99 protein-coding genes, 1 tRNA gene and 1 rRNA gene (2 of these 101 only partly in view) are annotated in these 115,343 nt (G+C 59.1%); 45 read left to right on the top strand and 56 right to left on the bottom strand.

Features of this window, described 5'->3' with window-relative positions; translation table 11 throughout:
- From creB to creD, 3 genes are all read left to right on the top strand, one after another.
- Positions 1-469, top strand: the 3' portion of a protein-coding gene (gene creB / locus JFT91_RS03060; protein WP_201231523.1) for a two-component system response regulator CreB. 212 nt of this gene lie to the left of the window's left edge; the window shows 469 of its 681 coding nt (coding positions 213-681); the start codon falls outside the window, past its left edge; it ends in the stop codon at positions 467-469.
- Positions 469-1,887 (top strand): two-component system sensor histidine kinase CreC, encoded by a 1,419-nt coding sequence (gene creC / locus JFT91_RS03055; protein ID WP_201231522.1) that lies wholly within the window; start codon positions 469-471, stop codon positions 1,885-1,887. Before creB ends, creC begins: the two co-directional genes overlap by 1 nt.
- Before the next feature lie 174 nt (positions 1,888-2,061).
- On the top strand, positions 2,062-3,432 hold the full coding sequence (gene creD, locus JFT91_RS03050) for a cell envelope integrity protein CreD (RefSeq protein ID WP_201231521.1): 1,371 nt from the start codon (positions 2,062-2,064) through the stop codon (positions 3,430-3,432).
- Between the two features lie 208 nt (positions 3,433-3,640).
- Here the strand turns inward: creD and JFT91_RS03045 are convergent, their stop codons facing one another.
- The 8 genes from JFT91_RS03045 to JFT91_RS03010 all read right to left on the bottom strand — a co-directional run bounded on the left by JFT91_RS03045 (position 3,641) and on the right by JFT91_RS03010 (position 12,809).
- The gene (locus JFT91_RS03045) at positions 3,641-4,270 is read right to left on the bottom strand and encodes a glutathione S-transferase (protein WP_201198345.1); all 630 of its coding nucleotides are present in this window, start codon (positions 4,268-4,270) and stop codon (positions 3,641-3,643) included.
- A gap of 172 nt (positions 4,271-4,442) precedes the next feature.
- A complete protein-coding gene (locus JFT91_RS03040) occupies positions 4,443-4,622 on the bottom strand; it encodes a hypothetical protein (protein ID WP_201231520.1) in 180 nt (59 codons plus the stop codon).
- Complete coding sequence (locus JFT91_RS03035; RefSeq protein WP_201198342.1) at positions 4,619-5,749, bottom strand: PepSY-associated TM helix domain-containing protein; 1,131 nt, start codon at positions 5,747-5,749, stop codon at positions 4,619-4,621. Before JFT91_RS03035 ends, JFT91_RS03040 begins: the two co-directional genes overlap by 4 nt.
- A 74-nt stretch (positions 5,750-5,823) precedes the next feature.
- Entirely contained in the window at positions 5,824-8,262 is a 2,439-nt protein-coding gene (locus JFT91_RS03030) for a TonB-dependent siderophore receptor (RefSeq protein WP_201198340.1), read from the bottom strand.
- Between the two features lie 210 nt (positions 8,263-8,472).
- Positions 8,473-9,447, bottom strand: a complete 975-nt coding sequence (locus JFT91_RS03025) for a FecR domain-containing protein (RefSeq protein ID WP_201198338.1) — start codon at positions 9,445-9,447, stop codon at positions 8,473-8,475.
- Positions 9,444-9,920: an RNA polymerase sigma factor gene (locus tag JFT91_RS03020; RefSeq protein ID WP_207196808.1), complete on the bottom strand. Its 477-nt coding sequence runs from the start codon at positions 9,918-9,920 to the stop codon at positions 9,444-9,446. The genes JFT91_RS03025 and JFT91_RS03020 overlap by 4 nt, the downstream gene beginning before the upstream one ends.
- Positions 9,921-10,170: 250 nt before the next feature.
- A complete protein-coding gene (locus JFT91_RS03015; protein WP_201231519.1) occupies positions 10,171-10,878 on the bottom strand; it encodes a 3'-5' exonuclease in 708 nt (235 codons plus the stop codon).
- Positions 10,875-12,809 (bottom strand): DUF294 nucleotidyltransferase-like domain-containing protein, encoded by a 1,935-nt coding sequence (locus JFT91_RS03010; RefSeq protein ID WP_347340616.1) that lies wholly within the window; start codon positions 12,807-12,809, stop codon positions 10,875-10,877. Before JFT91_RS03010 ends, JFT91_RS03015 begins: the two co-directional genes overlap by 4 nt.
- Before the next feature lie 260 nt (positions 12,810-13,069).
- On the opposite strand from JFT91_RS03010, the gene JFT91_RS03005 reads away from it, so the two are divergent.
- Positions 13,070-13,516, top strand: coding sequence for a response regulator (locus tag JFT91_RS03005; protein WP_201231517.1), 447 nt, complete (start codon positions 13,070-13,072; stop codon positions 13,514-13,516).
- 151 nt (positions 13,517-13,667) lie between these two features.
- Here JFT91_RS03005 and JFT91_RS03000 read toward each other — a convergent pair whose 3' ends face one another.
- Entirely contained in the window at positions 13,668-15,845 is a 2,178-nt protein-coding gene (locus tag JFT91_RS03000) for a malate synthase G (RefSeq protein ID WP_201231516.1), read from the bottom strand.
- A gap of 666 nt (positions 15,846-16,511) precedes the next feature.
- On the opposite strand from JFT91_RS03000, the gene JFT91_RS02995 reads away from it, so the two are divergent.
- Positions 16,512-17,030: a glycine cleavage system transcriptional repressor gene (locus JFT91_RS02995; protein ID WP_201228833.1), complete on the top strand. Its 519-nt coding sequence runs from the start codon at positions 16,512-16,514 to the stop codon at positions 17,028-17,030.
- Between the two features lie 223 nt (positions 17,031-17,253).
- Here the strand turns inward: JFT91_RS02995 and rarD are convergent, their stop codons facing one another.
- The 5 genes from rarD to JFT91_RS02970 all read right to left on the bottom strand — a co-directional run bounded on the left by rarD (position 17,254) and on the right by JFT91_RS02970 (position 23,147).
- Complete coding sequence (gene rarD, locus JFT91_RS02990) at positions 17,254-18,141, bottom strand: EamA family transporter RarD (protein WP_201231515.1); 888 nt, start codon at positions 18,139-18,141, stop codon at positions 17,254-17,256.
- 205 nt (positions 18,142-18,346) lie between these two features.
- A complete protein-coding gene (srkA, locus tag JFT91_RS02985; RefSeq protein ID WP_201228802.1) occupies positions 18,347-19,321 on the bottom strand; it encodes an SrkA family protein kinase in 975 nt (324 codons plus the stop codon).
- Positions 19,322-19,488: 167 nt separating this feature from the next.
- Positions 19,489-21,390: an alkaline phosphatase PhoX gene (locus JFT91_RS02980; RefSeq protein ID WP_201231514.1), complete on the bottom strand. Its 1,902-nt coding sequence runs from the start codon at positions 21,388-21,390 to the stop codon at positions 19,489-19,491.
- 70 nt (positions 21,391-21,460) lie between these two features.
- Complete coding sequence (modE, locus tag JFT91_RS02975; RefSeq protein WP_201231513.1) at positions 21,461-22,225, bottom strand: molybdenum-dependent transcriptional regulator ModE; 765 nt, start codon at positions 22,223-22,225, stop codon at positions 21,461-21,463.
- Between the two features lie 187 nt (positions 22,226-22,412).
- Positions 22,413-23,147 (bottom strand): ComFC family protein, encoded by a 735-nt coding sequence (locus tag JFT91_RS02970; protein WP_201231512.1) that lies wholly within the window; start codon positions 23,145-23,147, stop codon positions 22,413-22,415.
- A 91-nt stretch (positions 23,148-23,238) separates the two neighbouring features.
- Between JFT91_RS02970 and bioB the strand changes: the two genes are divergently transcribed.
- The 10 genes from bioB (at position 23,239) to JFT91_RS02920 (ending at position 35,828) form a co-directional block, all read left to right on the top strand.
- Entirely contained in the window at positions 23,239-24,294 is a 1,056-nt protein-coding gene (gene bioB, locus JFT91_RS02965; protein WP_201231511.1) for a biotin synthase BioB, read from the top strand.
- Between the two features lie 160 nt (positions 24,295-24,454).
- Positions 24,455-25,633 (top strand): 8-amino-7-oxononanoate synthase, encoded by a 1,179-nt coding sequence (gene bioF, locus JFT91_RS02960; protein ID WP_201231510.1) that lies wholly within the window; start codon positions 24,455-24,457, stop codon positions 25,631-25,633.
- Positions 25,626-26,357, top strand: a complete 732-nt coding sequence (locus JFT91_RS02955; RefSeq protein ID WP_201231509.1) for an alpha/beta fold hydrolase — start codon at positions 25,626-25,628, stop codon at positions 26,355-26,357. The genes bioF and JFT91_RS02955 overlap by 8 nt, the downstream gene beginning before the upstream one ends.
- On the top strand, positions 26,350-27,162 hold the full coding sequence (gene bioC / locus JFT91_RS02950; protein ID WP_201228786.1) for a malonyl-ACP O-methyltransferase BioC: 813 nt from the start codon (positions 26,350-26,352) through the stop codon (positions 27,160-27,162). Before JFT91_RS02955 ends, bioC begins: the two co-directional genes overlap by 8 nt.
- A complete protein-coding gene (gene bioD / locus JFT91_RS02945) occupies positions 27,159-27,839 on the top strand; it encodes a dethiobiotin synthase (protein ID WP_201228784.1) in 681 nt (226 codons plus the stop codon). The genes bioC and bioD overlap by 4 nt, the downstream gene beginning before the upstream one ends.
- A gap of 108 nt (positions 27,840-27,947) precedes the next feature.
- Positions 27,948-28,244: a pyrroloquinoline quinone biosynthesis protein PqqE gene (locus tag JFT91_RS02940; protein WP_201231508.1), complete on the top strand. Its 297-nt coding sequence runs from the start codon at positions 27,948-27,950 to the stop codon at positions 28,242-28,244.
- Positions 28,245-28,520: 276 nt separating this feature from the next.
- Positions 28,521-30,326 (top strand): phenylacyl-CoA dehydrogenase, encoded by a 1,806-nt coding sequence (locus JFT91_RS02935; RefSeq protein WP_201228780.1) that lies wholly within the window; start codon positions 28,521-28,523, stop codon positions 30,324-30,326.
- A gap of 288 nt (positions 30,327-30,614) precedes the next feature.
- A complete protein-coding gene (locus JFT91_RS02930; protein ID WP_201148864.1) occupies positions 30,615-31,904 on the top strand; it encodes a GGDEF domain-containing protein in 1,290 nt (429 codons plus the stop codon).
- Positions 31,905-31,994: 90 nt separating this feature from the next.
- A complete protein-coding gene (locus JFT91_RS02925; RefSeq protein WP_201231507.1) occupies positions 31,995-33,791 on the top strand; it encodes an acyl-CoA dehydrogenase C-terminal domain-containing protein in 1,797 nt (598 codons plus the stop codon).
- A 258-nt stretch (positions 33,792-34,049) separates the two neighbouring features.
- Positions 34,050-35,828 carry an acyl-CoA dehydrogenase C-terminal domain-containing protein gene (locus tag JFT91_RS02920; protein ID WP_201231506.1) on the top strand — a complete coding sequence of 593 codons (1,779 nt, stop codon included), beginning with the start codon at positions 34,050-34,052 and terminating at the stop codon, positions 35,826-35,828.
- A gap of 227 nt (positions 35,829-36,055) precedes the next feature.
- Here the strand turns inward: JFT91_RS02920 and JFT91_RS02915 are convergent, their stop codons facing one another.
- Positions 36,056-36,964 (bottom strand): LysR family transcriptional regulator, encoded by a 909-nt coding sequence (locus tag JFT91_RS02915; RefSeq protein ID WP_201228774.1) that lies wholly within the window; start codon positions 36,962-36,964, stop codon positions 36,056-36,058.
- Positions 36,965-37,133: 169 nt separating this feature from the next.
- Here JFT91_RS02915 and JFT91_RS02910 point away from each other — a divergent pair, with 169 nt between their 5' ends.
- The 4 genes from JFT91_RS02910 (at position 37,134) to JFT91_RS02895 (ending at position 39,597) form a co-directional block, all read left to right on the top strand.
- Complete coding sequence (locus tag JFT91_RS02910; RefSeq protein WP_201231505.1) at positions 37,134-38,417, top strand: aspartate aminotransferase family protein; 1,284 nt, start codon at positions 37,134-37,136, stop codon at positions 38,415-38,417.
- Between the two features lie 244 nt (positions 38,418-38,661).
- The gene (locus JFT91_RS02905) at positions 38,662-39,018 is read left to right on the top strand and encodes a type II toxin-antitoxin system RelE/ParE family toxin (protein WP_201231504.1); all 357 of its coding nucleotides are present in this window, start codon (positions 38,662-38,664) and stop codon (positions 39,016-39,018) included.
- A complete protein-coding gene (gene relB / locus JFT91_RS02900; protein ID WP_201231503.1) occupies positions 39,011-39,331 on the top strand; it encodes a type II toxin-antitoxin system RelB family anti-toxin transcriptional regulator in 321 nt (106 codons plus the stop codon). The genes JFT91_RS02905 and relB overlap by 8 nt, the downstream gene beginning before the upstream one ends.
- 107 nt (positions 39,332-39,438) lie before the next feature.
- Positions 39,439-39,597, top strand: coding sequence for a YqaE/Pmp3 family membrane protein (locus JFT91_RS02895; protein WP_003228885.1), 159 nt, complete (start codon positions 39,439-39,441; stop codon positions 39,595-39,597).
- A 151-nt stretch (positions 39,598-39,748) separates the two neighbouring features.
- On the opposite strand, the gene JFT91_RS02890 is transcribed toward JFT91_RS02895, so the two are convergent.
- From JFT91_RS02890 to rpsU, 18 genes are all read right to left on the bottom strand, one after another.
- Positions 39,749-41,560, bottom strand: a complete 1,812-nt coding sequence (locus JFT91_RS02890) for a S9 family peptidase (RefSeq protein ID WP_201231502.1) — start codon at positions 41,558-41,560, stop codon at positions 39,749-39,751.
- Complete coding sequence (pqqE, locus tag JFT91_RS02885; protein ID WP_518524860.1) at positions 41,526-42,665, bottom strand: pyrroloquinoline quinone biosynthesis protein PqqE; 1,140 nt, start codon at positions 42,663-42,665, stop codon at positions 41,526-41,528. Before pqqE ends, JFT91_RS02890 begins: the two co-directional genes overlap by 35 nt.
- Entirely contained in the window at positions 42,658-42,933 is a 276-nt protein-coding gene (gene pqqD / locus JFT91_RS02880; RefSeq protein WP_201228770.1) for a pyrroloquinoline quinone biosynthesis peptide chaperone PqqD, read from the bottom strand. The genes pqqE and pqqD overlap by 8 nt, the downstream gene beginning before the upstream one ends.
- Positions 42,930-43,682 (bottom strand): pyrroloquinoline-quinone synthase PqqC, encoded by a 753-nt coding sequence (gene pqqC, locus JFT91_RS02875; protein ID WP_201231501.1) that lies wholly within the window; start codon positions 43,680-43,682, stop codon positions 42,930-42,932. The genes pqqD and pqqC overlap by 4 nt, the downstream gene beginning before the upstream one ends.
- A gap of 139 nt (positions 43,683-43,821) precedes the next feature.
- Positions 43,822-44,733 carry a pyrroloquinoline quinone biosynthesis protein PqqB gene (pqqB, locus tag JFT91_RS02870; RefSeq protein WP_201231500.1) on the bottom strand — a complete coding sequence of 304 codons (912 nt, stop codon included), beginning with the start codon at positions 44,731-44,733 and terminating at the stop codon, positions 43,822-43,824.
- A gap of 81 nt (positions 44,734-44,814) precedes the next feature.
- Positions 44,815-44,889, bottom strand: a complete 75-nt coding sequence (pqqA, locus tag JFT91_RS02865) for a pyrroloquinoline quinone precursor peptide PqqA (protein WP_003422658.1) — start codon at positions 44,887-44,889, stop codon at positions 44,815-44,817.
- Between the two features lie 158 nt (positions 44,890-45,047).
- Positions 45,048-47,462: a pyrroloquinoline quinone biosynthesis protein PqqF gene (pqqF, locus tag JFT91_RS02860; protein ID WP_201231499.1), complete on the bottom strand. Its 2,415-nt coding sequence runs from the start codon at positions 47,460-47,462 to the stop codon at positions 45,048-45,050.
- Positions 47,463-47,500: 38 nt separating this feature from the next.
- The gene (locus tag JFT91_RS02855) at positions 47,501-48,295 is read right to left on the bottom strand and encodes a carbon-nitrogen hydrolase family protein (RefSeq protein WP_201228764.1); all 795 of its coding nucleotides are present in this window, start codon (positions 48,293-48,295) and stop codon (positions 47,501-47,503) included.
- Positions 48,296-48,307: 12 nt separating this feature from the next.
- Positions 48,308-49,990: a flavin monoamine oxidase family protein gene (locus tag JFT91_RS02850; protein WP_201228762.1), complete on the bottom strand. Its 1,683-nt coding sequence runs from the start codon at positions 49,988-49,990 to the stop codon at positions 48,308-48,310.
- Between the two features lie 223 nt (positions 49,991-50,213).
- A complete protein-coding gene (locus tag JFT91_RS02845) occupies positions 50,214-50,630 on the bottom strand; it encodes an Lrp/AsnC family transcriptional regulator (protein WP_207196766.1) in 417 nt (138 codons plus the stop codon).
- Positions 50,631-50,902: 272 nt separating this feature from the next.
- Positions 50,903-51,991, bottom strand: coding sequence for a DUF3396 domain-containing protein (locus tag JFT91_RS02840; protein ID WP_201231498.1), 1,089 nt, complete (start codon positions 51,989-51,991; stop codon positions 50,903-50,905).
- A gap of 168 nt (positions 51,992-52,159) precedes the next feature.
- Positions 52,160-52,705: a VRR-NUC domain-containing protein gene (locus JFT91_RS02835; RefSeq protein ID WP_242489206.1), complete on the bottom strand. Its 546-nt coding sequence runs from the start codon at positions 52,703-52,705 to the stop codon at positions 52,160-52,162.
- Positions 52,698-53,210 carry a PAAR domain-containing protein gene (locus tag JFT91_RS02830; protein WP_201231497.1) on the bottom strand — a complete coding sequence of 171 codons (513 nt, stop codon included), beginning with the start codon at positions 53,208-53,210 and terminating at the stop codon, positions 52,698-52,700. Before JFT91_RS02830 ends, JFT91_RS02835 begins: the two co-directional genes overlap by 8 nt.
- A 328-nt stretch (positions 53,211-53,538) precedes the next feature.
- Positions 53,539-53,615: transfer RNA gene (locus tag JFT91_RS02825), tRNA-Ile, on the bottom strand.
- Between the two features lie 15 nt (positions 53,616-53,630).
- Positions 53,631-57,377, bottom strand: coding sequence for a bifunctional diguanylate cyclase/phosphodiesterase (locus tag JFT91_RS02820; protein ID WP_201228758.1), 3,747 nt, complete (start codon positions 57,375-57,377; stop codon positions 53,631-53,633).
- Positions 57,378-57,503: 126 nt separating this feature from the next.
- Positions 57,504-59,348 carry an RNA polymerase sigma factor RpoD gene (gene rpoD / locus JFT91_RS02815; RefSeq protein WP_201228756.1) on the bottom strand — a complete coding sequence of 615 codons (1,845 nt, stop codon included), beginning with the start codon at positions 59,346-59,348 and terminating at the stop codon, positions 57,504-57,506.
- 67 nt (positions 59,349-59,415) lie between these two features.
- Positions 59,416-61,380, bottom strand: a complete 1,965-nt coding sequence (gene dnaG / locus JFT91_RS02810) for a DNA primase (protein WP_201148913.1) — start codon at positions 61,378-61,380, stop codon at positions 59,416-59,418.
- Between the two features lie 486 nt (positions 61,381-61,866).
- The gene (gene rpsU, locus JFT91_RS02805; protein WP_002551877.1) at positions 61,867-62,082 is read right to left on the bottom strand and encodes a 30S ribosomal protein S21; all 216 of its coding nucleotides are present in this window, start codon (positions 62,080-62,082) and stop codon (positions 61,867-61,869) included.
- Between the two features lie 199 nt (positions 62,083-62,281).
- Between rpsU and tsaD the strand changes: the two genes are divergently transcribed.
- Positions 62,282-63,307, top strand: a complete 1,026-nt coding sequence (gene tsaD, locus JFT91_RS02800) for a tRNA (adenosine(37)-N6)-threonylcarbamoyltransferase complex transferase subunit TsaD (RefSeq protein WP_201148912.1) — start codon at positions 62,282-62,284, stop codon at positions 63,305-63,307.
- Between the two features lie 23 nt (positions 63,308-63,330).
- Here tsaD and plsY read toward each other — a convergent pair whose 3' ends face one another.
- Positions 63,331-63,900: a glycerol-3-phosphate 1-O-acyltransferase PlsY gene (gene plsY / locus JFT91_RS02795; RefSeq protein ID WP_201228752.1), complete on the bottom strand. Its 570-nt coding sequence runs from the start codon at positions 63,898-63,900 to the stop codon at positions 63,331-63,333.
- A 74-nt stretch (positions 63,901-63,974) separates the two neighbouring features.
- On the opposite strand from plsY, the gene folB reads away from it, so the two are divergent.
- Both folB and folK read left to right on the top strand, forming a co-directional pair.
- Complete coding sequence (gene folB / locus JFT91_RS02790) at positions 63,975-64,331, top strand: dihydroneopterin aldolase (protein WP_064390789.1); 357 nt, start codon at positions 63,975-63,977, stop codon at positions 64,329-64,331.
- Complete coding sequence (folK, locus tag JFT91_RS02785; protein WP_201231496.1) at positions 64,322-64,837, top strand: 2-amino-4-hydroxy-6-hydroxymethyldihydropteridine diphosphokinase; 516 nt, start codon at positions 64,322-64,324, stop codon at positions 64,835-64,837. Before folB ends, folK begins: the two co-directional genes overlap by 10 nt.
- An 83-nt stretch (positions 64,838-64,920) precedes the next feature.
- Here the strand turns inward: folK and JFT91_RS02780 are convergent, their stop codons facing one another.
- From JFT91_RS02780 to JFT91_RS02730, 11 genes are all read right to left on the bottom strand, one after another.
- A complete protein-coding gene (locus tag JFT91_RS02780) occupies positions 64,921-66,144 on the bottom strand; it encodes a multifunctional CCA addition/repair protein (protein WP_201231495.1) in 1,224 nt (407 codons plus the stop codon).
- Positions 66,145-66,207: 63 nt separating this feature from the next.
- A complete protein-coding gene (locus JFT91_RS02775) occupies positions 66,208-67,770 on the bottom strand; it encodes a SpoVR family protein (RefSeq protein ID WP_201148890.1) in 1,563 nt (520 codons plus the stop codon).
- Complete coding sequence (locus JFT91_RS02770; RefSeq protein WP_008085192.1) at positions 67,767-69,038, bottom strand: YeaH/YhbH family protein; 1,272 nt, start codon at positions 69,036-69,038, stop codon at positions 67,767-67,769. The genes JFT91_RS02775 and JFT91_RS02770 overlap by 4 nt, the downstream gene beginning before the upstream one ends.
- Before the next feature lie 117 nt (positions 69,039-69,155).
- The gene (locus tag JFT91_RS02765; protein ID WP_007910115.1) at positions 69,156-71,078 is read right to left on the bottom strand and encodes a PrkA family serine protein kinase; all 1,923 of its coding nucleotides are present in this window, start codon (positions 71,076-71,078) and stop codon (positions 69,156-69,158) included.
- 297 nt (positions 71,079-71,375) lie between these two features.
- Positions 71,376-71,705: a thiosulfate sulfurtransferase GlpE gene (gene glpE / locus JFT91_RS02760; RefSeq protein ID WP_016983139.1), complete on the bottom strand. Its 330-nt coding sequence runs from the start codon at positions 71,703-71,705 to the stop codon at positions 71,376-71,378.
- Between the two features lie 32 nt (positions 71,706-71,737).
- Positions 71,738-72,619 (bottom strand): symmetrical bis(5'-nucleosyl)-tetraphosphatase, encoded by an 882-nt coding sequence (locus tag JFT91_RS02755; protein ID WP_201231494.1) that lies wholly within the window; start codon positions 72,617-72,619, stop codon positions 71,738-71,740.
- Complete coding sequence (gene apaG, locus JFT91_RS02750) at positions 72,619-72,999, bottom strand: Co2+/Mg2+ efflux facilitator ApaG/CorD (protein ID WP_008085199.1); 381 nt, start codon at positions 72,997-72,999, stop codon at positions 72,619-72,621. Before apaG ends, JFT91_RS02755 begins: the two co-directional genes overlap by 1 nt.
- A gap of 113 nt (positions 73,000-73,112) precedes the next feature.
- Positions 73,113-73,931 carry a 16S rRNA (adenine(1518)-N(6)/adenine(1519)-N(6))-dimethyltransferase RsmA gene (rsmA, locus tag JFT91_RS02745; RefSeq protein ID WP_201231493.1) on the bottom strand — a complete coding sequence of 273 codons (819 nt, stop codon included), beginning with the start codon at positions 73,929-73,931 and terminating at the stop codon, positions 73,113-73,115.
- Entirely contained in the window at positions 73,928-74,917 is a 990-nt protein-coding gene (gene pdxA / locus JFT91_RS02740; RefSeq protein WP_201231492.1) for a 4-hydroxythreonine-4-phosphate dehydrogenase PdxA, read from the bottom strand. Before pdxA ends, rsmA begins: the two co-directional genes overlap by 4 nt.
- Entirely contained in the window at positions 74,914-76,230 is a 1,317-nt protein-coding gene (gene surA / locus JFT91_RS02735; protein WP_201228740.1) for a peptidylprolyl isomerase SurA, read from the bottom strand. Before surA ends, pdxA begins: the two co-directional genes overlap by 4 nt.
- The gene (locus JFT91_RS02730; protein WP_201231491.1) at positions 76,211-79,024 is read right to left on the bottom strand and encodes an LPS-assembly protein LptD; all 2,814 of its coding nucleotides are present in this window, start codon (positions 79,022-79,024) and stop codon (positions 76,211-76,213) included. The genes surA and JFT91_RS02730 overlap by 20 nt, the downstream gene beginning before the upstream one ends.
- 130 nt (positions 79,025-79,154) lie before the next feature.
- Here JFT91_RS02730 and JFT91_RS02725 point away from each other — a divergent pair, with 130 nt between their 5' ends.
- The 3 genes from JFT91_RS02725 to JFT91_RS02715 are packed head-to-tail and all read left to right on the top strand — an operon-like array spanning position 79,155 to position 81,611.
- Entirely contained in the window at positions 79,155-80,174 is a 1,020-nt protein-coding gene (locus JFT91_RS02725) for an aminoglycoside phosphotransferase family protein (protein WP_201231490.1), read from the top strand.
- Complete coding sequence (gene murU, locus JFT91_RS02720; protein WP_201231489.1) at positions 80,171-80,842, top strand: N-acetylmuramate alpha-1-phosphate uridylyltransferase MurU; 672 nt, start codon at positions 80,171-80,173, stop codon at positions 80,840-80,842. Before JFT91_RS02725 ends, murU begins: the two co-directional genes overlap by 4 nt.
- Position 80,843: 1 nt before the next feature.
- Positions 80,844-81,611, top strand: a complete 768-nt coding sequence (locus tag JFT91_RS02715; RefSeq protein WP_201228732.1) for a TerB family tellurite resistance protein — start codon at positions 80,844-80,846, stop codon at positions 81,609-81,611.
- A 135-nt stretch (positions 81,612-81,746) separates the two neighbouring features.
- Here JFT91_RS02715 and JFT91_RS02710 read toward each other — a convergent pair whose 3' ends face one another.
- Positions 81,747-82,736, bottom strand: coding sequence for an alpha/beta hydrolase family protein (locus JFT91_RS02710; RefSeq protein WP_201231488.1), 990 nt, complete (start codon positions 82,734-82,736; stop codon positions 81,747-81,749).
- A 73-nt stretch (positions 82,737-82,809) separates the two neighbouring features.
- Here JFT91_RS02710 and JFT91_RS02705 point away from each other — a divergent pair, with 73 nt between their 5' ends.
- From JFT91_RS02705 to trpE, 10 genes are all read left to right on the top strand, one after another.
- Complete coding sequence (locus JFT91_RS02705) at positions 82,810-85,206, top strand: PAS domain-containing sensor histidine kinase (protein WP_201231487.1); 2,397 nt, start codon at positions 82,810-82,812, stop codon at positions 85,204-85,206.
- Between the two features lie 85 nt (positions 85,207-85,291).
- Complete coding sequence (locus JFT91_RS02700) at positions 85,292-85,921, top strand: response regulator (protein ID WP_008085218.1); 630 nt, start codon at positions 85,292-85,294, stop codon at positions 85,919-85,921.
- A 346-nt stretch (positions 85,922-86,267) separates the two neighbouring features.
- Positions 86,268-87,392 (top strand): ABC transporter ATP-binding protein, encoded by a 1,125-nt coding sequence (locus JFT91_RS02695; RefSeq protein WP_201148898.1) that lies wholly within the window; start codon positions 86,268-86,270, stop codon positions 87,390-87,392.
- Positions 87,393-87,440: 48 nt separating this feature from the next.
- Positions 87,441-88,484 carry an ABC transporter substrate-binding protein gene (locus tag JFT91_RS02690; RefSeq protein WP_008085222.1) on the top strand — a complete coding sequence of 348 codons (1,044 nt, stop codon included), beginning with the start codon at positions 87,441-87,443 and terminating at the stop codon, positions 88,482-88,484.
- 275 nt (positions 88,485-88,759) lie between these two features.
- The gene (locus JFT91_RS02685) at positions 88,760-90,007 is read left to right on the top strand and encodes an ABC transporter permease (RefSeq protein WP_103304397.1); all 1,248 of its coding nucleotides are present in this window, start codon (positions 88,760-88,762) and stop codon (positions 90,005-90,007) included.
- Between the two features lie 12 nt (positions 90,008-90,019).
- On the top strand, positions 90,020-90,844 hold the full coding sequence (locus JFT91_RS02680) for an ABC transporter permease (RefSeq protein WP_201231486.1): 825 nt from the start codon (positions 90,020-90,022) through the stop codon (positions 90,842-90,844).
- Between the two features lie 199 nt (positions 90,845-91,043).
- Positions 91,044-92,192, top strand: coding sequence for an iron-containing alcohol dehydrogenase (locus JFT91_RS02675; protein WP_201231485.1), 1,149 nt, complete (start codon positions 91,044-91,046; stop codon positions 92,190-92,192).
- A gap of 114 nt (positions 92,193-92,306) precedes the next feature.
- A complete protein-coding gene (gene rpe / locus JFT91_RS02670; RefSeq protein ID WP_201148902.1) occupies positions 92,307-92,981 on the top strand; it encodes a ribulose-phosphate 3-epimerase in 675 nt (224 codons plus the stop codon).
- Complete coding sequence (locus tag JFT91_RS02665; protein ID WP_201231484.1) at positions 92,978-93,796, top strand: phosphoglycolate phosphatase; 819 nt, start codon at positions 92,978-92,980, stop codon at positions 93,794-93,796. Before rpe ends, JFT91_RS02665 begins: the two co-directional genes overlap by 4 nt.
- A gap of 70 nt (positions 93,797-93,866) precedes the next feature.
- The gene (trpE, locus tag JFT91_RS02660; RefSeq protein WP_201231483.1) at positions 93,867-95,345 is read left to right on the top strand and encodes an anthranilate synthase component I; all 1,479 of its coding nucleotides are present in this window, start codon (positions 93,867-93,869) and stop codon (positions 95,343-95,345) included.
- 288 nt (positions 95,346-95,633) lie between these two features.
- On the opposite strand, the gene estP is transcribed toward trpE, so the two are convergent.
- Positions 95,634-97,544: an esterase EstP gene (estP, locus tag JFT91_RS02655; RefSeq protein ID WP_201231482.1), complete on the bottom strand. Its 1,911-nt coding sequence runs from the start codon at positions 97,542-97,544 to the stop codon at positions 95,634-95,636.
- Between the two features lie 408 nt (positions 97,545-97,952).
- Between estP and JFT91_RS02650 the strand changes: the two genes are divergently transcribed.
- The 4 genes from JFT91_RS02650 (at position 97,953) to JFT91_RS02635 (ending at position 101,276) form a co-directional block, all read left to right on the top strand.
- Positions 97,953-98,546 carry an aminodeoxychorismate/anthranilate synthase component II gene (locus JFT91_RS02650; protein WP_201148906.1) on the top strand — a complete coding sequence of 198 codons (594 nt, stop codon included), beginning with the start codon at positions 97,953-97,955 and terminating at the stop codon, positions 98,544-98,546.
- A gap of 9 nt (positions 98,547-98,555) precedes the next feature.
- Positions 98,556-99,605 (top strand): anthranilate phosphoribosyltransferase, encoded by a 1,050-nt coding sequence (trpD, locus tag JFT91_RS02645; protein WP_007918805.1) that lies wholly within the window; start codon positions 98,556-98,558, stop codon positions 99,603-99,605.
- On the top strand, positions 99,602-100,438 hold the full coding sequence (gene trpC, locus JFT91_RS02640) for an indole-3-glycerol phosphate synthase TrpC (RefSeq protein ID WP_201228714.1): 837 nt from the start codon (positions 99,602-99,604) through the stop codon (positions 100,436-100,438). Before trpD ends, trpC begins: the two co-directional genes overlap by 4 nt.
- Positions 100,439-100,574: 136 nt before the next feature.
- Positions 100,575-101,276 carry a lipoate--protein ligase family protein gene (locus JFT91_RS02635; RefSeq protein ID WP_201231481.1) on the top strand — a complete coding sequence of 234 codons (702 nt, stop codon included), beginning with the start codon at positions 100,575-100,577 and terminating at the stop codon, positions 101,274-101,276.
- A 9-nt stretch (positions 101,277-101,285) separates the two neighbouring features.
- On the opposite strand, the gene crp is transcribed toward JFT91_RS02635, so the two are convergent.
- Entirely contained in the window at positions 101,286-101,930 is a 645-nt protein-coding gene (gene crp, locus JFT91_RS02630; RefSeq protein ID WP_103304388.1) for a cAMP-activated global transcriptional regulator CRP, read from the bottom strand.
- Between the two features lie 237 nt (positions 101,931-102,167).
- Here crp and JFT91_RS02625 point away from each other — a divergent pair, with 237 nt between their 5' ends.
- Together JFT91_RS02625 and speD are read left to right on the top strand one after the other, a co-directional pair.
- Positions 102,168-102,590, top strand: a complete 423-nt coding sequence (locus JFT91_RS02625; protein ID WP_003228794.1) for an OsmC family protein — start codon at positions 102,168-102,170, stop codon at positions 102,588-102,590.
- Between the two features lie 237 nt (positions 102,591-102,827).
- A complete protein-coding gene (speD, locus tag JFT91_RS02620; RefSeq protein ID WP_016983471.1) occupies positions 102,828-103,622 on the top strand; it encodes an adenosylmethionine decarboxylase in 795 nt (264 codons plus the stop codon).
- A gap of 110 nt (positions 103,623-103,732) precedes the next feature.
- On the opposite strand, the gene coq7 is transcribed toward speD, so the two are convergent.
- The 6 genes from coq7 to hemJ all read right to left on the bottom strand — a co-directional run bounded on the left by coq7 (position 103,733) and on the right by hemJ (position 108,251).
- Positions 103,733-104,380 (bottom strand): 2-polyprenyl-3-methyl-6-methoxy-1,4-benzoquinone monooxygenase, encoded by a 648-nt coding sequence (gene coq7, locus JFT91_RS02615; protein WP_201228710.1) that lies wholly within the window; start codon positions 104,378-104,380, stop codon positions 103,733-103,735.
- 140 nt (positions 104,381-104,520) lie between these two features.
- Positions 104,521-104,859: a histidine triad nucleotide-binding protein gene (locus tag JFT91_RS02610; RefSeq protein WP_127647765.1), complete on the bottom strand. Its 339-nt coding sequence runs from the start codon at positions 104,857-104,859 to the stop codon at positions 104,521-104,523.
- A gap of 80 nt (positions 104,860-104,939) precedes the next feature.
- A complete protein-coding gene (locus JFT91_RS02605) occupies positions 104,940-105,728 on the bottom strand; it encodes an SDR family NAD(P)-dependent oxidoreductase (RefSeq protein ID WP_042561362.1) in 789 nt (262 codons plus the stop codon).
- Between the two features lie 61 nt (positions 105,729-105,789).
- On the bottom strand, positions 105,790-106,740 hold the full coding sequence (locus JFT91_RS02600; RefSeq protein WP_201231480.1) for a DUF805 domain-containing protein: 951 nt from the start codon (positions 106,738-106,740) through the stop codon (positions 105,790-105,792).
- Between the two features lie 80 nt (positions 106,741-106,820).
- Positions 106,821-107,789, bottom strand: a complete 969-nt coding sequence (locus tag JFT91_RS02595; protein ID WP_201228706.1) for an NAD(P)H-dependent flavin oxidoreductase — start codon at positions 107,787-107,789, stop codon at positions 106,821-106,823.
- 33 nt (positions 107,790-107,822) lie between these two features.
- Entirely contained in the window at positions 107,823-108,251 is a 429-nt protein-coding gene (gene hemJ, locus JFT91_RS02590; RefSeq protein ID WP_038363386.1) for a protoporphyrinogen oxidase HemJ, read from the bottom strand.
- Positions 108,252-108,386: 135 nt separating this feature from the next.
- On the opposite strand from hemJ, the gene argC reads away from it, so the two are divergent.
- Together argC and erpA are read left to right on the top strand one after the other, a co-directional pair.
- On the top strand, positions 108,387-109,421 hold the full coding sequence (argC, locus tag JFT91_RS02585) for an N-acetyl-gamma-glutamyl-phosphate reductase (RefSeq protein WP_095122659.1): 1,035 nt from the start codon (positions 108,387-108,389) through the stop codon (positions 109,419-109,421).
- 167 nt (positions 109,422-109,588) lie between these two features.
- Positions 109,589-109,939 carry an iron-sulfur cluster insertion protein ErpA gene (gene erpA, locus JFT91_RS02580; RefSeq protein ID WP_007918905.1) on the top strand — a complete coding sequence of 117 codons (351 nt, stop codon included), beginning with the start codon at positions 109,589-109,591 and terminating at the stop codon, positions 109,937-109,939.
- A 73-nt stretch (positions 109,940-110,012) separates the two neighbouring features.
- Here erpA and JFT91_RS02575 read toward each other — a convergent pair whose 3' ends face one another.
- Positions 110,013-111,104 carry an anhydro-N-acetylmuramic acid kinase gene (locus JFT91_RS02575; RefSeq protein WP_201231479.1) on the bottom strand — a complete coding sequence of 364 codons (1,092 nt, stop codon included), beginning with the start codon at positions 111,102-111,104 and terminating at the stop codon, positions 110,013-110,015.
- A gap of 3 nt (positions 111,105-111,107) precedes the next feature.
- Positions 111,108-112,526 (bottom strand): peptidoglycan DD-metalloendopeptidase family protein, encoded by a 1,419-nt coding sequence (locus JFT91_RS02570; RefSeq protein ID WP_201231478.1) that lies wholly within the window; start codon positions 112,524-112,526, stop codon positions 111,108-111,110.
- Between the two features lie 212 nt (positions 112,527-112,738).
- On the opposite strand from JFT91_RS02570, the gene tyrS reads away from it, so the two are divergent.
- Together tyrS and JFT91_RS02560 are read left to right on the top strand one after the other, a co-directional pair.
- Positions 112,739-113,944 carry a tyrosine--tRNA ligase gene (gene tyrS / locus JFT91_RS02565; protein ID WP_201228702.1) on the top strand — a complete coding sequence of 402 codons (1,206 nt, stop codon included), beginning with the start codon at positions 112,739-112,741 and terminating at the stop codon, positions 113,942-113,944.
- A gap of 490 nt (positions 113,945-114,434) precedes the next feature.
- Positions 114,435-115,343 (top strand): 16S ribosomal RNA (locus JFT91_RS02560); it runs 628 nt beyond the window's last position.

Genomic DNA, 115,343 nt, shown 5'->3' with positions numbered 1-115,343 from the left:
CGAAGTGCCGGTGCTGTTTCTCAGCGCCCGCGATGCCGAGATCGACCGCGTGGTGGGTCTGGAGATCGGCGCCGACGACTACGTGGTCAAACCGTTCAGCCCGCGGGAAGTGGCGGCGCGGGTGCGGGCAATCCTCAAACGCATGGCGCCACGGCCTGCGATCGAAGCCAGTTCGACGTTGTTCCGCATCGATGCCGAGCGTGTACAGATCAGTTATCGCGGCCAGGCCCTGAGCCTGACTCGTCACGAATTTCGTCTGTTGCAATGCCTGCTCGAACAACCTGAGCGAGTGTTCAGCCGCGAGCAATTGCTCGACGCGCTAGGTGTAGCCGCCGATGCCGGTTACGAGCGCAGCATCGACAGCCATATCAAAAGCGTACGGGCCAAATTGCGCCTGGTGCGCGCCGAAGCCGAGCCGATCCAGACCCATCGCGGCCTCGGATACAGCTACAGCCCGGGGCACAGCTGATGTCGCTGGGCCTGCGAATATTTCTGGTCTACGTGCTGTTTGTCGGCCTGACCGGTTATTTCGTGCTCAACACGGTGATGGAAGAAATCCGCCCCGGCGTGCGGCAGTCCACCGAAGAAACCCTCGTCGACACCGCAAACCTGATGGCGGAAATACTTCGTGACGATTTCAAGGCCGGCACCCTCAGCGAGAATCGCTGGCCCGAATTGCTCCGCGCCTATGGTGAGCGCCAGCCCAAAGCGACGATCTGGGGGCTGCCGAAAAATCAGGTCAACCACCGCATCTACGTCACCGACGCCAAGGGTATTGTCGTGCTGGATTCCAGCGGCGTCGCGGTCGGTCAGGATTATTCGCGCTGGAACGACGTCTACCTGACCCTGCGCGGTGAGTACGGCGCACGCTCGAGCCGCAGCGATCCGGATGACGCGAACTCGTCGGTCATGCACGTCGGCGCGCCGATCCGCGACAACGGCCAGATCATCGGCGTGGTCACCGTGGCCAAACCCAACAGCTCATTGCAGCCCTATGTCGATCGCACCGAACGGCGCCTGCTGTTTTACGGCGCCGGCCTGATCGGCCTCGGCCTGCTGTTCGGCGCATTGCTGTCGTGGTGGCTGAGCCGCGCACTGCACCGTTTGACCGGTTACGCCCAAGCCGTCAGCGAAGGCCGCCGAGTGGAAGTGCCGCACTATCGTGGTGGCGAACTGGAACAACTGGCTACGGCCGTCGAGCAGATGCGTACGCAGCTGGAAGGCAAAGCCTACGTCGAGCGCTATGTACACACACTGACCCATGAGCTGAAAAGTCCACTGGCCGCCATCCGTGGCGCGGCGGAGTTGCTGCAAGGTGACATGTCGCCGGTCCAACGTCTGCGCTTTGTCGGCAACATCGACAGCGAAAGCGCGCGGATGCAGCAGTTGATCGAACGGCTGCTGAATCTGGCGCAGGTCGAACAGCGACAGGGGCTGGAAGAGCGGGTCGCCGTGCCGCTGGCGGCGTTGGTCGACGAGCTGTTACAGGGGCAGGCGGCACGAATCGAAGGTAAGCACCTGCGGGTAGAACAGACGATTCCGGCGGATTTGCTGCTGATCGGCGAGCCTTTTCTGTTACGGCAGGCGCTGGGTAATTTGCTAGAGAATGCGCTGGATTTCACGCCGGTTCAGGGGCTGCTGGGTTTCAGCGCCGAACGGGTTGGCGAGCAGATCGAATTCAGCCTGTTCAATGAGACGGCAGCAATCCCCGATTACGCCTTGCCACGTTTGACTGAGCGCTTTTACTCATTGCCACGACCGGACAGTGGCCGCAAAAGCACGGGCTTGGGGCTTAACTTCGTTGAAGAAGTAGCCAAGTTGCATGGTGGTTCGATGCGAGTTCGCAATGTCGAAAGCGGTGTTGAAGTGATGTTGCGCCTGCCTTGAAACCGAGGCGCGGCCTTCGCGAGCAGGCTCGCTCCCACATTGGAATGCGTACACCTGTGGGAGAGAGCCTGCTCGCGAAGGGGTCAGTGAAGTCTCCACACAATCTCCACATTCCCCGCACATTCCCCTCATACAGCACCACCAGACTCTGCCCATCCAAACAGGGAGAGTCCCATGAACAAGAATCTGACGATAAAGCTCGGCGCCATCGCCGTGCTGATCCTGCTTTTGCTGATCCCGCTGCTCATGATCGACGGCGTCATCGACGACCGCCAGCAACTGCGTGACGGCGTGCTCGAAGACATCGCGCGCAGCTCCAGTTACAGCCAGCAATTGAGCGGGCCGGTGATGGTGGTGCCGTATCGCAAAGTGATCCACAACTGGAAAACCAACGACAAGACCAACCAGCGTTACGACGAACCACGTGAAGAACGCGGTCGGCTGTATTTCCTTCCAGAGCGTTTCGAACTCGATGGTCAGGTGCAAACCGAACTGCGCGCTCGCGGCATCTACGAGGCGCGGCTGTTCCATGCCGATAACCGCATCAACGGGCATTTTTCGTTGCCGGCGCAATTGGGCATCAAGGAGGACTTCACGGACTACCAGTTCGATGCAGCGTTTCTCGCGGTCGGCATCAGCGACATTCGCGGGATCGAAAATGCGTTGAAACTGGAGCTCGATGGCCAGCGTCTGGACTTCGTTCCCGGCACGCAAGTCGGTTGGTTGGGTGAAGGCGTGCGAGTGACGTTGCCGCTGCTCGACACCAGTAAAACCACAGAGCTGAGCTTCGGTTTTGATCTGCGCCTGCAAGGCACCGGTTCGCTGCAGGTGCTGCCGGTGGGCAAGACCAGCAGCGTCAGCCTTACCGCCAACTGGCCGCATCCTAGTTTCATCGGCAATTTCCTCCCAGCCAAACGCGAGATCAACGATCAGGGTTTCAGCGCTGACTGGCAGACAACGTTCTTCTCCACCAACCTGCAAGACGCCATGAGCCGCTGCGTGAGCAGCAACGACTGCGATGCGTTCAACAGTCGCAGCTTTGGCGTGAGCTTCATCGACCCGGTGGACCAGTATCTGAAGAGTGACCGGTCGATCAAATACGCGTTGCTGTTCATCGTGCTGACCTTCGCCGGTTTCTTCCTTTTCGAAGTGCTCAAGAGCCTGGCGGTGCACCCGGTGCAGTACGCGTTGGTCGGTGTCGCGTTGGCGTTCTTCTATCTGTTGTTGCTGTCGTTGTCGGAGCACATTGGTTTTGCCCTGGCGTATCTGCTGTCGGCCAGTGGCTGTGTGTTGTTGATCGGCTTTTATGTCTGCCATGTGCTGCGCAGTGTGCGTCACGGCTTGAGTTTTTCGGCGGGATTGGCCGCGTTGTATGGCCTGCTGTATGGACTGCTGAGCGCCGAGGATTACGCGCTGCTGATGGGCTCGTTGTTGCTGTTCGGCTTGCTCGGTGTGTTCATGGTGCTGACGCGCAAACTGGACTGGTACGGGATCGGGCAGAGGACGACCAAGCCGCTGGAGTTTGATATCGGGGGGGTGCAATGAGCGGGTTGTTGGGGTTGCGTGAGGATCAGTGCTGGAAGGATGAGTTGGTGACGCGGATTATCGGTTTTTTGCCTGTGGAACCGAGTTGGTGCATTCGCGAGCAGGCTCGCTCCCACAGGATTGATGTTGAAACAGAGTTCTCTGCCACACCCAAAATCAATGTGGGAGCGAGCCTGCTCGCGAAGAGGACGGAACAGGCGCCGCAGATTTAAGGCTTGGGCAGGGTCGCGATCATGGACGGTCGCTGGCTCACTTCAAAGAACCAGTTGGCCAGTTGCGGGTTGGCGTCGCGCCAGCCCAGATCCGGGAAGCGCAGGTCGAGATAGCCGAGCGCACAGGCCACGCTGATCGCGGCGACGTCGAAATGGCTGGTCAGCTCGGCGATGGCGTCAGTCTCCAGCACGGCCAAAGCGCGGCGAATCTTGTCGCGCTGAGCGTCGAGCCATTCGTCCCAGTGTTTCTCCGGCGCTCGCAAGACCAGTTCGTAACGCACCATCACCGAGGCGTCCATGATCCCGTCAGCCATCGAGGCCAGGGTCAGACGGCGCCAGCGGGCCGCACCTTCGCGGGGGATCAGCGGATTGCCGACATGCTGCTGGTCGAGGTATTCGAGAATGACGCGGCTGTCATGGATGACATTGCCATCGGCCAGGCGCAGTGCCGGGATCTTGCCCAGCGGGTTGTCGGCGTTGAGTTCAGCGCTGGGGCTGACCGGGCTGAGCACGCAGTCTTGCAACGCGACACGATCCTGCTGGCCGGTCTCGTGCAGCAACACCATCACTTTGCGTACGAACGGAGAAAGCGTGTTGTGGTACAGGGTCATGCTGGGGACGGACATTGGCAGGGTCTCGATCAGGATGGTGAGGGGGAGCATAGCGTGTTACTTGGCTTGCTCAAGCCCTGCACAGCCCCCTTGTAGGAGTGAGCCTGCTCGCGATCGCGGTAGCTCAGTCAACATTAATGTTGAGGCAAGTGCGCCATCGCGAGCAGGCTCACTCCTACAGGGATCTTCAGCTTCGCGGCAACAATCCCCTTATGGCGAGAATTGCCGGCACGCCCAGCCCGACCCAGCTCAGCGCATCCCAGATCCCGTCCCCCAGCAACGCTGCAAACAACCCCGCCGCACTGAGCAGCGCAATCACCAGCGGTGTGCTGAAGACCTTCCAGAAATTCGACTGACGCGGCTTCATGCAGAGGCCTCCGCCGCTTCCAGCACGGGCTTGGCCGCCTTGCGCCGTACCACCCACAGATACACGCCACTGCCGAGCACGATGATGGTCAGCACATCAAGCGTGGCCCAGAGAATCTTCATCGGCATGCCGCCGTAGTCCCCGAAGTGCAACGGCTGCGACATGCCCATGGCGTCCATGTACCACGGCCGTTCGGCAACGGCAGTGACCTTCAGGGTGGAGGCGTCGATCAATACCGGCGTCAGCAGATGCGAGGTCAGGTGCGTGCCGCCCTTCATGAACACCGAGTAATGGTGTTCGCTGGAAAATCGCGTGCCGGGGAAGGCGATGAAGTCCGGCTTCATGCCGGGTGCGACTTCGCCAGCGATGTCGAGTAAACGCGTGGCCGGGGCCAGGTGCGTCAGCGGCGGCGCATCGCGATAGGGCGCGATCAGGGTGTTCAAAGCGTCGTTGCGCCAGGCGGCAATCAGCAGGTCAGCGCAGGCACTGATCACCCCGGTGACGCCCACCACCAATGCCCAGGTCAACGTCACCACACCGATCAGGTTATGCAAATCGAGCCAGCGCAGCCTTGTCGATTTGTCCTGGCGCACGGTGCCGAACGTCAGCCGACGCATGAACGGCAAATACAGCACCGTCCCGGACACGATCGCCACGACAAACAGCAAACCCATGAACGCCAGTAGCAACTTGCCTGGCAAGCCGGCGAACATATCGACGTGCAGACGCAGGATGAACAGCATCAAACCGCCGTTGGCCGACGGGGTTTCCAGTGCCTCCCCGGTGCGCGCATCGAGCATGAACGTGTGTGAAGAGTTCGGCTCGGTGCCGGCGGTTTTCGCCATGATTGTCAGCACGGCATTTGGCTCATCGTCGTCGAAGCCGAAGTACTGCACGACTTCATCGGGACGATGTTTTTCCGCCGCCTCCACCAGTTGCGCCAGATTGAGCCGCGGCGTGTCGGCCGGCATCTCGCGCACCTCGGGTGCATCGCCGAGCAAGTGCTCGATCTCGTGATGGAAAATCAGTGGCAGACCAGTCAATGCCAGCATCAGCAAAAACACGGTGCAGACCAGGCTGGTCCAGGTGTGGATGAATGACCAGCGACGAATTGTTTTACTTTTCATTTCATGACCTTCATGAACGCCAAAGCCGTCCACGAGGGACGGCCTGGTGACAGAGCCCGTTTCAGCTCAGTCGCTTACCACTTGTAAGTGGCGCTGGCGACGACGCTGCGCTGGTCGCCGTAGTAGCAGTAGTAACCGTCGCAGGTGGAAATGTAGTCCTTGTCGAACAGGTTGGTCGCGTTGAGTGCCAGCGACGCGCCCTTGAGGCTGTTGTCCAGACGGCCGAGATCGTAATGCACCGCTGCGTCGAACACGGTGTAGGCGTCCGCCTTGCCCAGCCAGGTGTTGGCCTTGTCGCCGTAGGTGTTGCCGGTGTAACGCACGCCGCCGCCAATGCCGAAACCGTCAAGCACGCCGGTGTGCCAGGTGTAGTCGGTCCACAGCGAGGCTTGCTGGTTGGGCATCAGTTGCAGACGGTTGCCCTTGTCGATGCCTTTCTGCACTTCGGACTTGGCCAAGGTGTAAGCGGCGATGACTTTCAGGTTATCGGTGACGTCCGAGACCGCTTCCAGCTCCAGACCTTTGACTTTCACTTCACCCGCCTGGCTGGTGATGGTCACGTTGTTGACGATGCTGTTGACCGAGACGTTCTTCTGGGTCAGGTCATACACCGCAGCGCTGAGCAGGGTTTTGCTGCCCGGTGGCTGGTACTTGATGCCCAGCTCCCACTGTTTGCCTTCGGTTGGCTTGAGCGAACCGGTAGAGGTGGCATCGGCGCCGGTGGTCGGCTGGAAGGATTCGGCGTACGACAGGTACGGTACGAAACCGGAGTCGAAGACATAGCTGATCGCCGCGTTGCCGCTGAAGTTCTTGTCGCGCTGGGTGTTGGTGGCATCGCCCTTGTTGATGAACTGCGTGCTGGTGTGTACCCAGTCTTCACGGCCGCCGAGGGTCAGGCGCCATTGGTCGAGGGCCATTTGATCCTGCACGTACAGACCGGTCTGGTAGGTTTTCTGATCGTAATCGTAAAACGCGCTGGAGCGCGGTGGACGAACGATCGTCTGGCCGTAGATCGGGTTGTTCACATTGATGCTCGGCGCGGTGCCGAAGATCGAGGTGTAGTTGGTATTGCTTCGCTGGTGATCGAGACCCAGCAGCAAGGTGTGGCGGATATCACCCGTGGCGAAGTCGGCCTGGAAGTTGTTGTCTACGGCAAACTGGCTGATGTCCTCATCAACGTTGGTCGTGCCGCGACCGACATTGCCCTGATCGTCAACGGTGAAACCGGCGAACGACGGGTTGTAGCTGTTGACGGTGACCGTCTGGAAGGCCAGGTCGGACTTGGTGTAACGCAGGTTCTGCTTGAACTGCCACACATCATTCAGACGGTGTTCGAAGGCGTAGCCGAGCGCGTAGTAGGTACGGTCGTAGTAATCGTAGTCAGGATCGCCAAGGTTTTTGTGATGGGAAATCTTGCCGAACGGCATGTCGATCTTGGTGCCCTGAATCGGATAGAACTGGCTGGTGACACCGGTATCGTCACGGGTGAACTGCGTGAGCAAGGTCAGCCTGGTGTCGTCGTCGATGTTCCAGGTCAGGCTCGGCGCAATGTTGTAGCGCTTGTTTTCGATGTGGTCGATCTGCGTGTCGCTGTCGCGCACGACGCCGCTGATGCCATACAGAAACTGGCCGGCCTCATCGATCTTGCCGGTGCTGGCGAAGTTGACCTGGCGATGGTTGTCGCTGCCGTACTGCAATTGGATTTCGCTGCTGGCTTCGGCGCTTGGGCGACGGCTGACCATGTCGAGCAGACCGCCCGGTGGGGTCTGGCCGTACACCGACGAAGCCGGGCCGCGCAGCAGGGCGAGGCGGTCGAGGTTCCAGGTCTCCGGTTTTGGATTGGCGTACACGCCTTTTGGCAGTGGCAGGCCGTCGAGGAACTGGGTCGGCTCGAAACCGCGTACACGCAACCAGTCCGTGCGGGTGTCGCTGCCGTAGCTGCTGGCGGTGATGCCCGGCATGTAGCGCACGGCATCGTCGAGGCTGTGCACGCTGCGGTCGTCCATTTGCTGGCGCGTGGCAACCGAGATCGAGCGTGGCGCTTCGACCAGCGCGGTGTCGGTCTTGGTGCCGGCGGCGGTGCGGGTGGCGGTGTAGCCGTCGACCGGGCCCCAGGCGCTTTCAGTGTTTTCCACGCCGATGACAGAAGTTTCCGGCAGGTCGAGCACGCCTTCCGGCACGGCAACCAGGGTGTAAGTGCCGGTGCTGCTCAGTTCCAGTTGCAGACCGGTGCCACGCAGAGCCGCACGCAGGGCGCCAGCCGCGTCGTACTGTCCGCTGACCGGTGCCGACGTCTTGCCTGCCGCCAGCGAAGGATTCAGCGACAGCGCGATGCCGCCCTGACTGGCGATCTGGTTCAGGGTGGTCGACAGCGGTGCGGCCGGCAGGTTGTAGGCGCGCACGCTGGACGCTTGTTCAGCGGCGAGCAACGGGCTGCTGATCAACGGCGTGCTGAAAGCGATGGCGACGGCCAGCAGACTGGGGCGCAACAAGGTGTCTAGCGAACGGGACATACGGCGGCTCCTGAATGTAAATATTTCTCAATTGCCTGTGTGCCGGATGAAACTCGAAAAGTGATAGGGCTGGATGAAAATAATTTCGATTAACTGAAAACAGCGGTGTGGCGGATGACGCCATCTCGAGCAGGCTCACTCCTACAGGGGAACGCATTTCATCTGTAGGCCTTCGCCTGCTCGCGATGGCGGCCGCTCAGCCAGCAGAGATCATTCAGGCTTGGAATCAGCCTTTGCGACGGTCACCCAATACTGCGTGTGCTGCTCAATCTGTACCGGTAGGGTCGGCAGCAGGGCGCTCAAGGCCTTGTCGGTGTCATGCAGCGGGAAGCTGCCGGTAATGCGCAGGTCGGCGACTTCCGGCGTCACGCCCAAGTGCCCGCGTCGATAGCGCCCGAGTTCATGCACCAGATCGCCCAGCCGCGCGTTGTCGACCACCAGCATGCCGCGTGTCCACGCATCGGCGCCGGGGTTGAGCGCGACGATCGAGTCCAGTCCATCACCGCGCAATAGCACTTGTTGGCCTTCACGGAGGATCTGTTCTTCAGGATTGGCTTGCGCGTGCGCCGCCACCGCCGACTGCAACACGCTCAGCCGCGTGCCGTCTTCCTCGCGCTTGACCAGGAAGCGTGTGCCCAGGGCGCGCATGCTGCCTTCGCGGGTTTCGACGATAAATGGCCGCGCATCGCCGTGGCCGGTTTCGATGAGAATCTCGCCTTCCTGCAAAACGATCAGTCGGCGTTTGTCATCGAAACGCACATCCACCGCACTGTGGGTGTTGAGATTGAGCACGGTGCCATCGGCCAGATGCACGGTGCGTTGCTCGCCCGTGGCCGTGCGCTGATCGGCGAGCCAGTAATCCAGCGGCAGATAACGCTCGCTCGCGAACAGCGCGACACCGACCACCACCACAACGCTGGCCAGCCCACTGCCCAGTTTGCGCACACGCCGCCGAATGCCCTCGCGCGATTGCAGCAAGGCGCTACGTGCCGGCCCCTTGGCTACATTGAAACGCTGATCGAGCATGCCCAACTGACGCCAGGCCCGTGCGTGTTCTTCGTTGGCCGCGTGCCATTTGGCAAACTCCTCACGCTCCAGCGGGCTACTGGAATCGAGGGTCAACTGCCAGGCAATCGCCGCATCCAGCACATGCGCCGGCACTGGCCTGGAACTGGCCGGATTCACGTCGGCTCACCGTACAGGGCGATATAGCACTGGCGAATGCCTTGCGCCAGATACTGGCGCACGCGGGGTACCGAGACGCCGAGTTTGTCGGCGATCTCGGCATGGCTGAGGCCGTCGAGGCGGTTATAAAGGAAAGCGGCGCGGGCCTTGGTCGACAGTTTGCCGAGCAAGCGGTCGATGGCCTTGAGGTCTTCGAGGATGAGTTGCTGTTCTTCTATAGAAGGTTGTTCGCCTTCAGGGATCAGCATCAATTCGCTGAGATAGGCCTGTTCCAGCGCGGCACGACGGAAGTAGTCGAACAGCAGGCCTTTGGCGATCGCCACCAGAAAGGCTCGTGGCTCGCGGGGTGTGAGCAACTGGTCGCGACCGAGCAAGCGCACAAAGGTGTCCTGGCTCAGATCCTCGGCCCGTTGCGGGCACGCCACATTGCGCCGCAACCACGCCAGCAGCCAACCGCGATGGTCGCGATACATCGCACCGACGAGCTGACTGTGAGGGCTTGGGACTGACGACACCGGACATCACCGATTGGGAAATATTAACTAACGCGAATTGTTCGCGATTCTGGCAGAGGTGGGAATGGTTAGCAATTGGCCACTGGTCAGGTGGCATCAGGGAAATCGCGTCATCGTTCTTCGCGGGCAGGCTCGCTCCCACAAGGCATCGCATTCCAAATGTGGGAGCGAGCCTGCTCGCGAAGAGGCCAGAACAGTCAACGAAAATCTAAAAGGACGGTGCTTGTCGTCGACGCTTCCACTGGCTCAACCGTTGCTGCAAATTCAGCGGACTATGAATCTGCTGCCCCCGCGCCCGGCTGAACAGAATCAACGCCAGTTCCGCCGTCGCCAACGCATCGGCACTCGCGTTATGCCGCTCGAACACCTCGAGCTTGAACCACTCGATCCACTCATCCAGCCCGGCCTCGCGAATCTGCGCCTGCGGACACACCAGCGGCGCGATATCCGCGACATCAAGAAATACCTGCTGCAACTTGTGCCCCAGATGTTCTTTCAAGGCACGCCCGAGCATGTGCTGATCGAACGGTGCATGAAATGCCAGCACCGGACTGTCGCCGATGAACTCCAGCAATTCCAGCAGCGCCTCGGCCGGTTCACTGCCGGCCGCAATCGCATTCGGCCCCAACCCATGAATCAACACGCTGGGGCTGAGTTTCAGTTCGCGACACTGCAGCGTGCGTTCGAATTGCTGACTGAAGTCGATCGCGCCGTCCTCGATCACCACCGCGCCAATCGACAACAGCCGATCCTTGTTCAGGTTCAACCCGGTGGTTTCCAGGTCCAGCACCACCCAGCGCTGTTCGCGCAGGGTGCATTCACCCAGCTCGCTGATCGCCGGAAGCTTTGCCAGTCGTTGCTGGAAAACCTCTGGCACCACTGGACTTGCCGGACGCAGCCACGAAAACAGACTCATAGCTGATACCGCAAGGTCAGGCTGCTTTGCAGGCGTTGCGCCTGACGCAGGGACTCACGCAGGATCCGTCGGTCCAGATGATTGAGGCTGTCGGGGTCGACTCGGTTCGAGTACGGCAGATTCTCCCGGGTCTGCAATTGATGCTGCTGCATGCGCGTCTGCTGAATGAAGTGATAAGCCTCTTCATACGCCGCGCCATCGAGACGCTCGATCACTTCTTTATCGACCAACTGACGGAAACGTTCGAGGGTGTTATTGGCGTCGATGCCGTTGGCCAATGCCAGCAGGCGGGCGCCGTCGACGAAGGGCGTCAGGCCCTGAACCTTGAGGTCCAGCGTGGCTTTCTCGCCATTTTTGCGTGCCAGCACAAACTCGCGGAATCGCCCTACGGGTGGTCGATTGCGCAAGGCATTGTCGGCCATCATGCGCTGGAACAACCGGTTGTCACCGACCTGATCGAGAATGCCCCGGCGCAGTTGCTCGCAGCTTTTTTCGTCGCCCCAGACCACGCGCAGATCGAAATAGATGCTCGATCCCAGCAGGTTTTCGGGCGTCGCCTCACGGATGAACGCCGCAAAGCGTCGTGCCCATTCCGCCCGCGATAAACACAGCTCGGGGTTGCCGGCCATGATGTTGCCTTTGCACAGGGTGAAGCCGCACTGCGCCAGGCTCTGGTTGATCTGCTGGGCAATCGGCAGCAGCTTGCCGCGAATCTCCGCGGCATGCGCAGCGTCGCGGGCATCGAACAGAATGCCGTTGTCCTGATCGGTGTGCAGCGTTTGCTCGCGGCGGCCTTCGCTGCCGAAACACAGCCAGCTGAATGGCACGCCGGGATCGCCTTTCTCGGCCAGCGTCAGTTCGATTACCCGGCACACGGTATGGTCGTTGAGCAGGGTGATGATATGGGTGATCTGAGTCGAGGACGCGCCGTGCGCCAGCATGCGTTCGACCAGTTGGCCGATCTCGCCGCGCAGGGTCACCAGTTGTTCGACACGCTGGGCGCTGCGGATGGTTCGGGCCAGATGCACCAGATCGACCCGCTGCAGGGAAAACAGGTCACGCTCGGAAACCACACCGCACAAGCGTTGATCCTTGACCAGGCAGACGTGAGCGATGTGCCGTTCGGTCATGGCAATCGCCGCATCGAAGGCGCTGTGATCCGGCGAAAGATAGAAGGGCGCACGGGTCATGTGGCGTTCGATGGCGTCGCTGAAATCGCCAACCCCTTCAGCGACGACATGGCGCAGATCGCGCAGGGTGAAAATCCCCAGCGGCGTTTTGTGCTCATCGACCACGACGATGCTGCCGACCTGTTGTTCGTGCATCAGCTTCACGGCTTCACGCAGCGGCGTGGCAGGGCTGCACGTCACCGGGTGACGCATTGCCAGTTCACCGAGGCGGGTGTTCAGCGAGTACTGAGTGCCGAGGGTTTCCACGGCTTTCTGCTGCACTTGCTGGTTGACCTGATCGAGCAGGCTGCTGACCCCCCGCAAGGCGAAGTCGCGAAAAGCATTGGAAAGCGCGAACAATTTGATGAACGCGGGTTTGTTCAGTTGCAGGCAGAAGGTGTCTTCGCCCGCCAGATGTTCGGTGCGCGTTGCCCGCTCACCGAGCAACGCGGCGAGGGGGAAGCATTCGCCGGTGGTGATTTCAAACGTGGTTTCGGTTCCCGGCTTGGTGATGTGCTGGCGTTCGCCGACTACCCGGCCCTGTTTGACGATATAAAAGTGTTCGACCGGGCCGTCGGTGGGTTTGATGATGCTCTCGCCCTGGCCGTAAAAGCGCAGCTGACATTGCTCCACCAGATACGCGAGGTGCGCGTGTTCCATTTGATTGAAAGGCGGGAAGCGCTGGAGAAATTGCAGAGTGCCCTGAATGTTCTGCAACACCGCGGTTTTCCCTGCCCGGGTGAAGGCGTCCGCTTTACTCATAACCATTACCGCAGTCTTTTTTGAATTGTTGTTGTCGGATCGTTGCGGTCATGGTCGGCCCCTGCGCGCAGGGTGCCCATTGGACGTAAGTCTAGGTTTGCCATGCTGTTCGGCACATTTGGGAAGTGCCCTACAAGAACAGTCGGAAATTCTCTTGTCCGGCCTCTTGGAAAAAAATCCGACGAAGTGCACATTGAAGCAGTGCTTAGCGATGTCTGACGACTGTGCCAGGTGATTGATTTGAACATTTAGAGAACGCCATGTCCGACCACGATATCTTGAGCGATGCCGAGCGTGAAGCGCTCAGCGCAGTAATGCTCGATCCCGACCTTCCGCCGCAGCGTGTCTTGATCGTCGATGATGACAAGGACGCACGGGAACTGTTGGCGGAGGTTCTGGCGCTGGACGGCATCCATTGCATGACCGCGGCGAGTGGCGAAACGGCGCTGAAGATGTTGGCGGAAAAACCATCGATCGGACTGGTGATCACTGATTTGCGCATGGGCCATGTCGGCGGACTGGAGTTGATCCGCCAGGTGCGCGAGTCGGTGCGGGCGGCGATGCCGATCATCATCGTCTCGGGCGATGCCGATGTGAAAGACGCGATTGCGGCGATGCATTTGAGCGTGGTGGATTTCCTCCTCAAGCCGATTGATACGACGAAGTTGTTGGCGTTGGTGAAACATGAATTGGGCATCGAGCCCTGAGATTTGAAGGTCAAAAGATCGCAGCCTGCGGCAGCTCCTGCACGGACCCTATGTAGGAGTTGCCGAAGGCTGCGATCTTTTGATTCTGTTACAAACAAAAAAGCCCTGATCTTTCGATCAGGGCTTTTTCATATCCGGCATTCAGCGCAAGTTACAGGCCGTTGGCCTTCTTGAACTCGCGACGACGACGGTGCAGTACCGGCTCGGTATAACCGTTCGGCTGCTTGGTGCCTTCGATCACCAGTTCGACCGCTGCCTGGAAGGCGATGTTGCTGTCGAAGTTTGGCGCCAGCGGACGGTACAGCGGGTCGTTGGCGTTCTGACGGTCCACCACCGGCGCCATGCGCTTGAGGCTTTCCATCACTTGCGCTTCAGTGACCACACCGTGGCGCAGCCAGTTGGCGATGTGCTGGCTGGAGATACGCAGCGTTGCACGGTCTTCCATCAGGCCGACATCATTGATGTCCGGCACTTTCGAGCAACCCACGCCCTGGTCGATCCAGCGCACTACATAACCGAGAATGCCCTGAGCGTTGTTGTCCAGTTCGTTCTTGATCTGCTCTGGCGTCCAGTTCGGGTTGACCGCCAACGGGATGGTCAGAATGTCGTCCACCGAGGCGCGGGCACGTTTGGCCAGTTCGGCCTGACGGGCGAACACGTCCACCTTGTGATAGTGCAGCGCGTGCAGCGCAGCCGCGGTCGGCGACGGAACCCAAGCGGTGTTGGCGCCGGCCAGTGGGTGGGCGATTTTCTGTTCGAGCATCGCCGCCATCAGGTCGGGCATGGCCCACATGCCTTTACCGATTTGCGCGCGACCTTGCAGGCCGGTGCTCAGACCGATATCGACGTTCCAGTTTTCGTAGGCGCCGATCCACTTCTCAGCTTTCATGTCGGCCTTGCGCACCACTGGGCCGGCTTCCATGGAGGTGTGAATTTCGTCGCCGGTACGGTCGAGGAAACCGGTGTTGATGAACACCACGCGCTCGCTGGCCGCCTTGATACAGGCCTTGAGGTTGACCGTGGTGCGGCGCTCCTCGTCCATGATCCCGACTTTCAGCGTGTTGCGTTTGAGGCCGAGCACGTCTTCGATGCGACCGAACAGCTCGTTGGTGAACGCCGCTTCTTCCGGGCCGTGCATCTTCGGTTTAACGATGTAAACGGAACCGGTGCGGGTATTCTTGCGCGAGGTGTTGCCGTTGAGGTTGTGCATTGCCGCGAGGCAAGTGACCAGGCCGTCGAGGATGCCTTCCGGCACTTCGTTGCCGTCTTTGTCGAGGATCGCGTCGATGGTCATCAGGTGACCAACGTTACGCACGAACAACAGCGAGCGGCCATGCAGGGTCACTTCGCCGCCATTGGGCGTGGTGTAGCTGCGATCCGGGTTCATGGTGCGGGTGAACGTCTGGCCGCCCTTGGACACCGATTCCGTCAGGTCGCCCTTCATCAGGCCGAGCCAATTGCGGTAGATCACTACTTTGTCGTCAGCATCGACGGCAGCGACGGAGTCTTCGCAGTCCATGATGGTGGTCAGTGCCGCTTCCATCAGGACGTCTTTAATGCCGGCAGCGTCGGTCTGGCCGACCGGGGTGCTGGCGTCGACCTGGATTTCGAAGTGCAGACCGTTGTGCTTCAGCAGGATAGCGATTGGCGCGTCGGCATCGCCCTGGAAGCCGATCAGTTGTGCATTGTCGCGCAGGCCACTGTTGCTGCCGCCCTTGAGGGTGACAACCAGTTTGCCGTCAGCGATTTTGTAGCCGGTCGAATCAACGTGCGTGCCAGCGGCCAATGGCGCGGCTTCGTCGAGGAAGGCGCGGGCGAAGGCGATGACTTTGTCGCCACGCACCTTGTTGTAGCCTTTGCCTTTTTCCGCGCCACCGTCTTCGCTGATCGCGTCGGTGCCGTAGAGGGCGTCATACAGCGAACCCCAGCGGGCGTTCGAGGCATTGAGAGCGAAGCGAGCATTCATCACCGGCACAACAAGTTGCGGGCCGGCGGTACGGGCGATTTCATCATCGACGTTTTGCGTCGTTGCCTGGAAATCAGCCGCTTCTGGCAGCAGATAACCGATTTCTTGCAGGAAGGCTTTGTAGGCCACAGCGTCATGGGCCTGGCCTGCGTGTTCCTGGTGCCAGGCGTCAATGCGCGCCTGGAAGTCATCGCGTTTGGCGAGTAGGGCTTTGTTCTTCGGCGCCAGGTCATGAATGACCTTGTCGGCACCTTCCCAGAATTTTTCGGCGGTGAGGCCGGTACCGGGAATGGCTTCGTTGTTCACGAAGTCGAACAGGACTTTGGCGACCTGCAGGCCACCGACTTGAACGTGTTCAGTCATTGCTTGCCTCACTCTGCTCAGCTATTTCGCTTTTCAGCTCTTCAATTTGACAATGAAGCCTCTGGCCATTTAAACCACAAACCTGCCGACCAGTACATGCCATTGCTGACGGCTGGGCTGGGACCAATCAACGGCTTGGGGCCTTGCTGACGGGGCTTTCAGGGTTGCGAACGAGCCTTGGGCAGACATCGATTCAGCGTTATGTAGTGCGCGCCGAGGCATACTACATGATGAGTTGCGCTTGTGAAAATCAGACTAATTACGTCGTTCTGCGACCTCATGTCGCATTGCGGTCACATCGCGGAACGGGATGTTCTCAAAAAACCATTGGATTGTTCCAGCTAAATATCAAAAGTTGTACACATAAATACTATTTGGCTGCTATGGCCTATGACTTCTGCCACGAAGGGCCTCGTGGTGAGGTTAATGGTGGCGAGGGGATTTATCCCCGTTGGGTGGCGAAGCCGCCCCCTGCGTTCTGGCAGGTAAACCGAATTGGCAGGATTTACGACTGCTGCCGCAGCCGGACGGGGATAAATCCCCTCACCACAGGTTTTTCCCAAATCACATTCACAGGTGGGTGTTCACTTGGCGATAGCGGCTGAATTTCGGTGCTTGCCTATACTTGCCCTTCTATAACAAAAATCATGACAAGAGGGCGGCGCCATGGACCATCTCGTACTCACCGTATTCGCCTCGGACAAGCCCGGGCAGGTCGAGCGCATTGCCCAATGCATTGCCGAGCATGGTGGTAACTGGCTGGAAAGTCGGATGTCACGGATGGCCGGGCAATTCGCCGGGATTCTGCGGGTCGGCGTGCCGGCAGAGGCTTACGACGAATTAGTCGATTCCCTACAAGCGCTGTCGGCTCATGGCATTCGCGTGCTCATTGCCGAAAGCGGTATCGAGCAATCCTGCACCTGGAAACCGATTGCCATGGAATTGGTGGGCAATGACCGTCCGGGGATCGTGCGCGACATCACCCGGCTGCTGAGCGAGCAGGGTGTGAACCTTGAGCGGCTGGTGACCGAAGTGCGTCCCGCGCCAATGAGCAGTGAACCGCTGTTCCACGCCGAAGCGATTCTGGCGGTACCACTGACCCTCTCGCTGGACGTTTTGCAGTCGCGCCTGGAAACCCTGGCCGATGATCTGATGGTTGACTTGGTGTTACGCACCGACGTTTAACCGCTGCTCAGGTTATCCAGTGTTAACGTGCACCTGCCTGTGGATAACCTGTAGAGACTGCTCGTAGCGCCAAGCCCGCCGTGGCTTTGCTGGCGTTGATCAAAAAATCGCCAACATTCAGTGACTTGCGCACAAACGGCGGGGATCACGCTGTGGATAACCTTGGGAAGGAACGATGCAGGCCACGAGAACCGTGGTCTGCGAAGGTTTGTGCGTTTTTTGATCAGCTGCGCCGGCGCAAACTTATCCATGCATCGACGCTGTACACCGCCAGGCCGGCCCAGATAAACATGAAGGCCACCAGCGTGCTGGATGACAAGTGCTCACCAAACAACAGCACGGCTTGTAGCAGCACCAGGGTGGGCGCGAGGTATTGCAGGAAACCGATGGTGGTGTAGGGCAGGTGACGGGTGGCCGCGTTGAAGCACACCAGCGGCACCAGCGTCACCGGGCCGGCCGCGATCAGCCACCAGGCTTGGGAGGTGGTCCAGAACTCGGGCTGAGCACTGGTCGCGGTCTGATTGAACAGCAGCCAGGCAAAGGCAATCGGCACCAGCATCCAGGTTTCCACCACCAGCCCCGGCAACGCTTTGACAGGTGCCTGTTTACGGATCAATCCGTAAAAGCCGAAAGTCAGCGCCAGCACCAGCGACACCCACGGCAGGCTGCCGACTTGCCAGACCTGCTGCGCAACACCGACGGCCGCCAAACCGACCGCGACCCACTGCATACGGCGCAAACGTTCGCCAAGAATCAGCATCCCCAGCAGCACGTTCACCAGCGGGTTGATGTAGTAACCGAGGCTCGCTTCCAGCATGCGGCCGTTGTTCACCGACCACACGTAGGTCAGCCAGTTGGCCGCGATCAGCGTGCCGCTCAGTGCCAGAATCGCCAGGCGTTTGGGGTTGTCGAGCAATTCGCGCAGCCAGCCCGGATGCTTCCAGACCATCAGCAACAGTGCGCCGAACAGGGCCGACCACAAAACCCGATGGATAATGATCTCGACCGCAGGCACTTCGGCGATGGCTTTGAAGTAGATCGGGAACAGGCCCCAGATGATGTAGGCAGTGAGACCCAGAATGTACCCGCGACGCGGGTTGGCGGCTTGCATGCAGAATCCTTGCTTAGGCAGCTAACAAAGGAGGGGATTGTAAGGAGGTTTGTCAGCGAATGCCGCAGCTGTTTGGTCAGAAATCTGTGAACACAGAACCCTGTAGGAGTGAGCCTGCTCGCGATAGCAGTCTGAAATTCAACATTTTTGTTGATTGATAAAACGCTATCGCGAGCAGGCTCACTCCTACAACGGCGGTGATGAGTCAGAACAACTTCAGCGGTTCTTCGTTAAGCGCTGACAGTTGTTCGCGCAACGCCAACACCTGATCGCCCCAATAACGCTCGGTGCCGAACCACGGGAAACTGTGGGGGAACGCCGGGTCGTCCCAGCGTCGTGCCAGCCAGGCGCTGTAGTGCATCAGGCGCAAGGCGCGCAGTGGCTCGATCAGCGCCAGTTCGCGCGGGTCGAAATCGTGGAACTCGTTATAGCCGTCCATCAATTCCGATAACTGCCCGAGGCATTCCTGGCGGTCGCCGGCGAGCATCATCCAGATGTCCTGCACGGCCGGGCCCATGCGGCAGTCGTCGAGGTCGACGATGTGGAACATCTCGTCGCGGCACATCATGTTGCCGGGGTGGCAATCGCCGTGCATGCGGATGTTCTGGTGCGGCGTGGCGGCGTAAACGTCTTCGACCCGTTTGAGCAGATCGCGGGCGACTGACTCGTACGCGGGCAGCAGGCTTTTCGGGATGAAGTTGCCTTCGAGCAAGGTGTTCAGCGAGGCATGGCCGAAGTTCTGTACGGCGAGGGCTTCGCGGTGTTCGAACGGCTTGGTCGCGCCCACCGCGTGAATACGCCCGAGCAACTGGCCGAGACGATACAACTGATCAAGGTTGCCCGGCTCCGGCGCCCGGCCACCACGACGTGGAAACAGGGTGAAGCGGAAACCGGCGTGTTCATGCAGGGTTTCGCCGTTGTGGATCAGCGGCGCAACCACCGGGATCTCGACGTCAGCCAGTTCGAAAGTGAATTTGTGTTCTTCAAGGATCGCTTCATTGGTCCAGCGCTGTGGGCGATAGAACTTGGCGATCAGCGGTTCGGAGTCTTCGATGCCGACCTGGTAGACGCGGTTCTCGTAGCTGTTGAGCGCCAGAATGCGCGCATCGCTAAGGAACCCGATGCTTTCAACGGCATCGAGGACGAGGTCGGGGGTGAGGGTTTCAAACGGGTGGGCCATGCTGACTCCTGCGCGCAGCAGGCTGCCGCGTCCGGCCCAGCATGGTAGCGCAGATGGCAGGCCCTTAGGGGGTTGGTGTCTGGGCTGACGCTATCGCGGGCAAGCCTTGCTCCTGCAGATCAGGCGCAAGACCTGTAGGAGCAAGGCTTGCCCGCGATGACATTGACTCAGGCGCCGACGATTCCGCCATCCTCACGGGTAATCGCCATCACCGAGGATCGTGGCTTGCCATTCGGCAAATGCTCGGGGAACGTCGAACCGCCGTTCTCCCCCGGATGCTGAATCCCGACAAACAACGTCTTCTGATCCGGCGAGAAGCTGATCCCGGTCACCTCACAACCAATCGGCCCGACCATGAACCGGCGAATCTCTCCGGTCTTGGGATCGGCGCAGAGCATTTGGTTATTGCCCATTCCGGCAAAGTCGCCGGAATTGCTCGAGTCACCGTCGGTGAGAATCCACAAACGCCCAGCCTTGTCGAAACCCAAACCGTCCGGGCTGTTGAACATGTTTTGCGGGGTGATGTTCTTCGAGCCGCCCTTCGGCGTCCCGGCATGCACGCCCGGATTGCCGGCGACCACAAACAGATCCCAGGCAAACGTCTTGGACGCGTGATCGTCGCGGTCAGTGCGCCAGCGCAGGATCTGCCCGTAAACGTTCTTCTCGCGCGGGTTCGGCCCGCCCACCGGTTGGCCATCCTCGCCGCGTTTGGCGTTGTTGGTCAGGGTGCAATAAACCTGGCCGTCTTTCGGACTGACAACGATCCACTCCGGGCGGTCCATGCGTGTTGCGCCAACGACGCTGGCAGCCAGGCGCGCATGGATCAGCACTTCGGCCTGATCGGCAAAACCGCTGCTGGCGTCGATGCCGTTCTTGCCGTGGGTCAGTTCGATCCACTGGCCCTGGCCTTTCGGGTGATCGGGGTTGCTGTCGCCGTTGTCGAACTTCGCCACGTACAGCGTGCCGTGATCGAGGATGTCGCGGTTGGCCTTGGCGTTGCGGTGATTGATGCGGTCGCGGCTGACGAATTTGTAGATGAACTCGCCACGCTCATCGTCGCCCATGTACACCACGGCGCGGCCGTCATCGGTCTCGGCCAGTGCGGCGTTTTCATGTTTGAAGCGACCCAGCGCGGTACGTTTGACCGGGGTCGATTGCGGATCGAACGGATCGATCTCGACCACCCAGCCGTGACGGTTGAGTTCGTTGGGGTTTTTCGCCATGTCGAAGCGCGGGTCGTACGGGTGCCAGTTGATTTCGCGGCTGGCGGCCGAGACGCCATAGCGCTTCTGCGCCGGGTCGAACTGCTGCTGGGCGTTGCTGCTGCCGAAGCAGTCGGTGAAGTTTTCCTCGCAGGTCAGATAGGTGCCCCACGGCGTCTTGCCGTTGGCGCAGTTCTGGAAGGTGCCGAGGACTTTCTTGCCGTGTTTGTCGGCAGCGGTCTTCATCAAGTCATGGCCGGCTGCCGGACCGCTGATGCGCAACGGCGAGTTGCCGTGGATGCGACGGTTGTAGCGCGAACCCTGGACGAACTGCCACTGACCGTTCTTGCGCTGCACTTCAATCACCGACACGCCTTCGCAGGCCAGCGCCTTGCGCACGTCTTCGGCCGATTGCGGCATGCCGCCGTGCGGATAGAGGTAGCGGTAATTGGTGTATTCGTTGTTGATCGCCATCAACGCGCGGTTTCGGTCGTCGGGGAAGGCGAACAGGCTCATGCCGTCGTTGTTGTCGCCGAACTGCACTTCCTGTGCGGCGGCAGTGCCGTTACCACTTGGGTCAAACGCCGGGCCGTTCTTTTGCAGCGGCTGGCCCCAACTGATCAGCACCGAAGATTTGTAGCCTTTGGGCAGGGTGATGACGTCGGTGGTCGCGGCCGGAATACTCTCGAAGCCGAGCAAACGGCTGTTGCCGGCACTGATGCCGGTAGCCAGCGCGCTACGGCTTAACAGACTGCCGCCGAGGAACATCGCTGCGCCGCACAGCGCGCCGGCGCCGATGAAACCGCGACGGCTGAGGCCGACCATTTTTTCCAGATCAGTCGATTGGTTTTCTTCTAATAGGCTCACATCAGGCTCCCTGCTTGGTTTTGGCAGACACCTTAATGAGCGACGATGACGCTTTCGTTGCAGGGCTTGATCAGAGCGGCGTGCCGATCAGCACATTGGAGGGCGAAAACTGCACCTGCACTGGTTTATCGACAGTCAGACCGCGAGTGCGCAGGTCCAGCGGTTCGGCCAGAGCGCAGAGCGTGTGGCCGTTGGGCAGGGAAATGCGGACTTCGCTGGGGCCGTCTTCGGCGTCGAGAATGGCTTCTATGCTGCCATTGAGAAGATTGTGTCCAGACGTTGCAGGCTGATCACTGGCGAGCAGTTCGAGCCAGCCGGCCTTGATCAGCGCGACCACTTCAGTGCCGGTTTGCAGTTCCAGATGCACGGTGCTGTCGTGGGTGATCTGCGCGTCAAGCTGCAAGCCTTCGGCCAGCTCAAGGCGAATCAGGTCATTGCGGCCCTGACTTTCAATCGCCACGACTTTGCCGTGCAACTGGTTGCGCGCGCTGGTTCTGAGCATCAAGCGACCGAGCAGGTCGAGGTCGCTGGCGTCTTCCGCCGCTTCCAGCACCTGCGCCTGCAAGGCTTGCAGCTTTTGATAGAGGCGCAACACCCGTTCGCCTTCGCTGGACAGTTTTGCGCCGCCACCGCCCTTACCGCCGACGGCGCGTTCAACCAACGGTTTTTGCGCGAGGTTGTTCAACTCATCGATGGCATCCCACGCCGCTTTGTAGCTCAGGCCGGCGCTTTTTGCGGCGCGGGTGATCGAGCCCTGTTCGGCGATGTGTTGCAGCAGAGCGATACGCTGCGGACGGCGGACGATGTGCTGGGACAACAGGGAAGGCATGGACATGAATGGGTGCTTTTTCTGTGGCGGTGGACAGTGAAGTTGGCCGCTCGCGACGCGAGAGTCAAGCCGAGCGGAGAGCCCTTGTAGGAGTGAGCCTGCTCGCGATGGCGTTGTCATTGCCAACATCTCTGCTGACCTTTCCACCGATATCGCGAGCAGGCTCACTCCTACAGGGGGATTGTGTCTGGTTTCAGGTTCCCGGTTTTGGCGTGCGGGCCAGGCAATAGACGTCGACGCGCGCCGCGCCAGCGTTTATCAATAGCCGGGCAAGCGCCTGGGCGGTGGCCCCCGTGGTCAGCACGTCGTCGACCAGAGCGAAACTCCGGCCCTTCACCACAGCATCTGGCGTCAGGGCAAAGGCCTGAAGCAAATTGCGTTTACGGGCCTTGGCATCAAGGCCCTGCTGGGCGCTGGTGTCTTGGGTTCGCAACAAAAGGTTTTCCTCGCTGGGCATTTCGAGCGTCTGGCTTAACCACCGCGCGAGCATCGCAGCCTGATTGAAACCGCGCTGACGCAAACGTTTTGTCGTCATTGGCACGGGCAGCAGGGCATCCGGTCTCGGCAAACCTTCATCGAAGCGATGTTGCAGGTATTGTCCGAGAACGTCGGCGAGCAAGTGACCAAACGGCCATTTTGCGTTGTGTTTAAAACGCGTAATCAAACTGTCGACCGGGAAGCCATACCGCCACGGCACGGCGACCTGTTCGAAGGCCGGCGGCTCTAGCAGGCACTCGCCACAGGTCAGCCCCGCTGCGGCCAGCGGCAATGCGCAGGTGATGCACTGATCACCAAGCCATGGCAGTTCGGTTTCACAGGCCACGCAAATTGGCATTTCTGCGTCTGCCGGTTCATCACACAGCAAGCAGTTCTGTACGTTTTTTAAACAGATGTAAACCGACCCATCGTATCGTGGTTGACAGCGCATGACACTTCCTTAAATATGCCGAACATCCGTGTAGCGCCTGTGGGTATTCCGTTTCCCCAGTCGCCAGCCAAGCATAACCAAGGAACTACCCATGAGCGCGAGCACCACTGCCACCCTGCGTCACGACTGGTCTCTGGCCGAAGTCAGAGCCCTCTTCGCACAGCCATTCAACGACTTGCTGTTTCAGGCGCAAACGGTGCACCGCGCGCATTTCGACGCTAACCGCGTTCAGGTTTCGACCCTGTTGTCGATCAAGACCGGCGCCTGCCCGGAAGACTGCAAGTACTGTCCGCAGTCCGGTCACTACAACACCGGCCTGGAAAAAGAAAAGCTGATGGAGGTGCAAAAGGTCCTCGAAGAGGCGGCACGCGCCAAGGCCATCGGCTCAACGCGGTTCTGCATGGGCGCGGCGTGGAAACATCCTTCGGCGAAAGACATGCCCTACGTGCTGAAGATGGTTGAAGGCGTGAAAGCCATGGGCCTGGAGACCTGCATGACCCTGGGGCGTCTCGATCAGGACCAGACCGAAGCACTGGCCAAGGCCGGCCTCGATTACTACAACCACAACCTCGACACCTCGCCTGAGTTCTACGGCAGCATCATCACCACCCGTACCTACAGCGAGCGTCTGCAAACCCTGGCCTACGTGCGTGAATCGGGGATGAAGATCTGCTCCGGCGGCATTCTCGGCATGGGCGAGTCGCTGGACGACCGCGCCAATCTGCTGATTCAACTGGCCAATCTGCCGGAACACCCGGAGTCGGTGCCGATCAACATGCTGGTGAAAGTCGCCGGTACGCCGCTGGAAAACGCCGAAGACATCGACCCGTTCGATTTCATCCGCATGCTCGCGGTGGCCCGCATCCTCATGCCGCAATCCCACGTGCGCCTGTCCGCCGGCCGTGAGGCGATGAACGAGCAGATGCAGGCCCTGGCGTTCTTTGCCGGGGCCAACTCGATTTTCTACGGCGACAAACTGCTGACCACCGCCAACCCGCAGGCCGACAAGGACATGCAGTTGTTCGCACGTCTGGGCATTCAACCGGAGGCCCGCGAAGAGCATGCCGACGAGGTTCATCAGGCTGCGATCGAGCAGGCATTGGTTGAGCAGAAGAGCAGCGAGCAGTTCTATAACGCTGCGGTGTAAAAATCTCTACGGATTCCTTTGAAGAAATGCAAAACCCCTGTAGGAGCGAGCCTGCTCGCGAAAGTGGTGCCTCAGTCGACATTGATGTTGGGTGTAAAGGCCTCTTCGCGAGCAGGCTCGCTCCCACAGGGACCTGTGTCACTTGAAAGTCGAGGCCTGCATGTCTTTCGATCTCGCCGCACGCCTTGCTGCCCGTCGTGCCGAAAACCTTTATCGCCAGCGACCGCTGCTTGAAAGCCCACAGGGGCCTGAAGTGGTGGTCGATGGCAAACCGTTGCTCGCTTTCTGCAACAACGATTACCTCGGCCTGGCCAATCATCCGCAAGTGATCGAAGCCTGGCGCGCCGGTGCTGAGCGCTGGGGAGTAGGCGGTGGCGCTTCGCATCTGGTGATCGGCCACAGTGGCCCGCATCACGCCTTGGAAGAAGCGTTGGCCGATCTCACCGGTCGCCCGCGTGCACTGTTGTTCACTACCGGTTACATGGCCAATCTCGGCGCGGTCACGGCGCTGGTCGGGCAGGGCGATACCGTGCTGGAAGACCGGCTCAATCACGCCTCGTTGCTGGATGCGGGGCTGTTGTCAGGCGCGCGTTTCAATCGCTATCTGCATAACGACGCCGTGAGTCTGGCCAAGCGTCTGGAGAAAGCCACCGGCAATACGCTGGTGGTCACCGATGGCGTGTTCAGCATGGACGGCGACCTTGCCGATCTGCCGGCGCTGGCCCGTGAGGCCAAGGCCAAAGGCGCGTGGCTGATGGTCGACGATGCCCATGGTTTCGGCCCGTTGGGTGCGAACGGAGGAGGAATCGTCGAGCATTTCGGTTTGAGTCAGGAGGATGTGCCAGTACTGGTCGGTACCCTCGGCAAAGCCTTTGGCACTGCTGGCGCATTTGTCGCCGGCAGTGAAGAGTTGATCGAAAGCCTGATCCAGTTCGCTCGCCCGTACATCTACACCACCAGCCAACCTCCGGCGTTGGCGTGCGCGACACTGAAAAGCCTTGAACTGCTGCGCAGCGAACACTGGCGCCGTGAGCATTTGCAAACGCTGATCCGCCAGTTCCGTCATGGCGCCGAACAGATCGGTCTGGAATTGATGGACAGCTTCACGCCGATCCAGCCGATCATGATCGGTGATGCCGGGCGCGCCGTGCGGCTGTCGCAGATGCTGCGCGAGCGCGGCTTGATGGTCACCGCGATTCGTCCACCCACCGTGCCCGCCGGCAGCGCCCGACTACGGGTGACCCTGACCGCGGCCCACAGCGAGGCTCAGGTGCAGCTATTGTTAGAAGGACTGGCTGATTGCTTTGCCCAACTGTCGTCGGAGCCAAGCCATGCGTAATCGCCTGATTCTGTTGCCCGGCTGGGGCCTCGGTGTTTCGCCGATGGAGCCTCTGGCGGCGGCGTTGCACGGGATCGATGAGCATCTGCAGGTCGAAATCGAGCCGTTGCCGGAGCTCGATTCCAGTGACCTGCAAGACTGGCTCGATGAACTCGATGAGCAAATTCCTCAAGATGTATGGCTCGGCGGTTGGTCGTTGGGCGGCATGCTCGCGTCTGAATTGGCGGCGCGCCGTGGCGAACGTTGCTGCGGGTTGCTGACGCTGGCGAGCAATCCGTCTTTTGTTGCGCATGAGCAATGGCCGAGTGCGATGCCTGAAGAGACCTTCGACGCGTTTCTCGTCGGTTGCCAGACCGACCCGCGCACGACTCTCAAACGTTTTTCTTTGCTCTGTGCTCAAGGCGCTCAAGACCCGCGCGGCTTGTCGCGGTTGCTGCTCGGCGGCGCGCCGATTGCTGCGCCGAAGACGTTGATGGCCGGGCTGGAGTTGCTCGCGCAACTGGATACTCGCGAAGCTTTGCAAGGGTTTCGCGGGCCGCAGTTGCATCTTTTCGCCGGACAGGATGGCCTGGTGCCGGCGGAAGCGGCGGCGGCGTTGTTTGCGTTGTTGCCAGATATCGAAATTGGTCTGATCGAACAGGCCAGCCATGCGTTTCTTCTGGAAGACCCCCATGGAGTGGCGGGCGCAATCCAGGCTTTTTTACATGAGTGCGGTGATGACTGATTTGTCTCTTGTTGCGCTGCCTGGCGGCTTGCCTGACAAGCGTCAGGTCGCGGCCTCCTTTTCCCGTGCGGCGGCCAGTTACGACAGCGTCGCCGAGTTGCAACGTGATGTTGGTAGGCAATTGCTGCAACGCCTGCCGAGCGATTTTGTACCGTCGCGATGGCTGGACATGGGCTGCGGCACCGGTTATTTCACCCGTGCGCTGGCCTCGCGTTTCGCCGAGGGCCACGGTGTGGCGCTGGACATCGCCGAGGGCATGCTCAATCACGCGCGCCCATTGGGTGGGGCGCAGCATTTCATTGCTGGCGATGCGGAGCGGCTACCGTTACAGGATTCGACCTGCGAGCTGATTTTTTCCAGCCTCGCCGTGCAGTGGTGTGCGGATTTCGATGCGGTGCTCAGCGAGGCGTTTCGCGTGCTGAAACCCGGTGGGATTTTCGCGTTTGCTAGTCTCTGTGTAGGGACGTTGTTTGAGTTGCGCGATAGCTGGCGGCAGGTCGACGGCCTGGTGCACGTCAACCGCTTCCGCGAGTTCGCTCGTTATGAGCAGCTGTGTGCGGCCAGTGGGTTGCGTGCGCTGAGTCTGGAGAATCGGCCGCATGTGCTGCATTACCCGGATGTGCGCAGCCTGACTCATGAATTGAAGGCACTGGGGGCGCACAATCTGAATCCGGGACGGCCGGGCGGTTTGACCGGGCGGGCGCGGATTCTCGGGCTGGTCGAGGCTTACGAGCAGTTCCGCGAGGCGTCGGGATTGCCGGCGACTTATCAGGTGGTCTACGCCGTGTTGGAGAAACCCGTATGAGCGCTGCCTATTTCATCACTGGAACCGATACCGATGTCGGCAAGACCACCGTTGCTGCGGGGTTGCTGCATGCGGCGCGTTCGGCCGGATTGAGCACGGCGGCGGGCAAACCGGTCGCCTCGGGCTGCGAAGTCACGCCCAAGGGTTTGCGCAATGCTGACGCGTTGGCGTTGTTGGCCGAGTGTTCGTTGCCGCTGAGTTACAAGCAGGTCAATCCGCTGGCGTTCGAGCCGGCTATCGCCCCGCATCTGGCAGCGCGCGAGGCCGGTGTGGCGCTGACGGTGCAATCTTTGCTGGCACCGATGCGCGAGATTTTGGCGATGAATGCCGATTTCACTTTGATTGAAGGTGCGGGTGGCTGGCGCGTGCCCTTGGCGGATCAGGATAATTTGTCGGATCTGGCAATTGCACTGCAGTTGCCGGTGATTTTGGTGGTGGGTGTGCGGCTGGGTTGTATCAGTCATGCCTTGCTGACGGCTGAAGCGATTGCCCGTGATGGTCTGCAACTGGCGGGCTGGGTGGCGAATATCATCGATCCGAAGACGTCCCGGCTGGAGGAAAATCTCGCGACGCTGGCTGAGCGAATCCCGGCGCCTTGCCTTGGCCGAGTGCCGAAACTCAAGGCATTAAGTGCTGAGGCGGTGGCCGAACATCTGCAACTGGATTTGCTCGACTAAGCTTTTGACTATGAGCAGGCACTGTGCCATTAGTGTTTTTGACGGGTGTTTTGCTGGCGCCTCTGCTTCAATAGCGGCAATTGATCCTTCCCAAGGATGAGAACTGTTATGGAAATTTCCGGTAACACAGCTTTTTATGCAGGTCTGAGCTCTATCCAGAGCGGGCAGAACCGCGTCGATCAGGCCGCCAGCCAGATCGCCAACAACACGATTGAGCGTTCGGTCACCAGTCAGTCTTCCGAAGTACAGGTTGACCGTCTGCGCGGCGTGGATCGCAGTCAGCAATCGGATCTGGCCAGCAATATGGTCGAGATGGCCCAAGGCAAGTTCCAAGTGGAACTGGGCGCGAAAGTCGCCAAGGCATCCGATGAAGTGCTCGGTACGATCATCGACACGTTCGCCTGATTTTCAACGCTTCACGCATGCCGAACGCCGCGCCTTGTCGCGGCGTTTTTCGTTGTAAGTCCTTCTCGCTCAACTAATCTTTTTTTATCGTCCGTGGCTCGTTCGAGTCGATGGCGTTGCGTCGTGCGCGGAGTTTGAAACGTGTAATGACGAACGGCAAAAGATCGACGCTTGACAAGATTTCGGCGTAAACGTATGTTTCAAACAACTGTTTGACCGTCACAACAAATCAACGCGGTCGTTCATTCCCGGTTACATCAGCAGAGGTTTATCGCTATGCCTGACTACAAGGCCCCCTTGCGTGATATTCGCTTCGTTCGTGACGAGCTGCTCGGCTACGAAGCGCACTATCAGAGCCTTCCGGCTTGCGCAGACGCGACTCCGGACATGGTTGACGCCATTCTCGAAGAAGGCGCCAAGTTTTGTGAGCAGGTACTGGCACCGCTGAACCGCGTGGGCGACCTCGAAGGTTGCACCTGGAGCGAGTCCGGCGTGAAAACCCCGACGGGCTTCAAAGAGGCATACAAGCAATTCGTTGAAGGCGGCTGGCCAAGCCTCGCTCACGACGTTGAGCACGGCGGCCAAGGCCTGCCTGAGTCGCTGGGTCTGGCCGTCAGCGAAATGGTTGGCGAAGCCAACTGGTCGTGGGGCATGTACCCAGGCCTGTCGCACGGTGCGATGAACACCATCTCCGAGCACGGCACCCCAGAGCAGCAAGAAGCCTATCTGACCAAACTGGTCTCCGGTGAATGGACCGGCACCATGTGCCTGACCGAGCCGCACTGCGGCACCGACCTGGGCATGCTGCGCACCAAGGCCGAACCTCAGGCTGACGGTTCCTACAAAGTCTCCGGCACCAAGATCTTCATCTCGGCCGGTGAACACGACATGGCCGACAACATCGTCCACATCGTACTGGCCCGCCTGCCGGACGCTCCGGCTGGCACCAAAGGCATCTCGCTGTTCATCGTTCCGAAGTTCATGCCCAATGCTGATGGCACCGTCGGTGCACGCAACGCGGTGACCTGCGGTTCGCTGGAACACAAGATGGGCATCCACGGCAACGCCACTTGCGTGATGAACTTCGACGGCGCTACCGGTTTCCTGATCGGCCCGGCCAACAAAGGCCTGAACTGCATGTTCACCTTCATGAACACCGCACGTCTGGGTACCGCGCTGCAAGGTCTGGCCCACGCCGAAATCGGTTTCCAGGGCGGCCTGAAATACGCTCGCGATCGTCTGCAAATGCGCTCCCTGACTGGCCCGAAAGCGCCGGAAAAAGCCGCTGACCCGATCATCGTTCACCCAGACGTACGCCGCATGCTGTTGACCATGAAGGCATTCGCCGAAGGCAACCGTGCGATGGTGTACTTCACCGCCAAACAGGTCGACATCGTCAAGTACGGCGTCGATGAAGAAGAGAAGAAGAAAGCCGACGCACTGCTGGCCTTCATGACGCCGATCGCCAAAGCGTTCATGACCGAAGTCGGTTTTGAATCCGCCAACCACGGCGTGCAAATCTACGGCGGCCACGGCTTCATCGCCGAGTGGGGCATGGAACAGAACGTTCGCGACAGCCGCATTTCGATGCTGTACGAAGGCACCACCGGTATCCAGGCACTCGACTTGCTCGGCCGTAAAGTGCTGATGACTCAAGGCGAGGCCCTGAAAGGCTTCACCAAGATCGTCCACAAGTTCTGCCAGAACAACGAAGGCAACGAAGCCGTTGCAGAGTTCGTTGCACCGCTGGCTGCAATCAACAAGGAATGGGGCGAGCTGACCATGAAGGTCGGTATGGCTGCCATGAAAGATCGCGAAGAAGTCGGCGCGGCCTCCGTGGACTACCTGATGTACTCCGGTTATGCCTGCCTTGCTTACTTCTGGGCTGACATGGCACGTCTGGCCGCCGAGAAGCTGGCAGAAGGCACTGGCGACGCGGCGTTCTACACCGCCAAGCTGCAAACCGCGCGCTTCTACTTCCAGCGCATCCTGCCGCGTACCCGCACTCACGTGGCCACCATGCTGTCGGGCGCCAACAACCTGATGGACATGAAAGAAGAAGACTTCGCACTGGGCTATTAAGCCTTAACGCGGTCTTGTGAAAAACCGCTGTCCTTCGGGGCAGCGGTTTTTTTGTGGCCGATTTTTTTGGCATTTCGAGGGGCAATTTGGGTCCTGGCCATCAGGCATAGTGGCCATTAACAAAGATTCATCCGTACAAAGGCAAAAAACATCGTTCGATGGCTCAGCAATCAATATTTGCGGCCGTTAAAGAGATTGCGTGTGATCTGGATCACATTGTGTGTGCTTAACTGACCACATTGCAGGCACAATGCCATCTCTTTGATATGACGGGTCGGAGCTTTACCCTTGCCGCGTTCTTCCGCTGTACGTTTCAGTCATTTTTTACCTTCACTGCTGTTGTTACTCGCGGGGTTGGCGGCTGCGTACGTCAAAGACCTCAACGTGTTCTTCACTTCTCTGTTCAACGTATTGCCGACCTTGGTGCTGTTGTTGGGCGGTGCTTATTGCGCGGTTTACCGACGCCAGCGCGAACTGTTCCTGATGCTCACGGTGTACATCGCCTACTTCTTGCTCGACACCCAGACCGACTATTACCGCGACAACGGCAAAGTCCGTGAAGACGCCGCGGTGGTCTTCCATCTGGTCTGCCTGTTGTTGCCGTTGTTGTTCGGTCTGTTCGCTGCATGGCAGGAACGCACGCACCTGTTCCAGGACATGGTGGCGCGGTTCGCCGTATTGCTGGCGTTCGGCAGCGTGGCGTTAGGCTTGGAACAAAGTTATCCCCAGGCGTTGCTGATGTGGCTTTCCGAGATCCGCTGGCCGGCGCTGCACGGCGCCTGGATGAGCCTGATCCAGATGTCTTATCCGGTTTTCCTCTCGGCCTTCCTCTTGCTGGCCTGGCAATACTGGCGCAACCCGCGTCCGCTGCACGCGGCGCAACTGGTCGGGTTGCTCGGGGTGTTCTGGATGCTGCCGAAAACCTTCATCCTGCCGTTCACCCTGAACATCATGTGCAGCCAGGTGATGCTGATGATTGCCGCCGCCGTGGCGCACGAGGCTTATCAAATGGCCTTCCGCGACGAACTGACCGGCCTGCCGGGCCGTCGCGCGCTCAACGAACGCATGCAGCGCCTTGGCCGTAACTATGTGCTGGCGATGAGCGACGTCGATCACTTCAAGAAATTCAACGATACCCACGGCCACGACGTCGGTGACCAGGTATTGCGGCTGGTCGCCAGCAAATTGTCGAAAATCAGCGGTGGCGGTAGGGCGTATCGCTATGGCGGTGAGGAATTTGCCCTGGTGTTCGCAGGCAAAACCCTTGAGGAATGCATGCCGCATCTGGAAGTGATCCGCGAGTCGATTGCCTCCTACAACATCCAACTGCGCAATCAGGAGAACCGTCCGAACGACGATCAGCAAGGACGTCAGCGTCGCGCCGGCTCCGGTGCTTCGAGCGTGTCGGTGACGGTGAGTATCGGCGTCGCCGAACGCGTTGAGCAGCGCAACCCGGAGCAAGTCCTGAAATCCGCTGACGAGGCGCTCTACAGCGCCAAAGGCGCAGGGCGAAACTGCGTCGTCGCGTTTGGGCAGAACCGTCGTGGCGCGGTGCGCATGGACACGGCCGCAGGTTGAGTGATGACGGCGCATTCAGCGTCTGCACAATGATTGTCGGGCGTGGTGGCCAGCAGTAGGTTGAGGAAATCTGCTGACGGAGAAGCCACCATGCCTGAGTACAAAGCTCCCCTGCGCGACATGCGCTTTCTGATCGACCACGTCTTCGACTTCCACGCCAACTACGCCGCCCTTGGCGCCCACGACGCCAGCCCGGACATGATCAACGCGATCCTCGAAGAAGGCGCGAAGTTCTGTGAGAACGTTCTCGCACCGCTCAATCGCAGTGGTGACGAAGAGGGCTGCCATTTCGACAATGGCGTGGTGACAACCCCTGCAGGCTTCAAGCAAGCCTTCGCACAATATGTCGAGGGTGGCTGGCACGGACTGGCGGCGGATCCGGCTTACGGCGGTCAGGGGTTACCGAGTTCGCTGGGGCTGGTGATCAGTGAAATGGTCGGCTCCAGCAACACTTCCTGGGGCATGTACCCGGGGTTGACCCACGGCGCGATGTCGGCGATCCATGCCCACGGTACCGCCGAGCAGAAAGACACCTACCTGACCAAACTCACCGCCGGCCAATGGACCGGCACCATGTGCCTGACCGAAGCCCATTGCGGCACCGATCTGGGCATCATCAAGACCCGCGCCGCGCCTCAGGCTGACGGCAGCTACGCGGTCACCGGCAGCAAGATTTTCATCTCCGCCGGTGAGCACGACATGAGCGACAACATCATCCATCTGGTGCTGGCAAAGCTGCCGGACGCGCCGGCCGGAACCAAGGGGATTTCGCTGTTTATCGTGCCGAAATTTCTCCCGGATGCGGCAGGTGAGGCAGGGCAGCGCAACGGCGTTTCCTGCGGCTCGATCGAGCACAAAATGGGCATCAAGGCGTCGGCCACCTGCGTGCTGAATTTTGACGGCGCCACGGGCTACTTGATCGGCGAGCCGAACAAGGGCCTCAACTGCATGTTCACCATGATGAATCACGCGCGACTCGGCACCGGCATGCAGGGCTTGTGTCTGGGCGAGGCGAGCTTCCAGGGTGCGATCAAATACGCCAACGACCGCTTGCAGATGCGCTCACTGACCGGCGCCAAAGCCCCGGACAAAGCAGCAGACCCGATCATCGTCCACCCGGACGTGCGGCGCATGTTGCTGACCATGAAAGCCTTCAACGAAGGCAACCGCGCGCTGACGTACTTCACCGCGCAGATGCTCGACGTTGCGCACCTGAGCAGCGATGCCGAGGCGCGACAGGAAGCCGAAGACTTGCTGGCGTTCCTCACGCCGATCTGCAAGGCGTTCATGACCGACACCGGCCTGGAAGTGACCAATCACGGCATGCAGATATTTGGCGGCCACGGTTTCATTCGTGAATGGGGTATGGAGCAGTTGGTCCGCGATTGCCGGATTGCGCCGATTTATGAGGGCACCAACGGCATTCAGGCGCTGGACCTGCTCGGGCGCAAAGTGCTGGGCAGTCAGGGCAAGTTGCTGCGCGGCTTTACCAAAATCATCCACAAGTTCTGCGTGGCCAACCATGAGCATCCGCAATTGGGCAGTTTTGTTGCGCAACTCAATGAGTTGAACCAGCAATGGGGCGACCTGACCATGAAGGTCGGCATGGCGGCGATGAAGAACCCGGACGAAGTCGGCGCAGCGTCGGTGGATTACCTGATGTACAGCGGTTACATCATCCTCGGGTATCTGTGGTTGCGTATGGCGTTGGTGGCGCAGGTGCAGCTGGACGCGGGTGAGGGAGAGGCGGATTACCTGCGGGGCAAATTGGCGACTTGTGAGTTCTACTTCAAGCGCTTGTTACCGCGTACGGCTGCGCATCGGGCGGCGATTGAGGCGGGGAGTGATTGCTTGATGAAGTTGCCAGCTGAACTGTTCTCACTCTGACCCGCTTCTGTGGCGAGGAGCTTGCTCCCGCTCGGGTGCGTAGCAGCCGCCAATGGGTGAGCGCTGCGCACTCAAGCGGGAGCAAGCTCCCTCGCCACAGGTTTCTATACAGCCTTCGATTATCGTTTCAGGATGGTGACCAAAAATAACAAATCAGTCACCGGTTGACCCTATGTGTCGCAAAAGTTGTTGGGGTACACTCGGGCTCAACGAAAACACCATTCCACGAATCACCGTTTAGATCTTGCGAGGTTTGCCATGGCTGACTACAAAGCGCCGCTGCGCGATATGCGCTTCGTCCTCAATGAAGTATTCGAAGTCGCCAAGCTCTGGGCCGAATTGCCGGCCCTGGCCGAGACCGTCGATGCCGAAACTGTTGAAGCCATTCTCGAAGAGGCCGGCAAGGTCACCAGCAAAAGCATCGCACCGCTGAGCCGCGCCGCCGACGAAGAAGGTTGTCATTGGGCGGACGGTGCCGTCACCACGCCGGCCGGATTCCCCCAGGCTTATCAGACGTACGCCGAAGGCGGCTGGGTTGGCGTCGGTGGCGATCCGCAGTACGGCGGCATGGGCATGCCCAAAGCCGTGTCGGCCCAAGTCGAAGAGATGGTCAACTCCGCCAGCCTGTCCTTCGGTCTGTACCCGATGTTGACCGCCGGCGCCTGCCTGTCGATCAACGCCCACGCCAGCGAAGAGCTGAAAGCCGCCTACCTGCCGAACATGTACGCCGGCGTCTGGGCCGGTTCGATGTGCCTGACCGAGCCGCACGCCGGTACCGACCTGGGGATTATTCGTACGAAGGCTGAGCCTCAGGCCGACGGTTCCTACAAGGTCAGCGGCACCAAGATCTTCATCACCGGTGGCGAACACGACCTCACCGAAAACATCATTCACCTGGTGCTGGCGAAACTGCCGGACGCACCGGCGGGCCCGAAAGGCATCTCGTTGTTTCTGGTGCCGAAGTTCATGGTCAATGCCGACGGCAGCCTCGGCGCGCGCAACCCGGCCAACTGCGGTTCGATCGAGCACAAGATGGGCATTCAGGCGTCCGCAACCTGCGTGATGAACTTCGACGAAGCCGTGGGTTATCTGGTCGGCGAGCCGAACAAAGGCCTCAACGCGATGTTCACCATGATGAACTACGAGCGTCTGGGCGTCGGCATCCAAGGCCTGGCGACCGGCGAGCGTTCGTACCAGAACGCCGTTGAATACGCCCGCGACCGTTTGCAAAGCCGTTCGCCAACCGGCGCGCAAAACAAAGACAAAGTCGCTGACCCGATCATCGTCCACCCGGACGTGCGTCGCATGCTGCTGACCATGAAAGCCTCGAACGAAGGTGGCCGTGCGTTCTCCACCTACGTAGCGATGCAACTCGACACCGCCAAGTTCAGCGAAGACGCGACCACCCGTAAGCGTGCGGAAGATCTGGTCGCGTTGCTGACGCCTGTGGCCAAGGCATTCCTCACCGATCTGGGTCTGGAAACCACCGTGCACGGCCAGCAGATTTTCGGCGGCCACGGCTACATCCGCGAGTGGGGCCAGGAGCAATTGGTGCGTGACGTGCGCATCACGCAGATTTACGAAGGCACCAACGGCATTCAGGCACTGGACCTGGTCGGGCGCAAGATCGTCGGCAGCGGCGGCGAGTTCTACAAGCTGTTCGCTGACGAGATCCGCCACTTCACCGCGACCGCCAGTGCTGATCTGGGCGAATTCACCAAGCCGCTGAACGATGCCGTCGACACCCTCGATGAACTGACTTCGTGGTTGCTGGACCGGGCAAAAAACAACCCGAATGAAATCGGCGCGGCCTCGGTCGAATATCTGCAAGCGTTCGGCTACACCGCTTATGCCTACATGTGGGCGTTGATGGCCAAAGCGGCGCTGGGCAAAGAAGCACAGGAAGATTTCTATGCCAGCAAGCTCGGCACTGCGCGCTTCTATTTCGCCCGTCTGCTGCCGCGCATCCACTCGTTGAGCGCGTCGGTGAAGGCGGGGAGCGAGTCGCTGTTCCTGTTGGATGCGGCGCAATTCTGATGATGTAACGTGATGTAAGCATTTGCTTACATCACGTGCTGCTGTTCTCCCCTATGCGAGGATTGGATCCAGAGCTAATCTACATTTCATGGACGTCGCGCAGGAAGCGCAAAGCAACAACACGGACACGTAGGATTCTGCCAGGGTGGCGGAGTGAAATGGATGTCAGGGAAACAGTCTGCAAAGCCCCGCTTCGGCGGGGTTTTCTTTTGCCTGAAGAAAAGTGCTCAGCCCAAGGTCGGCGGCTTCGCTTCACGCTCCATCACTTCTTCCAGCAATGTGCGCAACAGCGCCAAAGACGCCTGCTGACGTTGTACATCGCGGCACACCAGCCCGACTTTCAACGGCACGCGGGGTTCGCTCAGCGGTTTCCACAGCAGATCCTGATCGTCGTACTCCTTCTGCGAACGCCCAGGCAACACTGTCGCCAGTTTGGTGTGCGGCAAGCTGTCGAGAATCCCCACCATATTGTTCAGTTCGGCCTGCACCTGCGGGCGGCGTCCGAGGCTGGTCAATTGCGCCTGCCAGATCTGGCGGATCTGGAATTCTTCGCCCAACAGCAACATCGGCAACTCGGCGGCCTGGCGCATCGAGACCTTCTTGAATTCACGCAACGGATGATCCGCCGGGATGACCAGCGTCAGTTCATCTTCGTAGAGCATCACGCCATGCAGCCCCGGCTGGCGTGGCGGTAGATAACTGATGCCGATATCCAATGAGCCGTTGAGCAAGCGCCGTTCGATCTCCAGCCCGGTCAACTCATAGATTTGCACCACAAGGTGAGGCTGAGCCTTGCGCACCCGCTCCAGCATTTGCGGCACCAGACTGGTGTGAACCGTCTGCAACACGCCAATCGCCAAAGTGCGCAACGCCTGACCCTTGAAGTTTCCTAACGCCTCACGCGCCCGTTGCAAGCCGTCAAGCAAGGGCAGGGCGTGGTTATACAACGTATGCGCGGCGAGGGTTGGCAGCAGGCGTTTGCTGCTGCGCTCGAACAGCGTCACGTCGAGGTTTTGCTCGAGCTGGCGAATCTGCTGCGATAACGCCGGTTGCGAGATTGACAGGCGTTCAGCGGCCCGGCCGACATGGCCCTCTTCGTAGACCGCGACGAAATAACGCAGTTGTTTGAAATCCATAAGTAATGCTTATCGAAAATGCTGGTAAATCGAAATGGCCCGAAGCCGTCAGTGAGCCTAGTCTAACCGCAATCACAAGGCTTACAGGGCCAGAGAGCGCGATGAATAGCGTTTGCTTCTACAGTGTTTGCATAGGCAGTTCAAAAAACCTCAAACGGGGTTTTTTCCAATGAATCTGTTCAGTTTGCGGCGTCAGGCGCCGAGTCTTGATGATCTGGCTTTCGAGGCCGGCCCTTCAGACCTCAGCGAGAACCTGAGCGCCGAGCGGCTAATGCCCAGCGTCGAGCGGCCTCAGCAAGTTTTCGTTCGCGGTCAGGGTTCCTGGCTGTGGGACAGCAACGACCGTGCATACCTCGACTTCTCTCAGGCTGGCGGCGCCAACAGCCTTGGCCACAGTCCTTCGGCACTGGTCAAAGCCATCGCCAGTCAGGCTCAGGCCCTGATCAATCCCGGTTTCAATTTGCACAATCGCGGCATGCTCAGTCTTGCCGAGCGCCTCTGCGCCAGTACGTCCAGCGATCAGGCCTATTTGCTCAACAGCGGCAGTGAAGCGTGTGAAGCGGCGATCAAACTCGCGCGCAAATGGGGGCAACTGCATCGCGGTGGCGCCTCGCGGATCATTGTTGCGAAGCAAGGCTGTCATGGCCGTAGTCTGGCGACGATTTCCGCCTCGGACAGTTGCAACCTGCACAACCGTTTCGCGCCACTGCTGCCGGGCTTCGATCTGGTGCCGTTCAACGACTTGCAGGCGCTGCACGCGGCGGTCGATGCGCAGACCGTAGCGATCATGCTTGAGCCGATCCAGAGCGATGCCGGGGTCGTGCCGGCCACCGAGCTGTACCTCAAAGGTGTCGAACGGCTGTGCCGTGAGTTGGGCATTCTGCTGATCCTCGACGAAGTACAAACCGGCATCGGCCGCTGCGGCACCTTGCTCGCCGAACAATCCTACGGCGTGCGCGCCGATATCGTCGTGCTCGGTAAAGGGCTTGGCGGCGGTGTGCCGCTGGCAGCGCTATTGGCGCGGGGCAAGGCCTGCTGTTTCGACGCCGGCGAACTCGGCGGCACCCATCATGGCAATGCGCTGATGACGGCGGCCGGTCTGGTGGTGCTCGACAGCGTGCACGACCGCAGTTTTTTCGAACAGGTCAACGACAATGGTCAGCATCTGCGCGAAGGCCTGGCCCGATTGGCGCATCGCTATGGTCACGGCGAACTGCGTGGGCAAGGCCTGTTCTATGGACTGACTCTGTCAGACGATTCCGCCGACGCGGTGATCCATGCCGCCCTGCACGAAGGCCTGCTGCTCAACGCCCCGCAAGCCAATTGCCTGCGCTTCACCCCGGCACTCACCGTCAGCAAAACCAATATCGACGAAATGCTCCTGCGCCTGGCCCGCGCCTTCTCGCGTGTGCGCACAGCGCAGCTGCAATGCCGCAAAGGGATTGCCGTCTGAGCTGAAGTTTCCTACCCGATTTCAAGAACCGTCTCGCGGTATAACGCACGCCCTGCGCCTGATTCTTTTGGCGTGGGGCGTTTTTTTGTGGCCGGGTTTTGCAATCAACGATTAGCGCTTGAGAGATTGCGGTATCGGTGTTTTTAGATGCGCCGGCAGGGAGTGTTGGCGCGAGCAAGCAGAGTGTCGTAAAGCTTTTTGTAATCCATACCACCAGGTGGTATGTTTTTTGGAAGGGATTCCGATGTCATTCAGATTATTCAAGACCAAAGGTTTTGCCGTGCAAGCCAGTAAGGCATGGATCACGGATAAAGAGCTTCAAGAGGCATTTATCGAAATGCTTCATGGTCAAGCCGACAATCTTGGCGGAGGCGTCTGGAAAAAGCGTCTGAACGCTAACCGTCATCGTTCGATCATTCTGGCAAAAGGTGGGCATTACTGGATCTATCAGGTGCTGTTCGCCAAGAAGGATCGGAGCAATATCAGCACTGCTGAGTTGAAAGATTTACGAGTCCTGGCGAAGGCATACGCGGAGCTGAACGAGGCACAGATTCAGAGTTTGTTGGCAATGAAGGCGTTCGTGGAGATATCTCATGAGTAAAAAATTCAAAAGTGAAGTGTTTGAGTCGATTCACGAATCGGCCGACGCGCTGTTTGCAATCGGCGCCATCAGCAAGGCGACGATGCGCGAGTTTGATGAGTCGTGCATTGCAGCGGTTCCTGATGCGATTGCGGCGGAGCAGATCAAAGCTTTGCGTGAGCTCAACAATGTCAGCCAACCCGTATTCGCCCGATATTTGAACACCAGTGCATCGACAGTCAAACAATGGGAGTCGGGAGACAAACATCCCAGTGGAATGGCGTTGAAGTTGCTGAGCATTGTGCAGAAGCACGGACTGCAGATACTCGCTTGAGCCACGATTGGTTACTGGCGCTGTGATTGCACTGAACCCTGACGAACGGCGCGGGTCGATTAGCTTGTATGGCTCATGTGAGCCAACCCCCATTCAGGAGCTGACCCATGGACTTCATTCGCATCATCATCGCCATTCTGTTGCCACCACTGGGTGTGTTTCTGCAGGTCGGATTTGGCGGGGCGTTCTGGTTGAACATTCTGCTGACGTTGTGCGGGTACATTCCGGGAATCGTGCATGCGGTGTACATCATCGCCAAGCGCTGAGTCCCGCGGCGCCAGATAAATTGCTATCGCTGGCAAGCCAGCTCCCACAGTAGTCTCGGTCGTACAAAGATTTTGTGTACACCAAAAAACCTGTGGGAGCTGGCTTGCCAGCGATTGGGGCGACACCGGGCCGGAAGACGGCAGCGGGTTTTCAGTCCGCCAAACCCATCACCCGCCGATAAAACTTGCATTCCTGCTCCAGCGCGTGCGCCTGATTGACCGCGCGGCGGAAGCCGTGGCGTTCGTCGGGGTAGTAATGCGCCTCGACCGGAATGCCGTTCTGCTCCAGCGCCGTGACCATGTCACGGGTCTGTTGCGGAACGACGACCGCATCCAGTTCACCCTGAAAGAAGATCACCGGCACACGGATATTGCTCGCGTGCAGCAGGGGTGTGCGTGCGGCGTAGCGTTCGGCGTCCTGCTCGGGATCGCCGATCAGCCAGTCGAGATAGTCGCCTTCAAATTTGTGTGTCGCCCGAGCCAGCGCCACCGGATCGCTGACCCCGTATAAACTGGCGCCCGCGCGGAAAACCTGATGGAACGCCAAGGCGCACAACGTCGTATAGCCGCCAGCGCTGCCGCCACGAATAAATGCATTGTTGCCGTCGATCATTTCGCGTTCAGCGAGGTATTCCACTACCGCACAGGCATCCTCGACATCCACCTCTCCCCAGCTCAGGTGCAGCGCCTGACGATATTCCCGGCCATAACCACTGCTACCGCGATAGTTGAGATCAGCGACGGCGAAGCCGCGTTGCGTCCAGTACTGGATGCGCGGGTCGAGCATCGGGTAGCAGGCCGACGTCGGGCCGCCATGGATGAACACCACCAGCGGCGGTTTTGCCTCGCCGTTCATGGCCGGGTAAAAGAATCCGTGAGCCTCGCCCGAACCGCTGGGATAACGCAGGGTTTGCGGGCGGCTGATGCGTTCGGCGGGCAGCGGTGCGACACCGCCGGCCAGCACCTTCACTTTACGAGACGCGCGATCAATCGCGATCACGGCGGAAGGACTGATCGGTGAAGCGGCGATGCAGTAGATGAATTGTTCATCGATAGCGAGATGGCGAAAGCGACTGTAATCGCCAGTGAAGTCTTCAGCGCCGAGCGCCAGACGACCGAAACCACCTTCGCTCCAACTGGCCAAAAAGGCTTCGCCGACAGGCAACCAAGTGCAGCCGCCCAATTGCCACGGCGCGGGTGCATGGTCGGCCTCGGCACTCTGGAGCGGTTGCAAGCCATCAGATGTTTCGCCCCACGGCTGCCAGAATCCGCCGCGATCGGTCAGGCACAACAAGCGACCGTTGGCATCGAATCGCGGTTGCTGGATCGACTCTTCAACGCCATCACCCGCCAGGCAGCGCGGTGCTGAAAAGCGGCCATCCACCACGCACTCAGCCACCATCAGTCGAGTCGACGTCCACGGCTGATGCGGCCGACTCCACTCGATCCACGCCAACCGTTGACCATCAGGACTTACCGTCGGCGCGGCGTAAAAGTCCGCGCCTTCGGCCAAAACTCGACGGGCGCCGTTCGCCAGATCAATCGTCACCAGCCGATGCGTATCGTGCTGCTCCTCAACCGCCAACACCTGCCCATCAGCAAAATGCAGATCGCCGTAACGACAATCGCCCGAAGTCAGCGCTTGCGGCTCGCCATCCAGCGCCTGGCGATACAACTGTTGATCCGTCTCACCGACGAAAACCACCCCGTCAGGCGTCAGGCAAAACGCGCCGCCGCCATATTCGTACACGCGACTGCGCACGCTGAAGCCATTCGGCGTCAGACATTTCGCCACGCCATCGCGCCAATGCCAGATCCGGCACGCCGCATCTTCCGGGCGATATTCATTCCAGAACAAGCCATTGGCGCCGATTTGCAGTTCGGCGAAGTCCATCCCGGCGGCGACGGCTTGGGTAGCGCTGAAAGGTTCAGCCCTTGGCGATGAGGCGTGAGTTTCGTTCATTGCGAAAGGCCAATTGTTCGATGGTTTGAGTGGCGGTCTCGGCTTCTTCGCGGGCCTTGAGGATCACGCCGTGATGTTCGGACTTGCTGCACACAGGGTCGGCATTGCTTGCATCACCGGTGAGCATGAACGCCTGACAGCGACAGCCGCCGAAGTCCTTTTCTTTCTCGTCGCAGGAGCGGCACGGCTCGGGCATCCAGTCGTAACCGCGAAAGCGGTTGAAGCCGAACGAGTCGTACCAGATGTGCTGCATGCTGTGGTCGCGCACGTTGGGAAATTGTACCGGCATCTGCCGGGCGCCATGACAGGGCAGAGCGGTGCCGTCCGGTGTGACCGTCAGGAAGATGCTGCCCCAGCCGTTCATGCAGGCTTTCGGGCGTTCTTCGTAATAGTCCGGAGTGACGAAAATCAGCTTGCACGGATGCCCTTCGGCTTCCAGTTTGGCCCGGTATTCATTGGTGATGCGTTCAGCGCGTACCAGTTGCTCTTTGGTCGGCAACAGGCCGACACGATTGAGCTGCGCCCAACCATAAAACTGGCAGGTGGCAAGTTCCACGAAGTCGGCTTCCAGCGCGATACACAGCTCGATGATGCGGTCGATCTTGTCGATGTTGTGCCGATGGGTGACGAAGTTCAGCACCATCGGGTAGCCGTGAGCCTTGACCGCGCGGGCCATTTCCAGCTTCTGCGCGAAGGCCTTTTTCGAGCCGGCAAGCAGGTTGTTCACTTGCTCGTCGCTGGCCTGAAAACTGATCTGGATGTGATCGAGCCCAGCCTTTTTGAAGTCGCTGATTTTCTGCTCGGTGAGGCCGATGCCAGAGGTGATCAGGTTGGTGTAGAAACCCAGCTTGCGCGCCTCGGCAATCAGCTCCGCAAGGTCCTGACGCACCAGCGGCTCGCCGCCGGAAAAGCCCAGTTGCGCGGCGCCCATCTCCCGCGCTTCACGAAACACCTTGATCCACTGCTCGGTGCTCAGCTCCTTGCCCTGCTCGGCGAAATCCAGCGGATTGGAGCAGTACGGGCATTGCAGCGGGCAGCGGTAGGTCAGCTCAGCGAGCAGCCACAGCGGCAGGCCGACTTCAGGCTTGGGCGGCAGATCAGGCAAGTTCGATCCAGTGCTGCGCACGGGCAACCTCCATGAATTGCTCGATGTCTTCACCGAGCTCTGGCACGCCGGGGAACTGCTCATCGAGTTGGGCGATGATCGCCGCGACATCACGTTCGCCGTCAATCAAACCGCCGATCAACGCCGCGGTTTGGTTGAGTTTGATCATGCCTTCCGGATACAGCAACACATGGCCTTTCTGCGCCGGTTCGTACTGGAAGCGGTAGCCGGGACGCCAGGTCGGGGTTTTGCTGCGGTCGAAACTCATAAGGTGATTCCTTTATGCCAGACGCGTTGTTCGGTGACGCTGTGATACGGCGGACGTTTCAGTTCGTAGGCCATGCTCATGGCATCGAGCATGCTCCAAAGAATGTCCAGTTTGAACTGGAGAATTTCCAGCATGCGCTCCTGTCCTGCGCGTGTCTTGTAGTGCTCCAGCGTGATCGCCAGGCCGTGCTCGACATCCCGCCGCGCCTGACCGAGGCGGGTGCGGAAATACTCGTAACCGGCCGGGTCGATCCACGGGTAATGCTGCGGCCAGCTGTCGAGGCGCGACTGATGGATCTGCGGCGCGAACAGCTCGGTCAGCGAGCTGCTGGCGGCTTCCTGCCAACTGGCGCGGCGGGCAAAGTTGACGTAGGCGTCGACGGCGAAACGCACGCCGGGCAGCACCAGTTCCTGGGAGCGCAGTTGATCCGGGTCGAGGCCAACGGCCTGGCCGAGCCGCAGCCACGCTTCGATGCCGCCGTCTTCACCGGGTGCGCCGTCGTGGTCGAGCAGGCGCTGAATCCATTCGCGACGGATTTCGCGATCCGGGCAATTGGCGAGGATCGCCGCGTCTTTCAGGGGGATGTTCACCTGATAGTAGAAACGGTTGGCGACCCAGCCCTGAATCTGCTCGCGTGTGGCGCGACCTTCGTACATCGCCACGTGATACGGGTGATAGATGTGGTAGTAGGCGCCTTTGGCGCGCAGGGCCGCTTCGAATTCGGCGGGGGACAGCGGGGTGTCGGTCATTGCGGTTCTCCGGGGAACAACCCTAGAAATCTCTTTTGTTGGTACTGGCCTCTTCGCGAGCAGGCTCGCTCCCACAGGTTGAACGCTTTCGAATGTGGGGGCGAGCCTGCTCGCGAATGCCGCGCCACGGTCTCAACGGTTACAGCACAATACTCATGCCATCAAACGCCACTTCAACATCACGTCGCGCCAGCTCTGCACGCTCCGGCGAATCCTCATCGAGAATCGGGTTGGTGTTGTTGATGTGGATAAGCACCTTGCGCTGCTCGGGAAGCTGTTCCAGCACTTCGAGCATGCCGCCAGGCCCGTTCTGTGCCAGATGGCCCATCTCGCGCCCGGTGCGGGTGCCGACGCCACGGCGCTGCATCTCATCGTCATCCCACATGGTGCCGTCGACCAGCAGGCAATCGCTGTCCGCCATGATCTCCAGCAGTGGTGCGTCGACCTTGCCCAACCCCGGCGCGTAGAACAATTTGCCGCCAGTCTTCAGGTCTTCGACGATCAAACCGATGTTGTCGCCAGGATGCGGATCAAAGCGGTGCGGCGAATACGGTGGCGCTGCACTGCGCAGTGGCAACGGGGTAAAGCGCAGGTTCGGGCACGCCGCAACCGTGAAGCTCTGATCGAGTTCGATGCGGTTCCAGTCCAGCCCACCGTTCCAGTGGGTAAGCATCTTGAACAGCGGGAAACCGGTGCTGAGGTCTTCGTGAACCATGTCCGTGCACCAGACCTGATGCGGGCAGCCTTCGCGCAGGCTGAGCAGGCCGGTGGTGTGGTCGATCTGGCTGTCCATCAGGATGATCGCGCTGATGCCGGTGTCACGCAGGGCGCGGCCTGGTTGCATCGGAGCAAAGCTTTGCAGCTGCGCGCGGATGTCCGGCGAGGCGTTGCACAGCACCCAGTTCACGCCGTCATCGGAAATCGCGATGGACGATTGGGTGCGGGCCTTGGCATTCAGGCTGCCGTCGCGAAAGCCTGCGCAGTTGACGCAGTTGCAGTTCCACTGCGGAAAACCGCCACCGGCGGCCGAACCCAGAATCTGGACGAACATGAACGCTCCATCATTTCAACGCTGAAAATAAAACGCCCCGGCGAGCCGAGGCGTTGCACTGCAATTCTACGTAAGCAGAACTCAGCGGCTGGCGAAGTACATGGTGACTTCGAAGCCGATGCGCAGGTCGGTGTAAGCAGGTTTTGTCCAGGACATAAGGTGACTCCTCAATGGGTGGGTGGGATAGCGCTATCCATAGGTATAGTCCACGGCAGCGCAGGGATGTTCCAAATAGTTAGGCTGCTATGTTACTCAAAATTTCCAGGTGATGGCCCGTGAATCTTTGAGAAAGCTCCTTGCAGCGTTGGTAATGATCATTTTGCCGCTTGCCAAGGCGCGCCGGGCGCCGGCTCGTTGGCGAGGCAGAGCCAGCCGCCTTCGGCAGTGTTTAACCGTTGCGCCGCTGCCTGCAGTGTCGGTCGATCGAGGCGGCCGATTGCGCCGGCCAGTTGCACCAGGTAATCCGACGAGTGGCCAGCGAGTTTCGCCTGCCAGAGCAGCTCGGCAGCGTTTTGGGTCGACAGATTGCTGCCGTCGAATTGCTCGGCGAGTGACTGGCGTAGCTGGTTGAAACTGCGGTCATCGAGGTTTTCGATCAGCGCAGGAACGCTGTCGAGGAACTCCCGGATATGACCGAGTAACTGAACCGGTGCAATGTTCGGCGACTGCACACCGAACAGCAACCCGGTCTGGCCATGCATTTGTCGCAGCGCGCTGAACACTGCGTAACCCAGCTGCAATTCTCCGCGCAGGCGCTGATAGAAAGGCGTCTGGCACAGTTGTGCAAGCATACGCCAGGCGGCCTCGTCGGTGATGTCGCGGCTGGCGGTCGGGCAAAACAGCAGCAAGGCATGTTCGCTGGACGCGGTGTCGATGTGGCGCCACAGATGTTGGGGCGGGAGCGCTGCCGGTGCCGGCAATTGATTGTCCGGGATGCCCGGAATGCGGCTCAGGGCCAAACCCATGGCGGATTGAGTCAGTGGGCTGAGGCCCAGGGCCAGGCCGTCCCAGCGCGAAGTTGTCCACAGGTGTTTGGCATCGTCGCTGGTTTTCGCTGTTTCAAGGCCATGCTCCGGGAGCGCCTTCAGCAGTTTACGGATGGGCATCAACGCCGTTTCTGCTTCGCCCTGCGCGGAATTGGCGTCTACTTGCGTCAGACATTTCAGCGCGTGTTCAAGGACGCCGGGCATCGGCTCTTGCAGGCCGATCAGTTTCAGCAGCCATTGATTTCCGGAAGTGCTGAGCGATACCTCGACCCCGGCCTGACGCGCGTCATCCTGAGTTTCTCGCAGGCTGCGCAACAGCTTCGCTTGCACGTCAGCAGTGGCCGCGGCCTGCAACTGCCAGCGCAAATAAATCGCACCGTCATCAGTGGTGTCTGGCAATGCCTGGCTGAACAGCATCGGCGAGCGTTCACGACGGCCGCGCGAGCGATCCTGAGCGAACGTGCGCAGGCCACGGTGGGCGCTGGTTTGCCCGCGAATCAGACCGGCGTTGGCCAGCGGTTCGCTGGCGCGCAGAAAGGGGTTGGCGGCAGGCAGGTGCCAGTGATCACTGAAGTTATCCACAACGCCGATTTCGCGGAGGATTTGTGTCAGGGCTTGAGCGCCGAAATCGGTCAGCCCGTTTTCTCGCTGTTCACTGTCGAGCCGCGCCAATTGCAGTGCGCCACTGACTTGTTGCTGACGCTTGAGCAGGGCTGCATATTCCTCGCGAAGGGGCGTCCAGTTCTGTTGCGCGAAGAAGCTCAGCCAATCCAGCACGTGTTCGCCAATGGCATTCAGCGATTCGGCGGCAGCGCTGAACTCCAGGTGCAGCAGCGCTTGCCCGGCAAAGTGGTACAGCGGCGCGGCTTTCAAATCGCCGGCCAGACCCTGATTTTGCAAAAAGACCAACAATCCACCCGGTTTGGCGTTGTTCAGCCAATGGCAGAGAAACGCCAAAGCCTCGACCGAGGCGTCGGGCAAAGCGTCGAACGCGAACAGCAGATTGCCGCGTCGCTCACCGACCTGTTGATAACTTTTCACCGCCAGCGGGATGGGCGCGGCCTGGGTAACTTTATCCCCAACCGGTAATGCCGTCGCAAACTGCTCCGCCAGCGTGCGCAATTGATCAACGCTCTGCGGCCCCACCAGGCTCAGGGTCATCTGTCCGGTGCGATAAAACTGCTGGTGGAAACCTTGCAACGCCTGTTGAAACCCAGGTTGCTCAATTTGCAGGCTGTCCCGATTCCCCGCATGAAAGCCGCGTAACGGATGCGCTGCCGGTAAACCTTCGTACAACGCAAACTGCTGCTGCGCCGCAGGATCCTGCGACCATGCGACAAATTCCGCCTGCAACACTTCCCGTTCCCGCAGTTGATCGTCCAGATTCATACGCGACTTGGTGAGCATGTCTGACAGACGCTCCAGCCCACCGCTGAATGCAGCGGTCGGCAACTCAAAGAAAAAGTCAGTAGTGCGTTCGCGAGTGCTGGCATTCACCTGCCCGCCGTAACTTTGCACGTAGGCCATCAGCCCTTCGTTTGCAGGAAAACGCGCAGTGCCGAGAAACAGCAAATGCTCAAGAAAATGCGCCAGCCCCGGCCACGCCAATGGCACGTCATGGCTGCCAGCAGCCACTCGCAACGCCGCAGCGCTGCGCTTCAGACCGGGCACGTGACGCAGGGTCACGCGCAAGCCGTTGGCCAGGGTTTCAGTGTGGGGGCGGGGGTGAGTCGGCGCAGGCATGGGCACTTCCAGAACAGTGAAGTGCCAATGCTAGCGGATTAGCGCTTGCCGAGCGCGCTGTAAAGCTCGGGGCGACGGTCTTGCAGGTAACGATTGGCAGCGCGGGAGTCGAGCATCAACTGCCGATCCAGCTCGCCGACGATCAACGCTTCATCGAGCCCGGCCTGTGCGATACGGCTGCCATCCGGTGCGGCGATGCTGCTTTGCCCGCAATAGTGAATGTCGCCTTCGCTGCCGCAATAGTTGGCGTATGCCACGTAACACTGGTTTTCGAAGGCACGAGAACGCACGGTGACGTCCGCGACGAAATCGAACGGAATCATGTTCGCCGTCGGCACCAGAATCAGCTCGGCGCCGGCGAGTGCCAGGCGTCGAGTGTTTTCCGGAAACTCCAGGTCGTAGCAAATCAACAAACCAAGCTTCCAGCCATTGAGTTCGACGATAGGGAAATCATCGTCGCCGGGGCTGAACATCGAACGGTCGAGATCGCCGAACAGATGCGTCTTGCGGTAATTGCACAGACGCTCGCCGTGCGCATCGATCAATTGCACGGCGTTGTAGATCTGCCCGTCAGCAGTCCGCTCCGGATAACCGTAGAGGATCGCCAGACCGGCAGATTTGGCGATCCGGCCAATCTGCTGCGCCCATTCACCGTTGTAGACCTCGGCCAACGTGCTGACCGCCTCGGCGCCAATGTTGTAGCCGGTCATGAACATCTCCGGCAGCACCAGCAGGTCGGCGCCCTTGGCCTCCATCGCCAGTTGATGCAGACGTTGCAGGTTGGCGGCGGGGTCCAGTGGTAGCGGTGGACATTGGTAAAGGGCTACACGCATCAGGGATTCCTCTTACTCGGGCAGGGCGATAGGGCCGATGTCTTTGAACACATCACCTGGCCCCGGGTTCGCTTTATGTGTCGACCCGCCAAAATGTTTCATGATCCCCCACACCGCGTTGAGCGAGGTCTGCACTGCGCCTTCGACCCAGGCCGGCGTCCATGAAACGTCATCGCCAGCGATGAAAATCCCGCGCTGCTCGGCTGGCATCTCGTCCTGCATGAAGTGCGCGTACATGCGCTGGTTGTAGCGATAGTGGCCGGGCAGGGCGCCTTTGAAGGCGCCGAGGAAGTGTGGGTCGGCTTCCCACGATACGGTGATCGGATCGCCAATGATCCGCGCGGCAATGTCGACTTTCGGGTAGATCTTTTTCAGTGCGTTCAGCGCCAGTTCTACGCGTTTTTCCACAGGGTGCGGAAGCATCTTCAGCGCATCGCTCATCCACGAATACGACAGGCAGATCACGCCCGGTTTGTCGTCGCCGTTGTCGAACAGGTAGGTGCCACGGGTCAGGCGATCGGTGAGGGTCATGCTCATCAGGTCACGGCCGGTTTCCGGGTCCTTGTCCTTCCAGAACGGCCGGTCGACCATCACAAAAGTCTTCGACGACTGCATGTAGCGGGTGCGGTCCAGGGCCATCCACATTTTCTGCGAGAACAGAGTTTCGTCGCATTCGATCTGAGTGGTCAGCAGCCAGCTCTGGCAAGTGGTCAGCACGGCAGCGTATTCGCGGGTGTCGCCATTATTGTCGGTGACGGCGAAGCGGCCGTCTGGTGCGTGGGCAATTTTCTTCACGCCCGAGCGCGGCGCGCCACGGTGCAATGATTTCAGGCTGGTGCCTTCTGGCCAGTGCACGCAACGCTCCGGCACATGGCGCCAGATGCCTTGCGGCACTTGTTCGACGCCGCCGACTACCAGGTGCTGGTGATCGTCGCAGTTGGTCATCACCACGCGGAAGATTTCCAGCATCGAATTGGGAAAGTCCGAGTCCCAGCCGCCAGTGCCAAAACCGACCTGACCGAACACTTCGCGGTGATGGAACGACAATTTGGCGAAGGCTTCCGAAGTGGCGACGAAGTCGTAGAACGTGCGGTCGTCCCACAGCGGCACCAAGGTATTCCACAGCTCTTTGAGGCGTGGCACATCGCGGTCACGGATCGCTTGCTGGATATCGGCGAACTGCGAACCGGCTTCCAGCGCATCCGCCCAGGCGTCAGCCACTTCCTGGAACAGTGCAGGAAGATCCGCCAGTTTCTGTGCGTAATGGGTTTTGCCTTCCAGATCGATCACGGTGCTGCCGGAGGCCGGTGTCAGCGGGTTCGGGAAGGGTTTTGTCTCAAGCCCGAGCTTGTCGACGTAGTGATAGAACGCGGTGGACGACACCGGAAAGCGCATCCCACCCAGTTCCGCGACGATGCCGTCAGTGCCGTTGAACGCTTGCGAACGCAAACGCCCACCAAGCTTCGACGCCTCATAAACCACCGGCTTCAGGCCGAGCTTCATCAGCTCGTAAGCCGCCACCAGGCCGGCGATGCCCGCGCCGACAATCGCCACTTCAGCGCCATGATTGTGTTCAGGGATAGTGCCGAGACCGGCCGGGTGTTCGATCCAGTCGTCAAACGCGAACGGAAAGTCCGGGCCGAAAATGGTGACTGGTTTCTTACCGTCTGCAGGATGGCGATTGTTCTTGTTCATGGCTGACCTTGCTGGCGACCCGACGCAGGATGCGCGTCTGAGTATAGGAAAAGATGCCAGCCATTCTAGGGAGCGTCGAACACGTTAATAAGACGCAAAGTGTCGTCGTTTTGATAATTAATTAAGCAGAGTGACGATGCTTGACTTCACTTCGATCACTGTGGGAGCGGGCTTGCCCGCGATGAGGCCTTCATATTCAACCGAGAAATCCCGGTGAGAAAACCTAAACCGGCTGCCCCCGATCAATCTTGCTACTCAAAATGATCGACGTGGTGGTCTTCTCCACCCCATCCACTCCGCCAATCTGATCCAGCAACTGATCCAGCTGCTCCGGCGAATCCGTGCGCAACCACGCCACATAATCAAACTCCCCACTCACCGCACACAGCTGCTGTACCTGCGCCATCGCACTCAACCGACGCACCACCTCTTTGCCGGAACGCGGCTGCACCTTGATCCCGACGTAGGCCTGCAAGCCGCCATCAACCACGCGCTGTCCCAAACGCACGCCATAACCGGTGATCACTTTGGCTTTTTCCAGTCGCGCCAATCGTGAGGTCACGGTGGTGCGCGCAATGCCCAACTGGCGAGCAAGCATTGCCACGCTTTCGCGAGCGTTGATCTGCAGGGCGGCGATCAACTGGCGGTCGATTTCATCGAGTGCGGGGGCGGGTGTCTGGCAAGGGCAACTCCTTTGGCGCGGATCAGTGGTTTTTGCATGTTACAGGCTCAATAGCGAGGACGCTGCGGAAGGTCGTGCTCATGTTCGGCACTCAGTGGCACTTCGTGGGCGACGAATTTTCTTCCGCGCGCAGGCAATCTCATGAATGAAAAAGCCCACGCAAAAAAACCGCCCTTCACGGGCGGTTCAGCATGTGCAGCGGGCGTTGGTTTTTCTCTACGCGCTGGTAGTTATAAGCGTTCTGCCAGCGAATTTGTAGAGTCCAGATGCGGTTCGTCGCGCAGCAACTTGACGCGCCAATCTGTCATCGAACTGTTGTCGATATCCAGACGCTTGAGCCACTGATCTGCTGACCATCCGACCAACCTCAATTCACCCATGTGACTGTTGCCATGCAGCGACCCGACAGACTCGTAGCGAACGGGTTTCAGCAAGTGGTTAATCAGCACATAGGGAGCCGGCTTCAGATCTTCGGCATCGCCGGCGATGTAGGGGTGGGCGCCTGACTGGATGATCACACCTTCGTTGTAGGTATAAAACGCGAAGTGGCTGGCGGGTAGTTGTGCTCGCAGAGCTTCCAGGCCGCCGGCTGACTCCAGGCGTTCATTATCTAAAAGCGTGAGCCAACTGACTGTTTTGATCTTGGCTTGTTTGAAGGTTTTACGACCCGACAGCAAAAACGCGGAGCCTACATCCAGCCCTGGCATACGCGCGGCCATGAAGGCCTCCGTGGGCTGATTGTCATCCTGATTTCCGACAGACAGATTGAACGCATGGCCTGCGTAGCCTTGCTGTGGGTTTATCCGGCGTGCGAATCCATAGAACAGTTTCAAGAAACTCAGCGGATTTTGTTCCTGGAACAACAGCGGTACCGAAAACTCCAGTACACCAATATTGTTGCCCATGTTGGCTTGCCAGGCACGGGGGCCCAAAACACTGAAAAGCCATGGGCTGGCATCTTGGGATTGTTTGCCACTGGTGTAATGGACACTCAGAAAATCGTTCTCCCCCATGGGGCCCATAATTGCGCGCAGATTACGCGCCTGGGCGTATGGGGTGACACGCTCCCCTTGAGGCGGGTTGTCACGCATGAGCCACGTCAAGTGACCATCGGCCAATAGCTGGAACTCGTCAAAGCACTTACACAGTGCCTCTCTAACCAAGGGCGTATGGGCATCCTTGAAATATAGCGTTGCGCGTAAACAAAGAACGGCGCCGATATAGTCCTCCGGGCCACCTTTCATCAGCAAGTTGCCCGGTATCTCCAATACATGGGGCTGTTTGATCAACTCTGCAGCCATGTTGAATGGTTGTTCCATGGGTTACTCCGTTAACTTAATACGCGGGCAGCATGGGGCGCGAGCGTCCTCGGGTCACCACGAACAGGATGGCGCTAGCGATTCCAGCCGCCCACCCCAGCTCTTCATTCGGGATTCTGGATGTCTGCTCTTCCTGATCGCAGTCACAATCTTTGGGCCCCATTATCACTACCTTCTGCTCACTGCCAGCGATCCTCTCGTAAGCCTGAGCCTGCTCGGGATCTTCCTTGTCGGGGGAAACTTCATCTCCACCAATACCTTGATGTTTGATTGGGTCGGCACACCGCTCGGGTTATTCAGTACCAGCACATCGGGTCGGCGAATCATGCCAGTGTCAGCCTCGAACGGTGGATGATCCGGGTCCAGATGCCAGTACTTCCTGATCCAGCCCGGAATCCAGCCATGCGGTTGAGTACCTGTCTGGCTATCCATGATCGGCTGTGGAGGGTCTTTGGTCATGTCGTAACTGACTTCCGGCTTATAGGGGCTTCGCCCTTGCAGAATTTCGTCCAGTTCGAGCAGACGCTGAGCTACGCAGGCCTGTTTGAGGCTTTTCTTGCCGTCTGTGCTGATGTTCGGCTTGGTGCGGCAATAACACATCGCCGAGCAAAGTACCTTCCGGTCTCGCGGATCGAGTTTGGGCTCCAGGACGCTGACAGGGTTCATCTGACCATCTGGTTTCATGCCACCTTGGGATACTGACGGTTCAGTCATTGCTTTCACCAGGCACGAGGTCGATGTGAAGGGTTTGCGGCGATTTATCCTTGACCCAACAAGTCATGCCCTCGGAATCAGTAGTGTCGAAGAGGCTGGTGCCAGAGGAGGACCACACTTTGACCTTGCGGCCAGCCATGGGCTTGCCTGTTTCCTGGTTGATCAGTTGAAAGCGCCCGGAGAACGGTGCGGGTAGAGACGGGATCGGGATGAAAGGGGCGGGAGTATGCGTGTCGCCGATGATGATTGTGCTCGCACCTTGAATGACCGGCGCACCATGGTCGGTGACACTGCCAAGCATGGCGGCGGGTTGGCCATTGATGAAAACAGTAGAGGACACTCCTGAAACAATGTGGCCGCCGCAAGCGGTGGCGTCGTTCATTCGTGCGGCCTGCAGGCCTTCGAATATGACATCCGGTGAACCCGAAACGATGGGGTTTGTTCCATGCCCGGGCAAAGGGCAGGCGGTCGGATCGGTAACGCGTGCAGCAGGTTTACCACTCATTTTGCGAATCCTTGCAAAAGGGCGATTGCGGCGCAACGTTCGGCAGGCCTCAAGTCCGATTGCCGCAAGTGAGCCAGTATCAACTGTCGCGAAGCAACTGCCAGGGCCGCGCTTTGGTTAAAGGCCGCCCTCATGGAAGCAGAAGCCCTCGCCTTTTAGCAAATGCGTTTTACTGGTGGAGTGCGACTGCTGGCTCACTTGTGTAGGGATGAGGTGTCGGTCGCAGTATCTGGACGGATTATGGACGGAACGCGTTTTTTGCAATCCGGTTGGCCGATTTTTCAAATGCCAGAAACGACGAAAGCCACGTAATACGTGGCTTTCAATTTGGTGGGCCCACACGGACTTGAACCGTGGACCAAAGGATTATGAGTCCTCTGCTCTAACCAACTGAGCTATAGGCCCTCAGTAGGCCGCGGATTATAGCGACGGTTTCTCGGCTGTGCTATCCGAATAATCCGATACGGTTACACGAAGAAACGTTGCGGCGAATTCTTCTGGCGGTAGCGGCAGGCTGACGATGTAGCCCTGTATCTGTTCGCAGCCCTCGGCGGCGAGGAATTGTTGTTGTGCCTGGGTTTCCACGCCCTCGGCGATGACAGTGAATTGCATGCTCCGCCCCAGCGCGATAATGGCACGCACAATCGCTGCGTCGTGGGGGTCATCGGGCAATCCGCGGACGAAAGACTGGTCGATCTTGAGGATGTCCAACGGCAGGCGTTTGAGGTAACTGAGCGAGGAATAGCCAGTGCCGAAGTCATCGATGGCCAGTTGCACGCCGAGGTGTTTGAGTTGGTGCAGGACCGCCAGTGCCTCCTCGGCCTGACTCATGATGAAATTCTCGGTAATTTCCAGTTGCAGTAAATCCGGCCGCAGGCGGTTGTCCTTGAGCAGTTGTTCGATGCGCCCGAGCAGATTTGGTTGGCGCAGTTGCGCGCCGGCGAGATTGACCGAGAGCGGGCCGAGGCTGTCGTAGATCTGGTTCCATTCGAACATCTGCCGGCACGCGGTCTCCAATACCCAGTCGCCGATTTGCAGGATCATACCGTTCTCTTCGGCCAGCGGGATGAAGTGCTCCGGCGGTACTTCGCCGAAGGTTGGGTGGCGCCAGCGGATCAGCGCTTCAGCACCGACCAGGCTGTGGTCGTCGAGGCTGATTTTCGGTTGGTAGTAAAGAAACAGCTCATCGCGTTCGATGGCCCGGCGCAGTTCGTGCTCCAGCGCCACACGCTCGCTGGCCTGGGCGGTGAGGTCGCGGGTGTAGCTCTCGACGCGGTTGCGGCCCTTGGCTTTGGAGCGGTACATCGCCGCGTCGGCGTTTTTCACCAGCGTGGCCACGTCGCAACCATCGCGCGGATACAGGCTGGTACCGATGCTGGCGCTGATGAAAAATTCGTGTTCGCCGGCCTGGAACGGCGCTCCGAAGCAGTTGAGCAGTTTGGTGGCGATGTTGTCGGCATCGCTGGCCTGTTGCAGGCCAGGCAGCAGGATGATGAATTCGTCGCCGCCCAAGCGCGCCACGGTATCGATATCGCGCAGCTGTTCTTTGAGGCGAACGGCGATCCCCTTGAGTAGCAGGTCGCCGACCGGGTGACCGAGGCTGTCGTTGATATGTTTGAAACGATCGAGGTCGAGGAACAGCACTGCGCCTTGGCCACCGTTTTCCTGCTGACTGTTCAGCGCCGTCAGCAAGCGACTTTCAAACAATGTACGGTTCGGCAGACCGGTCAGCGGATCGTGGTGTGCCTGATAATCAAGCTTCGCCTGGGCGTGCTTGAGGCTGGAGATGTCGGCAAACACGGCGACAAAGTGCGTAATGAATTTGTCACGGTTGCGCACGGCGCTGATGGTCAGCCAGCTCGGATACAGCTCGCCGTTCTTGCGTCGGTTGGATATCTCGCCCTGCCAATGACCTTCGTCGGTCAACTGGTGCCACATCGCTGCGTAAAACGCGCTGTCATGCAGGCCGGAAGCGAGCAAGCGTGGCGTATGGCCGAGGGCTTCGCTTTCGCTGTAACCGGTGATTTCGGTGAAGGCGCGGTTGACCGCGCTGATGTGCTGCTGAGTGTCGGTGATCAGCACGCCTTCGGCAGTGCTTTCGAATACCGTCGCGGCTTGTTGCAGCTTTTCCTGCATCAGATGGCGTTCGGTGATATCGCGGGCGATGGTCAGCATGCAGTCTTCATCACCGATCGGCAGCGGACGGGCGGACACCTCACACAGGCGAATCTGCCCGTCACTGCGGCGAATGTGGCAGCTGAAGTCGCGTACGAAACCGTCGCGGTGCAGCAGATCGAGCATCTGTTTGCGTTCGTTGAGGTTGACCCAGATCCCCAGATCCAGCGCCGAGCGGTCCACCGACATGGCGCTGTTGAAGCCAGTGATGCGGCTAAAACCCTCGTTCACTTCCAACAGCAAGCCATCGCTCTGTCGCGACAGCAGCAAGCCGTCCGGTGAGGCATGGAAGGCTTTGGCGAACTTCTCTTCCGAGGTTTGCAGTTGTTGTTGGGTTTCCTTGAGCTGGGTGATGTCGCGCACCACAACCACCAGCGCGGGTGTGGTATCCAGATCGAAGGGTTCAGCAGAAATCAGGCCGGTAAAAACCTGGCCATTGTTGCGGCGAAAGGGCATTTCCAGGTTACGGATGCTGCCGGCCTGCAAGCGTTGCAAGAGGCCAGGCCCGACGCCGGGAATTCCCCAGATATTCAGGTCGGTGGCGGTCTGGCCGATGACTTCCTCGGCCTTGAGTCCGATCTGTTCTTCGAAGGCTTCGTTGACCTCCAGCAGGCAGCCGTCGGACAGTCGAGCAATCACCAGAATGTCCGGGCATTGCTGGAACACCGAGGCAAATTTCTGCTCCGAAAGTCGCAGCGCCTCTTCGGTGCGTTTGGTTTCGCTGATGTCGATCATCAAGCCGCGCATGACGGGCTCGTGGCCGTGTTCGATCAGGCTGACGATGTCGCGCACCCACAGGCAGCGACCGTCGGCGGTGATCACTCGGTAATCGAGGCTGTGATCGCGCCCGGCCAGCACTTCATGGTCACAGAAACTTTGGGCGCGGGTCAGATCCGCCGGGTGAATGATGTTGCGCCAGAACCCCGGTATCAACCAATGCGACAGTGGATAACCGAGCAAGTCTTCAGCGTGGGGCGAGACATAGCTGTAGGTGAAGTCACTCATCCGCGCTTCCCAGGCAATCGCCGACAAGCTCTCGACCAACCCGCGATAGTGGTATTCGCTGCTACGCAGTTCCTGTTCGAGGTCGATACGCCGGGCTATTTCTGAGCTCAAGCGGCGGTTTATGCGAATAACCACCGCCAGCACGCTGACCAGTACCAATAAGCCGGGCAGGCCGTAAACCAGCAGATCCGACCAGAACGTCCGGTGATCGAGGACGTTGCCGACCCAATGCTCCTGAATGCTGCTGATTTCGTCCGGGCTCATGTCGGCGAGAACTTTGTCCAGAATGCCGACCAGCACCTTGTTGTCGCGTGGCACGCCCATCGCCAGTTGATAGCGATACGGGGTTTCGCCGCTGACATACAGGCCGTCGAGTTTGAGTTGGCGCAGGCTCCAGACGCTGGAGGCGAGGTCACCGACGACAGCGTCCACTTCGTCGGTTGCCAGAGCCTGCAATGCCGAGCTGACATTGGGCATGGCTACCAGATTCAGGTCCGGGTGGTGGGTGCGCAGCAGTTCATGTGGCGCGTAGTTTTCAACCACGGCGATTTTCAGGCCGTAGAGGTCTTCAAGTTTGCGCGGTTGCGCGCCGCCGACATGAGCGAGGATGACAATTGGAAAGTCGAGATAGGGGCGGGTAAATGACAGGTAGGTCTGGCGTTCCGGGGTCGACATGATGCCCGGCAGCAGATCGATCTTGCCTTGTTTGACCTGCTCCAGCACCACGGTCCAGTTGACCGGCTCGATCGGCGTGAGTTTGATCGCCAGACGCTGGCGAATCACGTCGATATAGTCAGCCGCGAGGCCTTGGTAGCGCGCCTGGTCGTCGCGAAACTCAAAGGGCGGCCACGAAGCATCGACACCCAGACGCAAGTCCGGGTGAGCCGCCAGCCAGCTACGTTCTTCATCGGTCAGAGTCAGCGCGTCAGCGGTTGCGGTCCAGATCATCAGTGACAGCAAAAAAAGCACGGACGCCAATCTGGGCATAACGCTCTCGTTATGGCTCGGGGATGATTGTTTCGAGTGTAGACGCGGTACGCGGGGGAGGGGTGGTGCGCGGGATTTAATCTGCCTAATAAACAAAACCCCCGGCCTGGGCCGGGGGTTCTGGTATCACTCGTCGAGGAAGGAGCGCAGATGCTCGCTTCGCGTCGGGTGGCGCAGCTTGCGCAGCGCCTTGGCTTCGATCTGACGGATCCGCTCGCGCGTTACGTCAAACTGTTTGCCCACTTCTTCGAGTGTATGGTCGGTGTTCATGTCGATACCGAAACGCATGCGCAGTACTTTGGCTTCACGAGCAGTGAGGCCGGACAGTACTTCACGAGTCGCTTCTTTCAGGCTCTCAACAGTGGCGACATCGATTGGCGACTGCATGGTCGAGTCTTCGATGAAGTCACCCAGATGGGAGTCTTCGTCATCACCGATCGGCGTTTCCATGGAGATCGGCTCTTTAGCGATCTTCAATACCTTGCGGATCTTGTCCTCAGGCATTTCCATGCGTTCGCCCAACTCTTCCGGGGTCGGTTCGCGACCCATTTCCTGCAACATCTGCCGGGAAATACGGTTGAGTTTGTTGATCGTCTCGATCATGTGCACCGGAATACGGATGGTGCGGGCCTGGTCGGCGATCGAGCGAGTGATCGCCTGACGGATCCACCAGGTGGCATAAGTCGAGAACTTGTAACCACGACGGTATTCGAACTTGTCCACCGCTTTCATCAGGCCGATGTTGCCTTCCTGAATCAAATCGAGGAATTGCAGGCCGCGGTTGGTGTACTTCTTGGCGATCGAGATCACCAGACGCAAGTTGGCTTCAACCATCTCTTTCTTCGCGCGGCGGGCTTTGGCCTCACCGATCGACATGCGACGGTTGATGTCCTTGATTTCTGCGATGGTCAGACCGGTTTCGGTTTCCAGCGCAATCAACTTCTGCTGGCAACGGATGATGTCCGGCTGAACGCGACCGATGGCTTCGGCGTACTTGCTCTTGCCTTTGGCCAGGGCGTCGGACCAGCTTTCGTCGACTTCGTTACCCGGGAACTGACGCAGGAAATCGGCGCGTGGCATACGTGCATCACGTACGCACAGTTGCATGATCGCGCGCTCTTGCTGACGCAGACGATCCAAGGCACCGCGAACACGCTCGACCAGGCCTTCGAATTGCTTCGGAACCAGTTTGATCGGCATGAACAGCTCGGCCAACGCCAACAATTCGGCAACTGTTGCCTTGTTGCTGCGACCGTGCTTTTTCAGCGCTTTGCGGGTGATTTCCATCTGATCGGCGACAGCGCCAAAGCGCTGGGCAGCGATAACCGGATCCGGACCGCTTTCGGCTTCTTCTTCGTCATCGGAAGATTCGGCTTCATCGTCGTCGGTTTCGTCGTCGGCTTTCGCGACTTTCGCTTCGACAGGCGGCGGCACCTCGGCAGGCGGCGCAATCCCATCGTCCGGGTCGATATAACCGCTCAGGACGTCGGACAGGCGGCCACCTTCGGTGGTCACACGAGTGTACTCGGAGAGAATGTGGTCAACCGTGCCAGGGAAGTGCGCGATTGCGCTCATCACTTCACGGATGCCTTCTTCGATCCGCTTGGCGATTTCGATTTCGCCTTCGCGTGTCAGAAGCTCGACCGTACCCATTTCACGCATATACATGCGCACAGGGTCAGTGGTACGACCGATATCGGTCTCCACTGCTGCCAACGCAGCTGCTGCTTCTTCCGCAGCGGCCTCGTCGGTATCGGCGTCGGCCAACATAAGGGCGTCCGCATCCGGAGCACTCTCGTGTACGGGGATCCCCATGTCGTTAATCATGCGGATGATGTCTTCCACCTGCTCAGGATCTGAAATATCCTCGGGCAGGTGGTCGTTGACCTCGGCGTAAGTCAGATACTTCTGCTCACGACCCAGTTTGATCAACTCAATAATACGAGACTGCTGTTGCGCTTTTCCGGACATAACACCCTATCCACTGAAGGTCTTGGCGGGCAAAAAACAAGCCGAGGATTATACCTGAGCTATGACCTCACGCGCCAGTTGAGGTCGGGTTTGATGCGGAAACATTGCGACTTAATAGGTCGCGCAGTTGATTTTTCTCTTCGCTGCTCAGTTCGCTTTGACGCGCTTTTCTGAGCAGTTGTTCCAGATTTCGCTCGCGTTGGCGGGCTGACAAGCTAGTAATGGTGTCGAAAAACTGTTGTTCAAGGTTATCGCCGTCAATCAACCACTCCTTTTCAGCCAGTGCCTTGAGTAAGCGACCCTGTTCAGTGCCGTGCCATCGCGCGATCAACTGAAATGAGTTTAGCTTGGGATTCTTCTGTACGGCTTCGAGCAGCGCCACAAGCAACTGAGCGTTGGTCTGATTTTCGTCCGCAATGTGTCCGGCGTCTTCAACGCGCTCGGCCAATTGCGGGTGATGAAGCAGTGTGCGCAGGGCGGTCAGGGTCGGCGATTCAACACCAATCGGTGTGCGCGGACGTTGTTGATCGCGATCGCCGCCACGCTTGCCGTTTTTATCCCAAGGCTTCTTGTCCCACTTCTTGCCGCCAGCGCCGGGTTTCTTCGGCGTCCACTCCTGCTGCGGCACATACATGTCCTGTGCCTGCGGCTGATGGTAGTCGCTGTAGTCCGGCATTGCGTCGTAATTGATGCCCGGATCGTAGGCGGGCGGCGCTTCCTGCGGCGCACTTTGCGCGAGCTGACTGACGGTTTCGCTGCTCAGGCCGGTAATTTCGGTCAGGCGTTGGCGCATCAGGATGCGCAGGTTGGCGCCCGGCACTTTGTCGATCAACGGTGCAGCGAGGGTAGCCATATGGGCCTTGCCTTCGAGCGAGCGTGGATCGGCTTCTTCGGTCAGTTGCTGGAAGAAATAATCGGCAAGCGGCTGCGCATGCTGATTGATCCGGGCTTTGAAGGCGTCGGTACCTTCGGCGCGAACCAAGGTGTCCGGGTCTTCGCCTTCGGGCAGAAACAGGAAGCGCGCGCGACGGCCGTCCTGCAAGCTCGATAACGTCGCTTCCAGGGCGCGCCATGCGGCGTTGCGGCCGGCCTGATCGCCATCGAAGCAGAACAATACGTTCGGCACGACGCGGAACAGGCGCTTCAGGTGTTCTTCACTGGTCGCGGTGCCCAGTGTTGCGACGGCATTTTTCAGGCCTTGCTGGGCGAGAGCGATGACGTCCATATAACCTTCGACGACGATGATTTCGTCGAGGTTGCGATTGTTCTTGCGTGCTTCATAGAGGCCGTAGAGTTCCTGGCCTTTATGGAATACCGGGGTTTCCGGTGAGTTCAGATACTTCGGCTTGTCGTCGCCGAGTACGCGGCCACCGAACGCGATGATGCGCCCGCGGGTGTCGCGAATCGGGAACATCACGCGATCGCGGAAGCGGTCATAGCGTTTGCCGGTTTCGGCGTTCTCGATTAGCAGGCCGGCGTCGATCATGGCTTTTTGCTGAAGGGTGTCGCTGCTCAGGTGTTTGAACAGATTGTCCCAGCCCGGCGGCGCGAAGCCGAGGCCGAAATCCCGGGCGATCTCGCCAGTCAGGCCGCGGCCCTTGAGGTAATCCACCGCGGCTTTGCGCGATGGATGGCTCTTCAGCGCCTGCCGATAAAAGTCGGCGGCGGCGGTGAGCAGCGGATACAGCGGCGAATCAGTTGGCTGACGCGGTTTGTGCGGGCGACCGCTTTCTTCGCGGGGGATTTCCATGCCGGCGGCTTTCGCCAGATCTTCAACGGCTTGGGGGAAGTCCAGGTTGTCGTGATCCATGAGAAAGCCGAGGGCGTTGCCGCCCGCGCCGCAGCCGAAGCAGTAATAGAACTGCTTGTCGGGACTCACGCTGAAAGACGGGGTTTTTTCTTTGTGAAACGGGCAACAGGCGGTGTAGTTCTTGCCGGCCTTCTTCAATTGCACGCGCGAACTGACCACGTCGACGATGTCGGTGCGGTTCAGCAGGTCGTCAATGAAGCTCTGGGGTATCAGCCCGGCCATGGCATTCTCGTCGTCTGCGCTGCAATAAGTCCGATGCGAAGGGCGGCCGGACGCGGGTCGTTGTTGTAAGCACGCAAAATGTGCGGCTCGACCGGTGTCGTCTGCATAATCGCTGTCGGGAAGTGTATCTGCCGAAAATCCACTGACGTTAGTACCTATCAGTCTTCGACTATTTGAAAGTGTTGCGCTGAATCCGCTGGCGGCCGGTTAAGAGGCCTCGGATAGCTCAATAAAGCGGGCACGCATGCAGGTGCCTTGGGCTGATCGTCGTGAGAGGAATCAGTGGGTGTGCTCGTCAGTAGCCTTGAAAGGCTCGTCAGAAAAGACGTGCACCGCTGGCAAAAGAGCCAGGTCTGACGTTTGAAGCAGATTTGTCTCGGTCGCGTGTGCGGCTTCGACAGTGAAGCATCAAGCGTTTTACGCAAATGCCATTAGCCCGGCTGAGAGCCGGGCTTAGGCAAGAAGCTTGCTACGAACGTCTGTGTATTAGTACAGACGAACGGCGCGGCGCTGTTCGCGCTGAACTTTCTTGGCGTGACGCTTAACAGCGGCTGCTGCTTTGCGCTTACGCTCAGAAGTTGGCTTCTCGTAAAATTCGCGGCTACGAACTTCAGCCAGTACACCGGCTTTTTCGCAGGAGCGCTTGAAACGACGCAGAGCTACGTCGAAGGGTTCGTTCTCTTTAACTTTGACGGCTGGCATCCAGAGCTACCTTCATTCATTACCGGGGTCAACATCCTCGCGGCAAAAGAGCACTTGAAGACGTCGGTTTTTAAGGGTTGCGGATGTTAACCCCTCATCGCTCGGAATGCAAAGCCTCTGATCGAAAACCGCTGGTCGGGGCATCACTCGGGGACTATTATGCGCGCCTTCGAATTCAGCCTAAACAAGGCGCAAACCCATGCTAGTACTGGGATTAGAAACCTCCTGCGACGAAACCGGCGTCGCATTATATGACAGTGAGCGCGGCCTGCTGGCCGACGCGCTGTTCAGCCAGATCGACCTGCACCGCGCCTATGGCGGTGTGGTGCCGGAACTGGCCTCGCGTGACCACGTCAAGCGCATGCTGCCCTTGATTCGTCAGGTGTTGGCCGAGGCTGACTGCGTGCCGACCGAGATCGACGCGATCGCCTACACCGCGGGCCCTGGCCTGGTTGGTGCGTTGCTGGTCGGTGCTTCCTGCGCGCAAGCGCTGGCGTTTGCCTGGGGCATTCCGGCCCTTGGCGTGCACCACATGGAAGGTCATTTGCTGGCGCCGATGCTGGAGCCAAAACCACCGGAATTCCCGTTCGTCGCTTTGTTGGTCTCCGGTGGTCATACGCAGCTGGTTCAGGTCGATGGCATCGGTCAATACAGCTTGCTTGGCGAAACGCTCGACGATGCCGCGGGCGAAGCGTTCGACAAAACCGCGAAGATGATGGGCCTCAATTATCCGGGCGGGCCGGAAATCGCCAAGTTGGCGGAGAAAGGCGTCGCAGGACGTTTCACTTTCCCGCGTCCGATGTGTGATCGCCCGGGTTTGCAATTCAGCTTCAGTGGTCTGAAAACCTCTGCTCTCAACGCCTGGCAGCAGTGCGTCAGCGCCGGGGACGACAACGAGCAAGCCCGTTGCGACATCGCGCTGGCGTTCCAGCAGGCCGTGGTGGAGACTTTGACCATCAAGTGCAAGCGCGCCCTGAAACAGGCGGGCATGAGGCGTCTGGTGATCGCTGGTGGCGTCAGTGCCAACAAGGCTTTGCGTGTTTCGCTGGAGAAGATGCTCGGTGACATGCAGGGCGATGTGTTCTACGCCCGTCCCGAGTTCTGCACTGACAATGGCGCGATGATCGCGTTTGCCGGTTGCCAGCGCTTGCAGGCCGGCCAGCAGGAAAGTCTGGCGATCAGCGTGCAGGCGCGCTGGCCGATGGAGCAGTTGTCAGCGTTGTGATGAGCGGCGCTCATGAACGGTATTTAAAAATGCCGTTCGCGCCCGGCAAACAGGTCGCGTAGATTGCCGCGGTGGCGCCAGACGATCAGCAGCGTCAACGCGCTCATCGGCAACAGCGCCTCCGGTTCCTGCCAGGCCAGCAGTGGCAGGGTCAGTGGCGTGGCAATCAGCGCTGCCAGCGAACTGGTGCGGGTCAGGTAGAACGTCAGCAGCCAGGCGCAAACGGCGAGCAGCGCGGCGGGCGGATACAGGCCCAGGAGCATGCCGGCAGCGGTAGCAACACCTTTGCCGCCACGGAAGCGGAAATACAGCGGGAACAGGTGGCCGATCACGGCGCATACGCCGATCCAGGCCTGATCCTGCAGCGAAAGGCCCGCAGCCGCTGCTATCAGCACCGGCACAAGGCCTTTGCACAGATCACCCAGCAAGGTCAGGATCGCGAGTTTGCGACCGGCCAGGCGCAGCATGTTGGTGGCACCGGCATTGCCTGAGCCACTCATTCGCGGATCCGGGTTTCCGGTCAGGCGGCTGAGCAAAATGGCGAAGGACAGCGAGCCGAGCAGGTAGGCGAAGGTCGCCAGTAACCAAAACATGCTAACTATTCCGGGCGAGGACGCCCTGATTCTAACGGCGCATTGCGCCCTTGTCGTGCAGCGGAGAAAAGTGCTTGGACAGAGTGTTTATCGAGGGCCTGGAAGTCGACACCGTCATTGGTGCCTACGACTGGGAGCGCGGCATCCGACAGTGCTTGCGTCTTGATCTGAGCTTCGCCTGGGACAATCGCCCAGCCGCCGCCGGCGACGACCTGACCCTGGCGCTCGACTACGCCAGCGTTTCCACGCGGATTCAGGCTTTTGCCGAGCAGGCGCAGTTTCAATTGGTCGAGACTTTTGCCGAGCGTCTGGTTGAGGTGCTGATGAGCGAGTTCAAGATCACTTGGGTGCGTCTCAAACTGACCAAGCCCGGCGCTGTTCCTGCCGCCAAGGGCGGTGTCGGTGTGGAGATCGAGCGCGGATGTCGCTGACTCAGGTCTATCTTGGGCTCGGTAGCAACATCGAGCGCGAAACGCATTTGCGCGCAGGTCTTGATGCGCTGGCGACGTTTCTGGTGGATATCCGCTGTTCGGCGGTGTTCGAGAGCCAGCCGGTGGGGATCAAGAGCGGGCCGTTCTTCAACTTTGTGGTGTCGGCCTTCACCGACCTGCCATTGACGGAGCTGGATCGCCGCTTGAAATTTATCGAGGCGGATAACGGCCGATATGCGCCGGATCGCAAGGGCTTGCCGCTGGATATCGATGTGCTGCTGTACGGCGATCTGGCAGGTAATTTCGATGGCTTGGTCTTGCCGCGCGCTGAAATTCTGAAAAACGCCTTTGTGCTGTGGCCGTTGTCGCTGATTGCGCCGGATCGTGTGCATCCGGGCGTGGGAAAAAGCTTCGCGACGTTGTGGGCAGAAGCGCAGATTGATCAGGTGCTGGCACCGGTCGCGTTTGAATGGCGGGGTGAGCAACTCACGCCTGAGAATCTTTAAAAGCAAGAGATCGCAGCCTGGGGCAGCTCCTACAGATAACCCCGTGTAGGAGCTGCCCCAGGCTGCGATCTTTTGATCTTGCTTCAGGCGTTCTCTTTGTACACTTTCAAGGCCTTGAGCCGTTCACGCTTCAACGCTTCGCCCAGTTCGGGCCCCTTGAATCCTTTCTCCAGCAACGGCTGCACCGCGACTTCCCGCGCAGCCTTCGCCGCGCCGCGCAAATAATCCGCCTGTGGGTAACTCCTTTGCTCCAGTCCTTTGCGGCCCCGGGCATCCATCTCGCACGCAACGATAAACTCTTCAAACCGTTGCGGCCGGCGATACACATCAAAGCTCTGTAACAACTCCAGTAGCGTCGAAGCCTTCAGCTCCAGCGCCCGGTGCCCGTGGGTGTGGTATTTGCCAACCAGCAACGCCAATTCCTGGCAATCCTTCGGCGCCTTGAAGCGTTCGTTGACCGCTTTGATCAGTTTCAGCCCTGTGTGCTCGTGAGCGATGTGCCGTGGCCATTCCTCGGTTGGGGTGAGGCCTTTGCCTAGATCGTGCAGCAGGCAGGCCCAGCGTACGGTGAGCGGTTGTTTGTGCAGAGCTGATTGCTCCAGCACGCTCAATGTGTGAATGCCGGTGTCGATTTCCGGATGATGGACTTCCGGTTGCGGCACGCCGAAAAGCGCATCGACTTCTGGCATCAGTACTTTCAGTGCGCCACAGTCGCGAAGCACCTGAATGAACACCTGTGGCTGATCTTCCATCAGTGCTCGGGAGATTTCCTTCCAGCTACGCTCGGCCGTCAGCGCTTGCAGTTCGCCGGATTCGCTGAGCTGGCGCATCAGTTCCAGGGTCTGCGGCGCAACGGTGAAACCGAGATCGGCATAGCGGGCAGCAAAGCGGGCAACACGCAGTACACGGAGCGGATCTTCGGCGAACGCCGGAGAAACATGGCGCAGGATTCGATCTTCAAGATCGCGCTGACCGTGGTAGGGATCAGTCAAATTCTGCTGATCGTCCTCGGCCATGGCGTTGATGGTCAGGTCGCGACGGATCAAGTCTTCTTCAAGCGTCACTTCGGGGCTGGCGTGAAAAGTGAAGCCGCCATAACCTCGACCACTTTTGCGCTCGGTACGGGCAAGGGCATATTCCTCACCACTTTTTGGATGAAGAAAAACCGGAAAATCCGCGCCCACCGGACGATAGCCCAGGGCGAGCATTTCTTCCGTGGTAGCACCAACGACTACCCAGTCGATATCGGTGACCGGTTTGCCCAGCAAGCGATCACGCACCGCACCGCCAACCTTGTAAATCTGCATAAAAAACCTCCGTTAGCCCGACAGGATAACCCTTGCGTCAGACTTTCGGAGGCCAGAACCGGATCAAAGATGAATGACGGCCAGGTCGAGCCGACCGTAATCCCCCTCGCTGTGTTCGCTGCGTGGCGGAACGTGATGGGTTTTCATGATCTGGTCGCCCTGCAGGGTTTCCAGATGGATGTCGAAGCCCCACAAGCGATGCAGGTGTTTGAGCACTTCGTCGGTAGAGTCACCCAGCGGTTTGCGATCGTGTTGCTGGTGGCGCAGGGTCAGCGAACGGTCACCACGACGATCGATGCTGTAAATCTGCACGTTCGGCTCACGATTGCCGAGGTTGTACTGCGCGGCCAGGGTTTCGCGGATGATTCGGTAGCCGGTTTCGTCATGGATCGCCGGTACCAGCAAATCGTCCTTCTGATCGTCATCAAGGATGCTGAACAGTTTCAGATCGCGGATGACCTTGGGTGACAGGTATTGCAGGATAAAGCTCTCGTCCTTGAAGCTGCTCATGGCGAACTTGATGGTCGACAGCCAGTCGGTACCGGCGATATCCGGGAACCAGTGGCGATCTTCCTCTGTAGGCTCCTCGCACATGCGTCGAATGTCACGGTACATGGCAAAGCCCAGTGCGTAGGGGTTGATGCCGCTGTAGTAGGGGCTGTCGAAGCCCGGCTGGAACACCACGCTGGTGTGCGACGTGAGGAACTCCATCATGAAGCCGTCGGTGACCAGGCCTTCGTCGTACAGGTCGTTCATCAGCGTGTAGTGCCAGAACGTCGCCCAACCTTCGTTCATCACTTGAGTCTGGCGTTGTGGATAGAAGTACTGGGCGATCTTGCGCACGATCCGCACGATCTCGCGCTGCCAGGGTTCCAGCAACGGCGCGTGTTTCTCGATGAAGTAGAGGATGTTTTCCTGAGGCTCGGCCGGGAAACGTGCGTTGTCCTTGTCGCTGTATTTGTCTGCGCCTTTGGGGATGGTGCGCCACAGATCGTTGATCTGCTTCTGCAGGTGTTCTTCACGATCTTTCTGCCGCCGCCGTTCCTCCTCGGCGGAAATCGGATACGGGCGTTTATAGCGGTCGACACCGTAATTCATCAGCGCATGGCAGGAGTCGAGCAGGTCTTCCACCGCATCGATGCCGTGGCGCTCCTCGCACTGCATGATGTACTGCTTGGCGAACACCAGGTAGTCGATGATCGAGCTGGCGTCAGTCCAGGTGCGAAACAGGTAATTACCCTTGAAGAAGCTGTTGTGGCCATAGCACGCGTGCGCGACTACCAGCGCCTGCATGCAGATGGTGTTTTCTTCCATGAGGTAAGCGATGCACGGATCGGAGTTGATCACGATCTCGTACGCCAGGCCCATTTGCCCGCGGCTGTAGGATTTTTCGGTGCTGAGGAAGTGTTTGCCGTAAGACCAATGGTGGTAACCCAGCGGCATGCCCACCGAGGCATAGGCGTCCATCATTTGTTCAGCGGTGATCACTTCGATCTGGTTGGGGTAGGTGTCCAGTGCATAGCCGGCCGCGATGCGGGCGATTTCGCGGTCGTAAGTCTGGATCAGCTCGAACGTCCATTCGGAGCCGGTTGAAATGGGTTGGCGCTTCTGCTCTTTGGCGGTCATGTCACTAACCTGCGCTGGAAGAGTTCACGGAAGACCGGATAGATATCCCCGGCCGAGACCAGTTGCTGCTGGGCAAATGTGTCAGAGAAGGCATCGGCAATGCGTTCGTATTCGTACCACAAGGCCTGATGTTCACGCGGGGTGATCTCCACGTAAGTGTAGTACTGCACAAACGGCATGATCTGATTGATCAGGATATCGCGGCAGATCGGCGAATCATCGTTCCAGTTGTCACCGTCGGAAGCCTGCGCCGCGTAGATGTTCCACTCGTTGCTCGGATAACGCTCGGCCATGATCTCCTGCATCAGTTTCAATGCACTGGAAACAATCGTGCCGCCGGTTTCCCGTGAATAGAAAAACTCCTCCTCGTCAACTTCCCGGGCGCTGGTGTGGTGGCGGATGAACACCACGTCGATCTTGTCGTAGTTTCGCTTGAGGAACAGGTACAACAGGATGAAAAAGCGTTTGGCGATGTCCTTGGTCGCCTGTGTCATCGAGCCAGAAACGTCCATCAGGCAGAACATGACGGCTTTCGAGCTGGGGTTCGGCTGTTTGATCAGCAGGTTGTATTTCAAGTCGAAGGTGTCGAGGAACGGCACGCGGTGAATGCGCGCGCTGAGTTTTTCGATTTCAGCCTCGAGTTCCTGAATATCGCCGAAGTTGTCCGGCTCTTCGCGTTTCAGGCGCTCGAGTTCTTCCTTGGCCTCGCGCAGTTTCGCCCGGCTGCTGCCAGACAACGCAATGCGCCGCGCGTGCGCTGAACGCAAGGTGCGGATGATGTTGATTCGTGACGGGTTGCCCTCGTTGCTGATCCCCGCGCGCACGGTTTTGAAGGTGTCGGTGCCGCTCAGGTTGCGTTTGACCAGGTTCGGCAGTTCGAGGTCTTCGAACATGAATTCGAGGAATTCTTCCTGAGTGATCTGGAAGACAAACTCGTCCATGCCTTCGCCAGAGTTGCCGGCCTTGCCCGGACCTCGGCCGCCGCCACCGCCCGGTGGACGAGCGATGTGTTCACCGGCGGTGAACTCCTTGTTGCCGGGATGCACGACGGTCTGTTTACCACCACGACCGTGATGAAGCACCGGTTCGTCGATGTCGCGACCGGGGATGCTGATCTGCTCGCCGTGCTCCATATCGGTAATGGAGCGCCGGCTGACCGCCTCTTCGACGGCCTTTTTGATGTGGTCACGGTAACGCCGCAGGAAGCGCTGACGGTTCACCGTGCTCTTGTTCTTGCCATTCAGACGTCGGTCGATCACATAGCTCATAGACCCCTCCGGGGAGCTTCAAGTCATAAGCTTCAAGCTGCAAGTGAACGCTCTCCCGTCCTCGAGATCGGTTTTTGCTGTTCTCTTGCAGCTTGTCGCTAGAAGCTTGCAGCTGCTTTATTGCGATTTGCGGACCCGTAGGTACCATTCGGAAAGTAGCCGTACCTGTTTGTCGGTGTAGCCGCGTTCGACCATTCGAGTGACGAAGTCGTTGTGTTTCTGTTGATCCTCCTTGCTGGCCTTGGCGTTGAAGCTGATAACCGGCAGCAGATCCTCGGTGTTCGAGAACATTTTCTTCTCGATGACCACGCGCAGTTTTTCGTAGCTGAGCCAGGTCGGATTCTTGCCATTGTTGTTGGCCCGGGCGCGTAGCACGAAGTTGACGATTTCGTTGCGGAAATCCTTCGGATTGCTGATGCCGGCCGGTTTTTCGATTTTCTCCAGTTCTTCGTTCAAAGCAACGCGGTTGAGGATCTCGCCGGTTTCCGGGTCGCGGTATTCCTGATCCTGAATCCAGAAGTCGGCGTAGAGCACGTAGCGGTCGAAAATGTTCTGGCCGTACTCGCTGTAGGACTCGAGATAAGCGGTCTGGATCTCCTTGCCGATAAACTCGATATAACGCGGTGCCAGGTACTCTTTCAGGTAGCGCAGGTAGCGTTCGCGGGTTTCGGCCTGGAATTGTTCCTGTTCGATCTGCTGTTCCAGCACATAGAGCAGGTGCACCGGGTTGGCGGCGATTTCATGCGGATCGAAGTTGAAGACCTTGGACAGAATCTTGAAGGCGAAGCGGGTCGACAGGCCGTTCATGCCCTCGTCGACGCCTGCCGAGTCGCGGTATTCCTGAATCGACTTGGCCTTCGGATCGGTGTCCTTGAGGTTTTCGCCGTCGTAGACGCGCATCTTCGAATAGATGTTGGAGTTTTCCGGCTCTTTGAGGCGCGACAGTACGGTGAACTGCGCCAGCATCTTCAGGGTGTCCGGCGCGCAATGCGCCTTGGCCAGCGAACTGTTGAACAGCAATTTGTCGTAGATCTTCACTTCGTCGCTGACGCGCAGGCAATACGGCACTTTGACGATGTAGATCCGGTCGATGAACGCTTCGTTGTTCTTGTTGTTGCGGAAGGTGTGCCATTCCGATTCGTTGGAGTGGGCGAGCAGGATCCCGGTAAACGGAATCGCGCCGAGACCTTCGGTGCTGTTGTAGTTGCCTTCCTGGGTCGCAGTCAGCAATGGGTGCAGCACCTTGATCGGTGCCTTGAACATTTCGACGAATTCCATCAGGCCCTGGTTGGCCCGGCACAACGCACCGGAGTAGCTATAAGCGTCGGCGTCGTTCTGTGGGTATTCCTCGAGTTTGCGGATGTCGACCTTACCGACCAACGCAGAGATGTCCTGGTTGTTCTCGTCACCCGGTTCGGTTTTAGCCACGGCGATCTGATTGAGGATCGACGGGTACAGTTTGACCACGCGGAACTGGCTGATGTCGCCGCCGAATTCGGCCAGGCGTTTGGTCGCCCATGGCGACATGATGGTGTTCAGGTAGCGCCGTGGAATACCGAAATCTTCTTCGAGGATCGCGCCATCTTCGGTGGCGTTGAACAGACCCAGAGGCGATTCGAATACCGGCGAACCCTTGATTGCGTAAAAGGGCACTTTCTCGATCAGCTGTTTCAGCTTTTCGGCCAGGGACGATTTACCGCCGCCGACGGGGCCGAGCAGATAAAGGATTTGTTTCTTCTCTTCCAGGCCTTGGGCGGCGTGGCGGAAATACGAAACGATCTGGTCGATGCATTCTTCCATCCCGTGGAAGTCTTCAAAGGCCGGATAGCGGCGGATTACCTTGTTGGAGAAGATGCGCGACAGTCTCGAGTTGGTCGAGGTGTCGAGCAGTTCGGGCTCACCGATGGCCAGCAATAGACGCTCGGCGGCGGAAACGTAAGCGCTCCGGTCTTTCTTGCACAGCTCCAGGTACTCTTGCAGCGAGAGTTCTTCCTGGCGTGTGGACTCGAAGCGTTGTTGGAAGTGGCTAAAGATACTCATGACGTCACCTCGCTCGATACGTGGAGCCGACGCCGGATCACTCAGTCGATGCTGGCAAACAACCGCGGTGGCAGCTGTTTGTTTACCCCCCAGAACACTTTCACGACCGACAATCGTGAAAGTCACTCCCGATGACCCGTGCGCCGGTGTACCGGCTCTCCCCTGTTTTGGATGGCCTGGGCTTAAGGATAGTTGGGAATTCGGGAGGTAAAGGCGAGATACGTAATTAGTTGTGGCAGACCGTTCGTCTGCCCAGCGCAGGCCCGCGGCAGCCGGGGCCTGCACGTGACAAAAAAATTATTCGGCGGTGCCTTGGGCGGTTTCCGCAGGATAAGTCGTACGCCACAACTCGAAGCCGCCGTCCATGCTGTAGACGTCGGAAAAGCCCTGGCTGATCAGGTAGGCCGCTGCGCCCTGGCTGGAGTTGCCGTGGTAGCAGACGACCACCGTCGGTGCATCGAGGTCGGCGCCTTGAATGAAGGCGTGCAGCGAATGATTGTCCAGATGCTTTGAGCCGCTGATGTGCAGGGCGGCGAATGTTGCTGGATCACGTACGTCGACCACGACGGCGCCTTGCTCGCGCAGGGCCTGGGCCTGTTCCGGGGGGATGCGTTTGAATTCGCTCATGGCGGTTCCTGTTGCTCGGCTGAATGCGCAGTCTATCGCGGGACGTTGACTGGCGAAGTTTCGGGGATAAGTGGTGTAACGGTTGACGCGAGACCGCCATGCTCATCGCATTTGCACGACAGGCGTTCACCGCTGTCGACGTTCATCAAGGTCAGGCTGCCGCCCCAGACACAACCGGTGTCCAGCGCCGAGATGCCTGGTTCGTGGATATTGCCTTCGAGTGCCGCCCAGTGACCGAAGATGATTCGCAAGTCTTTGGTCTTGCGCTCCTTGTGCTGGAACCACGGTTTGTAACCCGGTGGCGCGGTATCGAGGCCTTCCTTGCTTTTGAGGTCGAGCTTGCCTTCGGCGGTGCAGAAGCGCATGCGCGTGAAGTAGTTGGTAATGACCCGCAGGCGCGTCACGCCTTTGAGGTCGTTGTCCCACTTCGCCGGCTCGTTGCCGTACATGCCGTCGAGAAAGGCCGGAAACAGATTGTCGTCACGCAGGGCGGTCTCGACTTCGTCAGCGCACTTCAAGGCACGACGCAGCGACCATTGCGGTGGAATGCCGGCGTGAACCATGGCGACATCGCGCTGTTCGTCGTAGTGCATGAGTTTTTGCTGGCGTAGCCACTCAAGCAGTTCGGCGCAGTCCGGCGCTTCGAGAATTTCGCGCAAGGTGTCGGACTTCTTCAGGCGTTCGATGTTTTTTGCCGCAGCCAGCAGATGCAGGTCATGGTTGCCCAGTACGCAGACCAGCGATTGGCGCATGCCATATAGAAAGCGCAGGGTTTCCAGCGACTGCGGCCCACGGTTGACCAGATCGCCGACCAGCCACAGCCGATCCAGCGTCGGGTCGAACGCGACTTGCTTGAGCAGGCATTTGAGCGGCTCAAGACAGCCTTGCAGGTCGCCGACGGCGTACGTTGCCATCAGTGCAAGGCCCCGGGCACCGCCAGGCGGAAAGGTTTGATGATGGCGTCGAAATGTTTGCCGTCAGTGGCGACCATTTCATAGGTGCCCTGCATGGTGCCGACCTTGGTGGTCATCACCGTGCCGCTGCTGTAAGTGTGGCTCTGGCCGGCATCGATCAACGGCTGCTGGCCAACCACGCCTGCGCCACGAACCTCCTCGACATGGCCATCGCCATCGGTGATCACCCAATGCCGCGACATCAGCCGAGCGGGCTGCTCGCCGTTGTTCTGCACGGTAATGGTGTAGGCGAAGGCAAAGCGGTCGTGCTCGGGTTGCGATTGGTCTGCCAGATAGTGGGTAACGACGCTGACATCGACCTGGTAACGGGAATCGGACATGCAAGAGGCCTTAAACGAAGCGGAACGCGGGGCGTAGCTGATGGGGAATCAGTCTAGGCAAGTATCGGGCAGTAAACCAGAGTGGCGTCCTGCCCGATAGCGTTCATCGTTTGTCAGTCGGCAGCGGGGGAGGCTGGGACCTGGATGGCGAGCTGGTCGGCCAGGCGCACGAACGCGGCCAGGTCGAGTTGCTCCGGACGTAGGCTGCCATCGACGCCGGCGGCTTCGATCTCGGCATTGCTGAGCAATTGCTTGAGGGTGTTGCGCAGGGTTTTACGGCGCTGGTTGAAGGCTTCGCGGACGACGCGCTCCAGCAACTTGTGATCCTTGGCCGGATGCGGCAGCACGGCGTGCGGCACCAGACGAACGATCGCCGAGTCGACTTTCGGCGGCGGGTTGAACGCGCCCGGACCGACGTTGAACAGGTGCTCTACGCGGCAATGGTACTGAACCATGATCGACAGACGACCCCAGTCACCACCGCCCGGACCTGCGGCCAGACGCTCGACCACTTCTTTCTGCAGCATGAAGTGCATGTCGCGAATGATGCTGGCGTTGTTCAGCAGATGAAAAATCAGCGGCGTGGAGATGTTGTACGGCAGGTTGCCGACCACACGCAGGCTGTTCGGCGCGGCATTGAGCGTGTTGAAGTCGAACTTCAGCGCATCGCCCTGGTGCAGGTTGAAGTTGCTCTTGCCGGCAAACTGCTGGTTGAGGATCGGAATCAAGTCCTTGTCCAGCTCAACCACATCGAGCTGAGCGCCGGAGTTGAGCAGGCCTGCAGTCAGCGCACCCTGGCCCGGACCGATTTCCAGCAGGCGGTCTTCGGCTTTGGCATGGATGGAACGCAGGATGCGGTCGATAACGCCGGCATCGTGCAGGAAGTTCTGGCCAAAGCGTTTGCGCGCCTTGTGTTGGTATTGCTCGGTCATAAACGGGTCTCGGCCATCTGGTAGGCGGTTTCCAGGGCGACTTGCAGGCTGCCGGTGTCGATCTTGCCGCTGCCGGCCAGATCCAGGGCAGTGCCATGGTCGACCGATGTGCGGATGATCGGCAGGCCAAGTGTCACGTTGACGGCAGCGCCGAAGCCTTTGTACTTGAGCACAGGCAAGCCCTGGTCGTGGTACATCGCCAGCACTGCGTCGCAGTGCTCCAGATATTTTGGGGTAAACAGAGTGTCAGCAGGCAGCGGGCCACGAAGGTCCATGCCCTCGCCGCGCAGGCGCTCTAATGTTGGTTCAATGATGTCGATTTCTTCATGGCCCAGGTGTCCGCCTTCACCGGCGTGCGGGTTGAGCCCGCAGACCAGGATACGTGGCTGGGCGATGCCGAATTTGTTTTGCAGGTCGCTGTGCAGAATCCGCGTGACTCGTTCCAGGCGCTCCGGCGTGATCGCATCGGCGATGTCACGCAGGGGCAGGTGGGTGGTGACCAGCGCCACGCGCAAACCGCGAGTGGCCAGCATCATCACCACTTGCGCGGTATGGGTAAGGTCCGCCAGAAACTCCGTGTGCCCGGAAAACGCGATGCCCGACTCGTTGATCACGCCCTTATGGACGGGGGCTGTGATCATCCCGGCGAAGTCGCCGTTCAGGCAGCCGTTACCGGCGCGGGTCAGGGTTTCGAGGACGAACGCCGCATTGGCCTTGTCCAGTTGCCCGGCAACCACGGGGGCACTGACCGGAGTGTCCCAGACATACAGGCTGCCTGTGGGCGCCGGGGCATCCGGCCAGTGATTCGGGCCGACGTCCAGAAAGTTGACGGCCAGCCCCAGCTGCGCGGCCCGCTCAAGGAGCAGGTCGCGGCTGGTGATGGCAATCAGGGGATGTGGCTGGGCTTGCGAGGCGAGCAGCAGGCACAGGTCGGGACCGATGCCGGCTGGTTCGCCGGGTGTCAGCGCGAAACGCTTGGGTTTCACTGCGCTGCCTGGTCTGCACCAGGGAGTTTGATCTCTACGTACGCTTCGTCACGGATCTGACGCAGCCAGGTTTGCAGCTCTTCGTCGTATTTGCGGTTACGCAGTACGGTCATGGCTTGCTGCTCGCGGGCTTGTTCGGTGCTGTCGGTGGCGCGACGGCCAAGGACTTCCAGAACATGCCAGCCGTATTGGGTCTGGAATGGCTTGGACAGCTGACCTTGTGGGGTCTTGGCCATCACTTCGCGGAATTCCGGAACCAGTGCGTTCGGGTCGATCCAGTTCAGGTCGCCACCGTTAAGCGCAGAGCCCGGGTCTTCGGAGTAGCTTTTCGCCAGAGTGGCGAAATCTTCACCCGCCAAAATGCGCTCGTACAGCGATTGAACCAAGGCTTTGGTCTTGGCTTCGTCGCGGATCGGGCTTGGCTTGACCAGAATGTGGCGTACATGCACTTCGTCGCGGGTCTGGCTCTCGCCGCCGCGTTTGGCCAGCAGCTTCAGGATTATGAAGCCGCCAGGCGTGCGCGCAGGCTGAGTCACGTCGCCGACGGCCATACTGCTCAACTCGCGATCAAACGGAGGTGGCAGTTGCGCCGCTTTACGCCAGCCCATGTCGCCGCCTTCCAGCGCGTTGTCGCTGCCGGATTTGGCAACGGCCATCTGGCCGAAGTCAGCACCTTGCTTGAGTTGCTGGTAAACCTCCATCGCCTGGCGTGCGGCGCTCTGAATGGCTTCAGAACTAGCACTTTCCGGGGTTGGAATGAGGATGTTGGCCAGGTGCAGCTCCTCGGACAGTTGCATTTTGCCCAGGTCGGACGCGAGGAAATTTTTCACTTCCTGCTCGGACACCTGGATGCGTTCTGCCACGCGGCGCTGACGTACACGGCTGATGACCATTTCGCGACGGATCTGGTCACGGGCGTCGTCGTAGGACAGACCGTCGTGAGCCAGAGCGGCGCGGAATTGATCCACGGTCATGTTATTGCGCTGGGCAATGGTACCGACAGCCTGGTTCAGTTCTTCATCGGTGATGCGGATGCCGGAGCGTTCGCCGATCTGCAGTTGCAGGTTTTCGACGATCAGGCGCTCAAGCACCTGTTGATCCAGCACGCCCGGAGGCGGCAAGCCGCCGCCACGCTTGGCGATGGTCTGCTGAACTTCGTGGACACGCTGGTCCAGTTGGCTCTGCATGACCACGTCGTTGTCGACGATCGCAACCACTTTATCGATGGACTGTACGGCGGCGTTGGCCGCAGTACCCAGGAACAGCGCGCCCAGCATCAGCGGGCGCAGACAATCAGAAAGCTTGGTCTTCACGTTCACGATAACCTTGAATGCCTTTGTCGAGGAAGCTCTCTACCTTGGCGCCGGTTAGGCCGCCGAGTCCCTTCAGAACAATTTGGAGGAAGACGCCGTGGTCGCCTTTTTCGTTTTCCGGGGCGTTCTGACTGAACTCGTCATAGCTGACCCAGTAACGGTTGATCAGGCGCAGTTTCCAGCAGCAGTTGTCGTATTCAAAACCACCGAAGGCTTCCAGCGTGCGGTTACGGTTGTAGTCGTACTGCCAGCGGCTGATCGCGTTCCACTGTGGAACGATCGGCCAGATGACCGAGAAGTCATGCTGCTGGATCTTGTAGTAGTCCTTCACGTAGCCAGGTTGGCCTGGAGTGCCGTAGTCACCACCACCCACCGACCATTTACCGGTGTTCTGGTCGTAACGAACCTGGTCATTGCGATAGCGATAGCCGGCGTTGATGACCTTGTTCGGGTTGTCTTCAGGCTGGTAGTGGAACATCGCACTGCCGGAACGTGGGCTGCGGCTGTCCGGGTCCCAGTTGTAGTCGGCAGTGGTGCGCCAATCGCGGTTCCAGCGATATTCGTATTCCAGTGCGTACGGCGAAACGTTGGCCTGCGCATCGTCACGGGTCTTGGCATCGATACCTGGCAGTTGGACTTCACGATCCTTGAAGTACAGGGCCTGCCCGACGCTGATGCGTTGACGTTCGAAACCATCGTCTTCGATCCAACGGCTGGTCACGCCCAGCGACAGTTTGTTCTCGTCGCCGACACGGTCGGATCCGGAGAAGCGGTTGTCGCGGAACAGCGATGCGTAGTTGAAAGTGTATTCGCTGGTGTCGAACACTGGAATGTCTTCTTGATCAACCTCAGGGACGTAGAGGTAGAACAGGCGTGGTTCCAGGGTCTGGCGATAGTTCTTGCCGAAGAACGACGTGTTGCGGTCGAAGTACAGGCCGCTGTCGATGCTGGCGATTGGTACGCCTCGGTTCTGGTTGCTGCCGAACTTGCCGCCAACATAGTCGGTACCTGCTGCGGCTGCTGCATCTTGCTGGGCAACGATCTGTGACTTGCCGGTACTGTCCAGGTCTAGCTGATACTGGGTGTACTGATACTTGAGCGATGGCTTCAGGAAGCCATAGGTCCAGTTCATCGGCAAGCTGACGCCCGGCTTCAGGTTCAGACGATCGCCGTTGGCACGGGCCAGGCCTTGGACGTTGTTGTCCAGGCGCGACTCAACAGTGCCGTCTTCATTGGTGAAGTTGCCGTTTTCCAGATCACGGTCAAAGCGAACCAGTTCGGTCTCGTAATCGAAATTCAGACCTTCCGGATGATACGGCAGCTGACCATTGAAGGTGATCTGCGGCAGACGGTCATATGGCGTGATGTTCGACACGGTAGCCAGCTGATAAGCCTGAGCGTTCAGTCGAGCGGTGTAACTGTCGCCACGGTAGGTGACGGAACCCTGCTGGTTTACATAGTCAGCGCTCTTCACACCGATCTGGTCAGTGGTCAGATCCTGGAAGTAATACGGATCGCTAATCTTGGTGTAATCAACCTGGGTGAACACACGGGAGTCGAGACCGCCCTTGTGCTGCCAGTTGTACATATAGCGATTTTTTTCGTAGTCGGTCTGCTTGCTGCGATCGGTATCTTCGTCGTTCAGATACGCGGCGCCGAACTGACCTTCACTCGACTTGGTCAGGTAACGGAATTCGCCTTCGACCAGCATGCCGCGCTTGCTCATGTAACGCGGATACAACGTGGCGTCGTAGTTCGGCGCCAGGTTGAAGTAGTACGGGGTGACCAGCATGAAGCCGGTGTCGCTGCCGGTGCCGATGGTCGGCGGCAGGAAGCCCGACTGGCGACGGTCGTCGATCGGGAAGTAGATGTACGGCGTGTACAGGATCGGAATGTCCTTGACCCGCAGTGTCACGTTGGTCGCGGTACCGAAACCGGTGGCCGGGTTCAAGGTGATGTTGTTGCCCTTGAGCTGCCAGGCGTTGCTGTTTGGTTCGCACGTGGTGTACGTGCCGTCCTTCAAGCGGATGATCGCGTTCTCGGCACGCTTGGCGTACAGCGCGTTACCGCGGATACGCGATTTGTGCATCACGTATTCGGCGTTGTCGACCTTGGCTTCACCGGTGTCGAGTTGCACATCGGCGTGGTCGCCGACGATCAGCGCGCCGTTGTCACGGATACGCACATCGCCATTGAGTTCGGCGCGGCTCTCGGCCTGATACAGGCTCGCCTCGTCGGACTCGACCTGCATGCTGCCCTGACGCAGGACAACATCACCGGCCAGGGTGCCAACTTGATCATCGGTGTTATAGCGCGAGGCTTTTGCGCCGATAAAGGTCGGAGCATCGCTTTTATTCGTCTTGTCATTCATGCCAGGACGAATCGGTTCGATATAGGCACCAGAGCAGTACGGACCCGTTTCGGCCAGTTGGGCGGCGGTGAGCTTCTCGCGCGGAACCCAGTCGAGGTGACTGAAGTCTTCGCTACGGGATTTCAGGCCGCGGCCCTTGGCTTCGGTGACCAGTGCCGTTTTAGGGGCAGTGTCGGCAGTCGAGCCGTTCTCGCTCGTCGCTTCGCCGGTGGCGCTGACGGCACTGCCGTCATGCACTGGACGCGGCGGCAAGGCTGCAGCGGATGACTTGGGCGCACAGGCCCAACCACCCGAAGCCGAGACGGAGCAGTCATACTGCTCGGCGGCGACAACGAATTGACTGGCCAGAGGTTGCATAGCCAGCAGACTGCCGGTTACCAACAACGGAAATTTTTTACGAAACGCGGGGGATTTCAATGCCATCTTATTAGTCCGGGCTTCCTGCGTGCCATCTGCCCGCGGTGTGGGCCGCACGCCTCTCGATGGTCTGAAAAAGATGCTGGATAATAAAGCATGACCCGCTTGACGGCTAGCGCCGTCGGAGACCCTTGCAATGCCTGACCAAGATGTACGCTTGCAACACCTGAAAGTTTGGCTCGATGAGCAGTTGGCAAACCTGTTTGCAGATCAGGGCTGGGGCGCCGTGCCCCCGGCCACGTTGACCGCGGCCAGCAGCGACGCGAGTTTTCGCCGTTACTTCCGTTGGGAAGGCGAGGGGCGCAGCTTCGTCGTGATGGATGCCCCACCCCCCCAGGAAAACTGCAAACCGTTCGTGGATATCGCCTTTTTGCTGGCGAAATCCGGAATAAATGTGCCGAAAATTTATGCCGAAGACCTCGAACGCGGATTTCTTTTGCTCAATGACCTGGGCAACAAGACCTATCTCGACGTGATCGATGGCGAAAATGCCGACGCTTTGTTCAGCGATGCGCTAAAGGCACTGTTGGCATTTCAGCAGTTGCCGATGGTTGCGCCGCTGCCGAGTTACGACGTTGCGTTGCTGCGCCGTGAGCTGGAGCTGTTCCCCGAGTGGTACGTGAAGCGCGAGTTGGGCGTTGAGTTCGATTCGACTCAACAGCAGCAATGGCAGCGCATCAGCGATTTGCTGATCGACAGCGCCCTGGCGCAACCGAAAGTGCTGGTGCACCGCGACTACATGCCGCGCAACCTGATGATCAGCGAGCCTAACCCCGGCGTGCTGGATTTTCAGGATGCGGTCTACGGCCCGGTGACCTACGACGTGACGTGCCTGTTCAAGGACGCGTTCCTCAGTTGGCCTGAAGAACGCGTGCGCGGCTGGCTGGAAAATTACTGGCAGCAAGCGTCGGCGCTGAACATTCCGGTGCAGGCGGATTTCGAAGACTTCCTGCGCGCCAGCGACCTGATGGGCGTGCAACGTCACTTGAAAGTCATCGGTATCTTCGCGCGTATCTGCCATCGCGACGGCAAGCCGCGTTATCTGGCCGACGTGCCGCGCTTCTTCTCTTATATAGAAGCGGTGATTGCGCGCCGTCCTGAACTGGCGGAACTGCAAGCGTTGTTCGCCAGCCTGCGGGGTGGAGCAACAGCATGAAGGCAATGATTCTGGCCGCGGGCAAAGGCGAGCGCATGCGCCCGCTGACCCTGACCACTCCGAAACCACTGGTGCGTGCCGGTGGCGTGCCGTTGATCGAGTATCACCTGCGCGCCCTCGCGGCCGCCGGTTTCAATGAGATCGTGATCAACCACGCGTGGCTCGGTCAGCAGATCGAGGATTATCTGGGTGACGGTTCGCAGTTTGGCGTGAGCATTCAGTACTCGCCGGAAGGCGAGCCGCTGGAAACCGGCGGTGGCATTTTCCGTGCACTGCCGTTGCTCGGTGACGATGCGTTTCTGGTGGTCAACGGCGATATCTGGACCGATTACGACTTCAGCGTGCTGCACCAGCCGATCAGCGGCCTGGCGCATCTGGTGCTGGCGGACAACCCGGCGCACCACCCGACTGGCGACTTCAGTCTGGTTGACGGTCAAGTGATCGACGGCCTGGCCGACGCCGCGACTCTCACCTACAGCGGCATCGCCGTCCTTCATCCGCAATTGTTCGACGGTTGCCGCGACGGGGCTTTCAAACTGGCACCGCTGCTGCGCCAGGCCATGGCGCAAGGCGAGGTCAGCGGTGAACGCTTGAAAGGTCACTGGGTCGACGTCGGCACCCACGAGCGCCTGGCTGAAGCCGAAATCTTGATAGAAGCGAGTCGCTGACATGTTGTGGCCAGGGACTCTGATTGGAGCCGGAGCGGGTTTTGCGATTGCCAGCATTCCGGGGGCCATGCTTGGGGCATTGTTGGGGCAGGCACTGGATCGGCGCCTGCACTTACAGAGCTGGGGGCACTTGCGCGAAAAGCTCGGCGGTCAGCCGATGTTGCGCAACGATGAATTGCTGTTTGTGTTGCTGGGGCGTCTGGCCAAGAGCGACGGCCGTGTCACGGACGGGCATATCCAACAGGCGCGTAACGAAATGCGAGCGCTGGAGATGAGCGAGCCGGCACAGCGGCGGGCGATTGCTGCGTTCAATCGCGGCAAGTCCGGCAGCGACAGTTTGCGCGGTTACTTGCGTCGTCTCAGTGGGCAACCTCATGCGGCCGAAGGTGTGTTGCGCGCCTGTTGGCGGATGGTTTGGGCCGATGGCCGCGCGGGCGTCAGTGAACGTGAATTGTTGGCGCAATGGGGCAAGTGGCTGGGCTGGACGACGCATCAGGTGCAGGCACTGGCCAGTGATTACGAGCCGGGCAAACGGCCTATTGTCAGTGCGGCGGTGAGTTATCAGGAAGCGATGCGTCTGCTTGGCGTGTCGGCGAGCAGCGAGCCGGCGCAGATCAAACGCGCGTACCGGCGGCTGTTGAGTCGGCACCACCCGGACAAGATTGCCGGTAGCGGTGCAACGCCAGCGCAGGTACGTGAAGCGACCGAGAAAACCCGCGAGCTGCACAATGCCTACACGTTGATTCGTGAGCGGCGGGATTTTCGCTAGTCGTTAGGTGTGTATCGTCTGAAGTGGCCCCATCGCGAGCAGGCTCACTCGTACAGTTGATCGGGTTCCTTCAATTGGAGCGTAATCACCTGTAGGAGTGAGCCTGCTCGCGATGGACGCGACGCGGTCTGCCGGTCAATCGGTGTTCTGTGGACTCAACCAGCCGCGCACCCGCCGGAACAACTGTTCCTGCTCCGCCTTCCTGTCCGGCAGTGCTTTGAGCGCCACTTGGCTAAACGCTGAGGTCTTCAAGCGTTTGCTCGCCTGCATGCGCTCAAGCGCCGCGTTGCGATCCAGTGGTTTGTCCATGTAGAAAATATCAGCGGTCGGCAGCTTCAGCGTTGGCGTCAGCTCGGCCAATACTGGCTTGGCCTTGGCGGGCATCTGCGCATCGATCATGACGAACTTTTCCACCTGCGCGGTTTGCTTCTCGCTCAGGTAGCGCGCGGCCCAATAGGCGCCAGTGCCGTGTCCGAGCACCACAATGCTGCGGGCACTTTGCTGTTCGGCGTAGGCAATCGCCGCATCGATGCGCGAGAAAATTCGCTCGGCATCCGCTTTGGCTTGTTCTTCAGTTGTTTCTGCAACTACCTGATCCGCCACTTCTGCTTCGCCGCCAGCAGCCTGTTCGATCGGTTGTGCGGTGGTGGAATCCTTGCTGCCGGTTTCCGGCGCTTTCGGCGCGGCGGCGGGCGCCATCACCCGCGGGGCGATGACGTCGCTTTGCAGATCGGGCAGGGTAATACTCAGGCTGCTCCACTCGGCGTCCGGCAATTTTTGCCGTAACGGGCCGATAGCCTGTGGCCAGTCAGCCGTTTCACCGGCACCGGGGATGATGATCACCGCGCCTTTGGGCTCTGCGTTGTTGGCCGGTTTCCACAAGGCCAGAAAGGTATCGCTGCCAGCCTGCAACTGTTGCTGTTCTTGTGCCGGGACTTTACGTTCGAGTGCGGCGGCCTCTTCCTGACTACGCTCAAGCAGTGGCTGGCGTTCGGCGGGTTTTTCTTCGGCAGGTTTTTCGGCCGTGGCGGCAGGCGCAGGATCGGCGGCTTTGACGGAAAACGCACAAGGCAGGAGCAGCGACAGGCACAATGCTGGCATTGCCAGGCGGTAGACAGAGGGCATCGGTTATTCCAGGCCAGAAAGTATCCCGGCAGCCTAATGGGTTGGTCAGAATTTGTCAGTGTATGAGACTTCAATGAAGCGATTTTGCTGCCTGTGGGTTATCGGCTGTTTGTGGTTTCCCTTGATGGGCTGGGCGGCGCCTGCGCCACCGGCACATGTCGTGCAACTGTCGCCCAGCCAGCAGCAATGGCTGACGCAGCATAATGAATTGCGCGTTGGCCTGGTCTTGCAAGCGCCGTATGCGCAATACGACCGACGCTTGCAGCGCTTGTCCGGGGCCAACGTCGAGCTGATGAAGTTGCTGGCCAAGGTCCTCAATGTCGAATTGAGCTGGCGCAACTTTCAAGACCTCGCGCAACTGGAAAGCGCAGTGCGCGAAGGCGAAGTCGACATTGCCCCGGGGTTGAGTCAAACCCCGTCGGCGTTACGCCTGTGGCTGTTTTCCGATCCGTACATGCGCGTGCCGCAACTGGTGGTCAGCGACCAGAAGGCCAGCGGCGTGGTCGACCTGGAGAAACTCGACAGCCAGACCCGCGTCGCCGTGCGCATGCCGAGCACCACCGCCGACTACCTGCGCGGCAATTATCCCCATCTGAATTTGCAAGGCGTGCCGCTGGAGCGTCAGGCGTTGCAGTTGCTGTTGAGCCAGCAGGCCTCATACGCGGTCGTTGATGAGGCACAGCTCGGGCGTCTGTCGACAGAGCCCGAATTTGCCGAACTGGTGGTGGTCGGCGATATCGGCCTGCCGCAACTGCTGCGGGTCGCTTCCCGGCGCGATTGGCCGGAGTTGGCCGGCATCGTGCAGAGTGCCTTGCGTGCGATCCCGGCCAAGGATCTGGAGCGTTTGCACAATCAATGGCTGCAGCCGAAATATCCGCGACTGTCAGAGTCGCCAGGGTTCTGGCAGAACCTCAGCCTGTTGTTCGCGGTGATGATGCTCAGTTGCCTGGCCATCGTGTTCTGGCAGCGACGTCAGCAACACAGTCTCGAACAGCGCCTGCTCGCCGCTCGAGAGGACATCGCCCAGCGCGCCGCCAGCGAAGAAGCGCTACGGCTGACGCAGTTTTCCATCGATCAGAGCACCGTTGGCATTCTCTGGGTCAATTGGGACAGTCATGTGCGCTATGCCAATCGTGCGGCGGAAAGCATGCTCGGCTACCCCTCGGGCGCACTGATCGAGCGACCGCTGATCGATTTTGAACCGGGTCTGCACATGGATCGTTGGCTCGGTCTGTGGAAACGCGCGCGGGCCAGTGAAGAGGGACCGTTGAGTTTTGAAACCAGCTGCGTAAGGGCCGATGGCAGTATTTTGCCGGCTGACGTGTCGCTGAGCTTTCTGCGTTTTCGCGACAGCGAGTATCTGGTGGTTTATCTCACCGACGTCACCGAACGCCGTCGCGCATTGGCCGCATTGCAGGAAAGCGAGGCGCGCCTGCAAGGCATTGCGGCCAACGTGCCGGGGCTGGTGTTCCGTCTGGAGCGGGCGCCGGTCAGCGGGCAGATCGACTTTGCCTACATCAGCGAGGGCAGCGAAAGTCTGGTCGGTTATGCCCCCGCGGCTATCGCTCATCGCGACATGGGTCTGCGCAGTCTGGTGCACCCGGACGACAAGGCGAGTTATCACCGCACCCAGGATCAGGCGCTGGACACCGACAGCGACTGGTCGTGGCAGGGGCGAATTCTCACCCGGCAGGGCGAACAGCGTTGGGCCGAGATCAAGGCAATCACCCGGCAACTGGACGATGGCGCTTATGTGTGGGACGGCATCGTCTGGGACATCTCCGAGAGCAAGCGCATCGAGCTGGAACTGGCCGCCTCCCGTGAACAACTGCGCGAATTGTCGGCGCACCTTGAAAGTGTCCGCGAAGAAGAGAAGGCACGGATTGCCCGCGAGGTTCACGATGAATTGGGTCAGATGCTCACAGTGTTGAAACTGGAGACATCGATGTGCGAGCTGGCCTACGCGCAACTCGATCCTGGTTTGAACGAACGGTTGAACAGCATGAAGCGGCTGATCGCCCAGTTGTTTCAGCTGGTGCGTGATGTCGCGACGGCGCTGCGACCGCCGATTCTTGATGCCGGGATTGCTTCGGCGATTGAATGGCAGGCACGGCGGTTCGAGGCGCGTACGCAGATCCCGTGTCTGGTGCAGGTGCCGGATAATCTGCCGCCGTTGAGCGATGCCAAGGCCATCGGGCTGTTCCGGATTCTGCAGGAGGCGCTGACCAACGTCATGCGTCATGCCCAGGCGCATACTGTGGAGCTGACGCTGGTGCTGGAAGGCGACGAGTTGTGTCTGACGGTCAGTGATGATGGCGTAGGATTTGTACCCGCCAGCGGTCGGCCGACCTCGTTTGGCCTGGTCGGCATGCGTGAGCGGGTATTGATCATGGGCGGGCGGTTGGTGCTGGAGAGTGAGCCGGGGGAGGGCACCAGTCTGAATGTCTGGGTGCCGGTGAATGAGGTCTGATGGTTATGTGGTGTTTGGGTCGACGCTTTCGCGAGCAGGCTCGCTCCTACAGGGAATGGTGTGTACCTGAAATCTGGAGAAGAACGTGATCCGTGTACTGGTAGCCGAAGACCACACCATTGTCCGCGAGGGCATCAAGCAACTGATCGGCCTGGCCAAGGATCTGCAAGTGGTGGGCGAGGCGAGCAATGGTGAACAACTGCTCGAAACCCTGCGCCACGTGCCGTGCGAAGTGGTCCTGCTGGACATCTCCATGCCCGGCGTCAACGGTCTGGAAGCCATCCCGCGCATTCGTGCGCTGAACAATCCGCCGGCGATTCTGGTGTTGTCGATGCACGATGAGGCGCAGATGGCCGCTCGCGCGTTGAAGGTCGGCGCCGCCGGGTATGCGACCAAGGACAGCGATCCGGCGTTGTTACTCACGGCCATTCGCAAAGTCGCGGCGGGCGGGCGCTACATCGATCCGGATCTGGCTGATCGCATGGTTTTCGAAGTCGGCCTGACCGATGCGCGGCCGCTGCACTCGCTGTTGTCCGAGCGCGAGTTCTCGGTCTTCGAGCGCCTGGCGCAGGGCGCCAACGTCAACGACATCGCCCAGCAACTGGCCCTGAGCAGCAAGACCATCAGTACCCACAAAGCGCGACTGATGCAAAAGCTCAACATCACCTCCCTGGCCGAGCTGGTCAAATACGCGATGGAACACAAACTTCTTTAAGCTCACTACAAAAACCTGTGGGAGCTGGCTTGCCAGCGATGAGGGAGTGTCAGTCACATCAATGTCGGCTGACCCACCGCTATCGCTGGCAAGCCAGCTCCCACAGGTTTCTCTGTGTCCGGAGAATGTGGGCATATCTGTCAGCGACAGCCGCTTTTGCTTGTTCTTGCGGCCTGCAGCGGGTCGCTTACCACTGCCTTGTCCGTTAGCGTCATCCTTGTAGGGCAATCCCTACACCCAACCTTCCATCCGGCTGAGGCGATTCTCTCCTGCGCCCCGATTTGCGCGCCTGTCGCCAGCCACTAGGCTTAACCCACAAGCAGTCATCAACAACAAAGGTGTGGGTATGAGCCAGGTCGAATCAAACGCAGGGGCCAGTGATGTGCTGGTCAGCTTTCGTGGAGTGCAGAAGAGCTACGATGGCGAGAACCTGATCGTCAAAGACCTCAACCTGGACATTCGCAAAGGCGAATTCCTCACCCTGCTCGGGCCGTCCGGTTCCGGCAAGACCACCAGCCTGATGATGCTCGCCGGTTTCGAAACGCCGACCGCCGGTGAAATCCTCCTCGCCGGGCGCTCGATCAACAACGTGCCACCGCACAAGCGTGACATTGGCATGGTGTTCCAGAACTACGCGCTGTTCCCGCACATGACCGTGGCGGAAAACCTCGCGTTCCCGCTAAGCGTACGTGGCCTGAACAAAAGCGACGTCAGCGACAAAGTGAAAAAAGTCCTCAGCATGGTGCAGCTCGACGCCTTCGCCTCGCGCTATCCGGCGCAATTGTCCGGCGGCCAGCAGCAACGTGTCGCGCTGGCCCGGGCGCTGGTGTTCGAACCGCAACTGGTGCTGATGGACGAGCCGCTCGGCGCCCTCGACAAACAGCTGCGTGAACACATGCAGATGGAAATCAAACATCTGCACCAGCGTCTCGGCGTGACCGTGGTCTACGTGACCCACGACCAGGGCGAAGCACTGACCATGTCCGACCGCGTTGCTGTATTCCATCAGGGCGAGATCCAGCAAATCGCGCCACCGCGCTCGCTCTACGAAGAGCCGAAAAACACCTTCGTTGCCAACTTCATTGGCGAGAACAATCGCCTCAACGGTCGCCTGCTCAGCCAGAGCGGCGAGCGCTGCGTGGTCGAGTTGGGCCGCGGCGAGAAGGTCGAGGCGCTGGCGGTCAACGTTGGCCAGACTGGCGAACCGGTGACGCTGTCGATCCGTCCGGAACGCGTCAGCCTCAACGGTTCGAGCGATCAATGCGTCAACCGCTTCTCAGGGAGGGTGGCGGAATTCATCTATCTGGGCGACCACGTCCGGGTGCGCCTGGAAGTCTGCGGCAAGACCGACTTCTTCGTGAAACAACCGATTGCCGAGCTCGATCCAGCGCTCGCCGTCGGTGACGTGGTACCGCTTGGCTGGCAGGTCGAGCACGTTCGTGCGCTCGATCCACTTCTAGAGGCGCATTAATCGCCCCGGCAATACCAACACCAACCCTGCACGTGGAGAGAACAATAAATGTTGAGATCCCTGAAGTTCACCGCCCTGACCCTGGGCCTGATGGGTGCGGCCAGCGCAATGGCCGCTGGCCCGGATTTGACCGTGGTGTCGTTTGGCGGGGCGAACAAGGCGGCGCAAGTCAAAGCCTTCTATGCACCGTGGGAAGCGGCAGGCAACGGCAAGATCGTCGCCGGCGAATACAACGGCGAAATGGCCAAGGTCAAAGCCATGGTCGACACCAAGAGCGTGTCGTGGGATCTGGTCGAGGTTGAATCGCCAGAGCTGTCCCGTGGCTGCGACGAAGACATGTTCGAGCAACTCGATCCAGCGTTGTTCGGCAAGACTGAAGACTACGTCAAAGGCGCGATTCAGCCTTGCGGCGTTGGTTTCTTCGTCTGGTCGACCGTGCTCGCTTACAACGCCGACAAGCTGAAGACCGCGCCGACCAGTTGGGCAGATTTCTGGGACACCAAGAAATTCCCGGGCAAGCGTGGCCTGCGTAAAGGCGCCAAGTACACCCTCGAATTCGCCTTGATGGCCGACGGCGTTGCGCCGAAAGACGTCTACAAAGAGCTGGCGAGCAAGGGTGGCCAGGACCGCGCGTTCAAGAAACTCGACGAGCTGAAACCAAGCATTCAGTGGTGGGAAGCGGGCGCGCAACCGCCGCAGTACCTCGCTTCCGGTGACGTGGTGATGAGCTCGGCCTACAACGGTCGCATCGCGGCAGTGCAGAAAGAATCCAACCTGAAAGTGGTGTGGAACGGTGGCATCTACGACTTCGACGCGTGGGCGATCCCGAAAGGTCTGGACGCCAAGCGTGCCGAAGCGGCGAAGAAGTTCATCGCCTACTCGGTGCAGCCGCAACAGCAGAAGACCTACTCGGAAAACATCGCCTACGGCCCGGCCAACACCCAGGCTGTACCGCTGCTGGCCAAGGATGTTCTGAAAGACATGCCGACCACCCCGGAAAACATCGCCAACCAGGTGCAGATCGACGTCAGCTTCTGGGCTGACAACGGCGAGCAACTGGAGCAGCGCTTCAACTCCTGGGCCGCGAAATAACCACTGTTTCACCTGTATGGGAGATGGCGAGGGTGAGTTTGTGGCGAGGGGATTTATCCCCGTTGGGTTGCGAAGCAGTCGTAAATCCAGCCATGAACACTGCCTGACACAACGAGGTGTATGGTTTTAAGACTGCTGCGCAGCCGAACGGGGATAAATCCCCTCGCCACAAGGTTCGCTCTCTCAGGAAGGTTCGCTTCCACAAGTAGTGGTGTTTCAACACAACAGCGGTGGCTCGCCACCGCTGTAACGATCAAAGATTTGCGGAGTACGTCATGGCCATCGCCGTTCCCCTGAACGAGGGCGCCAGCCCCACTTTGAAGCAGAAGCTCAAGCGCGCCGAGCGGGTCAACCGCTGGAAGGCGCAGGCGTTGATTGCGCCGCTGGTGCTGTTTCTGTTGCTGGTGTTCCTGGTGCCGATTGTGGCGCTGCTCTACAAAAGCGTCGGCAACCCCGAAGTGGTCGGCGGTATGCCGCGCACCGTGGCGGCCATCGCCAGTTGGGACGGCCGCGGCCTGCCCGCTGAACCGGTCTATAAGGCTGCCGGCGAAGACCTCGCCGAAGCGCGCAAAAACCAGACCTTGGGCGATTTGTCCAAACGCCTGAACATGGAATTGGCCGGCTATCGCAGCCTGCTGACCAAAACTGCTCGGGCGCTGCCATTCGCCAGCGAACCAGCCTCCTATAAAGAAGCACTGGAAGCGCTCGACGAGCGTTGGGGCGATCCAGCCTACTGGCAAGCAGTCAAACGCAATACCAGCAGCATCACCCCTTACTACTTGCTGGCGGCCGTCGATCACCGTATCGACGACCTCGGCGAAATCGCCCCGGCCACCCCGGATCAGGCGATCTACCTCGACATCTTCGCGCGGACTTTCTGGATGGGCCTGATCATTACCGTGATCTGCCTGTTGCTCGCGTATCCACTGGCCTATCTGTTGGCAAACCTGCCATCGCGTCAGAGCAATCTGCTGATGATTCTGGTGCTGTTGCCGTTCTGGACCTCGATTCTGGTACGGGTCGCGGCGTGGATTGTGCTGTTGCAATCGGGCGGACTGATCAACAGCGCGCTGCTGGCCATGGGCATCATCGATAAACCGCTGGAACTGGTGTTCAACCGCACCGGCGTGTACATCTCGATGGTGCACATCCTGCTGCCGTTCATGATTCTGCCGATCTACAGCGTGATGAAGGGGATCTCGCCGACCTACATGCGTGCCGCGATTTCGCTGGGCTGCCACCCGTTCGCCAGTTTCTGGCGGGTGTATTTCCCGCAGACCTATGCCGGTGTCGGCGCCGGGTGCCTGTTGGTGTTCATCCTCGCCATTGGTTACTACATCACCCCGGCGCTGCTCGGCAGCCCGAACGATCAGATGGTCAGCTACTTCGTCGCGTTCTACACCAACACCAGCATCAACTGGGGCATGGCCACTGCGCTCGGCGGATTGTTGCTGCTGGCGACCGTGGTGCTTTATCTGATCTACAGCTGGCTGGTGGGCGCCAGTCGCCTGCGCCTGAGCTAAGGGGAATTTGAGATGCTGAGTCCTTACATGTCACCCATCGAACGGGTGTGGTTCTACAGCTTGCGGATTCTTTGCGGCTTGATTCTGTTGTTCCTGATTCTGCCGGTGGTGGTGATCGTGCCACTTTCGTTCAACTCGGGCAGTTTCCTGGTCTATCCGCTGCAAGGTTTTTCGCTGCACTGGTATCAGGACTTCTTCGCCTCGGCGGAATGGATGCGCGCACTGAAGAACAGCATCATCGTCGCCCCGGCCGCTACCGTGCTGGCGATGGTCTTCGGCACGCTGGCAGCGATTGGCCTGACCCGCGGCGACTTCCCCGGAAAGTCGCTGGTGATGGCGCTGGTGATCTCGCCGATGGTGGTGCCGGTGGTGATCATTGGTGTGGCGAGTTATCTGTTCTTCGCCCCGTTGGGGTTGGGCAACAGTTTCTTCTCGTTGATCGTCGTGCATGCGGTGTTGGGCGTGCCGTTTGTGATCATCACGGTGTCGGCGACGTTGCAGGGTTTTAACCATAATCTGGTGCGTGCTGCGGCGAGTCTCGGAGCATCGCCGTTGACAGCGTTCCGCCGGGTGACCTTGCCGCTGATTGCGCCGGGGGTGATTTCCGGGGCGCTGTTTGCCTTCGCGACGTCGTTCGATGAAGTGGTGGTGACGCTGTTTCTCGCCGGCCCCGAACAGGCGACGTTGCCTCGGCAGATGTTCAGCGGGATTCGCGAGAACCTGAGCCCGACGATTGCCGCTGCTGCGACCTTGCTGATCGCGTTCTCGGTCATCCTGCTGCTGACCCTGGAATGGCTACGTGGCCGCAGCGAAAAACTGCGCACCGCTCAGGTCTGACGCATTCCCCTGTAGGAGTGAGCCTGCTCGCGATTGCCGTGCATCAGTCACTGTAAGAGTGTCTGACCAGACGCCATCGCGAGCAGGCTCACTCCTACAGGAGATCGGTGGCGAGTCATTCACCACCTGAATAGCAGACAACGCCAAACCCTCAGCTAATCTTGTGCCCAGCTCCCACATCTATAAGAGGCTGCGCACGATGAGTCTTTCCCAGTTCAAAATCGCTCACAAACTGATCACCGGCGCCGGGGCCATCGAGCAACTGGCGGCGGAACTCACACGGCTGGATATCGACAACCCGCTGATCGTCACCGACGCTGCGCTGGTCAAATCAGGCACGGTCGAGTTGGCGCTGTGCCAGTTGGGTGGGCGTGAGTACGAGATTTTCGACCGCGTGCTGCCGGATCCGGAAATCGCCATCGTCGAAGATTGCATGCGCGTTTACCGCGAAGGCGGGCATGACGGTTTGATCGGCCTCGGTGGCGGCAGTGCCATCGACATCGCCAAAAGTGTTGCGGCCTATGCCGGATACCATGGCGCGCTGGAGGATTTGTTCGGCGTTGACCAAGTGCCGCGCAAAGGCCCGCCGCTGATCGCGATTCCGACCACCGCCGGCACCGGTTCCGAGGTCACCAACGTCGCAATTCTTTCCGACAAGGTTGCGCAACTGAAGAAGGGCATCGTCAGCGACTATCTATTGCCGGACGTCGCGCTGGTCAGCCCGCAGATGACCCTGACTTGCCCACGCAGTGTCACCGCCGCCAGTGGCGTTGACGCGCTGGTGCACGCCATCGAATCCTATTTGTCGGTGAACGCCTCGCCGATCACCGATTCCCTAGCCATCGGCGCGATCAAATTGATTGCCAGGGCGTTGCCCAAGGCCTATGCCAACGGCGCCAACCTGCAAGCGCGCGAAGACATGGCCACCGCGAGCCTGATGGCCGGCATGGCGTTCGGTAACGCCGGGGTCGGTGCGGTGCATGCGCTGGCGTATCCGCTGGGCGGGCGTTTCAATATTGCCCATGGCGTCAGCAACGCCTTGCTGCTGCCGTATGTCATGACCTGGAACAAAATGGCCTGCGTCGAACGCATGCAGGATATTGCCGAAGCCATGGGCGTGATGACCGCTCATCTGAGCGCTGCCGAGGCAGCAGACAAAGCCGTGCAGGCGATGACTGACCTGTGTGCGGCAGTGGAAATTCCCGTCGGGCTGCGCAGTTTCGGTGTACCGGAAGAAGCGATCCCGGCCATGGCTGTGGAAGCGGCGGGCATCGAGCGTTTGATGCGCAACAACCCACGCAAACTCAGCGCTGTGGACATCGAGAAGATCTATCGCGCGGCTTACTGAGTCGCCGCCAGTCATCGGTCATGGCCCAACCCAATCATCGCAGTCACGGTGCGCGCGCGGAAACTTGAGGTATACAATGCGCGCCATCGTGATTTAGCTCAGAAAAGGTGCGTCATGCAGCCCTTCGTAATTGCTCCGTCGATTCTCTCCGCCGACTTCGCCCGCCTCGGCGAAGAAGTAGACAATGTCCTCGCCGCTGGCGCCGACTTCGTTCACTTCGACGTCATGGACAACCACTACGTGCCCAACCTGACCATCGGCCCGATGGTGTGCGCGGCGTTGCGCAAGTACGGCGTCACCGCACCAATCGACGCACACCTGATGGTCAGCCCGGTGGATCGCATTGTCGGCGACTTCATCGAGGCCGGCGCCACCTATATCACCTTCCACCCGGAAGCCACGCTGCACGTCGATCGCTCGCTGCAACTGATCCGCGAGGGCGGTTGCAAGTCCGGTCTGGTGTTCAACCCGGCGACCCCGCTGGACGTGCTCAAGTACGTAATCGACAAGGTCGACATGGTCTTGCTGATGAGCGTCAACCCGGGCTTCGGCGGACAGAAGTTCATTCCCGGCACACTCGACAAACTGCGCGAAGCGCGGGCGATCATCGATGCCTCGGGCCGCGACATCCGTCTGGAAATCGACGGCGGCGTCAACGTCAACAACATCCGTGAAATCGCTGCGGCTGGCGCCGACACCTTTGTCGCCGGCTCGGCGATCTTCAACGCACCGAACTATCAGGAAGTCATCGACAAGATGCGTGCCGAACTGGCTCTGGCCCGTCCATGAGCGGTTTTGAGCAGCTGTTCCCGGGCAAACTGCCAAGGTTGGTGATGTTCGATCTGGATGGCACGCTGATCGACTCGGTTCCTGACCTGGCAGCGGCGGTGGACAACATGCTGCTCTCCCTCGGCCGCAAGCCAGCGGGCATCGAGTCGGTGCGCGAGTGGGTTGGCAATGGCGCCCCCGTATTGGTGCGCCGGGCGTTGGCCGGTGGTATCGATCATTCGGCGGTGGATGACGTCGAGGCCGAACATGCGCTCGAAGTGTTTATGGAAGCCTACGGCGCCAGCCATGCGTTGACCGTGGTCTATCCCGGCGCGCGCGACACCCTCAAGTGGCTGCAAAAGCAAGGTGTGGCCATGGCGCTGATCACCAACAAGCCGGAGCGCTTTGTCGCGCCACTGCTGGATCAGATGAAAATCGGCCGTTACTTCAAGTGGATCATCGGCGGCGATACTTTGCCGCAGAAGAAGCCTGACCCGGCCGCGCTGTTCTTCGTGATGAAAATGGCCAACATTCCGGCCTCGCAATCGTTGTTCGTCGGTGACTCGCGCAGCGATGTGCTGGCGGCGAAAGCGGCGGGGGTCAAATGTGTCGCGCTCAGCTATGGCTACAACCATGGCCGGCCGATTGCCGAGGAGTCGCCGGCGCTGGTGATCGACGATCTGCGCAAGCTAATTCCCGGTTGCCTCGGTACGGCCGCTGAGATAACGTTGCCCGACGCTTCTCAATCTCCTTCTGGAAACGCCATCGTGGTGGTCACTCGCAAACTCTGGATGAAAGTCATCAAGGCCCTGGCCCGCTGGCGTTGGCGCGCCTGACTCGTTCCTGGCCGGCCTGCCGGCGCGTTTGCATACCTGACTGATTACACCTCACACCACGAGGCACCTCATGATCCGCGAAGAATTCCTGCGCTTGGCCGCTGACGGCTACAACCGCATTCCGATGGCCTGCGAAACCCTGGCCGACTTCGACACGCCGCTGTCGATCTATCTGAAACTGGCCGACCAGCCCAACTCCTACCTGCTCGAATCAGTGCAGGGCGGGGAGAAGTGGGGGCGTTACTCGATCATCGGCCTGCCGTGCCGCACGGTGCTGCGGGTTCACGATCATCACGTCAGCATCACTGTCGATGGCGTCGAGACCGAAAGCCACGACGTTGAAGATCCGTTGGCCTTCGTCGAAATCTTCAAGGCGCGCTACAACGTGCCGACCATCGCCGGTCTGCCGCGTTTCAACGGCGGTCTGGTCGGTTACTTCGGTTACGACTGCGTGCGTTACGTGGAAAAACGTCTGGGCAAATGTCCGAACCCGGATCCGCTGGGCGTGCCGGACATTCTGCTGATGGTCTCCGACGCCGTCGTCGTTTTCGACAACCTCGCCGGCAAGATGCACGCGATCGTACTGGCTGATCCTTCGCAGGCTGATGCCTTCGAGCAAGGTCAGGCGCAATTGCAGGGACTGTTGGAGAAACTGCGCCAGCCGATCACCCCGCGTCGTGGTCTGGATTTCAGCAAGCAGCAATCGGCTGATCCGGTATTCCGCTCAAGCTTCACTCAGGACGATTACGAAAAGGCCGTCGACACCATCAAGGAATACATCCTTGCCGGTGACTGCATGCAGGTCGTGCCGTCGCAACGCATGTCGATCGACTTCAAGGCTGCACCGATCGATCTGTATCGCGCACTGCGCTGCTTCAACCCGACGCCATACATGTACTTCTTCAACTTCGGCGATTTCCATGTCGTCGGCAGTTCGCCGGAAGTGCTGGTGCGAGTCGAGGACAACCTGATCACCGTGCGCCCGATTGCCGGCACACGCCCACGTGGCGCGACTGAAGAGGCGGATCTGGCGCTGGAAGAAGACCTGCTGTCGGACGACAAAGAGATCGCCGAGCACTTGATGCTGATCGATCTGGGCCGTAACGATACTGGCCGCGTTTCGGAAATCGGCTCGGTGAAACTCACCGAGAAAATGGTCATCGAGCGTTACTCCAACGTGATGCACATTGTTTCCAACGTCACCGGTCAGTTGAAAGCAGGGTTGACGGCGATGGACGCGCTGCGGGCGATTCTGCCGGCGGGCACCTTGTCCGGCGCGCCGAAGATTCGTGCGATGGAAATCATCGACGAGCTGGAACCGGTCAAGCGTGGTGTCTACGGCGGCGCCGTCGGTTACTTCGCCTGGAACGGCAACATGGACACCGCGATTGCGATCCGTACCGCGGTGATCAAGAACGGCGAACTGCACGTGCAGGCCGGTGGCGGCATCGTCGCCGACTCGGTGCCGGCGCTGGAATGGGAAGAAACCCTGAACAAACGCCGCGCCATGTTCCGCGCCGTAGCCCTGGCCGAACAAACCCCGGACTAATTCCCTATCCCCAGTGTGAGAGGGCTTTTGTGGCGAGGGGATTTATCCCCGTTCGACTGCGCAGCAGTCGTAAAACCATTGCATACGGTTTGCCTGATACACCGAGGTGTTTGGTTTAGGGGCCGCTTCGCGCCCCAGCGGGGATAAATCCCCTCGCCACAGGCAATGTCCATCACTACAGAAAATGTGATGCATAAAAAAAGCGGCGCCTGTGAGGGCGCCGCTTTTTTATAACTTGCAACAGCCCTGCAGGAGTTGCCGCGGGCTGCGATCTTTTGCTCTAAACGCTTAAAAGTCCAACACCACCCCAACATTGACCCCTTGCTGGGTAAAGTCATCATCCTTGCGGATGTTGTAGCCTGCGCGCAGGGCCAGGTCCTGAGTCAGTTTGTGGCTCACGCCCAGATTCAGGCGGTTCAGATTGGTCTGCGGCGTGTAGCCGTCCAGAGTGTAGCGATTGTTCGGCAGGCTGTTGAGGTTCATCGTCAGATCCTGGGTGTCGTCGTTGTACTCACGTTCATGAGCAAACTCGCCGAACACCTGGGTCTGTGCGGTGATCTGATACTTGCCCTGGATGCCGAGGCCGAGGCGGCGGGAGTTACGCGATTGGTCATCGAAGGTCAGCGCTGTGGAGTCCGCGCCGTTTTCCGAGTAGCCGTCGACTTCAACTTTGCCGAAATCGGCACTCACGAATGGCGACAGGTGCCATGGGCTGCTGGCGTCAGGCGCGATGTCGTAGCCGACACGACCACCGATGGCCAGTACGTAGCCGTCGGTATCACCCTTCTCGCCACGTTCGTTGACCCCGAGCTGGAACTTGCGCTTCAAGCTGTCGTAATCGAGGTGTCCGGCGGTAATGGCCAAGTCACCCCACCAGCGGTTCTGCTGGTACTGCGCGAACGCCGTACCCATGTAGGAATTGAGTTTGTAGTCCGAGTCGGCGTCGCCGGCTTCAAGTTTCTGGTGATAGAGACCGGCCGCTACGCCGACGCGCCACGCTTCATTGAGGCGATAGCTGCCGCCGATGTTCAGGTTGTAACCATTGCCGTCGGCGCTTGCCGCACTGTGCTGGTCGTCGAAGTCCTGATGCTGGCCACCGCCGGCGACAATCGCCCGCCATTGGCCGACGCCTTGCCAGTTCTCCCAGTCAGCCAGCCATTGGTTACGCAGTTCGTCCTGATGCGCACGCAAAGTGCCCTGGGCCATTTCCGGCAACAGGGTCAATTCCCATGGGGCGGCGAGCAGTGAGTAGGCGTAGTCGGCAATCAGGCGCTGGCCGGCTTCGGTCGGGTGCACCGCATCGTTGTAGATCAGCTTGGTCGGATCTGGCGTTGCGCTGTTGATGCCGTAGCTGGCGTTCTCGGTGCAACTGTTGCCGCTGAAGCAAGTGGCCGTCAGGTTCTGATCGGTAGCAAGACCGAACTGCGCCGGGTTGGCGAACGCTTCCTTGAGCAGCACTGGAATGTTCAAAGGAATGATTTCGGCGTTGATGTTCTGCAACTGGCCGACCAGTTCAGTGTTGAACTGCGCGCTGAGCTGCGAGGTGAAACTCTGCAATGGCGAGCCGTTGATGGCCGGGGTCAGGCCAATGTCGGGCAGCAGCCAGACCATGATGTATTTGGCGCCGGCGCCTTGTAGTGTGCGGACACTGTCGGCCAGTCGATCCGCCGCAGAACTGGCCTGATCAGGGCTGAGTATGCGGCCTTGCAGGAAGTCGTTACCGCCGCCGGATATGTAATACAGCGCATTCGGGTCGGCACGGAAACCGTTGGACGGCAGGTAGCCGGCGCGCGTGCGCTCACCCGTGGCGGATTGCGTGGTGATTGAATCGAGAATCTGGTCGGTGCGATAACCGCCGACTGCCCAATTGTTACCGTCCGGCAGGCCTTCACCGGCGCGTACCGCCGAAGAGGACGAGGCGGTCTGGTCCGGGCTGAAACCGAGTTTGCCACCGATGATCTGTGTGGCATTCAGGTTACGGTTTTCACCGGTGCCATCCTTATAGAGCGGTCCGGTCCGGTTGGTGTAGCGCTGAGTGGCGCCCGCCGGGCCGCCAGGATCGGTGAAAGTCCCCGCATCATTGAGGCTGTCGCCAAAGACCACAAAGTTGGAATAAGGATTGGGTGCGGCATTCGCCTGAGCACAGGCCAGTGCGAGCAAGCAGCCGGCCAGCGGTACAAACAACGTCTGTTTGATCATGAGCAAGTCCGTTTATTTATTGTTGTAGGTGAACGAAACGACAGTACCAAAAACTTGCGGCCTAGTGCCATCGGTCGCGAACCCTCCTATAGATTTCTCCCCCGCAGGCCCCGCCATATTGCACGCCCCGCCCAGCTAAGTTACTGTGCCGGAACGTATGAACGAGACCTTCCCCGTGTTGATCACCAGCAAACTTCTGGATCAAGTCATCAAGGCACACGCCCGCTGGCGTTGGCGCGCCTGAATCTTTTCTGCCGGCCCCGCCGGATCTGTATCGCTTTGCCTTCCTTGCCCGTTTGAAATGCCGCTGTGCCGATGCGTGTTCCTGCGTCCGACATCGTGCAGCGCCCTGCGGGCAAGTCACCTGAAGGCTGTCTTCAAGTCAGAATTCAAGAGGTTCGAAACGCCATGTTGCTGATGATCGACAACTACGACTCTTTTACTTACAACGTTGTGCAATACCTCGGCGAGCTGGGTGCCGAAGTCAAAGTCGTGCGCAACGACGAATTGACCGTCGCCGAGATCGAAGCGCTCAAGCCTGAGCGTATCGTGGTGTCCCCAGGCCCTTGCACACCGACCGAAGCCGGTATCTCCATCGAAGCCATCAAACACTTCGCCGGCAAACTGCCGATCCTCGGCGTCTGCCTCGGCCACCAGTCCATCGGCCAGGCTTTTGGTGGTGATGTTGTGCGCGCCCGCCAAGTCATGCACGGTAAGACTAGCCCGGTATTCCACGAGGACAAGGGCGTTTTCGAAGGTCTGAATCATCCGCTGACAGTCACCCGCTACCACTCGCTGATCGTCAAGCACGATACTTTGCCCGATTGCCTGGAGCTGACCGCGTGGACGCAACACGATGACGGTTCGGTCGACGAAATCATGGGCCTGCGTCACAAGACCCTGAACATTGAGGGCGTACAGTTCCACCCCGAGTCGATTCTGACCGAGCAGGGTCATGAACTGTTTGCCAACTTCCTCAAACAAACCGGCGGCACGCGCTAAGGACTTCCCATGAATATCAAGACAGCCCTGAGCCGTATCGTCGATCACCTCGATCTCAGCACCGATGAAATGCGCGACGTGATGCGCGAAATCATGACCGGCCAATGCACCGACGCGCAGATTGGCGCGTTCATGATGGCCATGCGCATGAAAAGCGAGAGCATCGACGAAATCGTCGGCGCTGTATCGGTGATGCGCGAGCTGGCCGATCAAGTCGAACTCAAGACCCTCGACGGCGTGGTCGATGTCGTGGGTACCGGTGGTGACGGTGCAAATATCTTCAACGTATCGACAGCGTCCTCGTTCGTTGTCGCGGCAGCCGGTTGCACCGTGGCCAAACACGGTAACCGTGCAGTTTCGGGCAAGAGCGGCAGCGCCGACTTGCTGGAAGCCGCGGGTATCTATCTGAACCTGACGCCTGTTCAGGTCGCCCGTTGCATCGACAACGTCGGCATCGGTTTCATGTTTGCCCAGACCCACCACAAAGCCATGAAGTACGCTGCCGGCCCGCGCCGCGATCTCGGTCTGCGTACGCTGTTCAACATGCTCGGCCCGCTTACGAATCCGGCCGGTGTGAAACATCAGGTAGTGGGCGTTTTCACTCAGGCGCTGTGCCGGCCATTAGCCGAAGTACTGCAACGTCTGGGTAGCAAGCACGTGCTGGTGGTGCATTCGAAAGATGGTCTTGACGAGTTCAGTCTCGCCGCGCCGACGTTCGTTGCCGAGCTGAAGAACAACGAAATCACTGAGTATTGGGTCGAGCCAGAAGATCTGGGCATGAAGAGCCAGAGCCTGCACGGTCTCTCGGTCGAAGGACCGGAAGCTTCGCTGGCGCTCATCCGCGATGCTTTGGGCAAGCGCAAGACCGAAAACGGCCAGAAAGCCGCCGAAATGATTGTGCTCAACGCCGGCGCGGCGCTGTACGCCGCCGACGTCGCCAGCAGTTTGAAACAGGGTGTCGAGCTTGCGCACGACGCTCTGCACACCGGCCTCGCTCGGGAGAAACTCGAGGAGCTGGGTGCCTTTACCGCGGTATTCAGAGTGGAGAATGAGGGATGAGTGTACCGACGGTTCTGGAAAACATTCTGGCCCGCAAAGTCCAGGAGGTCGCCGAACGTAGCGCCCGCGTCAGCCTGAGCGAGCTGGAAAGTCTGGCCAAGGCGGCCGATGCACCCCGTGGTTTCGCTCAGGCCTTGCTGGCACAGGCGAAGACCAAGCAACCTGCAGTGATTGCTGAAATCAAAAAGGCTTCGCCGAGCAAAGGTGTTATCCGCGAAAATTTCGTGCCGGCCGACATCGCCAAAAGCTACGAGAAGGGCGGGGCGACCTGCCTGTCCGTGCTCACCGATATCGATTATTTCCAGGGTGCCGATGCTTATCTGCAACAGGCTCGCGCCGCTTGCAAACTGCCGGTGATCCGCAAGGACTTCATGATCGATCCCTATCAGATCATTGAAGCTCGCGCGCTGGGCGCCGACTGTGTGTTGCTGATCGTCTCCGCACTGGATGACGTGAAAATGGCCGAACTGGCTGCCGTGGCCAAAGGCGTTGGCCTGGATGTGCTGGTAGAAGTACATGACGGCGATGAGCTCGAGCGCGCGTTGAAAACCCTCGACACGCCGTTGGTCGGGGTCAACAACCGCAATCTGCATACCTTCGAAGTCAGCCTGGAAACCACTCTCGACCTGCTGCCGCGCATTCCGCGCGATCGTCTGGTGATCACCGAGAGCGGCATCCTCAACCGCGCCGACGTCGAGCTGATGGAAATCAGCGACGTCTACGCGTTCCTTGTGGGCGAAGCGTTCATGCGCGCCGAAAGCCCGGGGACTGAACTGCAGCGACTGTTCTTCCCGGAGCGTGGTGTTCCAATCAGCGGTTCGACCCTCGACTGATAAGCTCCAGATCGAGTCGACTCATTCGCGAGCAGGCTCGCTCCCACATTTGGAATGCATTTCCCATGTGGGAGTGAGCCTGCTCGCGAAGAGGCCCTAAAAATCCCCAAAGATTCCAGATCTGCCGGAGCCTTCCATGTCGCTGCCCACCTCTTTGACCATCGAAGCCGGCCTGCAAGCCGAACAGGATCTGCTGGCTTCGGTCTGCGCCGGCGACAGCGAATTCGGCCTGCTGTTCTGGCAACCCAGCGACCGCGCCCTTGTCATGCCTCGCCGTCTCAATCGGCTACCCGATTTCGATCACGCCTGCGAAGTCTCCGCTGCCGCTGGCTGGCCAGTCCTGTTGCGCGAAACCGGCGGCGAACCGGTCCCGCAATCGGCGGCGACGATCAACATCGCTCTGGTTTACGCTCCGCCACGCAGCGAAGGCGATCTGAACCGCATCGAAACCGGTTACCGGCGACTGTGCGATCCGATCTGTCAGTTGCTTGATGAGTTGGGCGGTGCGTCATCGTTGGGGGAAATCGACGGTGCATTCTGCGACGGTCGCTTTAACGTCAACCTCGACGGGCGCAAAATGGTCGGCACCGCCCAGCGCTGGCGCCAGAGTCAGGGCGGCCAGCGTCCGGTCGGGCTGGTGCACGGCGCGATGCTGATGGATAACGAGCGTGAGTCGATGGTCGCGGCGGTCAACCGCTTCAACGAAGCCTGTGGCCTGGAGCAACGAGTGCGCGCCGAAAGCCACATTGGCCTGCATGAGAAGTTCAACGCGCCACAGGCCTTGGCGCGTCTCGATGAACTGTTTCGTTTGATGCTGGCGCAGATGTACAGCGCCTGATTTTCGAGCTTATCGCGTACCAAAGACCACCATGGTCTTACCCTTCACGTCGACCAGGTTGCGTTCCTCCAGATCCTTGAGGACGCGACCGACCATCTCCCGCGAACAACCGACAATTCGGCCGATCTCCTGACGGGTCACTTTGATCTGCATGCCATCCGGGTGAGTCATGGCGTCCGGTTGCTTGCACAGTTCGAGCAGGCAACGGGCTACGCGACCGGTTACATCGAAAAATGCCAGATCGCCGACCTTGCGTGTGGTGTTGCGCAGACGTTGTGCGATTTGTCCGCTGAGGACGTAAAGAATGTCTGGATCCTGCTGCGACAATTCGCGGAACTTGGCGTAGCTGATTTCGGCAATTTCACATTCGACCTTGGCTCGCACCCAGGCACTGCGCTCTTGTTCCTGGCCGGCCTGTTCGAACAGACCCAATTCGCCAAAGAAATCCCCGGCGTTCAGATAGGCAATGATCATTTCGCGGCCGTCGTCATCTTCAATCAGGATCGTCACCGAACCCTTGATGATGAAGTACAGCGTGTCCGAACGGTCGCCGGCACAGATGATGTTGCTCTTGGCCGCATGGCGACGGCGCTGGCAATGCATCAACAGCTTGTCGAGGTTCTTGATTTTGGGGGTTGGGGTAATAGCAACCATGGTTGTATCCCGAAAAGACTGCACGGTTATGTTTGGTTTTTTTATGAGGCGCTGGAGGTGGTCGCTACACAGGCTGGCATGGGCGCCAGCGAATTGGCGCCAGCTTAACAGACACTTCGTCGCAAATTCGAGAAATTACCTACAGGGCATGGGTATCAGTCCCAGGAAGGTCGCACGCTGCCCGGGCAAGGCCGTGTGCTAAGCTGGCGACCCTTTTTTTACAATGGAGTCTTGGCGATGAAGGCACGCATCCAATGGGCTGGCGAAGCCATGTTCCTCGGCGAATCCGGCAGCGGTCATGTTGTGGTGATGGACGGTCCGCCGGACGCCGGTGGGCGTAATCTGGGTGTTCGTCCGATGGAAATGCTCCTGCTGGGTGTTGGCGGTTGCAGCAATTTCGACGTGGTCAGCATCCTGAAGAAGTCCCGTCAGGCCGTAGAAAGCTGCGAAGCCTTCCTCGAAGCCGAGCGCGCGACCGAAGATCCAAAGGTGTTTACCAAGATCCACATGCACTTCGTGGTCAAGGGCCGTGGCTTGAAAGAAGCCCAGGTCAAACGCGCCATCGAGCTGTCCGCCGAGAAGTATTGCTCTGCCTCGATCATGCTTGGCGCGGCTGGTGTGGCAATCACTCACGATTATGAAATCGTCGAACTCGGTTGAACCGACATTCAACTATCATAAAAGCAGTGCAGACTCTGGCGATCCCCCGCTGACGTCTGCATAATGCGCCACTTTTTTCAGGGCAGTGATCGGTCAACCGACGGATCAGCCGCCTGAACAGATAACCAAAATCGCCATCGCGAAGAGGTGTTAACCGTCCTACGCAGGTGCGTTGTTCGCACTTGACGGGCATGCTTGATCACGCGGCCGGGCCGCATACATAGAGAGTTTTTAACGGTGAAAAGCAAACTCAAGCTCCACGGGTTCAATAACCTGACAAAGACCTTGAGCTTCAACATCTATGACATCTGCTACGCGGAAACCCCGCAAGACCAGCAGGCTTACGTCGAGTACATCAATCAAGAGTACAACGCGAAACGCCTGACGCAGATTCTCACAGAAGTTGTTGAGATCATTGGTGCCAACATCCTGAACATTGCCAGTCAGGACTACGAGCCTCAGGGCGCCAGCGTCACGATTCTGATTTCTGAAGAGCCGGTCACCCCGACTGAAAGCCAGATCGAAGAATCGCCGGGCCCGTTGCCCGAAATTATCCTGGCCCACCTCGACAAGAGCCACATCACGGTGCACACCTATCCGGAAATCCATCCGGACGACGGTATTGCGACTTTCCGAGTGGATATCGACGTGTCGACGTGTGGTGTCATTTCACCGCTTAAAGCGCTCAATTTCCTCATTCACCAGTTCGATTCGGACATCGTGACCGTGGATTATCGTGTGCGCGGCTTCACCCGTGACGTTGAAGGCAACAAGCACTTCATCGACCACGAGATCAATTCGATCCAGAACTACCTTTCTGAAGACACCCGCGACGCGTACCAGATGACCGACGTGAACGTGTACCAGGAAAACCTGTTCCACACCAAAATGCTGCTGAAGAACTTCGAACTGGATAACTACCTGTTCGGCGACGCCACCAGCAACCTGTCTCCTGAGCAGCGCGCTCAGGTCACCGACCGGGTGAAACACGAAATGCTTGAAATCTTCTACGCGCGCAACATGCCGACCTAAGATTGCAGGCACAAAAAAAGGCGACCTTCGGGTCGCCTTTTTCATGCCCGCCACAATTCCCTGTGGGAGCGAGCCTGCTCGCGAAGAGGCCCTCTGAAGCGATACATCTCTCAAATCCGATAAGTACTCTTGGTCATCACCTTCGCCAAAATACTCATTCCAAACTTCACCGGCGCCGGAAAACGGAAACCCCCAGCCTCCAGCGCACTCTGCGCATGATGTTCTTCATCAGTGCGCATCTGCTGCAGAATCGCCCGGGACTTCTCATCCTCCGCCGGCAACTGCTCCAGATGTTCATTCAAGTGCTTGCACACCTGGTGCTCGGTCGCCGCAACAAACCCCAGGCTGACCTTATCGCTGATCAACCCGGCCACCGCGCCAATCCCGAACGACATGCCATAAAACAGTGGATTGAGAATGCTGGTGTGGCTGCCCAACTGATGAATGCGCTGTTCGCACCAGACCAGATGATCAATCTCTTCTTCGGCCGCGTGCTCCATAGCCTCGCGCACCTGCGGCAGCTTGGCGGTCAGCGCCTGCCCTTGATACAGGGCCTGGGCGCAGACTTCACCGGTGTGGTTAATGCGCATCAGACCGGCGACATGGCGGGTGTCCTCGTCGCTCATTTGCGTTTCCGGTTGCAGGATCGCTGGTGACGGACGGTACGGTTGGCCACTGAAGGGCAGCAAGGTACGCATCGCGGCATCGGCTTGCAGCAGAAGACGGTCAATCGGCGAGTAGTGACGTTGGGTAGTCATGCTGACCTCCGGGAAGAATCTCGGCGGCCAGTTTAACCGAATCGGCCGGAGAAGGTTTGCGCTGGGTCATTTGCCACGCTTGATGGGCTCATATGTAGGAGCAGCCTTCGGCAGCTCCTACACGCTGGTCGCGGTGTGTCTTAACCCGGCGGCCAGTTCATCTGGCGCTGACCGAGTACGTGCATATGAATGTGATAGACGGTCTGCCCACCCTGTTCATTGCAATTCATCACCACGCGGAAGCCTTCCTCGCAGCCCAGTTCCAGTGCCAGACGCTGCGCTGTGAACAGGATGTGCCCGGCCAACGCCTTGTCGTCTTCGGTCAGGTCATTGAGGGTGCGTACCGGTTTTTTCGGGATTACCAGAAAATGCACCGGTGCCTGAGGGGCGATGTCGTGAAACGCCAGAACCTGGTCGTCTTCGTAAATGATCTTGGCCGGGATTTCCCGGTTGATGATCTTGGTGAACAGAGTATCCACTGCTGTTTTCTCCGTTGTTTGGGCTGGCCTGAGTGTACTCATGGGGAATGAACCCGCCCAGTGTTTTGCCGTCAGACGCTTCAGCGCGGGCAGTAAGCCTTATTGACCATGCCGACGATGGTGCGGTTGAGCCAGCGCGAACCCAGTCGCGGTAGAAACGCGAACCAGCGATTGCGCCGTCCCGGAATGATAATGGCGCGGTTTTTTTCAAGCGCGCGCACAGTGTACAGCGCAACTTCTTCTGGGCTCATCAGCATTTTGCTGTCTTTGAGTTTGTCGCTATTCAGTTGCGCGGTGCGGAAAAATGCCGTGCGGGTCGGGCCGGGGCACAGCACCGAAACTTTCACTGCGCTTTGTTTGAGCTCAACGCGCAACGCTTCGGAGAAGTGCAACACATAGGCCTTGCTGGCGTAGTAGGTGCTCATCCACGGGCCGGGATTGAACGCGGCCACTGACGCGACGTTGAGGATTTGCCCTCCACCTTGTAACGCCATGCTGTTGCCGATCGCGTGGCACAAACGGGTCAGGGCGAGGATGTTGACCTCGATCAGGTCTTGTTCGGTCATCCAGTCCTGCGCCAGGAACGGGCCGCAGGTACCGATACCGGCGCAATTCACGAGCAAGTCGATCTGCCGGTCACCTTCTTCCAGCTCCAGCAAGAAACCGGACAGGCGCAATGGCTCACCCAAGTCACAGGCACGGAACAACACTTCCACGCCAAAGCGTTGGGTCAGTTCGATTGCGATACTTTCCAGCTGATCACGCTGTCGGGCCACCAGAATCAGGCTGCGACCGCGGCGGGCCAGCGCTTCGGCCATGGCCAGGCCAATGCCGCTGGAGGCGCCAGTGATCAGAGCGTAACGGGTCATGCAATTCTCCATCGCAACAGCTCCGCGCCGTCGACGCGGTTGTCACGGCGGGGAGCGCTGTTCATTCTTTCGCAGAGTCTACAGGGGCCTGCGCCGCTTCGGCTGCCTCGTCGGCGGAATTCGCCGCCGGCTCGACTTCGACCTCTACTTCATCGGTGTTCACCGAGCCGCTTTCATAGCTGCTTTCCAGACTGCTTTCGTATTCCTGCTGGACGGCCGAGAAGCCGCCGAGAATTCCGCCAGCGAAGATCAGCGCGAAGAATACGATCCACAGTGAGCAGAGCACCTTGACCGCCGTGCTGTTTGGCGGAGGAGGCGGGCCATATTGGTTGGCGCCGGTATTGCCTGGCACAACCATGATCACGAAGGGGAAGAAGCTGCCCACGAACGGGACGAGGTTCAGCAACCACAGCCAGCCCGACCAGCCGATATCGTGCAAGCGTTGAACGCTGAACAGGATGCTGACAATGAAAAAGCCGAGGAACAGGAAGAAGGCAAGTATGCCGCCAATGATCAGGCCTGTGGTCGAGTCACCGCTGACCAGCCCCAAAGCGATCAGGGCAAAGATGCCGATAATCGGCAACGTCACCAGACTGAGCACCATCGTCCACGCCAGAAAGCGCAGTCTGCCGATCCGGCCTTCGACGCTGAACGGCTTGAGCACGCCAAACGCCGGAAGGCTTTCACCGACATTGGCCCGCGGCGGCGCATAGGGGGATTGCGGTTCGGTGGGGGCAGGGGTGTGGTCGTGGACGTCTGACAGGTTGAGTTCGATGGTTGTTTCGGGTTCTAGCCGGGCGTCGATGCCGGTTTTGCTCAGCGCCTGCAGATAAGCCTGTGCATCGCTATGGGGCAGGTCGCGTTTGAGCGCGACGGTGCGACCATTGAACAGGCGTTCGATGGCGGCGACATCACTTTTGAACAGATCGGCCAGATTGAGTTTGGCGGTGGTGATATCGACACCGGGCTGTAGAGCACCGTCGAAAACGATCTTGTAACGGGGTTCGCTCATGGCCGAGGCATCCTTGTCGCGAGTAGATTTCAAAAGTCATCAGTGTAAGGCCAGTCCACAAACGACTGGCCGGTTTTTTCTCAGCGCGGCCAGCGTTGCGGTAGCTGCGCGGCGCGCTCCTGGGCTCGACGATATTCGGCATCAAGGCGAGCGATCAGTTGATCCACGCTTGGCAAATCATCAATTTGGCCGACGCCCTGACCCGCCGACCACACGGTCTTCCAGGCTTTGGCTTCATCGCTGATCGGTTTGAGCTTGTCGCCGAAATTCACTTCGCCCTTGCCTTGCAATGCGGCCATGTCGAAACCCGCCGCTTCCAGGCTTTGTCGCATGAAACTGGCCGGCACTCCCGACACTGCAGGAGTATGAATGATGTCCGCTGCCTTGGCTGTCAGCAGCATCTCCTTGTAGGCGTCAGGCGCATGACTTTCGGTGGTGCCGATAAATCGCGTACCGAAGTAGGCCAAATCCGCACCCAGCAGTTGGGCGGCCAAAATCTCATGGCCATGGTTCAAGCATCCTGCAAGCAGCAGCGTCTTGTCGAAGAATTCACGGATTTCGGCGATCAGCGCAAATGGGCTCCAGGTGCCGGCATGGCCCCCCGCGCCGGCGGCGACCGCGATCAAACCATCGACACCCGCCTCAGCAGCCTTTTCGGCATGACGGCGGGTAGTGACATCATGAAAGACCAGGCCGCCATAGCTGTGCACTGCGTCGACCAGTTCCTTCACAGCGCCGAGACTTGTGATGACGATCGGTACTTTATGTTCGACGCAGATGTTCAGATCAGCCTGTAAGCGCGGGTTGCTGTTGTGAACGATCAGGTTCACCGCATATGGCGCAGGGTTCTCAAGTGTCGCCAGTCCCGCTTCGATCTGTTCCAGCCAGGCTTTGAACCCGCTGCTTTCACGCTGGTTCAATGCTGGAAAACTGCCTACCACGCCATTTCGGCAGCAGGCGAGTACCAGCTCAGGGTTGGAAATCAGGAACATCGGCGCTGCCACCACAGGCAGACGCAGACGTTGTTCGAGCAGAGCGGGCAGCGACATTGTGAATACCCCAAAGATCTGTACTTGTTGAAGTTAGAACGGCTTGACCACGACCAGAATTACGATAGCCAGCAATATCAGAACCGGCACTTCATTGAACCAGCGATAAAAGACATGGCTGCGGGTGTTTTCGCCACGGGCAAAACGTTTTACCTGCGCACCACACATATGGTGGTAACCGATCAACAGCACCACCAGAGTCAACTTGGCGTGTATCCAGCCGCCCATGCTGAAGATGCTCGGGTTCAGATAAATCAACCAGCCGCCGAAGATCAGCGTGGCAATCATTGCCGGGCCCATGATGCCGCGATACAGCTTGCGCTCCATGAGGCTGAAGCGTTCTTTGCTGATCGTGTCTTCACTTTGTGCGTGATAAACGAACAGTCGCGGCAAGTAGAACAGTCCGGCAAACCAGCACACGATGCTGACAATGTGAAAAGCTTTGATCCATAAATAGAGCATTTTTAGTTATTCCCAGGTTCACGGTAGCCGGGATAGTAGAGGCTTGAGCGTCCGCACGTCACCTTGACGGTTGTCGCAGGCGCGCGCGGCCCCTATTATCGACGGCTTTCCAGTGGGTTCGTTGAGGGCAGGTTTATGGTCAAGGTCGGTATCGTCGGCGGCACGGGTTACACCGGTGTCGAACTGCTGCGTCTGTTGGCACAGCATCCGCAAGCGGAAGTGGCTGTCATCACTTCGCGATCCGAGGCCGGTCTGGCCGTGGCTGACATGTACCCGAACCTGCGCGGTCACTATGACGGCCTGGCCTTCAGCGTGCCGGACATCAAGACCCTGGGCGCTTGCGATGTGGTGTTCTTCGCTACTCCGCACGGGGTCGCTCATGCGTTGGCGGGTGAGTTGTTGGCGGCGGGTACCAAAGTTATCGACCTGTCGGCCGACTTCCGTCTGCAAGACGCTGAAGAGTGGGCCAAGTGGTACGGTCAGCCTCACGGCGCACCGGAGTTGCTCGACGAAGCGGTTTATGGCTTGCCTGAAGTCAATCGCGAGCAGATCAAAAAAGCCCGTCTGATCGCAGTGCCGGGTTGCTACCCGACCGCTACGCAGTTGGGTTTCCTGCCGTTGCTTGAAGCAGGTCTGGCCGATGCCTCGCGTTTGATCGCCGACTGCAAATCCGGTGTCAGCGGTGCCGGTCGTGGCGCGGCTGTAGGTTCTCTGTACTCCGAAACGTCGGAAAGCATGAAGGCCTATGCGGTGAAAGGTCACCGTCATCTGCCGGAAATTCGTCAGGGGCTGCGTCGTGCGGCGGGCAAGGATGTCGGCCTGACTTTTGTCCCGCACCTGACTCCGATGATCCGTGGCATTCACTCGACGCTCTACGCGACCGTGGTTGATCGGTCGGTGGATCTGCAAGCACTGTTCGAAAAGCGTTATGCCAACGAGCCGTTCGTCGATGTAATGCCGGCGGGCAGCCATCCGGAAACCCGTAGCGTGCGCGGCGCCAACGTTTGCCGCATTGCGGTTCACCGTCCGCAGGATGGCGATCTGGTGGTGGTGTTGTCGGTAATCGATAACCTGGTCAAAGGCGCGTCGGGTCAGGCGGTGCAAAACATGAACATCCTGTTTGGCCTGGATGAACGTTTTGGTCTGTCTCACGCCGGTATGTTGCCGTAACACTTTAAGCCGCGTAGTGAAAAGGCCCGTAAACGGGCCTTTTTGCATTCTGAACAGTTGGTCGGGTTTATTGATATACCGTAACAATAGTTGACCGATTTTCTAGGACAAGCGGATAATGCGCGTCATCACGCATTATGGCGGCGTAACGCCGGGAGATAGTCAGCATGAGCGTCGAATCCTTCACCCCCACGGCTTTGCAATTCACCCAAGGTGCTGCGCACAAGGTGAAGAGCCTGGTCGATGAAGAGGGGAATGATCGCTTGAAGCTGCGCGTATTCGTTACGGGCGGCGGTTGTTCAGGGTTTCAGTACGGTTTCACCTTCGATGAAGATGTGGCCGATGACGACACCATCGTCGAGCGCGAAGGCGTGAGTCTGGTGGTCGACCCAATGAGCTTTCAGTACTTGGCCGGTGCCGAAGTGGACTACCAGGAAGGTCTGGAAGGTTCGCGCTTCGTGATCAAGAATCCGAACGCCACCACGACTTGTGGTTGTGGTTCTTCGTTCTCGATCTGATCGCGTTTCGCTTCAGATAACACAACGCCGCAGAGCCTTACAGTTCTGCGGCGTTTTGTTGTGTGCGATTTAATCAGGCTGGATAGATGGCGCCAAGTACCCGAAGGCCGCGGGCGCCGGTGACGCTTGGGCGGTTGGCGGCAATGCCTTCGAGGCAGCAATGGGCCAACCAGGCGAAAGCCATGGCTTCGACCCAGTCCGGGTCAACGCCGTGGGTCGCGGTAGTGGCTACTTTCGTATTCGGCAGCAATTCAGCCAGGCGTTTCATCAGCGTGGCGTTATGTGCGCCGCCGCCGCAGACCAACAGTTCCTGAGTAGCGGCTTGAGCGCTCAGCAGCGACTCGACGATGGTCAACGCTGTCAGCTCAAGCAGCGTGGCCTGGACGTTTTCCGCAGCCAGGGTTGGCAGGCTTGAAAGGTGTCGTTCCAGCCAAGGCAGGTTGAACACTTCGCGACCTGTGCTTTTCGGGCCTTTGGTGACGAAGAACGGGTCGCTCAGCAATGCTTTCAGCAGGGTTGGCTCGACCGTGCCGGTGGCTGCCCACTGTCCGCTGCGGTCATAGTTTTCGCCACGTTGCTGATGAATCCAGGCATCCATCAGAACATTCCCCGGGCCGCAATCGAAACCGGCTACAGGCCTGGTCGGCTCAATCAGACTGAGATTGCTGAATCCGCCTACATTCAAGACCGCTTGGTTGCCGGTACGCTCTTCGAACAAAGCTTCGTGGAAGGCAGGTACCAAAGGCGCCCCTTGACCACCGGCGGCCACATCGCGACTGCGGAAGTCGCTGACCACGGTAATGCCGGTCAGCTCTGTCAGTAGGGCAGGGTTGCCGATCTGCACGGTAAAGCCGCGCGCTGGCTCGTGGCGAATGGTCTGGCCATGGCTGCCGATTGCGCGGATCGCTTCAGGTTTGAGGTGTTGCTGATCGAGCAGGGCATGAATGCCCTGCGCGGCGAGTTTCACCCAATTCTGTTGGGCGATCGCCGAGCGGGCGATTTCATCAGGGCCGCTGGCGCACAAGCCAAGCAGCTCGGCGCGCAGGGATTCAGGCATGGGAATGTAGTGCGTGGCGATCAGCTTGATCGCCGAGGTCTGTTCGATCAGGGCAATGTCCAGACCGTCGAGGCTGGTGCCGGACATCACGCCGATATACAAGGCCATGGCTTAACGCTTGCTCGAAGCCAGCATCGTGGCCTTCTCTTGATCCATGCGTGCCATCAATGGCTGGCTCTGCGCGAGGAATCGGGCACGTTCGGCTTTGGCGATCGGATCGGCCATTGGCAGCTTCTGACCCAGTGGATCAACGTGAACGCCGTTGACCTGGAATTCATAGTGCAAATGCGGGCCGGTGGACAGGCCGGTGGTGCCGATGTAGCCGATCACCTGACCCTGTTTGACGGTGCCGCCGGTTTTCACGCCTTTGGCGAAGCCTTGCATGTGGCCGTACAGCGTCCGGTAAGTGTTGCCGTGCTGGATGATCACGGTGTTGCCGTAGCCGCCGCGACGTCCGGCGAGTAGCACTTTACCGTCACCGGCAGCCTTGATCGGCGTGCCACGCGGCGCTGCGTAGTCGACGCCTTTGTGGGCGCGGATCTTGTTGAGGATCGGGTGTTTGCGGCCCATGGAGAATTTCGAGCTGATGCGGGCGAAGTCCACCGGAGTGCGGATGAACGCCTTGCGCATGCTGTTGCCATCGGCTGTGTAATAGCTGCTGTTGCCTTGCTTGTTGGTGTAACGCACGGCGGTGTAGGTCTTGCCACGGTTAGTGAAGCGGGCGGACATTATCGGGCCATTGCCGACAGCCTTGCCGTTGACCACTTTTTGCTCGTAGATCACGTCGAATTCGTCGCCCTGGCGTATGTCCTGAGCAAAGTCGACGTCGTAGCCGAAGACGCTGGCCATGTCCATGGTCAGGCTGTGGGACAGGCCTGCGCGGGCGGCGGACTGCGACAACGAGCTGTTGATTACACCGTGTACATAGGCGGTGCGAACGGTCGGCTTGGCGGTAATACGGTTGAACGCATAACCCTTGGCATTCTTGGTCAGGGTAATGGTTTCGACGTCGCTGACCTTGCTGTGCAGGCTGGTCAGTTGGCCTTCCGGGTTCAATTCGAATTCGAGCTTCTGCCCGTGTTTGAGTTGGCTGAACTGTTTGGCTTGTTTGTCGCTGGCGAGTACTTCATGTACGGCCGCTGCCGGGAGACCGACCTTCTCGAACAAGGTCGACAGAGTATCGCCCTTTGAAACGACTACTTCACGATGCCCTGGCGCTTTCGGCTTTTCGGCAACTGCCGCCGGCGCAGCTTCAGCGGTTTGCGGCGCATCTTCGTCACTGTTTTCAATTTGAGCAAACGGAGAGGCTACTGGCTCATTTGTGGCTTGAGTGGCTTCAGCAGCGTCTTGATCTTGTGTCAGTTGTTCAGCAGGACTTTCCAGTTCAAGGCTCAGGGTCGTCTTTTTGGCTTCAACATCACTGGAAGGGAATACCAGGAGTGCCAGGCTGAGAAGTGCGGCGATTCCACTTGCGGCGAGCAGGTGGGTCTTCGGGTAAAGCGGCGGCGCTTTAGACGGTTCTGTGGTCATAAGTAATTTTGACTTTGAAATATGATGAATTGGAAAAGATGAATGACATGATGAAGATGAAATAACTGTATAAAATATAACCAAATCATCTCTGAAGCAAGTCTACAGACACCGCGTCTGTGGATTGGTGTCCGTGCGCCGGGCAAAACTTGTAATTGGTGCACGATCTTGTATGGTTGGTTCCCTTTGAATCTGAGCCTTGCGGGTCTGTTATGAAGTCGGTTGAAGAACAGCTAGCGCTGATTAAACGTGGTGCGGAAGAACTATTGGTCGAGTCCGAGCTGATCGAGAAGCTCAAGCGCGGCCAACCGCTGCGTATCAAGGCTGGTTTCGATCCGACCGCTCCGGATCTGCACTTGGGTCATACGGTGCTTATTAATAAGCTGCGCCAGTTCCAGGAACTGGGGCATCAGGTGATCTTCCTTATAGGTGACTTCACCGGGATGATCGGTGATCCGAGTGGCAAAAGTGCTACGCGTCCTCCGCTGACGCGCGAACAGGTTCTGGAAAACGCTGAGACTTACAAGACTCAGGTATTCAAGATTCTCGATCCGGCGAAAACCGAAGTTGCGTTCAACTCCACCTGGATGGATCAGATGGGGCCGGCGGACTTCATTCGTCTGACTTCGCAGTACACCGTTGCTCGCATGCTCGAGCGTGATGACTTCGACAAGCGTTACACCACCAATCAGCCAATCGCCATTCACGAGTTTCTTTATCCGCTGGTTCAGGGTTACGACTCGGTTGCTCTGCGTGCGGATGTCGAGTTGGGCGGTACCGATCAGAAATTCAACCTGCTGATGGGGCGTGAGCTGCAGCGTGGTTATGGTCAGGAAGCTCAGTGCATTCTGACCATGCCGTTGCTTGAAGGTCTGGATGGCGTGAAGAAGATGTCCAAGTCGTTGGGCAACTACGTCGGCATCCAGGAGGCGCCGGGTGTCATGTACAGCAAGCTGGTTTCGATTCCGGATGCACTGATGTGGCGTTACTTCGAGCTCCTCAGCTTCCGTTCGATGGATGAGATCAACGCGTTGCGTGCTGAAGTAGAGGCAGGCGCCAATCCGCGTGATGTCAAAATCAAGCTGGCGGAGGAGATCGTTGCGCGTTTCCATGGTGAGGAGGCTGCGGCCAATGCTCACCGCGCTGCGGGCAATCGTATGAAGGATGGCGAGCTGCCGGATGATCTGCCGGAGATCGAACTGGTTTCGGCTGAAGATATGCCCATTGCAGCTGTCCTTAATAAGGCAGGTCTGGTGAAGAACTCGGCAGCGGCACGAGACCTGTTGGCATCTGGCGGTGTGCGCGTTGATGGTGAGGTGGTTGATCGCTCCTTTATATATGCAGTAGGCGCGACGCACGTGTGCCAGGCCGGTAAGAAGGCTTTTGCGCGTATCACGCTGAAATCTGAGACAAATTGAAAATAGGGGTTGACGGCGAATTTTAGAAGTCTATAATTCGCCCCACTTCCGGCGCAGTCGAAACGGAAAACTCCTTGAGATTCAATGAGTTATGTAGGTTTCGGCGGTAGGTTGCTTCAGTTCATCGAAGCCAAAAGGAAGTTGAAAAAGAGGTGTTGACAGCAGCGTGTAACGCTGTAGAATTCGCCTCCCGCTGACGAGAGATCGGAAGCGCAAGTGGTTGAAGTTGTTGAAGAATTCTTCGAAAACTTCTGAAAATAATCACTTGACAGCAAATGAGGCTGCTGTAGAATGCGCGCCTCGGTTGAGACGAAAGATCTTAACCAACCGCTCTTTAACAACTGAATCAAGCAATTCGTGTGGGTGCTTGTGGAGTCAGACTGATAGTCAACAAGATTATCAGCATCACAAGTTACTCCGCGAGAAATCAAAGATGTAACCAACGATTGCTGAGCCAAGTTTAGGGTTTCTTAAAAACCCAAAGATGTTTGAACTGAAGAGTTTGATCATGGCTCAGATTGAACGCTGGCGGCAGGCCTAACACATGCAAGTCGAGCGGATGAGAGGAGCTTGCTCCTGGATTCAGCGGCGGACGGGTGAGTAATGCCTAGGAATCTGCCTGGTAGTGGGGGACAACGTTTCGAAAGGAACGCTAATACCGCATACGTCCTACGGGAGAAAGCAGGGGACCTTCGGGCCTTGCGCTATCAGATGAGCCTAGGTCGGATTAGCTAGTTGGTGAGGTAATGGCTCACCAAGGCGACGATCCGTAACTGGTCTGAGAGGATGATCAGTCACACTGGAACTGAGACACGGTCCAGACTCCTACGGGAGGCAGCAGTGGGGAATATTGGACAATGGGCGAAAGCCTGATCCAGCCATGCCGCGTGTGTGAAGAAGGTCTTCGGATTGTAAAGCACTTTAAGTTGGGAGGAAGGGCAGTAACTTAATACGTTGCTGTTTTGACGTTACCGACAGAATAAGCACCGGCTAACTCTGTGCCAGCAGCCGCGGTAATACAGAGGGTGCAAGCGTTAATCGGAATTACTGGGCGTAAAGCGCGCGTAGGTGGTTTGTTAAGTTGGATGTGAAATCCCCGGGCTCAACCTGGGAACTGCATTCAAAACTGACAAGCTAGAGTATGGTAGAGGGTGGTGGAATTTCCTGTGTAGCGGTGAAATGCGTAGATATAGGAAGGAACACCAGTGGCGAAGGCGACCACCTGGACTGATACTGACACTGAGGTGCGAAAGCGTGGGGAGCAAACAGGATTAGATACCCTGGTAGTCCACGCCGTAAACGATGTCAACTAGCCGTTGGGAGCCTTGAGCTCTTAGTGGCGCAGCTAACGCATTAAGTTGACCGCCTGGGGAGTACGGCCGCAAGGTTAAAACTCAAA

It is taken from the genome of Pseudomonas sp. TH08 (genome assembly GCF_016651275.1).
Lineage (GTDB): Bacteria > Pseudomonadota > Gammaproteobacteria > Pseudomonadales > Pseudomonadaceae > Aquipseudomonas.
Note: the sequence above shows the minus strand (reverse complement) of the source record. Positions and strands in the feature narration are given on the sequence as shown.

Bases quoted from the DNA above. Each gene is read 5' to 3' on its own strand.
- creC (WP_201231522.1), top strand. From the start codon at position 469: ATGTCGCTGGGCCTGCGAATATTTCTGGTCTACGTGCTGTTTGTCGGC.
- creD (WP_201231521.1), top strand. From the start codon at position 2,062: ATGAACAAGAATCTGACGATAAAGCTCGGCGCCATCGCCGTGCTGATC.
- JFT91_RS03045 (WP_201198345.1), bottom strand. From the start codon at position 4,270: ATGTCCGTCCCCAGCATGACCCTGTACCACAACACGCTTTCTCCGTTC.
- JFT91_RS03040 (WP_201231520.1), bottom strand. From the start codon at position 4,622: ATGAAGCCGCGTCAGTCGAATTTCTGGAAGGTCTTCAGCACACCGCTG.
- JFT91_RS03035 (WP_201198342.1), bottom strand. From the start codon at position 5,749: ATGAAAAGTAAAACAATTCGTCGCTGGTCATTCATCCACACCTGGACC.
- JFT91_RS03030 (WP_201198340.1), bottom strand. From the start codon at position 8,262: ATGTCCCGTTCGCTAGACACCTTGTTGCGCCCCAGTCTGCTGGCCGTC.
- JFT91_RS03020 (WP_207196808.1), bottom strand. From the start codon at position 9,920: ATGTATCGCGACCATCGCGGTTGGCTGCTGGCGTGGTTGCGGCGCAAT.
- JFT91_RS03015 (WP_201231519.1), bottom strand. From the start codon at position 10,878: ATGAGTCTGTTTTCGTGGCTGCGTCCGGCAAGTCCAGTGGTGCCAGAG.
- JFT91_RS03010 (WP_347340616.1), bottom strand. From the start codon at position 12,809: ATGAGTAAAGCGGACGCCTTCACCCGGGCAGGGAAAACCGCGGTGTTG.
- JFT91_RS03005 (WP_201231517.1), top strand. From the start codon at position 13,070: ATGTCCGACCACGATATCTTGAGCGATGCCGAGCGTGAAGCGCTCAGC.
- JFT91_RS03000 (WP_201231516.1), bottom strand. From the start codon at position 15,845: ATGACTGAACACGTTCAAGTCGGTGGCCTGCAGGTCGCCAAAGTCCTG.
- JFT91_RS02995 (WP_201228833.1), top strand. From the start codon at position 16,512: ATGGACCATCTCGTACTCACCGTATTCGCCTCGGACAAGCCCGGGCAG.
- rarD (WP_201231515.1), bottom strand. From the start codon at position 18,141: ATGCAAGCCGCCAACCCGCGTCGCGGGTACATTCTGGGTCTCACTGCC.
- srkA (WP_201228802.1), bottom strand. From the start codon at position 19,321: ATGGCCCACCCGTTTGAAACCCTCACCCCCGACCTCGTCCTCGATGCC.
- modE (WP_201231513.1), bottom strand. From the start codon at position 22,225: ATGTCCATGCCTTCCCTGTTGTCCCAGCACATCGTCCGCCGTCCGCAG.
- JFT91_RS02970 (WP_201231512.1), bottom strand. From the start codon at position 23,147: ATGCGCTGTCAACCACGATACGATGGGTCGGTTTACATCTGTTTAAAA.
- bioB (WP_201231511.1), top strand. From the start codon at position 23,239: ATGAGCGCGAGCACCACTGCCACCCTGCGTCACGACTGGTCTCTGGCC.
- bioF (WP_201231510.1), top strand. From the start codon at position 24,455: ATGTCTTTCGATCTCGCCGCACGCCTTGCTGCCCGTCGTGCCGAAAAC.
- JFT91_RS02955 (WP_201231509.1), top strand. From the start codon at position 25,626: ATGCGTAATCGCCTGATTCTGTTGCCCGGCTGGGGCCTCGGTGTTTCG.
- bioC (WP_201228786.1), top strand. From the start codon at position 26,350: ATGACTGATTTGTCTCTTGTTGCGCTGCCTGGCGGCTTGCCTGACAAG.
- bioD (WP_201228784.1), top strand. From the start codon at position 27,159: ATGAGCGCTGCCTATTTCATCACTGGAACCGATACCGATGTCGGCAAG.
- JFT91_RS02940 (WP_201231508.1), top strand. From the start codon at position 27,948: ATGGAAATTTCCGGTAACACAGCTTTTTATGCAGGTCTGAGCTCTATC.
- JFT91_RS02935 (WP_201228780.1), top strand. From the start codon at position 28,521: ATGCCTGACTACAAGGCCCCCTTGCGTGATATTCGCTTCGTTCGTGAC.
- JFT91_RS02925 (WP_201231507.1), top strand. From the start codon at position 31,995: ATGCCTGAGTACAAAGCTCCCCTGCGCGACATGCGCTTTCTGATCGAC.
- JFT91_RS02920 (WP_201231506.1), top strand. From the start codon at position 34,050: ATGGCTGACTACAAAGCGCCGCTGCGCGATATGCGCTTCGTCCTCAAT.
- JFT91_RS02915 (WP_201228774.1), bottom strand. From the start codon at position 36,964: ATGGATTTCAAACAACTGCGTTATTTCGTCGCGGTCTACGAAGAGGGC.
- JFT91_RS02910 (WP_201231505.1), top strand. From the start codon at position 37,134: ATGAATCTGTTCAGTTTGCGGCGTCAGGCGCCGAGTCTTGATGATCTG.
- JFT91_RS02905 (WP_201231504.1), top strand. From the start codon at position 38,662: ATGTCATTCAGATTATTCAAGACCAAAGGTTTTGCCGTGCAAGCCAGT.
- relB (WP_201231503.1), top strand. From the start codon at position 39,011: ATGAGTAAAAAATTCAAAAGTGAAGTGTTTGAGTCGATTCACGAATCG.
- JFT91_RS02895 (WP_003228885.1), top strand. From the start codon at position 39,439: ATGGACTTCATTCGCATCATCATCGCCATTCTGTTGCCACCACTGGGT.
- JFT91_RS02890 (WP_201231502.1), bottom strand. From the start codon at position 41,560: ATGAACGAAACTCACGCCTCATCGCCAAGGGCTGAACCTTTCAGCGCT.
- pqqD (WP_201228770.1), bottom strand. From the start codon at position 42,933: ATGAGTTTCGACCGCAGCAAAACCCCGACCTGGCGTCCCGGCTACCGC.
- pqqC (WP_201231501.1), bottom strand. From the start codon at position 43,682: ATGACCGACACCCCGCTGTCCCCCGCCGAATTCGAAGCGGCCCTGCGC.
- pqqB (WP_201231500.1), bottom strand. From the start codon at position 44,733: ATGTTCGTCCAGATTCTGGGTTCGGCCGCCGGTGGCGGTTTTCCGCAG.
- pqqF (WP_201231499.1), bottom strand. From the start codon at position 47,462: ATGCCTGCGCCGACTCACCCCCGCCCCCACACTGAAACCCTGGCCAAC.
- JFT91_RS02855 (WP_201228764.1), bottom strand. From the start codon at position 48,295: ATGCGTGTAGCCCTTTACCAATGTCCACCGCTACCACTGGACCCCGCC.
- JFT91_RS02850 (WP_201228762.1), bottom strand. From the start codon at position 49,990: ATGAACAAGAACAATCGCCATCCTGCAGACGGTAAGAAACCAGTCACC.
- JFT91_RS02840 (WP_201231498.1), bottom strand. From the start codon at position 51,991: ATGGAACAACCATTCAACATGGCTGCAGAGTTGATCAAACAGCCCCAT.
- JFT91_RS02835 (WP_242489206.1), bottom strand. From the start codon at position 52,705: ATGACTGAACCGTCAGTATCCCAAGGTGGCATGAAACCAGATGGTCAG.
- JFT91_RS02830 (WP_201231497.1), bottom strand. From the start codon at position 53,210: ATGAGTGGTAAACCTGCTGCACGCGTTACCGATCCGACCGCCTGCCCT.
- JFT91_RS02820 (WP_201228758.1), bottom strand. From the start codon at position 57,377: ATGCCCAGATTGGCGTCCGTGCTTTTTTTGCTGTCACTGATGATCTGG.
- rpoD (WP_201228756.1), bottom strand. From the start codon at position 59,348: ATGTCCGGAAAAGCGCAACAGCAGTCTCGTATTATTGAGTTGATCAAA.
- dnaG (WP_201148913.1), bottom strand. From the start codon at position 61,380: ATGGCCGGGCTGATACCCCAGAGCTTCATTGACGACCTGCTGAACCGC.
- rpsU (WP_002551877.1), bottom strand. From the start codon at position 62,082: ATGCCAGCCGTCAAAGTTAAAGAGAACGAACCCTTCGACGTAGCTCTG.
- tsaD (WP_201148912.1), top strand. From the start codon at position 62,282: ATGCTAGTACTGGGATTAGAAACCTCCTGCGACGAAACCGGCGTCGCA.
- plsY (WP_201228752.1), bottom strand. From the start codon at position 63,900: ATGTTTTGGTTACTGGCGACCTTCGCCTACCTGCTCGGCTCGCTGTCC.
- folK (WP_201231496.1), top strand. From the start codon at position 64,322: ATGTCGCTGACTCAGGTCTATCTTGGGCTCGGTAGCAACATCGAGCGC.
- JFT91_RS02780 (WP_201231495.1), bottom strand. From the start codon at position 66,144: ATGCAGATTTACAAGGTTGGCGGTGCGGTGCGTGATCGCTTGCTGGGC.
- JFT91_RS02775 (WP_201148890.1), bottom strand. From the start codon at position 67,770: ATGACCGCCAAAGAGCAGAAGCGCCAACCCATTTCAACCGGCTCCGAA.
- JFT91_RS02770 (WP_008085192.1), bottom strand. From the start codon at position 69,038: ATGAGCTATGTGATCGACCGACGTCTGAATGGCAAGAACAAGAGCACG.
- JFT91_RS02765 (WP_007910115.1), bottom strand. From the start codon at position 71,078: ATGAGTATCTTTAGCCACTTCCAACAACGCTTCGAGTCCACACGCCAG.
- glpE (WP_016983139.1), bottom strand. From the start codon at position 71,705: ATGAGCGAATTCAAACGCATCCCCCCGGAACAGGCCCAGGCCCTGCGC.
- JFT91_RS02755 (WP_201231494.1), bottom strand. From the start codon at position 72,619: ATGGCAACGTACGCCGTCGGCGACCTGCAAGGCTGTCTTGAGCCGCTC.
- apaG (WP_008085199.1), bottom strand. From the start codon at position 72,999: ATGTCCGATTCCCGTTACCAGGTCGATGTCAGCGTCGTTACCCACTAT.
- rsmA (WP_201231493.1), bottom strand. From the start codon at position 73,931: ATGACCGAGCAATACCAACACAAGGCGCGCAAACGCTTTGGCCAGAAC.
- JFT91_RS02730 (WP_201231491.1), bottom strand. From the start codon at position 79,024: ATGGCATTGAAATCCCCCGCGTTTCGTAAAAAATTTCCGTTGTTGGTA.
- JFT91_RS02725 (WP_201231490.1), top strand. From the start codon at position 79,155: ATGCCTGACCAAGATGTACGCTTGCAACACCTGAAAGTTTGGCTCGAT.
- murU (WP_201231489.1), top strand. From the start codon at position 80,171: ATGAAGGCAATGATTCTGGCCGCGGGCAAAGGCGAGCGCATGCGCCCG.
- JFT91_RS02715 (WP_201228732.1), top strand. From the start codon at position 80,844: ATGTTGTGGCCAGGGACTCTGATTGGAGCCGGAGCGGGTTTTGCGATT.
- JFT91_RS02710 (WP_201231488.1), bottom strand. From the start codon at position 82,736: ATGCCCTCTGTCTACCGCCTGGCAATGCCAGCATTGTGCCTGTCGCTG.
- JFT91_RS02705 (WP_201231487.1), top strand. From the start codon at position 82,810: ATGAAGCGATTTTGCTGCCTGTGGGTTATCGGCTGTTTGTGGTTTCCC.
- JFT91_RS02695 (WP_201148898.1), top strand. From the start codon at position 86,268: ATGAGCCAGGTCGAATCAAACGCAGGGGCCAGTGATGTGCTGGTCAGC.
- JFT91_RS02690 (WP_008085222.1), top strand. From the start codon at position 87,441: ATGTTGAGATCCCTGAAGTTCACCGCCCTGACCCTGGGCCTGATGGGT.
- JFT91_RS02685 (WP_103304397.1), top strand. From the start codon at position 88,760: ATGGCCATCGCCGTTCCCCTGAACGAGGGCGCCAGCCCCACTTTGAAG.
- JFT91_RS02680 (WP_201231486.1), top strand. From the start codon at position 90,020: ATGCTGAGTCCTTACATGTCACCCATCGAACGGGTGTGGTTCTACAGC.
- JFT91_RS02675 (WP_201231485.1), top strand. From the start codon at position 91,044: ATGAGTCTTTCCCAGTTCAAAATCGCTCACAAACTGATCACCGGCGCC.
- rpe (WP_201148902.1), top strand. From the start codon at position 92,307: ATGCAGCCCTTCGTAATTGCTCCGTCGATTCTCTCCGCCGACTTCGCC.
- JFT91_RS02665 (WP_201231484.1), top strand. From the start codon at position 92,978: ATGAGCGGTTTTGAGCAGCTGTTCCCGGGCAAACTGCCAAGGTTGGTG.
- trpE (WP_201231483.1), top strand. From the start codon at position 93,867: ATGATCCGCGAAGAATTCCTGCGCTTGGCCGCTGACGGCTACAACCGC.
- estP (WP_201231482.1), bottom strand. From the start codon at position 97,544: ATGATCAAACAGACGTTGTTTGTACCGCTGGCCGGCTGCTTGCTCGCA.
- JFT91_RS02650 (WP_201148906.1), top strand. From the start codon at position 97,953: ATGTTGCTGATGATCGACAACTACGACTCTTTTACTTACAACGTTGTG.
- trpD (WP_007918805.1), top strand. From the start codon at position 98,556: ATGAATATCAAGACAGCCCTGAGCCGTATCGTCGATCACCTCGATCTC.
- trpC (WP_201228714.1), top strand. From the start codon at position 99,602: ATGAGTGTACCGACGGTTCTGGAAAACATTCTGGCCCGCAAAGTCCAG.
- JFT91_RS02635 (WP_201231481.1), top strand. From the start codon at position 100,575: ATGTCGCTGCCCACCTCTTTGACCATCGAAGCCGGCCTGCAAGCCGAA.
- crp (WP_103304388.1), bottom strand. From the start codon at position 101,930: ATGGTTGCTATTACCCCAACCCCCAAAATCAAGAACCTCGACAAGCTG.
- JFT91_RS02625 (WP_003228794.1), top strand. From the start codon at position 102,168: ATGAAGGCACGCATCCAATGGGCTGGCGAAGCCATGTTCCTCGGCGAA.
- coq7 (WP_201228710.1), bottom strand. From the start codon at position 104,380: ATGACTACCCAACGTCACTACTCGCCGATTGACCGTCTTCTGCTGCAA.
- JFT91_RS02605 (WP_042561362.1), bottom strand. From the start codon at position 105,728: ATGACCCGTTACGCTCTGATCACTGGCGCCTCCAGCGGCATTGGCCTG.
- JFT91_RS02600 (WP_201231480.1), bottom strand. From the start codon at position 106,740: ATGAGCGAACCCCGTTACAAGATCGTTTTCGACGGTGCTCTACAGCCC.
- JFT91_RS02595 (WP_201228706.1), bottom strand. From the start codon at position 107,789: ATGTCGCTGCCCGCTCTGCTCGAACAACGTCTGCGTCTGCCTGTGGTG.
- hemJ (WP_038363386.1), bottom strand. From the start codon at position 108,251: ATGCTCTATTTATGGATCAAAGCTTTTCACATTGTCAGCATCGTGTGC.
- argC (WP_095122659.1), top strand. From the start codon at position 108,387: ATGGTCAAGGTCGGTATCGTCGGCGGCACGGGTTACACCGGTGTCGAA.
- erpA (WP_007918905.1), top strand. From the start codon at position 109,589: ATGAGCGTCGAATCCTTCACCCCCACGGCTTTGCAATTCACCCAAGGT.
- JFT91_RS02575 (WP_201231479.1), bottom strand. From the start codon at position 111,104: ATGGCCTTGTATATCGGCGTGATGTCCGGCACCAGCCTCGACGGTCTG.
- JFT91_RS02570 (WP_201231478.1), bottom strand. From the start codon at position 112,526: ATGACCACAGAACCGTCTAAAGCGCCGCCGCTTTACCCGAAGACCCAC.
- tyrS (WP_201228702.1), top strand. From the start codon at position 112,739: ATGAAGTCGGTTGAAGAACAGCTAGCGCTGATTAAACGTGGTGCGGAA.